This window comes from Pseudomonas vancouverensis, assembly GCF_004348895.1.
Classification (GTDB): Bacteria; Pseudomonadota; Gammaproteobacteria; order Pseudomonadales; family Pseudomonadaceae; genus Aquipseudomonas; species Aquipseudomonas vancouverensis.
The window spans coordinates 1-114421 of the sequence record NZ_RRZK01000019.1; the positions used below are offsets into that span (position 1 = coordinate 1).

Here is a 114421-nt window from a genome sequence, read left to right on the forward strand (position 1 = left end):
CACCACTCTTTCAACTCCTTCCAGGCTTCGATGAACTGAAGCAACCTACTGCCGAAAACTGCGTAACTCTTTGTTTACCAAGGAGTTTTCCGTTTCGACTGCGCCGGAAGTGGGGCGAATTATAGACATCTGAAATCTGCCGTCAACAGGTAATTTCATATTTCTGTCATATCGGTCAAAAAAACCCCGGAAACGCGAAGGCCGGCCCCAAGGGGCCGGCCTTCCTGGCCTTCTACTTATTACAAGCTAGGAAAGGCGAACTGCGATGCTTCGTGGCTGGCACGCTGAGGCCAGCGCTGGGTGATGGCTTTGCGGCGGGTGTAGAAACGCACACCATCCGGCCCGTAGGCATGCAGGTCGCCGAACAGCGAACGCTTCCAGCCACCAAAGCTGTGGTAAGCCACCGGCACCGGCAACGGTACGTTGACGCCAACCATGCCCACTTCGATCTCGTCACAGAACAGGCGTGCTGCCTCACCGTCACGGGTGAAGATGCAGGTGCCATTACCGTATTCGTGATCGTTGATCAGCTGCATGGCTTCTTCCAGGCTGTTCACCCGGACGATGCACAACACCGGCCCGAAGATCTCTTCCTTATAGATGCGCATCTCTGGGGTGACGTTGTCGAACAGGCAGCCACCCAGGAAGAAACCTTCCTCATGACCGGCTACGGTCAGACCGCGACCGTCCACCACCAGCTTCGCACCGGCAGCAACGCCGTCTTCCACATAACCGCTGACCTTGTCACGCGCCTGACCGGTAACCAAAGGCCCCATGTCCAGACCGCAGCTGGTGCCTGCACCGATTTTCAGTGCCTTGATTTGTGGCACCAGTTTGGCCACCAGGGCATCCGCCACCTGGTCACCGACGCACACAGCCACGGAAATCGCCATGCAGCGCTCACCGCAAGAGCCATAAGCTGCACCCATCAAGGCGCTGACGGCGTTATCCAGGTCCGCATCCGGCATCAGCACGGCGTGGTTCTTCGCTCCACCCAGTGCCTGAACGCGCTTGCCGCGCTTGGTGCCTTCGGAATAGATGTACTCGGCAATCGGCGTCGAACCGACGAAGCTCAGTGCCTTGACCTCTGGCGCTTCGATCAGCGCGTCAACGGCCGTCTTGTCACCGTGCACCACGCTCAGTACGCCTTTTGGCAAACCGGCTTCAAGCAGCAACTGGGCAATCAGCAGCGTCGAGCTTGGATCACGCTCGGACGGCTTGAGGATGAAGCAGTTGCCGCAAACGATGGCCAGTGGATACATCCACAACGGCACCATCGCCGGGAAGTTGAACGGGGTGATACCGGCCACTACGCCCAGCGGCTGGAAATCGGACCAGGCATCAATGTTCGGGCCGACGTTACGGCTGTATTCGCCCTTGAGGATTTCCGGCGCTGCGCAAGCGAACTCGACGTTCTCGATACCGCGCTTCAGTTCACCGGCAGCGTCTTCCAGCGTCTTGCCATGCTCTTCGCTGATCAGCTGGGAGATACGCGCTTCGTTCTGCTCCAGCAGTTGCTTGAAGCGGAACATCACCTGGGCACGCTTGGCCGCAGGAGTATTGCGCCAGGCCGGGAACGCCGCCTTGGCAGCATCAATGGCGCTCTGGATGGTTTCGCGGGTGGCCAGCGGCAGCTTGTGAATGGCCTGACCGGTCGACGGGTTGAACACATCGACTGCGCGACCGTTCTCGGTCACCAGTTCGCCATTGATCAAATGCGGGATAACGCTCATGGAAGCTCCTGAAAAGTTGTCCACAGGCGCCCGATTCCGAGCGCCCGTTTTTTATAGCTATATAGAAGGAGAAATCAGTCGATCTTGCTCAGCACTTCGCCGACGGCGTCGAACAGACGATCCAGGTCTTGCGGCTTGCTGTTGAAGGTTGGGCCGAACTGCAGGGTGTCGCCGCCGAAGCGCACGTAGAACCCGGCTTTCCACAACGCCATGCCCGCTTCGAACGGACGCACGATCGCGTCGCCGTCACGTGGGGCGATCTGGATCGCACCGGCCAGGCCGTAGTTACGGATGTCGATGATGTTCTTCGTGCCTTTCAGGCCGTGCAGCGCATTTTCGAAGTGCGGCGCGACTTCAGCCACGCTCTGCACCAGGTTTTCCTTTTGCAGCAGATCGAGTGCTGCCAGGCCCGCGGCGCAAGCCACCGGGTGAGCGGAATAGGTGTAGCCGTGGGGGAATTCCACTGCGTACTCAGGGGTGGCCTGGTTCATGAAGGTCTGGTAGATCTCGGAGCTGGCGATCACCGCGCCCATCGGAATGGCACCGTTGGTGACTTGCTTGGCGATGCACATCAGGTCCGGGGTCACGCCGAAAGTGGTGGCGCCGAACATGGTGCCGGTACGGCCGAAACCGGTGATCACTTCGTCGAACACCAGCAGAATGTTGTGCTGGTCGCAGATTTCGCGCAGACGCTTCAGGTAACCCTGAGGCGGAACCAGTACGCCAGCGGAACCGGCCAGTGGCTCAACGAACACAGCTGCAATGTTCGACGCATCGTGCAGCTCGATCAGCTTGAGCAGTTCGTCAGCCAGAGCGATACCGCCCTGTTCCGGCATGCCGCGCGAGTAGGCGTTGCTGGCCAGCAGGGTGTGCGGCAGGTGATCGACGTCCATCATCGCCTGACCGAACAGTTTGCGGTTGCCGTTCACACCACCAAGGCTGGTACCGGCGATGTTCACGCCGTGGTAGCCGCGGGCACGACCGATCATCTTGGTCTTGGTCGACTGGCCTTTCAGACGCCAGTAGGCACGCACCATTTTCACTGCAGTGTCGGCACACTCGGAGCCCGAGTCGGTGAAGAACACGTGGTTCAGGTTACCCGGGGTCAGCTCGGTGATTTTCTCGGCCAGCTGGAACGACAGCGGGTGACCGTACTGGAAGCCCGGCGAGTAATCGAGGGTGCCCAGCTGCTTGGCCACCGCTTCCTGGATTTCCTTGCGAGTATGACCGGCGCCGCAGGTCCACAGACCGGACAGCGAGTCATACACCTTGCGGCCTTTGTCATCGATCAGCCAGCTGCCTTCCGCGCCGACGATCAGGCGTGGGTCGCGCTGAAAGTTACGGTTGGCGGTGTACGGCATCCAGTGGGCGTCCAACTTCAGTTGGCTGGCCAGTGGCGACGACGCGTTTTCAGGCATGTTCATGAGCAAAACCTCGCAAGGCAATGAGCGGTTCAGGAATTGAAAACCGGAGTTGCAGCTAAGTTGCCACGGCGATAAAGTCGGTGAAATGCAACTTTTCTAATGTTCAGTCAGCCACCTACTAAACTATCGAGTAACCCGCATGAGTACCCGCCGCCCCGATCCGCTGGCCCAGGTCAGTGACTTTGATATTCGCCTGCTGCGAATTTTTCGCAGCGTGGTGGAGTGCGGTGGTTTCTCTGCGGCGGAAACCGTACTGGGCATCGGCCGCTCCGCAATCAGCCAACAGATGAGCGACCTGGAGCAACGCCTCGGCTTGCGTCTTTGCCAACGCGGGCGTGCCGGATTTTCCCTGACCGAGGAAGGTCGCGAGGTCTATCAGTCGGCCTTGCAACTGTTAAGTGCGCTGGAAAGTTTCCGTACTGAGGTCAACGGCTTGCACCAGCATCTGCGTGGCGAACTGATCATCGGTTTGACCGACAACCTCGTCACCCTCCCCCACATGCGCATCACCCACGCCTTGGCGCAGTTGAAGGAACGCGGGCCGGACGTGCAGATCCAGATCCGCATGATCGCGCCCAATGAAGTCGAACAAGGCGTGCTCGATGGTCGCTTGCACGTCGGCGTAGTGCCGCAGGCCAGCGCGTTGTCGGGTCTGGAGTACCAGCCTTTGTACAGCGAGCGCTCACTGCTGTATTGCGCAGTGGGCCATCCGTTGTTTTACGTCGATGACAAGCAACTGGATGACGAGCGCCTGAACGCTCAGGACGCCATCGCTCCGACGTTCCGCTTGCCGGCGGACATCCAGGCGCATTACCAGGCGCTCAATTGCACGGCCAGCGCTTCAGACCGCGAAGGCATGGCATTCCTGATCCTGACCGGGCGCTATATAGGTTACCTGCCGGATCACTACGCCAGCCTCTGGGTGCAGCAAGGCCGATTGCGCGCCCTGAAACCCAAGGCGCGCTTTTATGACCTGAGTCTCGCCTCAGTGACCCGCAAGGGGCGTCGTCCGCATCTGGTGCTGGAAAGTTTTCTCGACAGCCTGGCAGCCACTCGCTGAAAAACACCCGTTGCCGGGAGACAGGGCGTTGCGGATTTATGCTGCAAAGGCTTGTCTGAATCCGGAGGGTGCGCTATCAACGCACAGGCCGTCCCACCCACCCGTTCGGAAGCGCTTATGTCCCTTGAAGTCCCAGCCCACGGCGGCAGACCCGCCAGCCGCATTCGTCAGAAAAACGAAGAGACCATCATCAAGGCCGCCGAAGACGAGTTTGCCCGTCACGGGTTCAAGGGCACCAGCATGAATACCATCGCCCAGAATGCCGGGCTGCCCAAGGCCAACCTGCACTACTACTTCACCAACAAGCTCGGGTTGTACGTGGCGGTGCTGAGCAACATCCTTCAATTGTGGGACAGCACCTTCAACACCCTCACGGCCGAAGACGATCCTGCCGAAGCGCTGACCCGCTACATTCGCGCCAAAATGGAGTTTTCCCGACGCCAGCCGCAGGCCTCGCGCATTTTTGCCATGGAAGTGATCAGCGGCGGCGAATGCCTGACCGAGTACTTCAACCAGGACTACCGCGCCTGGTTCCAGGGCCGCGCGGGCGTGTTCCAGGCCTGGATCGAGGCCGGTAAAATGGACCCGGTCGACCCCGTGCACCTGATCTTCCTGCTGTGGGGCAGCACCCAACACTACGCTGACTTCGCCACGCAAATCTGCCGCGTCACCGGGCGCAGCAAATTGACCAAACAAGACATGGAAGACGCCGGCAACAACCTGATCCGGATCATTCTCAAGGGCTGCGGCCTGACACCTGCCATCTAAGACCTTATGCCTTTTACCCTCAGCGGTTTTTGCGAATACCGCGAAGAGATTCGCAAAAGTCGCTTCATCACCTTCGCCGCGCCGATCGAAAGCCCGGCCGACGCCCAGGCGTTCATCGCCCAGCACAGCGACCTGAATGCCACGCACAACTGCTGGGCATGGAAGCTCGGCGATCAGTACCGCAGCACCGACGACGGCGAACCTGGCGGCACCGCAGGTCGGCCGATTCTGGCGGCCATCGAGGCGCAGGATTGCGACCAGGTCGTTGTGCTGGTGATTCGCTGGTATGGCGGTATTCAACTGGGCACCGGCGGCCTGGCCCGAGCATACGGTGGTGGCGCCAACAAATGCCTGCAGGCAGCACCGAAGGTTGAACTGATCAGCCGGGTGCCGCTGCGATGCACATGTGGATTTGCCGAACTGGCCCTGGTGAAGCTGCGGGTGGTCGAAGCCGGAGGTTTGGTCAGCGAAGAGGCGTTCACCGCCAACGGTGTCGACTTGCAATTGGCAGTCGGCGAAGCACAGATCGACACGCTGCAATCACAACTCGCCGATTTAAGTCGCGGCCGGATTTTGCTGCAGCGCTAGTCAGCGACTTTTTTGCGGCGCAGCACTTTTCCACTGATTGCACTTTTGCCCACATCTGCTGTGCACCCGGCTGTGGATAACCTGAGCACATACGCCTGTAACCCTTCTGTCATGCGGCTTTGCGGACTTTGCTCAATTTTCGTCCAATTCGCAGTCGAAAACATCAAACCCATGTAAAAACAAACAGTTACAGCGGTTTATCGCCTTTAGAAGAAAGCCGCCCAGCGCTTATGCCCGAGATTTCGGCTTGCGCACAAATACTGTGGAGCAATCTGTGGATAACCCGTTCATGGTCAGCCCGGCACCATGCCCGGCATGGCCCGGCGGTCATTGTTCATTTTTTGACCAGCTGTGGACGAGCGAAACCGCAGCCCTATCAGCCGAATGCTTGCTGGTCAAAAGACCTCTACCCACCCACATCAGGCTCGACGCCTGCTACCGGGGGATGCAGCATAGGCACAATGCTCGCGATCCTTTGCATTCATCACTCACCATTTTCAAGGAAGCCCTGCATGCCTACGACAAAATCAGCACTGATCATCGGCGCATCCCGCGGTCTTGGCCTCGGCCTGGTGAAAACCCTGCTGGCTGATAGCTGGCAAGTCACCGCCACCGTGCGCAATCCGCAAAACGCCCAAGCCTTGGACGCCTTGGGCAAAGTACAAATCGAAAAACTCGACATGGACGACCAACAGGCCGTCATCGATCTGAACCAGCGACTCAAGGGCCAGGTGTTTGACCTGTTGTTCGTCAACGCCGGGGTCAAAGGACCCGATGTTCAAACGCCGAACGGCGGTGCGACGATGGCAGACGTCGGTCAGCTGTTTTTCACCAATGCCGTGGCACCGATCAACCTGGCGCAATACTTCGTCGGGCAGATCCGCCCGCAAACCGGCGTGCTGGCGTTCATGAGTTCCGTGCTCGGCAGCGTGACCATGCCCGATGCTCCGGAACTGGCGTTGTACAAGGCCAGCAAGGCTGCCTTGAACTCCATGACCAACAGCTTCGTCACCCAATTGGGTGAACCGGCACTCACCGTGCTGTCGCTGCATCCGGGCTGGGTAAAAACCGACATGGGCGGTGAAGGTGCTGATATTGACGTAGAGACCAGCACTCGCGGGTTGATCGATCAAGTGAATGCGTATGCCGGCAAGGGTGGGCATCACTTCATCAACTACCGGGGTGAAACCATTCCCTGGTAACACCACCACTCTCTTGTAGGGGCCGGCTTGCTCGCTCCTACAAGGGACGTTTGCATCTGCCTGTCGGGGTGAGCTTGCCCATCGCGGCGATTTGCTTGAAACTTCCCCGCCTCGCCTCCCCGGCGAACCTGGATCAGCAGACAGGGCAACACTGAGCTGGCAACCCTGAACCCTATTTTCAGAGGAGCCGGCACCATGCCCGCGACCCGTACCTGGTTAAAAAACCCCCTCGCCATTTTCACTGCCAACGGTCTTGATGCCCGTGGCGGCCTAGTGCTGCAAGACGGTCTGATCGTCGAAGTGCTCGGTGTTGGCCAACAACCATCGGCACCCTGCAATGAAGTCTTCGATGCCCGCGAGCACGTGATCCTGCCCGGGCTGATCAACACCCATCATCACTTTTATCAAACCCTGACTCGCGCCTGGGCGCCGGTGGTCAACCAGCCGCTGTTCCCGTGGCTGAAAACCCTGTACCCGGTCTGGGCGCGCCTGACTCCGGAAAAACTCGCCCTCGCCACCAAGGTCGCGCTGGCCGAACTGCTGCTGTCCGGTTGCACCACCGCCGCCGATCACCACTACCTGTTCCCCGAAGGCCTGGAAAACGCCATTGACGTGCAGGTCGAGAGCGTTCGCGAACTGGGCATGCGCGCCATGCTCACCCGCGGCTCGATGAGTCTCGGCGAAAAGGACGGTGGCCTGCCGCCGCAGCAAACCGTGCAGGAAGGCGAAGTGATCCTCGCCGACAGTCAGCGCTTGATCGCCGAATACCACGAGCGCGGTGACGGGGCACAAATCCAGATCGCCCTGGCACCCTGCTCACCGTTCTCGGTGACCCCGGAAATCATGGCGGCCAGCGCCGAATTGGCGAACAAACTCGACGTGCGCCTGCACACTCACCTGGCAGAAACCCTCGACGAAGAAGACTTCTGCCTGCAACGCTTCGGCCTGCGTACCGTGGATTATCTGGACAGTGTCGGCTGGCTCGGCCCGCGCACCTGGCTGGCCCACGGCATTCACTTCAACCCGGACGAAATCACCCGCCTCGGCGCTGCCGGCACCGGCATTTGCCACTGCCCGAGTTCAAACATGCGCCTGGCGTCGGGTATCTGCCCCAGCATCGAACTGACCGACGCCGGTGCCCTGCTTGGCCTCGGTGTGGATGGTTCAGCCTCCAACGATGCCTCGAACATGATGCTCGAAACACGTCAGGCCCTGTACATCCAGCGCCTGCGTTACGGCGCGGAAAAAATCACTCCGGAACGCGTGCTCGGCTGGGCGACCAAGGGCTCGGCCAGTCTGCTGGGCCGTACCGACATCGGCGAACTGGCGGTAGGCAAACAGGCCGACCTGGCATTGTTCAAGCTGGATGAGCTGCGCTTCTCCGGCAGCCATGACCCGGTATCGGCGCTACTGCTGTGTGGCGCCGATCGTGCGGATCGGGTGATGGTCGGCGGCCAGTGGCGGGTGATCGACGGTCAGGTCGAAGGGCTCGATCTCAAAGGCTTGATTGCCGATCACAGCCAGGCGGCGCGGCAGTTGATCGCCGGCGTCTGACCTGACGCCATCGCCATCAAGCCGGCTCCCTGATTGCATTTGCAGAAGCCGGCTTGCTGGCGATGCTGTTTACAGGCCCAGCAGCGACAACATGATGAAAGTCGCAAACAGCACAAAGTGGGTCATGCCCTCGATGGCATTGGTTTCGCCGTCATTGAGGTTGATCGCGCTGACGATCAGGGTAATGAAGACCATCACTGTCTGCACCGGGGTCATCGCCATCTGGAATGGCTGGCCGGTATAGAGCGCCATGGCCTCCATCACCGGCACCGTCAGGATCACCGTCGACAACGACGCGCCCATGGCGATATTGACCACCGACTGCATGCGATTGGCCAGCGCCGCGCGCAATGCGGTCAGAATCTCCGGCGCCGCCGATATCGCCGCGACCAGAATCGCCGTGATCACCGGCGGTGCCCCCGTTCCTTCCAGACCCAGATCAAGGGTCTTGGACATCACCTCAGCCAACGCGCCAATCACCACCACACCAAACACCAGAATGCCGATGCTCAGCAGCAGATTGACCGGCTGAGGCTCTTCGCCAGGTTCCTTGCGACGGCGTTTGTCCGGGTAGCTATAGCTGAAGAAGTAGCTGTGCGGCCCGACCTGCATACGCAGGAACAACGCATACAGCACCACCATCGCGCCGATGGTGAAGGCTGAGTAGAGCTTCCAATTCGCTTCGGGAATGAACTCCGGCACCACCATCGAGACACCCATGGCGGTGAGGATCATCACGCTGTAACTGCGTGCCGAGTCATCGTTGTAGGACTGCTCGCCGTGTTTGAGCCCACCCATCAAGGCCGCCAACCCGAGGATACCGTTGATGTCGAGCATCACGGCCGAATAGATGGTGTCGCGCACCAGGGTCGGTGAAGCCTCGTTGCTCATCATGATCGCCAGGATCACCACTTCCACCAGCACGGCGGCCAGGGTCAGGATCATGGTGCCGTAGGGGTCACCGACTTTTTCCGCAAGCAGCTCGGCCTGATGGGCCACGCGCATGGAGGCGGCGACAATGAACAGGATCAATACCAGCCCACTGATCAACGCAATGAGCTGGCCACTGTGCAGCATCCAGTGCTCCAGCGGATAGGCCACGCACGCAGCGATCAGTGCCAGCAGCAGGAAGCTTTCTTGCTTGAAGATTGTGAGCATGGCGGGCCTTTTGCCGAAGAGTGCGAATGAGCTACTGACTGCGGGGCGGCACTAACGTTTCGTTACACCTTAGCGCACCACGGACAGGCAGGCAGAAGCTTAAGCGCACCGGAGTGCGCCATCGCCAGCAACGCGGCAGCTAAAGATCTGCGACGCCTTTGCGGGAGTGAGCCTGCTCGCGAAGGCGTCTCCTCGATTTCAAGCCGTTGCTTGTGCTTTTGGTCAGCCATTTGCATTGCTCCCTGCACGCCCGAAGGGCCGACCCGCCTCACAACAAAAACGGAGTTCCACTTCATGCACAAACGTCCGTCGAAGACACTGCTTTGCGCCATGATCGCGGCCATCGGTTTGGCTGTCGGCCTGTGGATCAACGCCGGACTCAACCTCGACAAGCAAACCGTCGTGTATGCCGTGGGCTATGCCACCGACATGGCGAACTTCGGACCCAAGTCGAAGTGATGAACCACCCGGTCAGGTTTTATCAATAGTTGCCGCGAGCATCTGTAGAATGGCGGCCATTGCACCTGATGAGATTCTAAAACATGTACGAATGGCTCAATGCCCTGCCCAAGGCAGAACTGCACCTGCACCTGGAAGGCTCGCTGGAGCCCGAGCTGCTGTTCGCCCTGGCCGAGCGCAACAAGATCGCCCTGCCGTGGAGCGACGTCGAAACCTTGCGCAAGGCCTACGCCTTCAACAACCTGCAAGAGTTTCTCGACCTGTATTACCAGGGTGCCGATGTGCTGCGCACTTCGCAGGATTTCTATGACCTGACCTGGGCGTACCTCCTGCGCTGCAAAGAACAGAACGTGATTCACACCGAGCCGTTCTTCGATCCGCAGACCCATACCGACCGCGGAATTCCCTTTGAAGTGGTGCTCAACGGCATCGCCGCCGCACTGAAGGATGGCGAGCAGCAACTGGGCATCACCAGCGGTTTGATCCTCAGCTTCCTGCGTCACCTGAGCGAAGACGAAGCGCAGAAAACCCTTGATCAAGCCCTGCCGTTCCGCGATGCCTTTGTCGCCGTCGGCCTGGACAGCTCCGAGATGGGGCACCCGCCGAGCAAATTCCAGCGCGTGTTCGAGCGTGCCCGTCACGAAGGTTTCCTGACCGTGGCCCACGCCGGTGAAGAAGGCCCGCCCGAGTACATTTGGGAAGCCATCGACCTGCTGAAAATCCAGCGTATCGACCATGGTGTTCGCGCCATCGAAGACGAGCGCCTGATGCAGCGGATCATCGACGAGCAGATCCCGCTGACCGTGTGCCCGCTGTCCAACACCAAGCTCTGCGTGTTCGACCACATGTCGCAACACAACATCCTCGACATGCTGGAGCGTGGTGTCAAAGTCACGGTGAATTCGGACGACCCGGCGTATTTTGGCGGTTATGTCACGGAGAACTTCCACGCCCTGCACACTCACCTGGGCATGACCCAGGACCAGGCCAAACGCCTGGCGCAGAACAGCCTGGATGCACGACTGGTAAAACCCTGAACACACAGCGGTAGACGTGGACTTGCCGGCGAGGCGTCATTCGGTTCAGCAGCATTGTTGAACGGGATGACGCCATCGTCGGAACGCCTCCTGCACCAAGCCGCGCCCAACAGGAACAGTGTTAGAAGGCCACTTCCACTTCGGGGGCCTTGGCAAAACGCTGAATCTCGCATAACCCGGTAACGGTGACCTGCATGGCTCGCGAATCGCCCGTCAGCGTGAGCCAGCCGGACTGCATGAACAGCTGCAGCAACGCGGCGCCCAACGCCCCGCCCAGGTGTGGGCGTCTTTCGCTCCAGTCCGGGCACGCACAGGCAACCTGCGCATTACGATGGGCCAAGGCCTGGATATAGACCCCTCGCTGTGCCAACTCGCTGGCCCCCTTGAAGGTGACCGCTACCCGCTGATCGAACCGCTCGATCCAGCCCATGTCCAGCAAGCGCTGAAACAGATCAACGGCCAATTTACCGCCCAGATGATCCTCGCACGGACGCGCACTGAGCAGCGCCGATCGTTTGGTCCGGGGCTTGACCAGCGGGAAGTCGTGCTTGAGTTCGGCGTGAATATCCTGAGGCGTACTGGCAATGGTCGCACTGGCCAGCGCTTCTATCGCGGTTCCGATCTCGGGAGCGGCCAATCTAAAAAATCGCTTTCGTCCGCGGTTTTCGACCTTCAACAATCCACCGGCGTACAGCCGTCCCAGGTGTGCGCTGGCTGAAGACGGTGACACGCCAACCGCCAATGCCACATCTTCTGCCGCTCGTGCCGAGCCATCCATCAAGGCCCACATCATTGCGCTGCGCTTTGGGTCAGCCAGCAGTGTGGCGATCTGACTGATGCAAGGTGCATGTTCCATGTATTCACTCCCTGTTGAATCGTTGCGCATAAGGCGGGCGCTAGTATATGCGCGATGATCGCCGGTTCCTGTCCTCCACCCGGCGTTGGAGGTGATGGTTGCTGAGTGAAATTTCGCTTTTTTGCTGCGACTAATGATCACTGTCGCGCAAACCCGGGTATTGACTGCTCAGACGAGCACATCGGCTGGCAAGCATCTGCCGCAAAAGATTCACGGGTTTACTCAACTGCGCGCGATGGGCGAATAACAAATTCAGCGGTGCTCGCTCACACAGCAGCTCCGGCATCAGCACCCTCAAACGCCCGGCGAGTACATCCGCTGCCACGTCGAGCCAGGATTTGTAGGCGATCCCGGCTCCCGCCACAGCCCACAAACGCACGACATCGGCATCGTCACTGAAACGATCACCGCTGACCGTCAGACTGACTTCGCGTTTGCCATCATGGAAACTCCAGTGGTCGTGCACCCGACTGCCGAGCATGTACAGCAGGCAATTATGCTGCGCCAGCTGTTCCAGCTGCCGAGGCTCGCCACACCGGTCGAGATAGCTTGGCGCCGCACACAGCACGCGGCGGTTGTGCGGCGCGACGGGCAGCGCCACCAGGCTGGAGTCCTCTGGCTCGCCATAGCGCAGGGCGATATCCACGGGTTGACGGAACAGGTCGGCAATGCGATCGCCCAGCAACAGGCGCACGGTGAGTTTGGGGTGTTCGCGCTGGAACTCATCGAGCCACGGCAGCAGCAAGTTGCGCCCGAAGTCCGATGGCGCCGACAGTTGCAGAATGCCGCTGACCTGATCCTGGCCGCTGGCCAGCCAGCGCCGCCCCTCGTCGAGGTTACTCAGCGCAGAGCGGGCGTACTCCAGAAAACCTTCACCCTCGGCGGTCAAACGCAAACTGCGGGTCGAGCGGGCCAACAAGCGCACGCCGAGTTGCTGCTCGATGCGCTTCAACGCTGCGCTGGCCACCGCCGCCGACATGTCCATGCCCCGCGCCGCCGCCGACAGACTCCCAAGATCCGCCGCCCGGACAAACAACTGCAAGTCATCGAAACGCAACATTTGAAGCCTCGATTATCAAAAAAATATTGAAAGAGACTGCTGTTTTAGCCGGTTTTATCTTCACGAGAAATAGCTAATCATCTGTCTCATCGAAACCAATCTGTTTGCGGAGCCCTTTCATGAAAGCCATTGCCTACTACGCCTCGCTGCCAATCAGCGACGACAAAGCCCTGCAGGATATCGAGTTGTCGGAACCGGTTGCCGGGCCTCGCGACCTGCTGGTTGAAGTCAAAGCCATCTCGGTCAACCCGGTGGACACCAAGGTGCGCCAGAACGTCCAGCCGGAAAAGGGTGCGGCCAAAGTGCTGGGCTGGGACGTGGCCGGCGTGGTCAAGTCTGTGGGCCGTGACGTCACCCTGTTCAAGGCCGGTGACAAAGTGTTCTACGCCGGCTCCATCGCCCGCGCCGGCGGCAACAGCGAATTGCATGTGGTGGACGAGCGCATCGTCGGCCACATGCCGAAGTCCCTCGGATTCGCCGAGGCCGCCGCCCTGCCACTGACCGCCATCACTGCGTGGGAACTGCTGTTCGAGCGCCTGCAGATTGCCGAAGGTCAGCGCGATGCAGGGCAGAGCCTGTTGATCGTCGGCGCAGCGGGTGGCGTAGGTTCGATCCTCACGCAACTGGCCAAACAGCTGACCGGTCTGAAAGTCATCGGCACCGCCTCACGTCCGCAAACCCATGACTGGGTGAAAGCACTGGGGGCCGACCTGGTGGTCGATCACAGCCAGCCTTTGAGCGAAGCACTCAAGCAGGCCGGTGTTGATCAGGTCACCCACGTCGCCAGTTTGACCCAGACCGATCAGCACCTGGATCAACTGGTCGAGGCACTGGCGCCTCAGGGCAAGCTGGCGCTGATCGACGACCCGAAATCGCTGGACGTGACCAAGCTCAAACGCAAGAGCCTGTCGTTGCACTGGGAGTTCATGTACACCCGTTCGCTGTTCGAAACCGCGGACATGATCGAACAGCACAACCTGCTCAACCGCGTCGCCGAACTGATCGATGCCGGCACCTTGAAGACCACCCTCGGTGAGCACTTCGGCACCATCAATGCGGCCAATCTGCGCCGTGCCCATGCGCTACTGGAAAGTGGAAAATCCAAAGGCAAGATTGTGCTGGAAGGGTTCTGAAAAATCAGGGAACCGGCATAAAAATAATCGCAGGCTGGGTCGGCATTGAGTTTTTCCATGTGCGTCCGGGACGTACATCGAACTCTGAAAGTGCCTTCGAAGCCTGCGATTACTTTTGTTACAAACCGTCAGTCTGACGGATGACCCTTGTCACAATAACGATCGTATAGAGGTCTACACTCGAATTTCCTGCGAGGCACCCTTTTGCATGACGTCTTTTACGAGAGGAGATCAGCTATGAAGATCCTGATAAAAGAATTGGCAAAGTCCCAGTGGCAAGTGCGCCTGGATCAACATGCTGTGACGTTCCGCAGTGAAGATGAAGCCCGCGCCTTTACCCGCACCCTCGAAGCCCGCATCCAGGCGCCCCACACCCTTCCCATTCTCCAGCAGCCACAACGCGCCGCCGGCTGACGCCCGCCTATACCTGCGCTTGCGCAATGGCCCGGGTGTTCTGAATACGCCGGGTGAGCATTGCTGCGCTCACGACGAAGATCCCGCACAGGCTGATGACCATCGCCATCGGCACCGCGCTGCCGTCGTGCAACACGCCCACCAGTGCTGACGCGCCGGCCGCCACGCTGAATTGCAGACAACCGAGCAGCGCCGACGCGCTGCCGGCCCGTGCGCCCTGCCCGCTCATTGCGCAAGCTGCGGCGTTGGGGCTGATGCAGCCGAGGCTGGCGATGCAAATGAATAATGGGATCAGCAATGGCCACAAATGCGCCGGGTGCAAAGCGCTGACAGCCAGCAAGGTCAATGCGGCCGCCAGATAGACCCACACCGCGCGCGCCAGCAAGAAGGCCGGTCCGCGCTTGGCCAACAGCCGTGCGTTGACTTGCGCCACAAGAATGAAGCCTGCGGCATTGGTGCCGAACAACCAGCCAAAATGCTCAGCGGGAACGCCATACAGCTTGATGATGATGAAAGGTGAACCGGCGATGTAGGCAAACATCCCGGCGATGGCGATGCCGCCGGTCAAGGCATGGCCGAGAAACACCGGGTCAGCCAACAACCGTCCGTACTGACGCAACGCCCCCGACAGCGGCTGACGCGCAATATGCGCCGGCAAACTCTCTGGCAGCCCCGTCGCCACCGCCAACCCCGCCAGTGCACTGAAGCCAGTCAACGCGAGGAAGATCGATTGCCAGCCTGCTGTATTGACCAGCAACCCGCCGAGCAATGGCGCAAGAATCGGTGCCAGCCCCATCACCAGCATCAATTGCGAAAAGACTTTCGCCGAACCCACCGCATCGCATTTGTCGCTGACCACCGCCCGGGAAATCACCATCCCCGCACAGCCACCCAATGCCTGCACAAAGCGCGCAGCGATCAACCATTCGAGGTTTGGTGCATAGGCGCACGCCAGGGAGGCGAGCGTGAATAGCCCCACGCCAACCAGCAACGGAATGCGCCGACCGAAACGATCCGCTACCGGACCATAGGCCAGTTGACCGATGGACAGGCCGAGGAAGTACGCCGCCAACGTCATCTGAACGTGTTTTTCGTCGGTGCCGAAGGCCAATGCCATGGCCGGGAAGGCCGGTAAATAGAAATCGATCGCCAGGGGACCGAAGGCGCTCAGTGCGCCAAGAATAAGAATGGTACGGAAGTTCATCAGGCATCCAGTGGACAGAGTCGGCAGCCCGACAGTCTAGCCGCGCCTGGACGCCTTGAACATTCCGATAGCTCGCTAACTATTAAAAATCAGACGAGCTTGATGCCATAACCTTCTTCGCTGATCGCTTCGATCACCTGCTCGGCGGTCAGTGCGCTCTCGACGCCCACCTCTTTGGCGGCCAGATCGACCCGCACACTGGCGGCCGGATCCCTGGCCTGAACCGCCTGGGTGATGGCCCGCACGCAATGACCGCAAGACATGCCTTCAACGTTGAACACTTGCATGGAACGACTCCTTTTTCCGAGGGTTGAACCCAGTGTCGAGCTTGCCACCATGGCAAGGTCAAGTTCTGCCGTTAACTGCCGGGCTGGCAATCGTCGTCGGGCTCGGCCAAGCTGCGAACATCAATGACTTGAACTCAGGAGATTCAGCCATGCGCTGGTCAGCTTTCAGCCTGTTTGGCTTCCTCAGCCTCATCGCCGCCTTGCCCTCGGCCCATGCCGCCAGTGCTCAGGATTACGGCGTGCTGATCATTTCCCGCGAGCGCCTGGAAGTCGCCACCTCCTGCGAAATCGGCGTATATATCCAGGATCAACTCGCGGCGCGTTTGTTCCAGGAGCAAAGCACCTCGTTCAACCTGCCGCCAGGCAGAGTCTCGCTGCGCCTCAAATTGCTGCCGGGCCAGGCACCGGGCTGCAACGCCGGCATGCTCGCGCCGGGCTCGCAGGACATAGTGCTCAAGGCTGGGGATATCCTGAAATACCGTATCGCGATGACCCAGGAAGGGATGTACCTCAAGCGTACGGGCCTGGGTTACTGATGCACCCTCCCACCTGTAGGAGCGAGCATGCTCGCGATCGCGGTGTGTCATACGGCATTGAATCGACTGCACGACGCCATCGCGAGCATGCTCGCTCCTACAGGGGATTTGCGGCAAATAAGCATTGGTGCTTGACCTTGCCAGCATGGCAAGGTTGATCCTGTGGTCATCCACTACAGGGAGTACGACCGATGTCCGATTCCACCACCTTCGACCTGCCCATTGCCGGCATGACCTGCGCCAGTTGCGTCGGTCGGGTCGAGCGGGCCTTGAGCAAAGTCACCGGTGCCAGCGCCGTGAGTGTCAATCTTGCCACGGAACAGGCCCGGGTCCAGGCCCCCAGTGACAGCCTGCCGGCATTGATGGAAGCCGTCGAGAAAGCCGGATACAGCGTTCCCCAGCACAGTCTGGAACTGACCATCGAAGGCATGACCTGTGCCTCTTGTGTGGGTCGCGTCGAGCGAGCCCTGGGCAAGGTCGCCGGGGTACAGCGTGTCAGCGTCAATCTGGCCAACGAGCGAGCGCACCTTGAGTTGCTCGGTCAGGTCGACGCGCAAACCTTGATCGCCGCCGTCACCAAAGCCGGCTACTCCGCTCGCGTCCATGAAGCCGAGCATCCACAAACCGACCAACAGCAACAACGCCTGCAGCGTGAGCGCTGGGCAATGCTGGCGGCCATCGCCCTCGCCTTGCCACTGGTCCTGCCAATGCTGTTGCAGCCCTTCGACGTGCACTGGATGCTGCCGGCCTGGGCGCAATTTGCCTTGGCCACGCCGGTGCAATTCATCTTTGGCGCGCGGTTCTATGTGGCGGCGTGGAAAGCCGTGCGCGCCGGTTCTGGCAACATGGACTTGCTGGTTGCCTTGGGCACCAGCGCCGGTTACGGCCTGAGCCTTTATGAGTGGGCCACCGCTGCCGGGCGCATGCCACACCTGTACTTCGAGGCCTCGGCGGTGGTGATTGCCCTGGTCCTGCTGGGCAAATACCTGGAAAGCCGCGCCAAGCGCCAGACTGCCAGTGCCATCCGCGCCCTCGAAGCCCTGCGCCCCGAACGGGCGATTCAAGTGATTGACGGTCGCGAGCAAGACGTCGCGATCAGCGCTTTGCGCCTCGGCGATCTGGTGATGGTCAAACCCGGCGAGCGTTTTCCGGTGGACGGCGAAGTGGTCGACGGCCAGAGCCACGCCGACGAAGCGCTGATCAGCGGTGAAAGCCTGCCGGTGCCCAAGCAACCCGGCGACAAGGTCACCGGCGGCGCCATCAATGGCGAAGGCCGCTTGCTCGTGTGCACCCAGGCCCTCGGTGCGGAAACTGTGCTGGCGCGGATCATCCGCCTGGTGGAAGACGCGCAAGCGGCGAAAGCACCGATTCAGAAACTGGTGGATAAAGTCAGCCAGGTGTTCGTGCCCACCGTGCTGTTGATCGCCCTGGCCACACTGATCGGTTGGTGGCTGTATGGCGCACCGATTGAAACCGCGCTGATCAATGCCGTGGCCGTACTGGTGATCGCCTGCCCTTGCGCACTGGGCCTGGCAACGCCGACGGCGATCATGGCCGGCACCGGTGTGGCGGCGCGCTACGGGATTCTGATCAAGGACGCCGAGGCACTGGAGCGCGCCCATGAAGTCAGCGCGGTGGTGTTCGACAAGACCGGCACCCTGACCTCGGGCACCCCGCGAATCGCCCACTTGAGCGCCCTCGACGGTGACGAAGCCAGCCTGTTGCAACTGGCCGGTGCGCTGCAACGCGGCAGCGAGCATCCGTTGGCCAAGGCCGTGCTGGACGCCTGCACCGAGCGTGGTTTGAACGTGGCCAATGTCAGCGCCAGCCAGTCCCTGACCGGACGCGGCATCGCCGGGACTCTGGCCGGACGCCGCCTGGCGCTGGGCAATCGACGCCTGCTGGAAGAAAGCGGTTTGAGCGCAGGTCCGTTGGCCGAATCGGCTGCCGCTTGGGAAAGCGAAGGCCGAACCCTGTCCTGGCTGATCGAACAAAGTCCCGAATCACGCGTGCTTGGCCTGTTCGCCTTCGGTGACACCCTCAAGCCCGGCGCCTTGCAAGCCGTGCAACAACTCGGCGCACGGGACATCAGCAGTCACCTGCTGACCGGCGACAACCGCGGCAGTGCCAAGGTGGTCGCCCAGGCACTGGGGATCAAGGATGTGTACGCCGAGGTGTTGCCCGCCGACAAGGCCGCCACCGTTGCCGCGCTGAAAAAGACCGGCGTGGTCGCCATGGTCGGCGATGGCATCAACGACGCCCCGGCCCTCGCCGCCGCCGACATCGGCATTGCCATGGGCGGCGGTACGGACGTGGCCATGCATGCGGCCGGGATCACCCTGATGCGTGGCGATCCGCGCCTGGTGCCGGCGGCATTGGAGATCAGCCGCAAAACCTACGCGAAGATCCGCCAAAACCTGTTCTGGGCCTTCGTTTACAACCTGATCGGTATTCCGCTGGCGGTGTTCGGTTTCCTCAACCCGGTGCTCGCCGGTGCGGCCATGGCGCTGTCGAGCGTGAGCGTGGTGAGTAATGCGTTACTGTTGAAAACCTGGAAACCCAAGGACCTGGAGGACAACCGATGAACATCGGCCAAGCGGCCCGCCACAGCGGCCTGAGCGCAAAGATGATCCGTTATTACGAGTCCATCGGTTTGCTCAAGACCGCCCACCGCACTGACAGCGGCTACCGGATCTACGGCGATGACGACCTGCACACGCTGGCCTTCATCAAGCGTTCGCGGGACCTGGGTTTTTCCCTGGAGGAGGTCGGCAAGTTGCTGACCCTGTGGCAGGACCGACAGCGTGCCAGTGCCGATGTGAAGGCATTGGCGCGCCAGCATATCGATGAGTTGAACCAGAAGATTCGTGAACTGGAGCAACTGCGCGACACCTTGCAGGACCTGGTTGAACACTGCCAGGGCGATCATCGGCCGGATTGTCCGATTCTCAAGAATCTTGAATCGGGGTGTTGTTCGGCAGTCGCACGCACCTGACTGAACACCCGCCCCTGTGGGGCGTTGCACACAAAAAAACCGGCCGAAGCCGGTTTTTTTATCCGATCACTGCATCCACGGCGGAGGCGGTTCCTCGGCCTTGCCCGGTGGCGCGTCGTCCGCCGAGCGCGCCGCTTGCCGACGTTCTTCATCCAGGCGTGCAGCCTCGATCTCGCGCATGATCCCGCCGACATCCGCCAGCTCTTCCGGCTCGGCGAACTCGCCGGTCAGGACGCTGGCCGGGTGCAAGGTGCCGGCCTCGTACAGGGCCCACATTTCCTTGGCGTAGCGGGTCTTCTTCAACTCAGGTGCGAACCGGCCGAAGTAGGACGCCATGTTGCCGACGTCCCGCTCGAGCATGCTGAACGCGTGGTTGTTGCCCGCCGCATCCACCGCTTGCGGCAGGTCGATGATCACCGGGCCGGTCGGGGTCAGCAGCACGTTGAATTCGGACAGGTCACCGTGCACCAGACCGGTACACAACATCAGCACGATCTGGGAAATCAGGTAGGCGTGATACTCGCGAGCCTGATCCGGTTCCAGCACCACATCGTTCAGACGCGGCGCGGCATCACCGTACTCATCGGCCACCAGCTCCATGAGCAGCACGCCTTCGAGGAAGTCGAACGGCTTGGGCACGCGAACACCGGCATTGGCCAGGCGGAACAAGGCCGCCACTTCGGCGTTCTGCCAGGCGTCTTCGGTTTCCTTGCGACCAAACTTGGAGCCCTTGGCCATCGCCCGGGCCTGACGGCTGTTGCGCACCTTGCGGCCTTCCTGATACTCGGCCGCCTGACGAAAACTGCGTTTATTCGCCTCCTTGTAGACCTTCGCGCAACGTAACTCGTTGCCGCAGCGCACCACATAAACAGCTGCTTCTTTACCACTCATGAGTGGGCGCAGCACCTCGTCGACCAGACCGTCCTCGATCAGGGGTTCAATGCGTTTTGGAGTCTTCATCAGCTTTTATTGTGGGTCCTTTATTACCAAACACGCGAAAGTCATTCGTTATACGGCAATCCACTCACGGGTGGGAGGGGGGGCCGACCTATGAATACGGCCTTGTGCCAAAAGAAGCACACACTGTGCCGGATTCCGCCCTCCGGATTCTGCGGCCCATCACGGGCCGAAAAGAGCATAGCCGAGCGGCCATCGCGCGCCGATGGCGCTGCCGTGGGCGTTTCGGGCAGAAGCTGATTCCCGGGTTAATACCTTCCGTAGGATTTTTCCAAACGAGCCTCAATTTCCTCCGACAACAGCCGAAGCCCTGAGTGACAAAAAAGATTTGTCCGACAATCGCCGCCCCAAGAACGGCGACGTCGCCCTCAAGGATCGGGAATGACCAAGAACGTTTACGGCTGCCAATAAACCGCGAGTCATCTGCACTGCGTGGGCCTACAAGAAAATCTGGAGCGCGGATGAACATCAAACAGAAGTTGACCTGGGCGTTTGCAATCATCGCCTGCTTGCCCGTGGTGCTGGTCGCCACCCTCGTTGTGCTGAACCTGCGCAGTGATGCCAAGGATGAATTCGTCGACAGCAGCGGTCGCGAAATTCGCCAGGTCAGCAATGCCATGCAACTGTTCTTTGACGGCATCAGCCAGAACGTCGAATACCTGGCCCATCAGCCGCTGATCAAGAACTCCGACGACAGCCTGAAAACCTACATGGCGGCCAACGCCGAAAGCGTCCCGCAAGGCGAGATGGACAAAAAGATCTTCGGCTTCCTGCAGGACCTGGGCAGCGCTCACCCCTCCTACGCCTACGCCATTCTCGGCACCGCGGCCGGCGGCTACGTGTCCTGGCCCGACGATGCCAAGCTGAGCAACTACGACCCGCGCCAGCGGCCGTGGTACAAGGCGGCGCAGGCCAAACCGGGCAAGCCGTTCCGTACCGAGGCCTACTATTGGGCCGAGAACGATACGTCCTACGTCAGCACCGTGCGTACCATCGACAACAAGCTGGGCAGCAACGGCGGCGTGGTCAGCATTGACGTGTCACTCAAGCAACTCACCGAGCTGGTCAAACAGATCAAGCTGGGCGAGTCCGGCTACCTGATGCTCCTGGAAAACACCGGCACCGTGCTGGTCGATCCGAAGCAACCAGAGCACAACTTCAAGGCCCTGGGCAGCCTCGGCGAAGGTTATGCACAACTGGCCAAGGCCGGCAAAGGCATGCTCGAAGTCGAACTCAATGGCGAGCGCTACATGGCCAACGTCTGGCCGTCGGAGCAACTGGGCTGGACCTTCATCGGCCTGATCAAGCAAAGCGATGTGATGAGCACCGCGACCAAGTTGACCTGGCTGATCGCAGTCATCGCCGCCGTGCTGGCGGTGATTTTCGCCATCGTCGGCGCCAGCTTCGCCAGCCTCATCGTGCGTCCGATCCGCAGCGTGGCCGATGGCCTGGAAGGCATCGCCCAGGGCGAAGGCGACCTGACCAAGAACCTGCAAATCCGCGGCAGCGACGAAACCGCGCAACTGGCCAACTGGTTCAACCAGTTCCTCACCGCGATTCGCAGCCTGATCCAGAGCATTGGCGGTGCAGCGGGCAAGATCCTCGCCACCTCCAAAAGCTCGACCCAGGTCTCCAGCGACATGGCCGAAGCCGCCGGGCGTCAACGTGAAGCGGTGGACATGGTGTCCACGGCCTTCCACGAAATGGTCGCCACCGCCAACGAGGTTGCGCGCTCGTGCAGTCAGGCCGCCGAGTCCGCTGACAGCGGCCAGCGCCAGGCCCGTGAAGGTCAGCAACAGATTGATGCGGCCGTGAACAGCGTCGATCGCCTGAGCCAGGAAATCGAGCAATCGGCGCAGTCGATGCAACAGCTTGAACGCGACAGCAATGACATCCAGTCGATCCTCGGCACCATTCGCTCGATCGCCGAACAGACCAACCTGCTGGCGTTGAACGCCGCCATCGAAGCAGCACGCGCCGGTGAACAGGGTCGCGGTTTCGCGGTGGTAGCCGATGAAGTGCGGGCACTGGCCAAACGCACGGCCGACTCCACGGCGGAAATCGACGGGCTGCTGGGCAACCTCGCCAAACGCACCAGCCAGGTCACCCAGCAGATGCACGCGAGCCTGGAAGTCTCGCAGCAATCGGTGACGCGCATCGGCGAAGCGCGCAGCAGCTTCGGGCAGATCCGCGAATCGGTGGACGTGATTCGTGACATGAACACCCAGATCGCCACGGCGGCGGAACAACAGCATCAGGTGGCCGAGGACATCAACCGGCACATCAGCCAGATTCATGGCGATGCGCAGTTGGTGGCAGAACTGGCGAACTCGGCGCGCCTGGACTCGCAGAGCCTGGCCGGGTTGTCGAATGAGCTGGACGGGTTGGTGCGCAGGTTCCGTACCTGATTCGTCAGGTCACCCTTAAACCCTTGTGGGAGCGAGCTTGCTCCCACAAGGGCGATGATTCAGCGTTCGATAATGGCGGTCACACCCTGCCCGCCCGCCGCACATATCGACACCAGCCCGCGTCCCTTCCCGGCCACATCGAGCAACTTCGCCAGATTGGCCACGATGCGTCCGCCCGTCGCGGCAAACGGATGCCCCGCCGCCAATGAGCTGCCTTTGACATTGAGCTTGCTGCGGTCAATCGAACCCAGCGGTGCATCGAGGCCAAGGCGTGTCTTGCAATATTCCGGATCTTCCCAGGCCTTCAACGTACACAGGACCTGCGCTGCGAAAGCCTCATGGATTTCGTAGTAATCAAAGTCCTGCAACGTCAGCCCGTTACGTGCCAGCAAACGTGGCACGGCATAGACCGGCGCCATCAACAGCCCCTCCGCACCATTGACGAAATCCACCGCTGCCGCTTCTCCGTCGCGCAGATAGGCAAGAATCGGCAAGCCGCGCTCCTTCGCCCATTCTTCGCTGCCCAACAACACCAATGAAGCGCCATCAGTCAGCGGTGTGGAGTTGCCCGCCGTCAGTGTGCCCTTGGCGCTTTTCTCATACGCAGGCTTGAGCGCGGCGAGTTTCTCCAGGGTCGAATCCGCGCGCAGATTGTTGTCGCGGGTGAGACCAAGGAACGGCGTCATCAGATCGTTGTGCCAGCCTTCGGCGTAGGAGGCTGCCAGTTTCTGATGGCTCTCCAATGCCAATTGATCCTGAGCTTCGCGGGGAATGCTCCAAGTCTGTGCCATCAACTCGCAATGCTGGCCCATGGACAAGCCGGTCCGCGGTTCACCGTTGCGCGGGAACTCGGGGATCAAGTGTTTGGGGCGCAATTGCAGGAAAGCCTTGAGCTTGTCACCGGTGGTCTTGGACCGGTTGGCTTGCAGAAGAATCTTGCGCAGGCCTTCGCTGACACTGATCGGCGCATCCGAGGTGGTGTCGACGCCGCCGGCGATGCCGCACTCGATCTGCCCCAAGGCAATCTTGTTGGCCACCAGCAACGCCGCTTCCAGTCCGGTGCCACAAGCCTGCTGGATGTCGTAGGCCGGGGTAGCGGGCGACAGCCGTGAACCCAGCACGCACTCACGGGTGAGGTTCATATCCCGCGACAACTTGAGCACGGCGCCGGCGACCACTTCGCCGATGCGCAGGCCATGCAGGTTGTAGCGTTCGATCAGGCCTTCGAGTGCGGCCGTGAGCATCACCTGGTTGCTGGCCGTGGCGTAAGGGCCGTTGGAACGGGCAAAGGGAATCCGGTTGCCACCGATGATCGCGACGCGACGCAGTTGAGTCATGGAACGCTCCTGAAAATGTCGAATATGAACCGGCTCCCACAGGGGTTGCGTCGTCACACAAAATCTCGTGGTCAAACTACGCTGCTGTAACCAAGCGTAGGCCTTATCTCGCGGATCGAACGACTGATCGCCATTCGTGGTCCACACTTTGAACCCCAGCAGCTGGAGCGCGTTCCATGTCTGACCGCTATATCGACTTCGCCAATTCGTCCCTCGGCCATCGCCTGGTCGGCGCCCTCGGGCTGCCCTCTCCCACGCGGCTGGAACGCTGGCAGGCCGGCCGGTTGCGGCCCGTGGAAGGCGCGCTGCTGCTCGGCGGCGGGCCGTTGGCGGAAAAAGTCGGCACCTTCGCCAACCGCCTGACCGATGCGATCTACAGCTACGGCACCGAACCGTCGATGGCGACTGCCTGGATTCCCGGCCACGGCCCGAAACTCAAGGCCGTGGTGTTCGACGCCAGCGACCTGCAGCACACCGATCAGCTCAAGCAGTTGCGCGAGTTCTTCCAGCCGCTGATCAAGAACCTTGATCACTGCGCGCACCTGGTGATTCTCGGCCGAGATCCGCAGAGCCTGCGCGAACCATTCGCCGCCAGTGCGCAGCGCGCGCTGGAGGGTTTCAGTCGCTCATTGGCCAAAGAGTTGCGCAGCGGCGGCACGCTGCAATTGATTTATGTCGGCGAAGGCGCCGAGGACCAGCTTGAAGGCCCGCTGCGGTTTTTCCTCTCGCCGAAAAGCGCTTTCGTCTCCGGGCAAGTCATTCGCCTGACGCCCTGTGCGACGCCAGTGACTGACTGGACGCGACCACTGGCCGGACGCAAGGCCCTGGTCACCGGCGCGGCGCGCGGCATCGGTGCGTCCATTGCCGAAACCCTGGCCCGGGACGGCGCCGAGGTCATCCTGCTCGACGTACCGCCAGCCAAGTCCGACCTCGAAGCCCTGGCCGCACGCCTTGGCGGTCGCAGCATCACCCTGGACATCTGCGCCGAAGACGCCGCCACGCAATTGATCGAACACCTGCCCGACGGCGTCGACATCGTCGTGCACAATGCCGGTATCACCCGGGACAAGACCCTGGCCAACATGACCCCGGAATTCTGGGACGCGGTGCTGGCGGTCAACCTCAACGCCCCACAAGTGCTGACCAAGGCCCTGCTCGACAACGGCACGCTGCACGACAACGGCCGGGTGATCCTGCTGGCGTCCATCAGCGGCATCGCCGGCAATCGCGGGCAAACCAACTATGCGGCAAGCAAAGCCGGGCTGATCGGCCTGGCACAAGCCTGGGCGCCGCTGCTGCATGAACGTGGCATCAGCATCAACGCCGTCGCGCCGGGCTTCATCGAAACGCAGATGACCGCGCACATCCCGTTCGGCTTGCGCGAGGCCGGTCGGCGCATGAGTTCACTCGGCCAGGGCGGTTTGCCACAGGACGTCGCCGAAGCCGTGGCCTGGCTTGCACAACCGGGCACCGGCGCCTTCACCGGCCAGGCGTTGCGCGTCTGCGGGCAAAGCGTGCTGGGGGCCTGAGATGATCACCGACTGGCACACACTCAACCGCGAACCGAGCCTGCCGGGCCTCTACGCACGCGCCGCGACTCGCCGAAAAATCACCGGCAGCACCCTGCCCTGCGCCGGTTTGCGTTGCTGGGTCGAGGTCGATGCGAAGCGTCTGGCGGCGTACCGCAAGGTCTGCGGTTTTACCGACAACGGCCTGCTGCCGCCGACCTACCCGCATATCCTCGGCTTCGCCTTGCAGATGCAACTGCTCACCGCCAAGGACTTTCCATTCCCGCTGCTGGGGCTGATTCACCTGAGCAACCGCATTCGTGTACTACGGCCGATGGGCGGCGTGAGTCGTGCACGGGTCAGCGTGCAAGTACAGAACCTGCAACCCCACGCCAAAGGCGCCACCTTTGACTTGCTCACCAGCCTCGACGATCAGTTGGGCTGCTTGTGGGAAGCCGAAAGCCGGATGCTCTGTCGCGGCGTCAAACTCGAGGGCGAGCCCGTTGAGGATGACTGCACACCAACCCGGGCGTTGAGCGAAATCGAACGCTGGAAAGCACCTGCCGATATCGGTCGGCAATACGCCAGGGTGTCCGGCGACTACAACCCGATTCACCTGAGTGCCGCCAGCGCCAGACTCTTTGGCTTTCCTACCGCCATCGCCCACGGCTTGTGGAACAAGGCGCGAACCCTGGCGGCGCTTGCCGGGCATCTGCCCATAGCCAGTGTCGAGATCACGGCGCAATTTAAAAAGCCGGTGCGCTTGCCCAGCGAAGTGACATTGCTGGCCAGCGAGCCGGGGGCGAGTGGCGATTTTCGCCTCGTGGGTGCCGGGGATCTGGAACATATGGTCGGCCATTGGCGGCCGCTTGCCTGATTGAAAAATCACCGCCATCTTCGGTTTTGCCTGCCGAAGATGGTTTTTTTTGGATGGCTGCCCGGTTAATTGTGAATATCACTTAAGTCCTCATACCCCCCATCGCCCCCCGCCAGAAAAACACCGCCTGTTTGATTTCAAAGCAATTATCCAGCGCCACAAAACCGCCACCACACCCTAGGCATTAGCCCGAAGGCAGCAATGAGTGCCGCGTATACAAGGCGTTAATACCAACTGGAGAATAGCGTCCCAGAGCCCTTGCGATTGTTATGCACACACGGACGAAGGCATTGCCGACAACAGAATCGGCGAGCCGACGCAGACAACGACGTTGTTACAGGTGCAAGGAATCTCGATCATGAACAAGCAAGTGTGGTGCAAATCGGCAATAGCATTGGCCCTCCTCCTGTCCCTCGGCCTGAGCGGCTGCAGCAGCGGCGGTGGCGGCCATCACAGCAGCTCCGGCAGCTCGTCGCCGGACAGTGCCTCGGGCGCGGCGGGAACCGGTGGCGCCGGCGGCACCTCGGGTACTGGCGGAACCGGCACCGGTGGCACGGCCGGTACGGGTGGCACAGCAGGAACCGGCGGCACAGGTGGCACCACGGATCCAACCAACCCCACCAACCCCACCAATCCGACGGACCCTACCAACCCGACCAATCCAACCACCACGCCATTGGTGACCACCACCCTGGTGCAGGATGTCGGCAAAACCGTCAGCGGCGTAGGCAGTGGTGTCGGTCAGATTGGCGACTCGCTGGGCAGTGTTCCTGTTGCTGGCGGAGTGGTGCAAAGCGTGGCCAATACCACCGGCAATGTCGTCAGCACATTGGGTGATGGCCTGGCCAACGGCGTTGGCAAACTGGGCACAGATCCGAATGGCCTTGGCGTGACTGCCTCGTCCGTGGGTGGTGTGGTCACCGACCTCGGCAACGGCGTGTCCGATGTCAGCGGCAAACTGGCCAGTGCCACCAACAGCATCCCCGTGGTCGGCGGCGTGGTCACCAAAGTCGCACCGGTGCTCGATGGCGTCGGTGAAAAAGTCACCATGCTTGGCGACACCCTGAGCACCGCCACCACCACCGGCCCGCTGGGTTCAGTCACCCAGGAAGTGGGCAACAAACTGGTGCCGGTGATTGCCATGGTCGAAAGCACCACCAACAAGGTTGGCGACAGCACCGGGCTCGGCGCGCCACTCAACGGGTTGATCAAACAGGTCGGCAGTACCGTTGATGGCGTCGGCGACAAAGTCACCCAGGCCGGCAATGGCAACGCGCTGACCAACACCGTCGGCGGCGCCCTGAGCAACACCGGCACCGCAGTCGGCAAAGCGGGTGGCCTGGTTAACAGCGGCACGGCCACCGGTGGCAGCGGCGGGCTGGGCGGCCTCGGCGGCAGCGGACTGCTCGAAACCGTGGGCGGAGCAGTCGCCAACGTCGGTAATGGCTTGAACATCGGCAACAGCAATGGTGTCGTCAGCGCCGTGGGTGTCAACGGTGTCGCGGGCGGTAACCTTGTTGCCAGTGTAGGTGGCGCACTCGGTGGCACAGGCGTAGCCAACACGGCTGCGACTGCGCCACTGGCCACCCTTGGCGCATCGGTGGGCTCAGCCATCAACCCGGTCACCACCGCCGTCTCGGGCCTGACCCAAAACGTCGGTGCCGCTACCGGGCTCGGTGGACCCGTCTCGGGCCTGACCAACCAGGTTGGTGGCGCCGTCGCCAACGTCGGCGGCGCAATAGCCGGCAGCAACAGCAATCCGGTCGTCGCCGCGGTTGGCAACACCGTGACCACCGTGGGCGGGACAGTCGCCTCAGTCGGCGGGCTGGTAAACAACGGCACGGCCGGCACTGGCACCGGCACCACCGGCGGTCTTGGCGGACTGTTGGGTGGACTGACCAACACATTGGGAGGCAACAAACGCTGATATGCACCTGGGCCGAGTCGACGGCCCGACCTACAGCGCCTACGCTTGGTTGAGGGCGCAAGAGGCTTGTCCGTCTTGCGCCTTTTTCTTTGGATAACGGAAATCCAAGCGCAGTTGCCGTTTGAACATGGAGTGTCCTATGCGCGTCATGACGTCCCTGCTGTTGTTGTCCTTAAGCTCCGCCTGTCTCGCCGATACCCTCCCCAGTTTTCTCAACAGCAACGAAACCATCCGCAACCTGCCCGTCCCCAACCTGCCCGCCGATGCCTATCGCCCGAGTGCTACGCCCCTGCAAGTACCGGAACCCGGCGCCGCCCAGGCACAACCCTTGATGATGGGCACCAAGGTCACGTTGAAAACCGTGCAGATCGAAGGCGGAACGATTTACCCGCTCAGCGAACTGGCAGCGGTCTATCAACCCCTGATCGGCCATGAAAGCAGCCTGGCTGATGTAATCGAAGCCACCCGCAGCATCACCCGACGCTATCAGCAGGACGGCTACCTGTTGTCCTACGCCTTCCTGCCACAACAGAGCTTCGAAAACGGCGTGGCGCGTGTGGTACTGGTCGAAGGCTATATCAAGGATTACCAACTGCAGGGCGACGTCGGCCGGGTCAAAGGCCTGCTCGACAAACTGGTGGCCAAACTCCAGGCCGAACGGCCGCTGACGCGCAAAACCTTCGAGCGCTACACCACCCTGATGAGCCGCATCCCCGGCGTCACCCTGCAAGCCCAGGTGCCGCCACCGGGCACCACCGACGGCGCGGCCCACCTGATCGCCCAGGCCAGCCGCAAACCCTTCACCAGCACCCTGAGCACCACCGAAGACAACCGCAACGGCACCCAGGCCTTGCTCGGTGCCAGCAGCAACTCGCAGACCGCCATGGGTGAACAGCTGACCGCCAGCGGCCTGTTCCCGCCCGGGGACGACCACGAGCATTACTACCGACTCGACTACAGCCAGTTCATCAACACCGAAGGCACGCAACTGGCCCTGTCCGCCTCACGCTACCGCGCCGACCCCGGCACCAACGTGCAACTGGACAACGGCCTCGAACTCAAGCCCCATCGGGAAAACGACCGCTACTCCATCGGTTTCAACCATCCGTTCATTGCCGCACCCAACGAAACCCTCAGCGCCGGTGCAAGGCTCTACGCGGTGGACGACAAAACCCGCTACAGCGTGATCGGCTTTCCCCTGACCGTGGAAGAAAACACCGACATCCGCGCCCTGGCCTTTGAAGGCGACTGGCGCAAGGCCGATGACCGACAACTGCGCATCCTCAGCGGCGGCCTATACCAGGGCATCAATGATCTGGGCGCAAAAACCAACAACAGCGCCTACGACCTGGACTTCTTCCGCGCGCGGTTGTCGGGGGTGCAGAGCGACAAATTCTTCGAGCACTGGCAAGGCGTGGCATCGGCCGCGCTGTACTGGAGCGACGACACCTTGCCAGACAGCGAACGCGCGGTATTCGGCGGACAAAACTTCGGTCGCGGCTACCCCGACGACCAGGCGTCTGGCGACAAAGGCTGGGGCGTGGCCTACGAGGTCAACTACAGCTTCAATCGCGACGGCAACTGGGTGCGCATCCTGCAACCCTATGTGGTGCTCGACCGCGCCAAGACCTGGTTCAACGAACTGCCGGTCAAGGGCAACGACATGTCCTCCGCAGCGGTGGGGTTGAGGTTTGGCGATGCCAAGTACTACAACATCGCACTGGAAGCGGCCAAGGCCATGTCTGATGAAGCGCTGGATACGTTCAATCGGCGGGCGCGGTATAGCATCAGTTTCAGTTATCAGTTGTAGGGAGGGGTGTGGAGGGTCTGGGAGGTTTCAGGTGGTTGGTGGGACGCCATCGTCGGAGCGCCGCCCGGAGCAAGCTCGCTCCCACAGAAGTGCAGGAGCAAAAGCAGAAGCAGAAGCCACGTACACCGCACACACCGCCCGCTTCTAACCACTCAAAAGGCCGAGCGTTAGCTCGCCTGCAGCTCTTGATCTTGCTCCACCCGCCCCCTCGGCAGGCTGAGTGGAGGTGTTCATCCGGGGGGAGGCGCGCAGCGTCGTTTGGCGAAGCCAAACACATCGAGAGGAGGTGCAGCGAAGCAAACCGGAGGCGATGCCCCCGGATGAATGCCGGAGCGAAGGAACGCCGAGCCTAAGCGAGGGGCCGGACGCCAGGGGCGAGACCTTTGGTTCCTTTGGGCTGGGCCGGCACTCCGGCGTTTGCCAAAAGGGACTCGCCTTAAGGGCGAAACCGCCAGCCGCCATCACCGAAGAAACGGATATACACCCAATCAACCCAAAGCCTGGTCGGCCCAAAGGCCGCCAAGTCTCACCCGCGAGCCAAATAAACCTGAGGCTGAGGAAACAGATTATTAAGCGTCTCAAGCAAGCGAACGTGATAAATCGGCTTGCGAAAAAGATCCAGCACCTGCAACCGCAACATATCGCTCACATCATCCATGTCCGCATGCCCCGACATTACAATCACCGGCAAATGCTGACGCGACGTATGCTCACGCAAGCGCCTGATCAACGACATGCCACTCTCCTCCGGCATGCGCAAATCGGTGATCACCAAGGCAATATCCGGATGCCGCGTGAGATGCTGCAACGCAAGCTTGACCGACGTCGCCGTAAAGCAATTGAACCCCTCACCCTCCAGCAACTCCGCCAACTCAAGCAAGGCGTCCTCTTCATCATCGACCAGAAGAAGCTGCTGACGCGGGGATGCTGGAGCGTTCATAAGGCAACACCTGCAATGGACTACGCGCTGACGTTAGGACCCTGTTGAAACACGTACAAATGGCCAACGCCCTCAACCACCCACCGCGGTTTTGATCGTAGTGAACATGGTGGTAATCGCTGTCTTGATCGGGGTCACGAACGCGGCAAGAGCAACAGCCACCATCCCGGCAATGATCGCGTACTCAATACCCGAAGCGCCCTCGGTATCCTTGGCGAGATTCACGTAGAAAACGATCTCGGATTTAACCTTCTGAACGAGCGTGGAAAGAGACATGGCATTTCTCCTGAACTACGGGTGTTGCAACGGCGCAACATGATTCCCCAGTGCCAGCACCAGCATTGTCGGCATTCCCGGCCCCAACAACTGTAAATACGCATTAACACGAAAGTATTAACCGTTTCGTTGACGTCAAAAAACTGTGACATTTCATCGTTCGACTACACTTTCGCTAGTTATTTTCAGGCCACTAATGGCATTTCGCTCTACCTGCGCTACGGTCAAATAGCGAAATAGTTCCACGTTCAGAGCGGCCTGATTGCGAAGTTGTCTCGTTGGAGTTGGCGGGGTTTTACGCAGCAGGAAAGGGAGAGCCTTCATGAACAGCCGTGTCACCCTGGGTCTTGCCGTCGTGCTTCTGGTCGGCGCCATCATTGCCGGTTATTGGGGGTTGACGCTCAGCCGTCAACCGACGCCGGAACCTGTTGCCGTCGCCACCGCCAGCGCACCCGATCCCGCCGCACCGGCAGCGGCGCCCGTGGAAGACCCCACCCGCCATCCCGTGGTCGTGCTGGTCAACAACGTGCCACCGTTCACGCCGCTGACCGCCGCCGACGTCACCCTGGAAAAACTCAAGACCGTGCCCGCCGGCAGCCTGACCAGCCTCGACCAGGCGATTGGCCGCACACCGTGGCGCGCCCTGAGCGCCGGCACCTGGCTCAACGACGAAAGCTTCGAGGCCGGCAGCAAACTGGCACGGATGATCCGCCCCGGCGAGCGCGCCCTGGCGCTCGCCGTCGACGAAGTGACAGGCGCTGGCGGCCAACTGACACCGGGGGACTACGTCGACGTGCTGCTGTATCTGCACATGGACCCCCTCAACCCGCAACCCTCGGCACAGCTGGTGGTGCCGGCCTTGCGCGTGCTTGGCGTTGGCGAGCAGACCGGATTGACCAACGACGGTCAGCCCTCCAGCCCGGCACTGAGCAACGAGGAAAAACTCAAGCAGGATCAATTGCGCGCCACCGCCCGCACCGTGGTGCTGGCGGTGCCGGAAGAACTGGTCAGCCGCCTGATGCTCGCCACCCAGACCGGGACCCTGCGCCTGGCTGTGCGCAGCGCCGACGAAAAACGGCTGGCCCGCTACTGGGCCGGAGACAACGATTCTGCCGCCACCCTGGCCAACGCCAACCGCGAACTGCTGCAGTTCAGCCAACTGGCCATGTCCGCACCGCCCAAACCCGCTGCTGTCAGCAACGGTGCTGCGCCGCGCAAACAAAGTGTGGAAGTCATTCGTGGCAACCAACTCGCCGGCGAATCCGAACAACCCCAACAAAATCACTGATTCGAGCAAGGACGCCTTTTCATGCGCAGACGTTTTACGCCGTTGTTCAACGGCTTGATCTGGGCCACCTTGCTGGGCGGCCTGCCTGCCGGTGCGGTATCGGCGGCTGTGGGTAATTGCGCCGCGCTTGGCCCGTTGCCGGCGACGCTGGAGGTCGGTGAAGGTCTGCAACAGGAAGTGCAATCGCCAGTGGCAATCACTCGCGTGGCCGTGGGCGATCCGAAAATCGCCGATGTGCGGGTCAACGGCAACGACGCCTTCCTGCTCACTGGCATGGGTCCTGGCGCGACCAGCCTGATGGTCTGGACCGCGTGCGCCAGCGCACCGCGGCAAAGCATGGTGTTCGTCCAGGGGCGCGCCACAGCAGCCATGACCAGCGCCAGCAAGTTGCCGTCCGACGCCCCCGCACTGCCCTCGCAAGTGCAGACCGACATCCGCTTTGTCGAAGTCAGTCGCACCAAGCTGAAAGAGGCCAGCACCTCGATCTACGGCAAGAACTCGAACTTCCTGTTCGGCTCGCCGGGCACCGTACCCAACACGGCGGTAACGCCACGGGTATTTCCGCTGCGCAACATCGACCCGCGCATCGCCGTGCCGAGCATCCCCCTGGTCAACGATGCGTTCAACATTGTCGCCGGCGGCGGTAATTTCCTGGCCCTGATCAATGCCATGGAGAGCAGCGGATTCGCCTACACACTGGCCCGCCCGAGCCTGGTGGCGATCAGCGGGCAGAGTGCGAGCTTCCTGGCCGGCGGCGAAATTCCGATCCCGATTCCCAGCGCCAACAGCAACAGTTATTCCATCGAGTACAAGGAGTTCGGGATTCGCCTGACCCTCACGCCGACCGTGGTCAACAATGACCAGATCGCCCTCAAGGTCGCCCCGGAAGTCAGCGAGCTGGACTACAACAACGCCGTGACCATCGGCGGCACCACCGTGCCGGCGTTCACCATCCGCCGTACCGATACCAGCATTTCCCTGGCCGACGGCGAGAGCTTTGTCATCAGTGGCTTGATCAGTACGCAGAACGGTTCGCAAGTCAGCAAGTTTCCGGGGCTCGGTGACGTGCCGGTGCTGGGGGCGTTTTTCCGCAGTTCCTCGGTCACTCGCGAAGAGCGCGAGCTGCTGATGATCGTCACGCCGCACCTGGTGCAGCCACTGGCCGCCAATGCGCAACTGCCGTCGTTGCCGGGGGAAAAACTGCGCAACTACGACCCCAACTGGTATCGCCTGTATTTCCTCGAAAACGGCAACTTCGATAAACGCAGCGGGCTATCGCAATGAGCCAGAGCCTCAGTCAGACCTTCCTCGCGATCACGCGTAACAACACCGACCTTGAGTGGCTGCAGGGCGCGCTCGCGCCACTGGGCCAGGTGGTCAGCGCAGGCGGCGGCAGCCTCGACGAGTTGCTGGCGCTGGTCGACGTAACCTTCGCCAGCCTGGTGTTCATCGGTCTCGATCGCGATCACGTGGTGGCCCAGAGCGCCCTGATCGAAGGCGCGCTGGAAGCCAAGCCTATGCTGGCGATCGTTGCCCTCGGCGACGGCATGGACAATCAACTGGTGCTCAATGCGATGCGCGCCGGCGCCCGGGATTTTGTGGCCTACGGCTCGCGCTCCAGCGAAGTCGCCGGCCTGGTGCGCCGTCTGAGCAAACGTCTGCCACCGGTGGCACCCAACACGCACCTGGGCGGCTTGACCGTTTTGTATGGCGTGCAAAGCAGCGCCGACGGCGCCTTGCTGGCCACGCACATGGCGCAAGTGGTGCAAAAGAGTGGGCAACAAACCCTGCTGCTCGACCTCGGCTTGCCCCGTGGCGATAGCCTGGCGCTGCTGGGGCTTGAGAGTTCGTTTCATTTTGGCGATGCCTTGCGTCACCTGCGCAGGCTCGACACCACGCTGATCGACAGTGCCTTCACCAGTTGCAACGAAGGCCTGCGCATCCTCGCCTACGCCGTCGGCGACGAGCCGCTGGAACACACCAGCGCCGCCGAGCTGTACATGCTGCTCAGCGCCTTGCGCCAACACTTCCAGCACATCGTGGTGAACCTCACCGGGCAACCGGACAGCGAAGCCCTGCGCACCTTTGTCAGCCATTGCGACAAGTTGCTGTGGTACACCGACCAGAACGTGCTCGACTGCCGGCGCAACCTGGCGGTGCTCAACCTGTGGCGCGAGAAAGGCATGAAGCTCGATCACGCCAAGCTGCTGGTAGACCGCTACCTGCGCAGCGTCGCCCCGGATTCCGAGGCACTGGGCAAAAGCTTTGGCCTGGAGATCATCGCCACCCTCGCCTACAGCCCGGAAGTGCGCCTCAACGCAAAAAACCAGGGACTCAGCCTGTTCGAACTGGCCCCCCGCGAAGGCCTCACCCACAGCCTGCGCACCCTCGGCGAACGTCTGGCCAAACGCTCCGAGGGCCTGGCCAAGCCCAAGACCGGCTGGTTCAACCGCTTGCGAGGCGTGCAATGAACAGTGAAAAACTTTTCGGTTCCCCGCAACGCAGCGCCGTCGGCAACACTGACCACGACGGCCTCAAACTGGTGTTGCACCGCTACATCATCGACGCCATCGAGGAGTCGGGCAAAAACCTGCTCGAAGGCACACGGCAAGCGCTGTCACAGTTCGTCATCGACAAGGTGGCCGAGTACATCGCACGACTGCACTTGGCGATTTCCCGCTATGAAATGGAACGGCTGGCCGAAGAGATCGTCGACGAACTCACCGGCTTCGGCCCACTGGAAGTGCTGCTGCGCGACCCGGCGGTGACGGAAATCCTGGTCAACGGCCCGCATCGGGTGTTTGTCGAACGCGATGGCGTGCTGCATCAGAGCGACCTGCGCTTCATCGATTCGCACCACGTCGAGCGCGTCATGCAACGCATCCTCGCGCCACTCGGTCGGCGCCTGGACGAATCTTCGCCCATGGTCGATGCGCGCATGCCCGACGGCAGCCGGGTCAACGCCATCATCCCGCCGATTGCTCTCGACGGACCTTGTCTGTCGATCCGGAAATTCCGTCAGGACATGCTTAAAAGCTCCGACCTGATGGCCATGCAAACCATCGATCAGGCGATTTTCGAATTCCTTCAGGAAGCCGTGGGCAAACGCTGCAACATCCTCATCAGCGGCGGTACCGGCACCGGCAAGACCACGCTGCTGAACATCCTCAGCCAGTTGATCAACCCGCACGAGCGTCTGGTGACCATCGAAGACGTCGCCGAGCTGCAATTGGGCCACCCTCACGTCGTGCGCCTGGAAACCCGCCCGCCGAACGCCGAGGGCCACGGCGAGGTGAAATCCAGCGATCTGATTCGCAACGCCCTGCGGATGCGCCCGGACCGGATCATCCTCGGCGAGATTCGTGGTGTCGAAGTGGTCGACGTCATGACCGCGATGAACACTGGCCACGACGGCTCGATGAGCACCGTGCACGCCAACAATGCCCAGGACGCCTTGCTGCGCCTGGAGACCCTGGTGGGCCTGACCGGGCGCACCATTGCCGAACGTACGCTGCGCCAGATGATCTGCGCCGCGCTCGATGTGGTCATCCAGTTGACGCGCATGCCCGACGGTCGCCGCTGTGTCAGCGAAGTGGTCGAGGTGATTGGCGTGCGCGACGACGTGTACGTGACCAACACCCTGTTCCGCCTCGACCGGCGTACCGGGTTCGGCTTTCTGCGCGAGGCGGTCAACCCCGCCGGCGACAAACTGCGCCGCGAGACGGCGCTCTCCCCTTCGGCATATTGAGACCCGGCCATGCTCAAACCGGCGCTGCTCATCCTCTTCTGCCTGCTCCTGTTCGGGTTTTCGGTGCGCCTGTTCTACAACGGCATGCGCCAGTCCGGCACCGAGCGCATCCTCGGGCGCCTGGGTCAGGGACAACCCCAGCCAGTGCTGCAAAAAACCTCGTGGGCAGGTCTGGAACGCGCGTTCCTGCGGGCAGGGCTTGGGCGCCCCACCGAACGTCTTGGCCTGTGGCTGACGCTGTGGGCGCTGGGTGTGCTGCTGGGTTCGCTCATGGCTGGCTGGATCGGTGCCCTGGTGTTGCTGCTGACGCCGCCACTGATGATGCGCCTGTACGTCAGCTGGCGTTATCAGCGCCGTCTCACGCGCATGATTGAGCAACTGCCGACGCTCCTCGACCACGCCGTGCGCAGCCTCAAGTCCGGACGCACACTGACCGACGCCGTGCTCGGCGCCATCGAGGTCACCGAGGACCCATTGAAAAATGCCATGAGCCGCATCCAGCGCAACGTGCAACTGGGGGTGAGCCTGGCAGATGCCGCTTCGGACTTCGCCGAGCTGTATGAGAAGGACGAACTGCGCCTGTTCGCCCTCGGGCTCAAGGTCAACCACCGTTATGGCGGCAATGCCAGTGAATTGCTGGAAAACCTGATCCGCATGATTCGCGAGCGTGAACAGGCGGCTCGCCAACTCAAGGCCATGACCGGCGAGACCCGCGTGACCGCTGCGGTACTGGCACTGCTGCCGGTCACCGTCGGTGGCTACTTCATGATCACCAACCCGACCTATCTGCTCGCCATGTGGAACGACCATTCCGGGCAAATCATGCTGGCCAGTGCCTTCGGCCTGCAGGTGATCGGTTGCCTGACACTTTGGCGCATGTTGCGCTCCCTATGAAAATGCCACTGGTGGTGAGTGCGTTGCTGCTTCTCGGCGCCTGTCTGTTGCTGCTCAGCAGCTTGCTGGAACAGCGCCGGCGAGCACGCCAGGTGCTCTTGCGTCTCGATGGAAAGACCGCGAGTGACAGCCGTCTCAATCGATTCCTGCACGCCCTGGGTGCCAGTCGCCTCGGTCAACAGTCGGTGAAGATGGACAACGAAACCCAGACGCTGCTCAACCGCCTCGGCTGGCGCAGCGTGCGCCAGCGCTCACTGTTCGCCGCCCTGCAGGTAGGCGTGCCGATCCTGGCGCTGGCGGTGTGCTTGTTGATACAGGGACTGTTCTATCCGGACGTGCAAAACCACTGGATAGCGCCGATGTGCGCCATGGGCGTTGGCTACCTGCTACCTAAACGCCTGCTGGCAGCCGCTGCTGCGCGCCGGCAAAAACAACTGGCCGTCGAAACCTCCACCTTCATCTCGCTGCTGCGCATCCTGTTCGAGTCGGGCATGGCCGTGGAGCAATCGCTGCGCATCCTCAGCCTGGAAGGCAAGCAACTGCTGCCCGCGCTGACTCACGAACTGCGCCTGATCCTGGCCCGCGTCGACTCTGGCCTGGAGCTGGGCGAAGAGCTCAACAAGACCATGCGCATGCTGTCAGTGGAAGAGTTCACCGACACCTGCGTGATTCTGCAGCAACTGATCCATCAGGGCGGCGGTGCGATGAAATCCTTGCTGGCACTCAAACAACTGCTCGATGACCGGCGCCTGACGCGCCTGCAGGAATACATCTCCAAGATGTCCGCGAAAATGTCCGTCGTGATGATGCTGTTTCTCTTCCCGGCGTTGTTGATCGTCCTGGCCGGCCCGGGCTTCACCGCCCTGGCCCGGGCCTTTGTTTCCTAGAGGGAACCTGATGAAAGCATTGATCGCCGGTTTGAGTCTGCTGCTGTTGAGCGGTTGCGCGAGCAACGGCCAGGCGCCATGGGCAGCACTGACCAATGGTTCCAGCTGCGGCAAATTGAGCTCTGATGAACAACTGTCGTTGAACCTCGCCGACGACATGGCCAAGGACGGCAAACTGCACGCCAGCCTGGCCAACCTGGAAAACCTGCCGGACAACCAGGCCGACGTGCGCCTGCGCAAGGCCAAGGTCTATCGACTGTTGGGCCGCAGCGAAGCCGAACCGCTGTACCGCAGCCTGCTGGGCAGTTGCATGGCCGCCGAAGGCGAACACGGCCTCGGCCAACTCGCTGCCGCCAGCGGTGACAATGGCCAGGCCCAGGCGCACCTGCAACGCGCTGCACGCCTGGCCCCCACCGACGAAAAAATCCGCAACGACCTCGGCGTCGTGTACCTCAATCAACTGCGGGTCGAAGACGCCCGCTTCGAATTCCTCACCGCCATGGAACTCAAGCAAAGTGACCAGTTGGCGGCGGTCAACATGGTGACCCTGCTGCTCTACCAGGACGACTGGAGCCGCGCCGCCGAACTGGTCAGCCGCGTGGGCCTGAGCCCCGCGCAATTCACCGAAGCCCAGGCCCGCGCCGAGAAACTCAAGACGCCGGCCAAAGCCAGCCCGAGCGTGGCTGCTCAAGTCGCCGCCGTCGCCCCACCGGCCCTACCCTAGGGAGCACACAGGATGAAACCGACCACCCTCTACTGCCTCACCCTGCTGACCCTGCCCTTCGCCGCCCACGCCATCGACGCCGGGCCTGCCTCGCCACAGCAACAGGAAACCGAAGGCTGGCTGCAATTGCAGGCACGCAACAAAGCCGCCTCGGACAAACCACAAACCGCCAACGCCACCGAACGGGAATTGGCGATGCAGCGCTGGCTGAAGAGCTTCCAGCATGACATTCCGCAGTTCTGGGATCAGGACACGGGGGGCAAGGTTGATAGTGGGTCTGGGGGCTAAATTACATACCTGAACGACGCCAGCGTGAGCTCGCTCCTGCAGTTTGAAAAGCGATCACTTGTGGGAATGAGCCTGCTCGCGATGGCCGAATGGACGACGCGGGCTGCCTGATGCCCCGCGTTATCGTTGACGTCCATCGCGAGCAAGCTCGCTCCCACAGAAGAGCCAGAGCAAGAGCAATACCCAGAGCCAGAGCAAGAGCAAGAGCAAGAGCAAGAGCAAAAACACTAGCCACACGCACCGCGCGCCTCTCACCACTCAACAGGATGAGCGTTAGCTCGGCTGCAGCTTTTGATCTTGATCCACCGGCCCCTTCGGCAGGCTGAGTGGAGGGGTTTATCCGGGGGTGGGAGCGTAGCGACCGTCCGACGTAGTCGGACACATCGAGAGGAGGTGCAGCGAAGCAAACCGTAGGCGATGCCCCCGGATGAATCCCGGAGCGAAGGGACCCCGAGCCCCAGCGAGGGGCCGAACGCTGGGGCAAGACTTTTTGGTTCCTTTTGTGTCGTTTGACAAAAGGGACTCGCCGTAAGGGCGAAACCATAAGCAGCCGTTACCGCACCAACGGATATGTACACAAACCAAACCAAAAAATCAGTGCGCCGTAACCCGATGCCTCAACCCCGAACTACTAGGCGAAAGCGCCAACGCCAACTGCGTCCGATTGTGCATATGCGTCAACCGCAACACCTGCGACACATACAACTTCACCGTGTTCTCGGTAATCCCCAACTCACAGGCAATCTGATAATTGGTCTGCCCCTTGCCCACCAGCCGCGCCACATCCACCTGCCGCGGTGACAGCTGATTGAAAATCGCCGGCATCTCCACCACTTCCGCCTCGCCGGCGTCCCTGTCGCCGGGTTCCGGCGCCTGAGGCCCGCGCCGTACCTTGTCCAGGTCCTGATACAGATCATCGATCGACTCGGACAAGTACTGCAGCTTCTGATTCAAATGACCCAATTGCAGATTCTTGTGCTTCTCCTGCAACGCCACTTCCTGACGCCGCAAGCCCTCGAGCAACTCACCCAGATCAATCGGCTTCTGATAGTAATCGGCGATCCCGGCGCGCAAGGCCTTGATCACATCCTGCTTGTCCGCACACCCGGTCAGCATGATCGCCTCGAACGCGCGGTGCTTGCCCGACAGACGTTGCAGCTCCTGCACCAGTTGGATGCCGTCCAGGCCAGGCATGTGCAAATCACACAGCACCAGGCCGATATCGAGGTCTTCGTTGAAACGCTCGATCGCCTGACGGCTGGATTCACAGGGGACGCAGCGGTACCCGCTGCTTTCAAGAAATTCGCAAAGTTCTTCAACAATCAACGGTGCATCGTCGACCACCAGAACTTTCACTGCCGAAGTAAGCTTGCTCACGTGCAACTCCCTGTCAGGTCAATGGTTGACCCGTCCCTCACTGACAGCCAGCGGCTGTCCAACTCTGTCTGAAAAGTAGCCGTACTTTGCGACTCTGTACACTCGACGCCCGACTAGCGGAGCCACACCAGGGTCAGCAGCAGCCCCACCAGTGCGAAGGGTGCGAATGGCTGCTTTCTTGACAGTTCAGGGGCCATGTAAAAAAGATGGGTTCTAAGTCCTTGACTCATATAAAGCCAGACTCTTGGCGCCAGCAGCAGCCAGAAAATACTGGTCAATCCGGCGCCAATAAAGATGCCGAGTACGTGCATACCGTCCGTCGCGAGACCCAGCGCGGCCATCAGTTTCACGTCGCCGCCGCCCAGCCGGCGCATGCTGTAGCCGGGCAAGGTGAAGCCCAGGGCCAGCAGCAAGGCCCAGCCGCCCTGCTGCGCTTCGGCGCCCAGCCAGGTGCTGCCACTCCACAGTAGCCAGGCCAGGGCGAATGCCGCGCCACCGAGGGTGAGGCTGTTGGCGATATGCCGCTCACGGGCATCCTGTACGGCGCAAAGCGCCAACCAGACCAGCAGGACAAAACTGTGCATCGGGAAAAAAATCCGTTTTGGCGCAATGGTTCTATGCTGACATTACATAGTGATGGTCAGGGTAGACGCACTCATGAAAGCCAGCCTCCCCCGCAAACAAAAAGGCGCCGCAGCGATTGAATTCGCGCTGGTGTTCATCATTTTTTTTGGTGTGTTCTACGGCATCATCAGCTTCAGCGTTCCGCTGCTGTTGATGCAGTCCTTCAACCAGTCGACCGCCGAAGCCGTGCGCAGCAGCATGGCACTGGACCCGACCACACCTGGCTATCAGGCAGCGTTGCTGGCTCGAGCCAAGAGCGTACTGACCACGCAAACCCAGTGGATTCCGGCAGCATTGAATTTCAATGTGAACACTGACGCCAGCTTCGACTACACAGGCGGGGTCCTGACGGTCAGGATCAGTTACCCGTCCAGCAAAATTGGTGCGGTCATTCCATTCCTCAACCTGCCGGGCATCGGCCAGGTGCCTAATCTGCCGGCGAACCTCAGCGCCGTGTCGAGCCTGCAATTTTGAGTGCCGGCGACAAGCTGTTCGGACGTCTGCTCAACCGTCATCCACCGGCTCCGGTAGTTCCGCCGGAAGCCTTGCGGGTACAGAGCTTCGGCTTGCAGATCCTGCTCGATGCCGAGGGTCGCGTGATGCAATTGAGCGGGCCGTTGCGCCACTTGCTGGCCCAGCAGGTACCCGGCGCACAATCGCCGCAATTGCACGATTTCCTGCTGCCCCACAGCGGCTTGATCGTCGAAGGCTCGCCAGCGCAATGGCAGGGGCAAGCCCTCGACCTCGACTTCTACAACCTCAATGGCCCGCCGCTGCACCTGCGTGGCTGGGTGCAACCCCAGGGCGAAGCCTGGTTCCTGCAGTTGCTCGACATCGGCGACCTGTTGCTGGAGCGTCGGCAGTCGCGCAACCGCGAACAATGTCAGATGCTCGCCCTGCACATCGGCGAGCAATTGCGCCTGTGCAGCCTGTCACGCCTGCCCGAAGTCTTGGCTGAGCAGTTGCAAAGCGTGGCGCAGCGTTTTCATATCCCGTGCATTGCCCTGGCGCTGCTCGATGAGCAAGGTCAGGGCTGGCAGATTCAACAGCACTCGGCGGCCATCGATGCGCCACAGCTCTGGCACAACGGCCAGCGTCTGGGCACCGGACTGGACAGCTTGAGCGGTTCCGCGCCGCAGACACTCACCCCACGCGAGCATCCACGGCTGCAAGACACCTTCGGCAACACCGAGGGATTTGCCGTGCCCTACCACGATGCGCAAGGGGTAGTGGCGTGGTTGCTGTGCGGCTTCTATCCGGTGAAGCAACGCGCAGCGGACATCACCGAGCGCGACTGGCTACAAGTCACCGCCGCCCTCGCCGGCCCCTTGCTGGAGCGCCTGCGCGAGCATCGCCATCAGTTGCAGCTGGAGCGCCTGGAGTCGCTGCAAGCGCTGCTCGGCACTGGCTGGTGGGAAGTCTTCAGTGACAGCGCCGAGGTGCAGTTGGCACCGTCGCTGGCGGCCAGTCTGAACCTGGGAACGGCGCACTTGCCGCTGCAACACTGGCTCGAACAGGTGCATCCCGCCGACCGCGAAGAGCTGCGCCGGCGTTTGCAGGATCTGGCGGACGAGGGCGCGCCATTGATGCTGTGCGTGCGTCTGTACCGTGCCGATGTTGCCCTTGCGCCGGTCTGGTATCGACTGCAAGGCCAGGCCCTGGGGCTGGGGAAAAACCGTCGGCTGGTGGGGTTCATGCTCGACATCAGCGACATCAAGAACCAGCAACAGAGCGAGGCCGCCGCCCATGCGCGGCTGGACAATCTGATCGCCAGTTCACCGGCGGTGATCTACGTGCAGCGCTATGTCGAGGGCGCGCTGCAGCCGACCTTTTTCAGTGACAGTCTGTTGCCGCTGATGGGCTGGAGCCTCGCCGATTGCGCCCCCGGAACGCTGGTCGACCGGGTCCACCCCGACGATCGCGATCATTACTTCGAACGCACCCGGCAACTGTTGCGTGAAGGCGCCGTTCGCGCTCGCTATCGGTTACGCGACAGTCGCGGCGATTATCACTGGCTGCTCGATGAAGCCAAACTACTGCGCGACGATCTCGGCATGCCGGTGGAAGCCGTGGGCCTGTGGCTCGATGTCACCGAAGCGACCCTTGCCGCCGAGCAGGTCAAACAGAGTGAAGAGCGCTACCGGATTCTGGTGGAAGACTCGCCTGCAATGATCTGCCGCTATCGCCCGGACCTGACCCTGACCTTCGGCAACCGGCCGTTGGCGGCGTACCTGGAAATGACGCCGGAACAACTGCCGGGGGTGAACCTGGGCAGCTGGATGTCCGCCGAACAACGGGAAGCCTTCAGCCATCGCTTGACTCAGCTGAGCCCGGAGTTCCCCGTCAGCACCGCCGAAATCAACCTGCAATTGCCCGGCCGCGAGCATGCGTGGTGGGTGTGGTCGGATCGTGGGGTGTTCGATGAGCAGGGTCACTTGCTGGAAATCCAGGCCGTGGGCCGCGACAACACCGAAGTGCGCCGCTCCCAGCAGCAGCTCACGCAAAGCGCGAAGATGGCCACCCTCGGCGAAATGGCCACGGGCCTCGCCCATGAAATCAATCAGCCGTTGAACGTGATGCGCATGGCCATCGTCAATGTGCTCAAGCGTCTGAGCAATGGCGACGCACAGGTCGACTACCTGACCGACAAACTCACCCGCATCGACGCCCAGGTGCAACGCGCCGCGCGCGTGGTCGATCACATGCGCGTGTTCGGGCGGCGCTCTGAAATCGAGCAGCATCCGTTCAACCCGGCGCAGGCCATCGAAGGCACGCTGTCGCTGCTGTCTGAAGGCCTGCGTGGCAAGGGCGTCGACCTGCGCGTCAGCGAGCCCGGTTTTGAAGTGCAAGTGCGTGGCCACGTCGATCAACTGGAACAGGTGTTGATCAACCTGATGGTCAATGCCCGGGATGCGCTGCTCGGCAAACGGGAAAAGGATTCACAGTTCAATCCGTGGATTGCGCTGTACGCCGAGCGCGATTCGCACTCGGTGCGGCTGTGGGTCGAAGACAACGGCGGCGGGATCGATCCGCGTCTGCTGGAGCGGATTTTCGAACCCTTCTTCACCACCAAACCGGTGGGCATCGGCACCGGACTGGGGTTGTCGGTGAGCTACGGCATCGTCGAGAACATGGGCGGCAAACTCAGCGTCAGAAACGGCGCTGAAGGCGCGCGCTTCTGCATCGAGTTGCCGCTGGTGGTGGCGGATTAAATCACCAGCGCGGGACGTCCCGGTGGCTTGCAACTGAGGTTGGCACCGACGTCGACCTTGTTCAGGGTGATGCCGAGATTGGCCAGCAGGCCGTTGAGGATGGGGTCCAACAGAGGGCTGAGAATCGTCTGAATGGCGGTGCCCAGCGTGCTCTGCACACCGTCGAGCGTACCCGCCACCACGACCAGCAGGTTGCCCAGCAAACTCGAACCCGTAGGTGCATAAGCCTGCACCTGAATGCCGCTCAGGGTGGTACTCAGGCTGTCGACAATGTTTTGCGTGCCCAGGCTGTAGTAAAGCGGCGGCTGCTTGATTTCCGGTGGCTGGTTGTAGACATGGCTGCTTTGGCTGCTGGCCACCGAGGTGTCGACTTTCAACCCCAGGCCTCCACCGTAGAACGGCACACGGGTGCTCTGATTACACACCCAGAGCACGCAACTGACCTTGCCGATATCAATCAATGCCAAGGGCTGGACAACAACATCGGCGGCCGATGAAAACGCATTGGTGGTGTCGATCTTGCCGACCTTGAGTTTCACCAGTGCGGTGTTGGTTTGAGTGGTCAGGGTTTTCGTCGCATCACTGGCGCAGGTGTAAGCCGTGACGTGGCTGTCGGCTGCCGCGGCTTCAATAAGAATATCGACGCTCGGTGTCGGCAATATCTTCAGGTCGGTGATCGAACAGGAACCGGTCAGGGTACACAGCAATGAACCTAGCGTACCGGCCAGATTCAGGTGCAGCAGGTTATTCAGCGTATCGGCCAAACCGCCGACCAAGGCGTTGCTGGTCAGGGCATTGGTCAAACCGGTAATACCGCTTAATACCGGCAAATTCAGCGAAAGCACCGTACGCACCTGCGCAGTGCGCACATAGATCCGGTTCGGGTCATTGAGCGCGCCGGTCACCAGCGCCGGGTTGCCCACCGCCGACAACTGCGGCGGTTCGATGACCTTGACCTTGACCACCCCATTGACCAGCCCCGGGATGTTCAACGGAATGTTGGCCACGGCGCTGTTCTGGCTGTTAGCCAATTGAATGAAAGCCTGGACCAGCTGGAAGACTTGCAGGTTGGTGTTGAGCGCCGACGACACCGTGCCGGTTTGCAGTTGCAGCAATTGCCCCAGCATCAGCGAAGTGCCCCCCGCCGCCGCCTTGAGACTGGTCAAGCCGCTGATCGCCACGCTGGTGGTCGGCCCGCCGGCCTGAAGCACGGTGATGGCGGTGTCCAGCAGTTGGGTCAGGCCGATGTTGGTATTCAACAATTGCGTGTAGTTGCCTGCACTGAGATTCACGTCAACAGCCAGTTGGTTCAGGTAGCTGAGCAGGCTGATCTGTGTATCGACCAGCCCTTGCCAACCGGCAACACTCAGGTTCAGGTTGCCGCCCAGCATTTGCCCCAGCAGCAGGTTCAGGGCAGCCGATTTGCTCGAGTCGACCACCAGTGCCGTGCTGCCGATGGTGAGCATGGCCAATGGCGGCAGAACGGCAGGCGCGCTGACCGCCGTGCCGGTGATTTTGGTTGTCAGGTTAATCGGGCCGGGGCCCATCAAGGCATAGACAGCCCCGGCGATACTGGTCGGTACCGTGTGGCTGACGACCACACGGATGGCTTCTTTTTTGCTGGGGTCGAGTACGAAAGTGCGAAGGTTATTGGCCCCCGTCTGCAACGAGCCGCAGTCCGTGGCCAGGGTCATGCTGTCGGCGGCGTTGTAGCCGTTTCGATTGGCGCTTTGCAAGGCGTAACCGGCGGCGGTCAGTGTCGGCACCAGGCAATCGCCGTTGCGACTCACCGCTTCCAGCGCAGCCACGTCGGCCATGCGTTGCAGCTTGCGCTTCTCCAGGTACAGCCGGCCGGTGTCGACCACCACCAGCATGAAACCCAGGGCCATGGTCAGGGTCAACGCCGCCATCAGGCCGATCGCCCCCCGTTGCCGGGCCGGGCCGCGAAACTGCATGCGGGGAGACATGGCGCACTCCTTTGCCGGCGCACTGCCCGGCGCTATCTCCATTGGTGACAAGCAGTGTAGACAAGGGTGGCCGAGGCTGCTGGCAACTCGCCATTTCAGACCCATAAAAAACCTGTGGGAGCGAGCTTGCTCGCGATTGCGGAGTGTCAGTCTATTGATTGGGCGACTGGCACTCTGTCATCGCGAGCAGGCTCGCTCCCACGGGGAGATCGGAGGGCTCAGTGAGGAGGGTAGTTGGCCAGGATCCGGGTCACGGTTTCATGGATGGCGTCGCTGCGGTCCGACGGGCTGGGTGTACGGCTGAGGATCTGTTCGTCGCTGCCGCGCCACACCAGCTTGCCGTCCTTGCCGTCGAGCAAGTCGATCTGGATGGTCGCTACCTTGTAGCTGACATTGCGCGTTTCGTTGTACATCGGTGCACCCCAGTAACCGTTCCACGGGTTACCCCAGCCACCGCCATAGTTGGTGGTGATCTGCTGCTGACGTTCCTCGACAATCAGGTAGGTCTGCACATTCAAGTCACCGTGAGCGCCCGCGGCGGCCGGGCGCAGGCCACGTTGATCCAGTTGATCGGCGACGGACTCGCGAATGCGTTGTTCGGTCAGATCGCTCTTGATCCGCGGATCATCGGGGCGATATTGCAGCGCGGGCTCTTTCCAGCTCCAGCTGCGATAGGCGGCAAAATCGCGGCTGGCGTCGTAGTCATGATTGACCTGGTTGGCGGCGCAGGCACTGAGCAGTGCGAGCACTGCCAGTAAAGCAAAACGGCGAAACATGATGGTTCTCCGGTTGAAGACATGCACCTTGGTAATGCTTCTTATCTACAAGAAGCTAACTGGGAGGATACGCCGACATGGCCTTTTCCACAGCCTCCCTGATTGCATCGTTGCGCTTGCTCTCGTTGCCGCCCGGAGAGGATTCGGCACTGGCGCTCCACACCGGCTGACCGCTTTGCGCATCGAACATGTTGACCTGCACCACCAGCACCTGCTCGGAGTAAGTGCGCACCACCGGCACCGACGCGTAGCCGCCATAACCCGGGCCATAGGGGCCATAGCCGCCGTAGTAACCGTAATCATCCTGAACCTGGCGCAAGCGGGTTTCCATGTGCAGGTCGGCGCTGATCAACACGTCAGCCGGACGATTATCGTGCAGAGGGCGCAAACCGCGCTGATCCAGGGCATTGCTGACCACTTCAGCCACCTGCGCCGAATCGGCCCAGACCGTTCCGGGTGGCATCTGCCCGTTGAGCCAGGCCCAACTGCGGTAGCGTGCGTAATCACGCGGGGGCGCCGGGTAGGCGCTGCGGTCGAAGGTTGTCGCGGCCTGCGGCGGCGCCGGGGGCAGCGGATTGGATGAGGCGACATAAGGGTTGTTGCTCTGACAGGCGGCCAACCCCAGGCATACCATCAATAACGCTGAACGACTTTTCATTGCTTGCTCCGCTCAAACCGGCCGACAGATCCAGTGCAGGTAACGCCCAAGCCCGGCAAAGCTTGGGTGACGGCGATGCGCCAGTTCCATTTCGAGTAAATCCACCAGTTCGGCGCGGGCCTGGAATTCCACCGGCATGTAGTCGTGAAAAACCCTCACGCCGCTCTGTGTTTCGACCTGCCACAGACCTTCAAGTTGCGCCGCCAGCTCCCGTGGATCAAGGGGCTGCTGCGGGGTCAGGCTCTGTTTTTCGCCGGCCATGTCGTTCTTGCGCATCTTGCGGAAATGGCCCTTGAGCAAATTGCGGTAAATCAGCGCGTCACGGTTATAGAAGGCCAGGGACAACCAGCCATCGGCCTTGGTCAGTTGGTGCAGCACCGGCAGGATCGCGTGAGGTTCGGCGAGCCACTCCAGCACGGCATGGCACAACACCAGGTCGTAGGGTTCGGTGAGTTGACCGAGCAAGTCCTGCCACGGCGCCTGGATGAAGGTCGCGGTCTGCCCGGCATCGGCAAAGCGCTGGCGGGCGCCTTCGAGCATCGGTTCGGCGGGTTCGGCGAGGGTCACCTGGTGACCGCGTTCGGCCAGCCACAGGGACATGTGACCCAGGCCGGCACCGATATCCAGTACACGCAAGGGGCGATCGGGCAAGGCTTCGGCCAGGTCGGCCTGCAACACCGCCAAACGGATAGCGCCTTTGGCGCCGCCGTAGATTTTTTCAGCGAAACGCGTCGCCAACTGGTCGAAATGACGATCACTCATCAGCTGAACCTCCGCTCGCTGTCCGCCAGTTTGCTGCGCACCACTTCATTCATGTCCAGGCCCAACTCGCTGCACAGCAACAGCAGATACAACACGACGTCACCGACTTCCTGCCCGGCGTGGGCGAGTTTGTCGGCCGGCAACTGGCGCGACTGGTCTTCGCTCAGCCACTGGAAAATCTCCACCAGCTCGGACATTTCCACGCTGGCGGCCATGGCCAGGTTCTTCGGGCTGTGAAATTGCCGCCAGTCATTGCGGTCACGGATGGCGTGCAGGCGTTCGGTCAGTTCAACAAGGTTCATCGGGCTCTCCTGAAGGCGTATAGCTTCGGGGGGATAACCGGCAATGGCAAGTGACAACACCGGGGTAGCCGTTTGTTTTTTGTAGGTGCGGCGCAACCCTCTATGCTTGTGGGAACTCGGCAGCACGATCGACGGCCCAAGGCTCAACGCTCTTCAATCAGGACACTCATCCATGCAGGTAGAAGGTTTTTCCGAATGGCTCGGCCAGGTTCTGGGGTCGATCATCCGTTTCATCGTCGATGGCCTCAGCGGCCTGTTCAACTGGCTGAGCCGCGCCAGCGCCAACTTTGTCGACGGTTTGGCCGGCGCGCTGGGCATGGATACCTCGATCGTCAGCATCGCGATCCTGATCTTCGGCTTGATACTGCTGTGGTCAGCGATACGGGCGTTTCTCAACGCTTCGTTCATCATGGGCATCATCTGGCTGATGCTCGGGCTCTGGTTGCTGAGCTGGATCATTCATTGATAGTGAGTTGAGCGCCGCTCTACCGCTACAATCCCCGCTCCTCAAGGAGCCCGCATGTCCAACCTGATCGCCGATTGGCGCGACCGCCCTACCCATCGCCGGGTCTGGGCGCTGGCCGCGCCGATGATCCTCTCGAACATTTCCGTCCCGTTGGTGGCGCTGGTCGACAGCACCGTCATTGGCCATCTGCCCCACGCCCACCAACTCGGCGCGGTAGCCGTCGGGGCAAGCCTGTACACCTTCCTGGCCTGGGCCATGGGTTTCCTGCGCATGGGCTCAACCGGTTTTGCTGCCCAGGCGGCCGGGCGCGGCGATGGGGCAGCATTGCGGCAGATTCTGTTGCAGGGCCTGCTATTGGCGATGGGCCTGGCCATCGTCCTCGGTGCCGTGGGCGTGCCGTTGAGCGGGGTCGCGCTGCACTTCATGCAGCCTTCGGCGGAACTGAATCAACTGACCCGTGAGTTTTTCCACACCCGGCTGTTCGGCTTGCCAGCGGCGCTCGCCAGCTACGCACTGGTCGGCTGGTTCCTCGGTACACAAAATGCCCGCGCGCCTTTGGCGATCCTGCTGACCACCAACCTGGTCAACATCGCCTTGAACCTTTGGTTCGTCCTCGGCCTGGAATGGGGCGTGGTCGGCGCGGCACGGGCTTCAGTCATTGCCGAATGGACCGGCGCGTTGCTCGGCCTGTGGATGACCCGCACAGCGCTGCGCGCTTACCCCGGGCATATCGCCTGGGCTGCCTTGCGGGTGTGGCAAAGCTGGCGCCCACTGCTGGCGGTCAACCGCGACATCTTCATCCGCAGCCTGGCGCTGCAATCGGTGTTTTTCCTGATCACCGTGCAAGGCGCTCGCCTGGGTGACGCCACCGTCGCCGCCAACGCGCTGCTGCTCAACGGATTGCTGCTGACGGCCCATGCCCTCGACGGGTTGGCCCACGCCGTGGAAGCACTCTGCGGGCATGCCCTCGGCGCCCGCGATCGTGACGCCCTGCGCCGTTCACTGGTGGTGGCGGGTGGCTGGTCATTGCTCGCCAGCCTCGGTTTTGCCGCGTTGTTCCTGTTCGCCGGGCACCTGTTCATCGAGATGCAGACCGACATTCAAAGCGTGCGAGACACGGCGTTCATCTACCTGCCCTACCTCGCCGTGTTGCCGCTGATTGCGGTCTGGAGCTACCTGCTCGACGGCCTGTTCATCGGCGCCACCCGCGCCCGGGAAATGCGCAACGGCATGCTGCTGACAGTGGCCCTGACCTTGCCCTTTGGCTGGGCGTTGCAAGGTTCAGGCAATCACGGACTGTGGATAACCTTCCTGCTGTTCATGTTGCTGCGCAGCCTGACTCTCGGTGCCATCGCCTGGCGGTTGCGGCGCAACGATGGCTGGTTCGCCGGCGCCTCTCACTGAACCGGATTGGTCTTGATGAACGCCGAGACTTCATCCAGCACCGGGGCCAACCCGCGTAACGGCCGCGACAATGAAGCGACCAGCGTGGCATGGCTGGTGCGGGAAAAATAAAGGTCCTGCACCGGCACTCCCGCCTCGCGTAACTTGAGGGCCAACCCGCCAGTGTTGCGTGTCGGATTGACCAGGTCATCGTCACGGGACGCCATCAACAACGCCGGTGGCGCACCTTGGCTGACGTGATTGATCGGCTGCGAGCGCGGCGGCGAGTCCGGCCAGAAAAACACCGGGCGAACGTCGGGATTCTCGATCGGCAGAAAATCATAAGGCCCGGCCAGGCCGATCCAGCCGCGCAGGTCGTGGGGTGACATACCAACCGCCGCCAGCAGGCCAGGGTCCAGCGCCAGCATCGCCGCGTTGTAGGCGCCGGAGCTGTGCCCCATGAGGTACAGCTGTTGCGGGTCCCCGGAGTACTGGCGGATATGCTCGCGGGTCCAGCCGACAGCCTTGGCGCAATCTTCGAGAAACTGCGGATAACGCACCTGCGGATACAAGCGATAGTCCGCCACTACCGCCACGATTCCACGGGAAGCCAGCGCCTCGCCGACAAAGCTGTAGTCACTGCGCGAACCGCTGTTCCAACTGCCGCCGTAGAAAAACACCACCACCGGGTTATTCGCCCGAGGATGGCGAGGTACGTACAGGTCCAGTTTCTGCCGGGGATCCGTACCGTAGGCGATTCCCTCGGTCTCATCGAAGGTACCGCCGGGGGTTAGCGCATTGAGCATCTTCAGTGGCGAACAGGCCGTCATCGCGGACAACAGCGCAGCACCCAATACCCATACCAGCATCCGCCAAACTTGCCTCGCCATTGATGCCACCTCGTGGTCAGCGTGGGTTTTTCTGCCACAGTAAACGCAGGCTATCGAGGCGCTCCTGTTGAGTCAGCCCCGACAGTGGCTGCACGGGCTCGGCATCGGGATACTGCAAGCGTAGCCATATCCAGCCATCAAGCACCGCGCGTTCACAAAATCCCAATGCCAACCCTTCCTGCTGGCAAGCCCAGATACGGCTGTAATCGGTACCGATGGATTGCTGCCATTGCCAAGCGTGATGTTCGAGCAGACAGGTTTGCAGCCTTTCCTGTTGCCAGGCACTGAGGGTTTCTTCTACTTGCAGAGGCTCAACCGCCAACCCTGGATTGCACAGCCGTTGCCAGCCCTCGCAGCCCATTGCCCGGTCTGCCCAGGTACCGCCAAACCAGTGCAACTGGCGAATCGGCCCCAACCAGCGGCTCAGTTCCCGGGTATCGCAGGCATCGAAAAAATAGCTGGCGGTGTTCGGATTGTAGTAACTCAACAGGACGCGATGCAGGTCGAAGGTGGCTGTCAACATGCGCCGCAAATGCACCAGCAAGGTGTTTGCCGACACCTCGCTGTACACCAGCAGACCACGCCAGCGCTGCCCGTCGACATGACACAAATCCGCCAGCGCCGGGCAACTGCGCAGATCGACCAATAGCGGCCCATGCTCGTGCAGTGATTGCCATTCCGTACCGCCGAACAACCCATGCACCTGAGCCTGGGCAAAGGTCTGTTGCAGTGTCACCTTTGCCTGCGGCTCGCCAGGAACATCCAGCAAAAGCCACTGCGGGAGCGCGTCAGACGCGCGCATAGCGATCATGCGCCCCCGCTCTGGCCAGGCCGGGTAGCGATTCGACAGGCGCAAATCGCGTGGGCACAGTGGTTGAAGCTGCCACCACCGGGCAGCAGGCACAGCAACATCAAGGGCTCTTGCGAGCACAACCATTGCTGCACACCATCCTGAGGGCTGGAGACCGATTGCGCCGCCAGCGCTTCGACCACAGCTGGCTTATGCAGCAACCCGCTTATCTGCGGCTGATCGGGGTCGCCATCAACAAAGCTCACCACCAGCTCAGTGCCTTCGCACAATGCGTGAGCATTTGCCGTTTGCCATTGCGGCGCCAAGGGCAGCCAACAATGACTCGGGCTCGCGCCTTCTCCCTGATAGAGCCAGTCAAATTGAACGGGGACAGGCTTGCGAGGGTCCGGGCAAGATTCATCGACTTCAACCACCCAGGCTCGTTGCAGGCTGTTCATCTGTGGTTTTACGCACGGAGGCGACTCGTAGGTTGCCGTCCGGCAAAGGGCACGGAACCTGTTGTAGTAGGGCCTTTGTGGGTCCTGGCTGGCGTAGTGCTCGACATGGGTGAGCAGCCAGAGTTGATTGCACTCGCTCACTGGGTGACCGGAGAGCGGCATCAGTCGGGCGCTGCGCAGGGTCGCCAGATCCGTGCGGCCTCGCGCAGATGGCGCCGCCATCTCGCTGCAACGTTGAATCTCGAGCTGACGCACCGCCGCAGGCTCACCCTCGACCCGGTATTGCACAGGCTCGCTCGTTTGCAAATGCCGTTGATCATCGCTGAACACCAGGCAATGCCCGCGAGTGTCTTGTTCGAAGTGGTAATGCAGCCGCTCCTGGGCACAAAGACGCTGGAGAAACTGCAAATCCGACTCACGGTACTGCGTACAGAAATCCCGGTATGGGTGCTCGAGGCTGAGTTCGAAGCGTCGATCCCCCCCGGAAATACCGTGCTCATTGAGTACCTGGTCGAGAATCTGTGCCACTGAGCAATGGCTGAAGAGGCGCTGGCTGCTGCGCTGGGCAAGGCAAGCCAGTTTCGGCCCCAGACGCACCTGGCAGAGCCGGCTACCCGGAGCATGATCGGTCTGGACGATTTCATGCAATAGCCCATGAACGCTGTTGCCTGCCGGCCCGAAATACAAGGTAGCCGAGCGGTACAACAGGCTCGCAAGGTCCAGTGCCGGATCGTCGATCAACAGTTCGAGGTCAAACTCGAAGGGTTCGCTGATGGCTTCTCTACCGGTAAAGGCCAGGACCTCAACGCCATCGGGCAGGCCGGCTACATCCAGACGAAATGAAGGTCCGCTGAAGGAATCGAACATCGGCGTGTCTCTACAGGAGGGGCGGGCGGGGATTCTCGCCGAGGCGCATGGCCGAGTAGAGTGCAGAAGTACAACTTAGGAAATGGCCTACGTGAAAAGAAGACCAAATAGCTTGGATCGCTAAGAACGTAGGACCATTCACGGGGAATAAGAGAATCGCCGCACCGGGCCATCTGAAATTTCCCTATCGAAAGGGAAATTTTCAGACAACCCGTTGAGCGTGGTGCAGACCTCAGGAAGACAGGTAAGACGAGCGGGTCAGGCCCAGGCGCAACGCATCGAGGAACTGGGTACGCTCGGTGGCGCTGATGCGAGCACTGGCGCACTTGTCGCGGTAGTGGGTCATCAGTTCTTCCGGCGACAAGTGCACGTAACGCAGCATGTCTTCGATGGTGTCGTGGGTCTCGATACCGGCGTGGTACACGCTACCGTCGGCGTTCTGGTAGATGTTCACCGAATCGGTGTCACCGAACAGGTTGTGCATGTCGCCGAGAATTTCCTGATAGGCACCGACCAGGAACACACCCAACAGGTAGTCCTCGCCCTCGTTCAACGCGTGCACCGGCAGGCTGGTTTCGATGCTCTGCTCGTCGACGTACTGGTTGATCTTGCCGTCGGAGTCGCAGGTCAGGTCTTGCAGCACCGCACGACGCAGCGGCTCTTCGTCGAGACGATGCAGCGGGATGATCGGCAGTACCTGGTCGATCGCCCAGGTGTCCGGCAGGCTCTGGAACACCGAGAAGTTGCAGATGTACTTGTCGGCGAGCTTGTCGTTGAGTTCGTCCAGCACCTGACGGTGGGAACGCTGGCGCGCCTTCAATGAATTATGCAAGCGACGGCACACGGCGAAGTAGCACTGTTCGGCCAGGGCCTTCTCGGCCAGGGTCAGCTTGCCGTCGGCGTACTGGGCAGCGACGTCGCTCATGTAGTGCGTGGCGCGCCAGTAGGTTTCGGTGACCATCTCGATATCGGTCGGGCCCAACAGGTCCACCAGCCACTGCACGGTTTCCGGCAGCGCTTCCTTGTTCTCGATCTGCGGCACGTCGTCGTTGTGCTTCTCGACGTCGGTCACCTGCACCACCAGCATGGCGTGGTGCGCGGTCAGGGAGCGGCCGCTTTCGGAGAAGATGTTCGGGTGCGGCAGGCTCTGCGCGTCGCAGAACTCCTTGAGCATCCCGACCACGACACCGGCGTAATCGTCCATGTCGTAGTTGATCGAACTGGCGTTACGCGAGTGCGTGCCGTCGTAGTCCACGCCCAGGCCGCCGCCGACGTCGATGTGATCCACCGGCAGGCCGAGGTTGCGCAACTCGCCGTAATAGCGGATCGCTTCCTTGAAGCCGTGCTGGTAGTCCGCCAGGTTGGCGATCTGCGAACCCATATGGAAGTGCAGCAAGCGGATGCCCTGATCCAGACCGGCGGCACGGAAGCGCTCGACCACCGACAGCAGTTGCGCCGCCGACAGACCGAACTTGGACTTCTCGCCACCGGTGTCCGCCCACTTCGACGAAGCCAGGGACGACAGGCGCACACGCAGACCAACCTGTGGCTTGACCTTCAGCGAGGCCGCTTCTTCGATCACCAGGCCGACTTCGGATTCTTTCTCGATCACGATGAACACGTTGTGGCCGAGTTTCTGGCCCATCAATGCCAGGCGGATGAACTCGCGGTCCTTGTAGCCGTTGCAGACGATGGTGCCGCCCTTCGGCGCCAGTGCCAGCACAGCCAGCAGCTCAGGCTTGGAACCGGCTTCCAGGCCGATGGAGACGTTCTGGGTGGCAATGATGTTCTCGATCACCGCTTCCTGCTGGTTGACCTTGATCGGGTACAGGGCGGTGTATTTGCTCTGATATTCCAGACGCGCGATGTTGGCGTCGAATGCACCGGTCAGCTGACGCACGCGGTCTTGCAGAATGTCCGGGAAACGTACCAGCAACGGCAAGGACAAACCGCTTTTGCGCAGTTGGTCGACTTGCTCGAACAGGTCGATAGGCGAGCTGCTCGGACCGTTCGGACGAACCTCGACGCGACCGGCGTCATTGATCGCGAAATACCCGGCCCCCCAATGGCGAATCCCGTAAACACTGCGGCTGTCCGCAACTGTCCATTGGCTGCCATCGTCTTTGCGTGTGCGTCGTACGGACATCGAAGTCCCCTATAAAGAAGTCATAGTGCGTCGCCTGGGTTCAGGCCGGCGCAGTCTAAAGAATGAAAATGACGGTTCGTCAACGAGGTGGTAGACCCCGCAGACCGCAACGAGTTTAGAAACCGGTCATGAACAGGCTCTGTGAAAACCATGTAGTCGACGCCGGGCCTGAATGCAATCAGGACCGGACCAGGTCGAAGGTGGTTTTCACAGAGGCTGCTAGCCGCCGGACTTCTTTGCCTTGAAACCGAGCTTGATCAGTTCAGCCAAGAGTAGCTCGACATGATCGCCCTGGATTTCAATGACACCGTCTTTCAGCGCTCCACCGGTGCCACAGCGTTTTTTCAACGTCGTGGCCAGTTCCTTGAGCGCATCTTCTGCCAGTGGCACGCCAGTGATGGTGGTCACCGTCTTGCCGCCACGGCCTTTGCTTTCGCGACGCACGCGAGCAATGCCATCGCCGGCGGGGATAACGGTCTGTTTGCAGATGCAGGCGTCCACCGGTTTACTGCATTCCGGGCAATGACGACCTGCGTCGGTGGAAAATACCAGGCCACCGAGGGCGGCGAAGGATGCGGCTTTTTTGGCCACCGGCAATCCTCTTTGGAGGACAAAGACTGGTCGCAGCGCTGGGCTATCGACCGCGAAGCCCCACTCAGGCAGGGGCAGCGCTACTGAACCGGGCAATACCGGTTCAGCTTGAAAAGGTCGCGCAGTGTAACGGCAAAAACGCCGATTGCTAAGAGCCAATCGGCGCCAATTTATAGCGGTTTTGCGACGTCGGTTTGTCGTGAGCGCAGATAGCGTTTCAAGGCGGCCAAAGAGTCCGGGCAGTAAGGCTTCTGCTCGATTTCCAGCATCACCTGCTCGATCGGGATGAAGTGCGCTTCGAGCACCTCTTCCGGTTGCAGGATCAACGGGCCATCCCACACCGCCGAGAACGCCGAGCACCACAGGCGATTGCCGGTGTCTTCGAAGAAAAAGTGATCATGGGCGGTCAGCTCAACACCGCTCACCCCCAACTCTTCCTCCAGTTCCCGGGCTGCCGATTCGGCATAGGTTTCACTGGCCAGCACCATACCGCCCGCCGCCACGTCCCAGTAACCGGGATAGATGGCTTTGCTGAGGGTGCGGCGATGCACGCACAACTCGCCTGCGGAATTGAACAACATGATGTAGGTGCCGCGCCCGATCAGCCCGCGTTCACGCAGGTCGGAACGCACCAGGGCGCCGAGCAGGTTGTCGTGTTCGTCGACCCAGGCAATCTGCTCGGCATCGGAAGCTGCGCGGTGCGCGGCCTCTCGGCTGTTCTCGTGCATGGCTCAGCCCTGGTTGAGCAGTTGACGCAAGTCGATCACTGCGGCGTTGGCCCGGGAAATGTAGTTGGCCATGACCAGCGAGTGGTTGGCCAGGATCCCGAAACCGCTGCCGTTGAGGATCATCGGGCTCCAGACCGTCTCCTGCGATGCCTCAAGCTCCCGAATGATCTGTCGCACGCTGACCGTGGCATTCTTCTTGGCCAGCACGTCGGCGAAGTCGACTTCGATGGCACGCAGCAAATGGGACAGAGCCCAGGCCTGGCCGCGTGCTTCATAGAACACGTTGTCGATCTGCAGCCATGGGGTTTCGACCACTTCTTCATCCACCTGCGGCACCTGGCCCGGCGCAACCACTTCGGTTTTCAGCGAAGTGTTCAGCTTGACCCGGCCGACGCTGGCCGACAGCCGTTGCGACAGCGAACCCAGGCGAGTACCGACATCCCCCAGCCAGTTGTTCAGGTTGTCGGCGCGCGCATAGAACAAGGCATTTTTCTGCGTTGGATCGGACAGTCGGGCCTGATAGCGGCTCAGGGAGTTGATGCCTTCCTGGTACTCCGATTCGCTGGACGGCAGGATCCAGCTCTTATTGTCGAAGTTGAAGCGCGGCTCGGCCTTGGCCAGGTCGGCGTCTTCAGCCGATTGCGACTGCGATCGGGCGAAGTCCTTGCGCATGGCGCGCGTCAGGTCGCGTACCTGCACCAGCACGCCGTATTCCCAGCTCGGCATGTTGTCCATCCACAGGCCTGGCGGAAAACGGTCGTTGGAAATGTAGCCGCCCGGCTTGTTCAGCAATGTGCCGGCGACGGTCTTGAGGGTTTCCACCGTGGTGTAGCCGACGACCATCTGCTTGCCTTCTTTCTCGGCCGCCATCTGCGCGTTCTGGGCAACCGGGAACAGCGCGGGCTCTTCACTCCAGTACCAGCCCAGGGCAATGGTCACCAGCAGGTAAAGGCCGACCAGGGTGGCCAGCGCTCGACTGAACAGCAGGCCGCCGACGTAGCTGCGGGTGGCCGACTTTGGTTCAGCGGCACGTTCAGGCGCACTGCCTGTGCGGTTCTTCCAGTCCAGCATGGCGATATCCTTTCAATCACTTGAGTTCGTTGATTCGACCACAACCATACAACAACGTGCCTTGCCCCGGCACCCGCCATTGCACAGTGGCGGGAAATTACTGGCTTGCCGTAAGTGCACAATAATGCCCTTGCGCACGCACGCCTCGCCTGTTGCAGCCCGGATCAGGCTCTAGGGGATTCCCCTACCCTGTTGTGGCCGCAAGCGGCACTGATCCGATGCTATCTCGATCGCGAAAAGCAGACCTTCTCATTAATGCAGATCCAGCTCCCTCGTGAAGGCCAGCACCCTTCAGGCCACGGTAAACAAGGACTCCACGGACCTGAAGGTGACCAATCAGTCACGAACTGAATGACTTCTGTGCACAGATTATTGACGTACATCTCTCATGTAACCGGAAAGTGGTGCTAGCATAGAGCCACCAGTCGATCTCAGCGTGCCCCCTAACTAGTAGTCAGGATATGACCGAGCCAGAAGATCCCAGCCGCGAGCGCCTCAAGCACCACTTTGCCCAGCGGGTAATCCATCAGGCACGTCAGATTCTTGAGATATGGCAACGCCTGCAACGCAGCGAATGGTCCACCGCCGATCTGTCGGAATTGAGCGAGGCCAATTTGCGCCTGTTGCGCTTCGCCGAGCGTTTCGAACAACCGGAACACACGCAACTGGCACGCCACATCGGTCAGTCGCTGGAAGCTGTCGACGCCAATCGCGGGCGCCTCAGCAGCGGCCTGATCACTGACCTCAACCGTTTGATGCAGCGCCTGTCGCGTACCGGCCTGCGTCACGGCGATCAACTCGATCAAACCTTCCTGCCACCACTGCGCAAGCCGATCTACGTGATGCTGCAAGATCACGACCGTGCCGAACGCCTGGCCAAACAGCTGGAGTTTTTCGGGCTCACGGCGCAGTCCCTGAACAGCGTAGACGCCTTTCGCTCATCCATGGTCGAACGCTTGCCCGCCGCCATCGTGATGGACGTGGATTTCAGCGGCACCGGTGTCGGCCTCAAGCTCGCCGCCGAAGCCCAGGAAGGCCTGGACCATCGTCTGCCGTTGCTGTTCTTCAGCCTGCACGAAACCGATACCCCGACCCGACTGGCCGCCGTGCGAGCCGGTGGTCAGGAATTTCTGACCGGCACCCTCGAAGCGTCGAGCCTGCTGGAAAAAATCGAAGTACTGACCTGCGTCGCCCAGTACGAGCCTTATAAAGTGCTGATCATCGACGACTCCCGCGCCCAGGCCCTGCACACCGAGCGCCTGCTCAACAGCGCCGGGATCGTCACCCGGACCCTGATCGAGCCGATCCAGGCCATGGCCGAGCTGGCGGATTTCCAGCCGGACCTGATCATCCTCGACATGTACATGCCGGCCTGCACCGGTACCGAACTGGCCAAGGTCATCCGCCACAACGACCGTTACGTCAGTGTGCCGATCATTTACCTGTCGGCCGAAGACGACCTGGACAAGCAACTCGACGCGATGAGCGAAGGCGGCGATGACTTCCTGACCAAACCGATCAAGCCGCGACACCTGATCACCACGGTGCGCAACCGCGCGGCACGGGCACGCAACCTCAAGGCGCGGATGGTCCGTGACAGCCTCACCGGGTTGTACAACCACACACATATCCTGCAGCTGCTTGAAGACTGCTCGTTCCGCGCCCGCCGCGAAAACAAGCCGCTGAGCTTTGCGATGCTCGACATCGACCACTTCAAGCGAGTCAACGACAGTCACGGTCACCCCATGGGCGATCGTGTGATCAAGAGCCTCGCCCTGTTTCTCAAGCAGCGGCTGCGCAAGACCGACTTCATTGGTCGTTACGGCGGCGAAGAGTTCGCCATTGTCATGCCGGATACCGATATGGAAGCGGCCTACAACGTACTCGACGAGATCCGTCAACGCTTTGCCGAGATCCATTACCCGGCCCAACCCCAGGACCTGTGGTGCACATTCAGCGCCGGGGTGGTCGAGATGTGTGAAGACTCCGACAGCCTGATCATGGCCAGCCAGGCCGATGAAGCGCTGTACCGCGCCAAGGATGGCGGACGCAACCGCGTGCAGGCGTCTCGCACGTCAAAGCAAAGTGCCACTTTTTCATCGGATTCGACCGATACGGTCATAACCCTGTAACAGAAACGCAATAACTTCAGGCACTTACCATTTCTGCCGTTGGTAGTCCGTAATGCGCCTGAAGCTGCTGACCAATCTCAATACCCTCCTTTTGGTGGCCGTGTGCGTGGCACTCGGCGCGACACTGTGGTGGTCACAGAAAGCCCTTGAGCGCCCGTATCAACTGATGGAGCGCTATCTGGGCCTGTCGCAGACCTTTCAGAATGAAGTGGCGCGCAGCGTCGAGGACTACCTGGGCAGCGGCGACGCCTTGCGCCTGAGCAGCGCGGGCCAGGCCATCGACGGCCTGCAAAAGGAACTCGACGAACTGCCACCGGCGCTGGCCGAGACCTTGCGTCCGAGTTTGAAAAACCTCAACGAATTCAGCAAAACCGACCTGTTGGCCGCCGGTAAGCTCGCCGGCGATCCGCAGGCGCTGCTGTTGCAGGCCGAACGTGAACTGGGCGCCAGCCTTGACCAGCTCAGCCAGTATGCCGGCGGCAACGCGGCGTACCTGACGCCGTTGCTCGCAGCCTCGCAACATCTGGGCAAGCTGTCGTTGGCCCGGGACAAGTTGGTCAGCAGCGGCCGCAGCGAACTGGCCGCCGACGTCGAACGCGAAGTCGCCAGCATCCGCGCCCAAGCCGAGATCATCGACGCCCTGCCCTTGCTGGGTGTGACCACAAGCAGCGAATCGAACACCGATGATTTCGCCTCGATGATGGGCCTGGAAAACCAGGAAAAAACCGTCGCCGAAGATGCCGGTGTCGGTCTCAAGCGCGAACTGAACAGCTTGCTCACCCGCTATCCGGCCGAACTGGCGCGCACCCGCGATCAGATCCAGAAGCGCGCCGACCTCAGCAGCGCCACCCACCTGAAAATCGCCGACGTGCAGCAGGCCATTGCCGGACTTGAGCCGGTCGTCCGCGCACAGCATGGGCAGATCCAGGGCGAAGTACGGTTGATGCAGGGCGTGATGATCGGCCTGATCCTGCTGATTGCGCTGCTCATCGACACCCTGCAACGCAAACTGGCACGCACCCTGACCAATCTGGCGCCGGCCCTGTCGACCTGGGCCGAAGGTGACTTCAGTCGCGACATCGAGCTGGGCAAAACCAACCGCGAACTGCACGACATCGAAGCCTCGCTCAACCGCTTGCGCGCGTATCTGGTGGCGTTGGTGGGGACCATTCGTCTCAACGCCGAACAGGTCGCCGGCAGCAGCCGGACCCTGGCGGACCTGAGCAATGACTTGCACGATGGTGCCGAACATCAGGCCGGTGACACGGCGATGATCCGCGATTCCCTCAGCGAATTGGAGGCGACCATTCAGCAAGTCGCCGGCGATGCCAGCCAGGCCGCCGACGCCAGTCGCCATGCCGGCCTTGCGGTGGAGCATGGGCAAAAGGTCATCGGCCTGAGCCTCACCGGCTTGCACGCATTAGTGGGTGAAGTGCAGGGCAATGCGCAGATGATCGAGCATCTGGCAGAAGAGTCCGCGACCATCGGCGGCGTGCTGACCGTGATCCGCTCGATTGCCGACCAGACCAACCTGCTGGCCCTGAACGCCGCCATTGAAGCCGCCCGAGCCGGGGAAATGGGCCGGGGTTTTGCCGTGGTCGCCGAAGAAGTCCGCTCTCTGGCCCAGCGCACCGCCGGCGCCACTGGCGAAATCCAGACCCTGATTGCCGGCCTGCAAACCGCCGCACGCCAATCGGTGGAAGGCATGCGAGCCCAGGTCGAACACGCCGAAGCCACGGCCAACCAGGCCCAGGCGGCCGATGGCGCGCTGGATAAAATCGTCGGCGCGATCCAGACCATTTCCGACACCGCGGTGCGCATTGCCGATGTCACCGCCCAGCAGAGCGATGCGGTCAGCGAGATCCGCGACCACAGCGAGCGGATTCATCAACTGGGCGGGGACAACCTGCTGCGAATCGGTGAAGGGCGTGAGCAAGGCGAAAACCTGCTGGTTCTGGGTGGGCGACTGCACACGGCCGTTCAGGCTTTCCGCGTCTGATCGATCGCCACTGATAAAACTTCGCCGAACGTGCTTATTGCGGCGAATGACCAAACTTAATCGCTCAGTCATATATTTCGCGCAAACATCGGTCATCGTGCTGGCTATTGCAGAGAACTGGACAGTCACAAAGGCTTTGCGGCATAGTCGCCGGGTTCTGACAACTGCACACAGACGACAAAGGAACAGCCGATGGCGACCCTACTGGTTCTGCACGGACCCAACCTGAATTTGCTCGGCACCCGTGAACCGGGCACCTATGGCGCCACCACGCTGGCGCAGATCAACCAGGACCTGGAACGCCGTGCCCGCGAAGGCGGCCATCATTTGCTGCACCTGCAGAGCAATGCCGAATACGAATTGATCGACCGCATTCACGCGGCCCGCAGCGAAGGCGTGGACTTCATTCTGATCAATCCGGCAGCTTTTACACATACAAGTGTCGCATTACGTGACGCGTTGCTGGCAGTGAGCATCCCATTCATCGAAGTGCATTTGTCCAACGTGCACAAACGCGAACCTTTCCGCCATCACTCCTATTTCTCCGATGTAGCGGTAGGAGTGATCTGCGGCCTTGGCGCCAGCGGTTACCGACTGGCTCTGGAGGCCGCACTAGAGCAGCTTGAACAACAAGCTAAACGCCCCTGACCGACCCTTGGGAGTTGATGATTCATGGATATCCGTAAAGTTAAGAAACTGATCGAATTGCTGGAAGAGTCCGGCATCGACGAGCTCGAGATCAAGGAAGGCGAAGAGTCCGTACGCATCAGCCGTCACAGCAAGACCCCGGCCCAGCAGTACTACGCACCGGCGCCAATGCCTGCTCCGGCTGCCGCACCGGTTGCTGCCGCCGCACCGGCTGCCGCTGCCGCTGCGCCTGCTGCAGCTGCCGCACCAGCCTTGAACGGCACCGTTGCCCGTTCGCCGATGGTCGGTACGTTCTACCGCAAGTCTTCGCCAACCTCGCCGTCCTTCGTGGAAGTCGGGCAGACCGTGAAGAAAGGCGACACCCTGTGCATCGTTGAAGCCATGAAGATGATGAACCACATCGAAGCTGAAACCAGCGGTGTGATCGAATCCATCCTCGTTGAAGACGGCCAGCCGGTTGAGTACGACCAACCGCTGTTCACCATCGTTTGAACCGCGGAGAGCCTTTGATGACTGCGAAGTTGGAAAAAGTTCTGATCGCCAACCGCGGTGAGATCGCCCTGCGGATCCTGCGCGCCTGCAAAGAGATGGGCATCAAGACCGTCGCCGTTTACTCCAAGGCTGACAAGGAACTGATGCACCTGGGCCTGGCAGACGAGTCCGTCTGCATCGGTCCGGCATCGGCCGCCCAGTCCTACCTGCACATTCCGGCAATCATCGCCGCCGCCGAAGTGACTGGCGCCACCGCCATTCACCCAGGCTACGGCTTCCTTGCGGAAAACGCCGACTTCGCCGAACAGGTCGAAAACTCCGGCTTCGCGTTCATTGGCCCGAAAGCCGAAACCATTCGCCTGATGGGCGACAAGGTCTCGGCCAAGCACGCCATGATCGCCGCTGGCGTTCCAACTGTTCCGGGTTCTGACGGCCCGCTGCCGGAAGACGAAGAAACCGCTCTGCGCATTGGTCGCGAAGTCGGTTATCCGGTGATCATCAAGGCCGCTGGCGGCGGCGGTGGTCGCGGCATGCGCGTCGTGCATAAAGAAGAAGACCTGATTTCCTCGGCGAAACTGACCCGCTCCGAAGCGGGCGCAGCGTTCGGCAACCCGATGGTCTATCTGGAAAAGTTCCTGACTAACCCACGCCACGTGGAAGTTCAGGTGCTGTCCGACGGCCAGGGCAACGCCATCCACCTGGGCGACCGTGACTGCTCGTTGCAGCGTCGTCACCAGAAGGTTCTCGAAGAAGCGCCGGCACCAGGCATCGACGAGAAGGCACGTCAGGAAGTCTTCGCTCGCTGCGTCAAGGCGTGCATCGACATCGGCTACCGCGGTGCCGGTACTTTCGAGTTCCTCTACGAAAATGGTCGCTTCTACTTCATCGAGATGAACACTCGTGTCCAGGTAGAGCACCCGGTTTCGGAAATGGTCACCGGTATCGACATCGTCAAGGAGATGCTCAGCATCGCCGCCGGCAACAAGCTGTCGTTCACCCAGGATGACGTTGTCATTCGCGGTCACGCGCTGGAATGCCGGATCAACGCCGAAGACCCGAAAACCTTCATGCCGAGCCCTGGCACGGTCAAGCACTTCCACGCGCCAGGCGGCAACGGCGTTCGCGTCGATTCGCACCTGTACAGTGGTTATGCCGTTCCGCCGAACTACGACTCGTTGATCGGCAAGCTGATCACCTACGGCGCAACCCGTGACGAAGCCATGGCGCGCATGCGCAATGCGCTGGACGAGATCGTGGTAGACGGGATCAAGACCAACATCCCGCTGCACCGCGACCTCACTCGCGACGAAGGCTTCTGCAAAGGGGGCGTGAACATTCACTACCTCGAGCACAAGCTGGCTGGCGAGAAGCACTAAGCTTCGAACGGCACATGACAAAGCCGCCTTCGGGCGGCTTTGTTGTTTCTGAATTTTGCTAAACGCAAAACCTGTGGCGAGGGAGCTTGCTCCCGTTCGGCTGCACAGCAGCCGCAAAACCATTCAACCGCGCTTTATCAGACAGATTCGGATCTGCCGTTTTGGGACCGCTTCGCGCCCCAGCGGGAGCAAGCTCCCTCGCCACAGGTAAAAGTTCATCCCTCATCCTTGGCAACCCGGTCGTCTTCTGCGTCACGCTCGCGTAAACTTGCGCGCTTCTCGCAGCCCGCTAGGCTGCAATCAATATTTTTCAAAGGTGCCCGCCATGCCTTGGCTGCAAGTCCGTCTCGCCATCAGCCCAGAACAAGCCGAAACCTACGAAGACGCTTTCCTTGAAGTGGGCGCCGTCTCGGTGACCTTCATGGACGCCGAAGATCAGCCGATCTTCGAGCCGGAACTCAACACTACGCCACTGTGGTCGCACACTCACTTGCTGGCTCTGTTCGAAGGTGGCACCGAGCCCGGCCCGGTGCTGGCTCATCTGGAACTGCTGACCGGCAGCCCGTTGCCTGAACATCACAGCGAAGTCATCGAAGACCAGGATTGGGAGCGCAGCTGGATGGACGGCTTCCAGCCGATGCGTTTCGGTCAGCGCCTGTGGATCGTACCGAGCTGGCACGCTGCGCCCGAGCCGGATGCGGTCAACCTGTTGCTCGACCCGGGCCTGGCGTTTGGTACCGGCACCCACCCGACCACCGCACTGTGCCTGGAATGGCTCGACGGCCAGGACCTGAAAGACTGCAATGTGCTGGACTTTGGTTGCGGCTCGGGGATTCTGGCGATTGCCGCCCTGCTGCTGGGCGCCAAACACGCCGTGGGCACCGACATCGACGTGCAGGCCCTGGAAGCCTCCCGCGACAATGCCGGGCGCAACAACATCGCTGAAGAACTGTTCCCGCTGTACCTGCCGGAAGACATGCCACAGGTTCAGGCCGACGTACTGGTCGCCAACATCCTCGCCGGCCCGCTGGTTTCGCTGGCGCCGCAACTGTCCGGGTTGGTCAAGTCCGGCGGCCGTCTGGCGTTGTCGGGCATTCTCGCCGAGCAAGGTGATGAAGTGGCCGCAGCCTATGCGAAGGATTTCGATCTGGATCCGATCGCCAATCGCGATGGCTGGGTGCGCATCACCGGCCGTCGGCGCTAGAATGACCGCCTGCATAATCCGGATCGCCGCATGACCGACAGCTTCGTCACCCAGTGCCCGCATTGTCAAACCAGCTTCCGCGTCAGCCATGCCCAGTTAAGCGTGGCGCGTGGCGTGGTTCGTTGCGGCTCGTGCCTGCAAGTGTTCAATGCGGCCAAGCAGCTGCTTGAGCAGGCCGGCAAGGAAGCACCGCCTCCGCCGCCGGCGCCGGTGGAAGCTGTCGAAGCGCCGCCACGCGCCATCAGCCAGAAACAATGGAGCGCGGCGGAGCTGGATCTGGACAGCCTGGACCTCGACGAAGAACTCGCCCGTCTCGAACAACGGGAAATCCAGCCGATCAGCGAATTCGGCCGGCATCGCGAAGACAACCTCAGCGCGCGCCGCGACAGTGTCGAGCACGACGATGAACCCTGGACCACCGATAGCCTGTTCAGCGAATCGAAGGCTGATCGCGCGCAAGCGATCAACGACCCCGACCCACTCGATACGCTGGAGCCCCCCGCGCATCCGGATATCCCCGACGATACAGAACAACCGCTGATCGAAACCGGGATTCTCGCGCGCACCGAACCGTCGCTCTCACTGGACCCGGTGGAGCTGGACGACGAACCGCAACCGCCACAGCTTCGCCTGCATGATCCACTGGATGCGTCAACTCATCACGAACGCCTCTCGGCAACCGCCACCGATGACATTGACGACGACCTGCCCTCGGTCGAACCACTGCGCAAGCAACGCGAGCGAAGCGCGCGCAGCGAACCTGGCGTGCGTGCCGAAGTGCTGCAGGACCTGACCGACGACCCGCTGCAACTGGACTGGCAAAAACGTCGCTCCCCCTGGGGCCGTCGATTGCTCTGGCTGGTACTGGTACTTCTGGCCGCTGGCGCACTCGCCGGCCAGTACATCGCCTACCATTTCGACGAACTGGCACGGCAAGACCAATATCGCCCGTGGTTCCAGGAGCTGTGCCCGCAACTCGGTTGCACCGTGCCGTCCAAGGTCGACATCGCAAAAATCAAAAGCAGCAATCTGGTGGTACGCAGCCACCCGGACTTCAATGGTGCACTGGTCGTTGACGCGATCATCTACAACCGTGCGCCGTTCTCCCAGCCCTTCCCGTTGCTGGAATTGCGCTTTGCCGACCTCAACGGCCACCTGATCGCCAGCCGTCGCTTCAAGCCGGGCGAGTACCTCAACGGTGACCTCGAAGGCATGGCGGAAATGCCTCCGCAGACGCCAATCCACATTGCGCTGGACATTCTCGACCCCGGCGCCAAAGCGGTGAATTACAGCCTGAGCTTTCACTCCCCGGAGTGAATCGCTTCACTGCGCACCGATTGACGTCGACTTTCTGACTCGGCCTGCCAAACCAAACCGCCAGCAATAACAACGCAACTGTTCAGATTTTGTTCAATTCAGCCTTTATCCAGTCATCGAGAGCGGGTATCATGCCAACCCTTTTTCGAACTCTCATGATCCGGCCCCACAACAGGGAAGTCCTATGTCGGCGGTACGCATCGGCCCATACACGTTACACAACAACCTGATTCTCGCCCCGATGGCGGGTGTCACGGACCAACCCTTTCGTCAGTTGTGCAAGCGATTGGGCGCGGGACTAGTAGTCTCAGAAATGGTCACCAGCGACATGAGTTTGTGGAACACCCGCAAGTCGCGCATGCGCATGATCCACGAAGGTGATCCCGAGCCACGTTCGGTACAAATCGCCGGTGGTGATGCGCAGATGCTGGCCGATGCAGCCCGGGCCAACGTAGAACTGGGCGCACAGATTATTGATATCAATATGGGGTGCCCGGCAAAGAAGGTCTGCAACAAGGCCGCCGGCTCCGCGTTGCTGAAAGATGAAGCATTGGTGACCGAGATCCTGCACGCCGTCGTGGCGGCGGTCGATGTGCCGGTCACCCTGAAGATCCGGACCGGCTGGGACCGGGACAACAAGAACGGCCTGACCGTGGCGAGGATCGCCGAGCAGGCAGGCATTACGGCGCTGGCGGTACATGGCCGCACCCGTGCCGATCTGTACACCGGTGAAGCCGAGTACGACACCATTGCCGCGATCAAGCAGGCGGTGTCGATTCCGGTTTTCGCCAATGGCGATATCGACTCGCCGCAAAAGGCCCGATACGTGCTCGACGCGACCGGTGCCGATGGCCTGTTGATTGGCCGGGCTGCCCAGGGGCGGCCGTGGATTTTTCGCGAGATCGACCATTTCCTGCGTACCGGCGAGACACTCCCGGCGCTGGAGCTGATCGAGGTGGAACGCATTCTGCTAGAGCATCTGGCTGCCCTGCACGCCTTCTACGGCGATGTCATGGGCGTGCGTATCGCTCGAAAGCATGTGGGCTGGTATCTCGCAACCTTGCCGGGCGCCAGGGAGTTCCGCGCCCATTTCAATCGTTTGGATGGTACGGAAACACAATGCGCCAACGTTCGGGAGTTTTTTGCCGAGCGTTATAAGAGCCTGACAGGGGACGGAGAAGGGGTGGCCGCATGACGATGATGACCGAGACTTTAGTGAGTGGAACAACACCCGTGAGCGACAACGTGAATTTGAAACAGCACCTCAATACGCCAAGCGAAGAAGGCCAGACCCTTCGCGGGAGTGTCGAGAAGGCGCTGCACAATTATTTCGCCCACCTTGAGGGCGCTGCCGTCACGGATGTGTACAACCTGGTGCTCTCCGAAGTCGAGGCCCCCCTGCTCGAGTGCGTGATGAACTACGTCAAGGGCAACCAGACCAAGGCCAGCGAGCTGCTCGGACTCAATCGAGGCACGCTGCGCAAGAAACTCAAGCAGTACGATTTGCTGTAAGCATTCAATCAAACCAGAAAGGCGCCCGCGTAAAACCGGTCGCCTTTTTTGCTGACTCCTTTGCTTTTGATGGAAATTGAAATGACCGACCAGACTACCCGCCTGCCGATCCGCCGCGCCTTGATCAGCGTTTCCGACAAGACCGGCATTCTCGACTTTGCCAAAGCGCTTGAAGCACTGGGCGTCGAGATCCTCTCCACCGGCGGGACGTTCAAACTGCTGCAGGACAACGGCGTTGCCGCAGTGGAAGTCGCGGATTACACCGGTTTCGCGGAAATGATGGACGGTCGGGTCAAGACCCTGCACCCGAAAATCCACGGCGGCATCCTCGGTCGTCGCGGTATCGATGACGCCATCATGAACGAGCACGGCATCAAGCCGATCGACCTGGTGGCGGTCAACCTGTATCCGTTCGAAGCCACCATCAACAAGCCAGGCTGCGACCTGCCGACCGCCATCGAAAACATCGACATCGGCGGCCCGACCATGGTCCGCTCCGCAGCCAAGAACCACAAAGACGTGGCCATCGTGGTCAACGCCAGCGACTACGCCAGCGTCCTGGAAAACCTCAAGGCCGGCGGCCTGACTTACGCCCAGCGTTTCGACCTGATGCTCAAGGCGTTCGAACACACCGCTGCCTACGACGGCATGATCGCCAACTACATGGGCACCGTGAACCAGGCGGCTGACACCCTCTCGACCTCCGGTCGCAGCGAATTCCCGCGCACCTTCAACAGCCAGTTCATCAAGGCCCAGGAAATGCGCTACGGCGAGAACCCGCACCAGAGCGCGGCGTTCTACGTGGAAGCCAAACCCGCCGAAGTCGGCATCGCCACCGCGACCCAGCTGCAAGGCAAGGAACTGTCGTACAACAACGTGGCCGACACCGACGCCGCGCTGGAGTGCGTGAAGAGCTTCGTAAAACCGGCCTGTGTGATCGTCAAGCACGCCAACCCGTGCGGCGTGGCCGTGAGCCCTGACGCCGAAGGCGGCATCCGCAAGGCCTATGACCTGGCTTACGCCACCGACACCGAATCGGCCTTCGGCGGCATCATCGCCTTCAACCGCGAGCTGGATGCCGAAACCGCCAAGGCCATCGTTGATCGCCAGTTCGTCGAAGTGATCATTGCCCCAAGCGTCAGCGAAGAGGCCCGCGCCATCGTCGCCGCCAAAGCCAACGTGCGCCTGCTGGCTTGCGGCGAGTGGTCGGCTGACCGTGCTGCTGCCTGGGACTACAAGCGCGTCAACGGTGGTCTGCTGGTGCAGAGCCGCGACATCGGCATGATCAGCGCCGATGACCTGAAAGTCGTCACCAAGCGCGCTCCGACCGAACAGGAAATCCACGACCTGATCTTCGCCTGGAAAGTCGCCAAGTACGTGAAGTCCAACGCCATCGTCTACGCCAAGAACCGCCAGACCATCGGTGTCGGCGCTGGTCAGATGAGCCGGGTGAACTCCGCTCGTATCGCTGCGATCAAGGCTGAACACGCCGGTCTGCAGGTAGCCGGTTCGGTCATGGCTTCCGACGCATTCTTCCCGTTCCGTGACGGTCTGGACAACGCAGCCAAGGTCGGTATCACTGCGGTGATCCAGCCAGGTGGTTCGATGCGTGATGCTGAAGTGATTGCTGCTGCTGACGAAGCCGGTATCGCGATGGTCTTCACCGGCATGCGCCACTTCCGTCACTAACAAGACGACGGTCGCACTGAAGCCGGCATCTGCTGCGTTGGAGCCGACCTCGATGATGCTCATTGCCAGAAGGCAACTCCGCTCATCGAGGCCGACTCCGCCTTGCATCTACCGGCTGCATTGCGACCTCCTAACGCGAAAAGCGCTTTAGGTTCCAATACAGAATTAGCGTCATCCGAGGTTTTTGAAATGAATGTTTTGATCATTGGCAGCGGTGGCCGTGAACACGCACTGGCCTGGAAAGTGGCTCAGGATCCGCGTGTGCAGAAAGTATTCGTGGCCCCTGGCAACGCCGGTACCGCCATCGAGGCCAAGTGCGAGAACGTCGCCATCGACGTGCTGGCGCTTGAGCAGCTTGCCGACTTTGCCGAGAAAAACGTTTCCCTGACCATCGTCGGCCCTGAAGTGCCACTGGTTGCCGGTGTTGTCGATCTGTTCCGCAGCCGCGGCCTGGATTGCTTCGGTCCAACCGCCGGCGCAGCTCAGCTGGAAGGTTCGAAAGCCTTCACCAAGGATTTCCTGGCTCGCCACAAGATCCCGACTGCCGACTACCAGAACTTCACCGAGATCGAGCCGGCCCTGGCTTATCTGCGTGAAAAAGGCGCACCGATCGTGATCAAGGCCGACGGCCTGGCCGCCGGTAAAGGCGTGATCGTTGCCATGACCCTGGCCGAAGCCGAAGACGCCGTACGTGACATGCTCGCCGGCAATGCTTTCGGCGATGCCGGTTCGCGCGTCGTGATCGAAGAGTTCCTCGACGGCGAAGAAGCCAGCTTCATCGTCATGGTCGACGGCAAGAACGTGCTGCCGATGGCCACCAGCCAGGACCACAAGCGCGTCGGCGACGGCGACACCGGTCCGAACACTGGCGGCATGGGTGCTTACTCCCCGGCCCCGGTCGTCACCAGCGAAGTGCACAAGCGTGTCATGGACCTGGTGATCTGGCCGACAGTCCGCGGCATGGCTGAGGAAGGCAACGTCTACACTGGTTTCCTGTATGCAGGCCTGATGATCGACAAGGCTGGCAACCCGAAAGTCATCGAGTTCAACTGCCGTTTCGGCGACCCTGAAACCCAGCCGGTGATGCTGCGCTTGCAGTCGAGCCTGGTCCTGCTGGTCGAGGCCGCTCTGGCCCAGGCCCTGGACAAGGTTGAAGCACAATGGGACCCACGCCCGAGCGTCGGTATCGTGCTGGCCGCGGGTGGCTATCCTGGTGACTACGCCAAAGGCGTCGCCATCAAGGGTCTGGAAGCCGCAGCCGGGCTGGAAGGCAAAGTCTTCCACGCCGGTACGGCACTCAAGGACGGCCAGGTCGTGACGGCCGGTGGTCGGGTGCTCTGCGCCACGGCCATGGGCACCAGTGTCGATGCTGCACAGCAACAGGCTTACAAACTGGCGGCACAGATTGATTGGGACGGCTGCTTCTATCGCAAGGACATTGGCTATCGCGCCATTGCCCGCGAGCGTGGCGAAAGTCAGGAATAAGGGCGTCACCCTGCCAGGCAAGGGCTTCGGCCTCTTGCCTGGCTGTTCCCGCGCCGCGCATCGTTATATTCTGGCATCAACCTAAGAAGGGATTTCGCCGTGCGCTGGCTCAGGATTGCCATTAGTTTGACCGTCACGCTGTTGACCTTGCTCTGCATGCTGCCGGCTCAGGCCGCACAAGGCAGTGGCTGGGCGCTATTGCTCGACGAACAGGGCGACCTGCAACTGAGCGACATCCGCTCCGCGCGCTACACCAACCAATTCAGCCCCATCGAACTCGACCGCCTCACCGCTGCCGAGCCCGACGGCGCAGTCTGGCTGCGTTTCAGACTCGCACCCGGCAAGCACGAACAATTGCTGCGGGTATTCGCTCCCGACCTGCGCCAACTCAACCTCTATGTGCTGGACGGCGACAAGCTGATCGCACAAACCAACACCGGCAACGAACAGCCGCAAGCACAGCGACCTTTGCCCAGCAGCGATTTCATGCTGCCGCTGCCACAAAGCGACAAGCCCCTCGACGTCTACCTCAGACTGGCGTCTGACCATCAGTTGCGTCCCTACGTCACTCTGCAGTCAGCGGTCATGGCCGCCGCCAACCAGAAGCAGACGCTGATCTACGGGCTGTTGTTCGGCTGTATCGCGATGCTGATACTGCATAACCTCATCCGCTATGCCTACACACGTTCGCGCAGTGCACTCTGGCTGGCGATCTGTGAAGGGATGCTGATGCTCAGCCTGATGTTGCTGCTGAACCTGGCGGGCCCATGGCTGCCCGACTGGCATGCCTTGCAGACCCCGGGTGCCTACCTGACGCTGCTGTTGACGGCACCTTGCGGCCTGATGCTTGCGCATCGTTTCTTCACCCCTTTGGGGCCGCATCCTCTGCACAGATTGATGCTGGGTGAAGTAGTACTGATTACCGCCAGCGCTCTGATGCTGCTGTTCGTCAACACCTTGCCCCTGAACTACATCACCTATGCCCTGGTAGCGCTGGCCGGGCTGACCATGCTCTTCGTCAGTGCCTATCACTGGCAAAAGGGCTATCGGCCGGCGCGCCTGTTCGTCGCCGCCATGGTGGTGTTCAACCTCGGGACGCTGGTCATTCTCCCTGCCCTGCTCGGCCTGACCCTGATCGAGCCCCATGGCCTGATCGTCACCCTGCTGGTGTTCGTCTGCATCAGCGGGTTGCTGATGAGCATCGCCCTGAGCGAGCGCCAGCGCAGCATTACCGAAGCACGGTTCAGCATCAGCCGTGACCTGGCGGCCAGCAATGCCGAGATCAACGCCAAGGCCGAGTTCCTGGCGAAAATCAGTCATGAAATCCGCACCCCGATGAACGGGGTACTGGGCATGACCGAGTTGTTGTTGGGCACCCCGCTCTCGGTCAAGCAGCGCGATTACGTGCAAACCATCCACAGTGCCGGCAACGAGCTGCTGACACTGATCAACGAGATTCTGGACATCTCCAAACTCGAATCCGGGCAGATTGAGCTGGACGACGTGCAGTTCGATCTCAACGCCCTGATCGAAGACTGTCTGAGTATCTTCCGCGCCAAAGCCGAACAGCAGAACGTCGAGCTGATCAGCTTCATCCAGCCACAAGTGCCGAGGGTGATCAGCGGCGACCCGACACGTTTGCGACAAACGCTGTTGAGCCTGCTGGAAAACGCCCTGAAGAAAACCGACGAAGGTGAAATCCTCGTCGTCGTCGCCCTCGACGAGCGCAGCGCCAAACCGCGCCTGCGCATCGCCGTGCAGGACAGTGGCGAACCCATGGATGCCGAAGAGCGCGATGCGTTGATGCATGCCGAATTGCACAGCCAGCACTTCCTTTCGGCCACCCGCCTGGGCGGCAATCTGGGGCTGGTGATCGCCCGCCAGCTGATTCGCCTGATGCATGGCGAATTTGGCATCAAGACCGGCAGCAACCAGGGCAGCACACTGTGGCTGACCTTGCCGCTCGATCCTGACCGCCTCGAACATCCGACCTCGGATCTCGATGGGCCGCTGCAAGGCGCACGAGTGCTGGTGGTCGATGACAACGACACCTGTCGCAAGGTGCTGGTGCAGCAGTGCAGCGCCTGGGGCCTGAATGTCAGCTCCGCCTCGTCCGGCAAGGAAGCGTTGGCGCTGCTGCGCACCAAGGCACATCTGCGCGATTACTTTGATGTGGTCCTCGTCGACCAGAACATGCCTGGCATGACCGGCATGCAACTGGCCGCCAAGATCAAGGAGGATCCGAGCCTCAACCATGACATCCTGTTGATCATGCTCACCGGTATCAGCAATGCCCCGAGCAAGATCATTGCGCGCAACTCGGGCATCAAGCGCATCCTCGCCAAGCCAGTGGCCGGCTACACGCTCAAGACCACCCTGGCCGATGAGCTGGCCCAACGCAGCAAGGGCCTTGTTGTGGTGCCGACACCACAAAATGGCCCTGCCCTGCCGGTCAAGGTGCCTAGCGATTTCCGCATCCTGGTAGCCGAAGACAACAGTATTTCCACCAAGGTGATTCGCGGGATGCTGGGCAAGCTCAACCTGCAACCGGACACCGCCTGCAACGGCGAAGAAGCCTTGCAGGCGATGAAAGCGCAGCGTTACGACCTGGTGCTGATGGACTGCGAAATGCCGATCCTCGACGGGTTTTCTGCGACCCAGCAACTGCGTGCCTGGGAAGTCGGCAATCAACGGGTGCGCACGCCCGTGGTGGCATTGACTGCGCACATCCTTGCCGAGCACAAGGAACGGGCGCGACAGGCGGGCATGGATGGGCACATGGCCAAACCGGTCGAACTGTCGCAGTTGCGCGAACTGATCGAGCACTGGGTGGCCCAGCGCGATCAGCAGAATCGTACAACGACGCAAACGTCCTGAGCCGACAGACTGCCCGGCCCCTGATAGACTCCCTCTCGACTTCCCTCGCCAGTGAGCCCGGCACCATGCTCCATGTGTTATTCAGCGTTTACCTGAAGATGCTGGTGCTCTACAGCCCGTTCTTCGTGTTGTCCTGCTTTATCAGTCTGACTCGCGGTTACTCGCGCAAGGAGCAGCGCAGACTGGCCTGGAAGGTAGCCGTTGCCACCCTGGTCTCCAGCGTCCTTCTGTACTTGTTCGGTCGAGTGATCTTCAGCGTGTTCGGCATTACCGTCGATGCGTTCCGCATCGGCGCCGGCAGTGTGTTGTTCATCTCGGCACTGGGAATGGCGCAAGGAAAGTCGGCGGTACAGACCGACAACGTACAGCAGGATGTGACCATCGTGCCACTGACCATTCCGCTGACGGTCGGACCCGGGACAATTGGTGCCTTGCTGGTCATGGGGGTGAGCCAGCCACACTGGGACGACAAACTCACAGCTATTGTCAGTATTGCCCTGGCCAGCTTCACCGTAGGCGTAGTGCTTTACCTGTCGAATCGAATCGAGCGGATTCTCGGTGACCAGGGCTTGCAGATTGTCAGTCGCTTGATGGGGTTGTTCGTATGTGCACTCGCGGCGCAGATCATTTTCACCGGCGTAAAAGGCTATCTGGTTCCTTGATGTTCTGAGCCGGCTTTTCAGACACCCGGCTCGGACGAATTCCAGTCCATTGGCAGCACACCTGTTTCGGTGTACGGCGTGTGCAGCTCTGCTGCCAGCCACTCGACGGTTTCATCCCTGAATTCATCATAGTTCTGCTGATTGAAGCGTGCCGAGTAAACACGGCTGACCATGCCCCCATCAAGCTTCTGCGCGGCGGCCACGCTGTCGAGGCCCGCTTGTTCGACCGCGTGATGAACCTGGAAAGAAACGGAAACCATGCTCAAAAAACCACCTTCCTCGACAATACCGGCTGCCGCCCTTACGCGTGTCGGTTCTGCACCGTTCTGCGGACTCGGGTAAAGAAGTTGCCGCTCCCATGCCGAGGACGTCGCCACATGATCAAGTGCCGCCAAAATCGGCCTAGCCTCTCGGTCGGGCATTGCCGATTCAACCAAGGCAACCAACGCCTTTTGTCCTGATACCATCCCCAGCTCCAGGCGCGGAAACTCATCGCGCTCCTGTTGGGCAAGAACGGTCCATCCACACGCAGACAATATGTCCGAGTAGCACTCGAACCACTTTGAATCCGGCACCCTGCCAGGAACATCTTCGTCGGCGGCAAGGCTGGCAAAAGCGATCGTATCCAGAACATCCTTCGTGCAGGCAGGCGATAACGCCTTCGACAGGACCAAAACCGCGTTCGCATAAATATAGATCGAATAGCTCATCTGATCGCTCCGTAAACGGCTGGCGGTGTTCACCGCCAGCCATACCCTTACTGATTTTTCTTTTTACGTCGTTCAAAGCGTTTGCTCAACGCAGCCTTGAAATGCTCACCAAGGTATTCTTCAAGGTCGTTTTTGATCCCCGCGTACCGAACAGGGTTAAACGTAATATAGGAACTTCCCCGAAATATGGTTCGACTGGTAGTTTTCCAGTCAAAGAAAAGCGGAGACGTCTCTTCTTCACCACCGACACTATCGATCGAAGACAACGAAGTTAAAATAATCCCGTTTGCCAGTTGATCACACGGCATGATTGCCAGCTTGACACCTTTGCTTTGCGTCACTTCGTGATGAAACAGATTGATCGCCTCTGCCTCCGTCTTCAACGAATCCAGTGTCGTATCGACAATGGCAGAAAGCGCTGACGCGCCGGGTATCGCCGCTTTGGCTGCGCCAATACCCGCCTTGACGATATCGACAACAATGTTATCCATTGTTAGTTGCTGGGCATTTTTCTGATAAGAGGTGTACCCAGAGTCAGCAACAAAACAACCCAACTCATCCATGCACTGCAAAAAAGAAAGATACCAGGCCTCGGGCTTACCATCAGGCACTTCAAAGTTGGCTTCCAGCTTAGAAAACTTGATGATATTTTCGATAATCGCCATATTTTCCAGGCTAATATTTTCACCGTAACCGACCAGCGTGTTGGCAATCACAATAGCGTCCAGATCCTTAGTGGGACTGGCAGTCTCTGCAGCAGTAGGGGCCGGACCCGCAGCATTGGTCGGGCCGGATGCACTCGCCGGAGCAAACGCTCTGACACGGGCAGTTCCCATTGCGGGTCCCAGTGCATGTCGCTTGACCCTACGGCCATTGATCAGATTCGCAGACTCTTCAACCGTAAACTTGCTTTCCATAGCGCTTGCAACTCCTATCAATATATTTTTAGATTAAGGCATTAACGCAAGGCCAAACTAACCCACAACAAACAAGCAAGGCAATTCAAAGCCAATTCAACATATTTAACTGCACGCCGAACAATTATCAACTTACAACAACACAAACCCAACACAATAAAACCTTGCCAGGATAATCCTCGGAGACAAAATCGACACAAACCAAAAGTGAGAAACGCATGAACAACGACATCCCCTTCGGCGTACTGGAAAATCACAACCTGATATCCATCATTAGCCGCCTGTCATTAGAAGACTATGATTATTTGACGGACTGTACTCGTATCGTGACGATGCTGTCGGAAAGACGTGTCAGTCGCTTTGGTGATTCAACGGAATGGATTCAAGAGTATTTCTCCAACTTGCAATACTTTGGCTGGAGAGCCCTGAACATGGAGCGGTATACCGAAACGGTCAAATTCATCATGTCGGGGAGCGTTGCCGAACACTTGGTGCAAAACATTGAACTGCACCAAGGCATCCGGCAAGGGAACGCAATGATTGATACCCTCGATGCGCTTGGCGCAAACAAGACCGCGTTACTCTCATTTGATAATGAGAGTAACAGGGGCCGACGTTTTCAAGTCGCACCCACCCACTACGACGCAAAAGGCAACCTCCACTTGACGGTCTTCCAGCTTGAACTGATCAGCCGAGTGGAGAAAAACAACTTTCTGTTTTGGGCGTGGGAAGATAAATCGACAATCCTGATTCAGCGCCGGGCCGATTTCGTACTCGAACGAAGCCTCCTCGATGAACAAAGGCTTCGCCTGTTTGAAGTACTGCGCCAGAAACTGGTCGCACAGCGATTCGCCCTCTGCATAAAGCGGCCATAAGCCGCTTTCATCGCCATTGCAAATCGGCTTGCAGGCGCCTTCATCGCTTCCGGCGCCTGTATTGGCCTGTCGCCGAATGATCAGGCCTCGGGTTTTTGCCCGTACCAGCGTGGTGTATATACCCACTGGCGACCTTCGGCATGTGAAAAAACACAGGTGGTAGACGAGCCGATCAACACCATCGTGCGCATGTCCACCTGATCCGGGGTCAATGCACCCAAGGTAGTTGTGCGCAACGTCTGACCCGGCCGGCCGATGTCGCGGCCCAGTACAACGGGCGTTTCCGGTGTGCGATGCCGCGCAACGATTTCCAGTGCCTGGCCTAACTGCCACGGCCGTGCGCGGGAGATAGGGTTGTAGAAGGCCAACGCAAAATCGGCCTGTGCAGCCAGGTCCAGACGTTTCTCGATGATCGACCACGGCTTGAGGTTGTCCGACAGCGACAGCACGCAGAAGTCATGACCCAAAGGGGCACCCGCCTGTGCAGCCGTTGCCAGCGAGGCAGAGACGCCCGGCAGGATTTCAAGATCGACACGGTGCCACTCCGGGTCATTCGACTCGTGCAACGCTTCGAGTACCGCTGCGGCCATGGCGAAAACGCCCGGATCGCCCGACGATACCACGATCACTGAACGCCCTTCGGCCGCCAGTCTGAAGGCGTGTCGGGCACGCTGCATTTCTTCACGGTTGTCGGTGCAGTGCAGCACCTGGTCATCGCGGAAAGGACCTGCCATACGCACGTACGTTTCATAGCCGAGCACATCCGTCGCACGGGCCAGTTCGGCTTTGACGACAGGGACCATCAATTCAGCCGCGCCAGGCCCAAGACCGATGACCGCCAGACGGCCCCGCGAACGACCGATGTGCGCGACGTCCAGTGGGTGCTCGGCGATTGCAATGGCGAGGTTATCCGAGGCCACGACTTTTGCTCCCGGCACTGCAACCTGAGCCAGTGCCCCCACATCGCCTTGCCCCGAGACAAACCGTAACGGCACGCCCAGTTCCAATGCTGCTTCGCGCACATTCGCCGCGGCCATCTCTGAAGATTCCGCCACGAGGCAGGCCAACGATTGCATGGCCACATTCGCCTGCTTCAGCGCGGTACGAACAGCACCAGGCAGATCCGCAATCCCGGCACTCACCGCCACCGCCACACTGCGTGGGTAAATCAGCAACTCATAGGCACTTGCCTCACGCTCAGTGCTGCCGACGTGAATCAGGTGCTGCGCCGTTGGGTCCTGCGGCAACTGAGCCTGATTCAGCCATGGCGCTGCGCCTTCAATGCGTACACTGTGTCCCGCCAGCAGATCGGAGACAAAGCGCTTACCCAGTTCCAGATCCGCCAATGCATAACCGCTGGGTGGATTGAGCAGGCAGGTACCAAAGCGCAATTCGCCGCTGGTGGTAATGGCGGCTGCGACCTGCAGCCCGGCAGCGATTTCCCGCGCCATGACATTCACTCCACCCAAGCCGCCAAGCAGTGGCACCACGGCGCTGCCATCTTCGGCAATGACCAGCACCGCAGGTTCGGCCCCCTTTTCCAGCAGCAGTGGAGCGAGCGTGCGAATGACGATTCCGGCAGCGCACAGGGCAATGATCGGTACATCCCGTTGATACAACTCACGCAGGAATGTCCCGAACTCCTGATACACAACGTCCGCACCTTCGACCCGGCCGGCAAGACCATGAATCTGCGCGGCCGGATACACCTGCTGAATGTGACGAGCAGTGGCCAGGCTGCCTTGACCAAGAATGACGATGGCTGGCGTGGAGTGAGTCATCAGCCTTGCCACCTTTCACCGGGAACGATGATCAACGAGAAATAAGGCGAGGACATCGGCTCGACCTGATCCAGCGGCACGATCTTCTGGTTGGCCATGGTCGCGCGCTCGACGTACAGCGCGCGCTCCGCCAGACCCAGTTCTTCAAGCACCTGGCGTACCTTGGGGAAATTGCGTCCCAGCTTCATGATCACCGCCGCGTCGGCATCGGCCAGACGGCGTTTGAGCTCATCATGCGGCAACACGCCGGACAACACCGACAGGCTCTGGTTGCGATACACCAGCGGCGCACCGAGCACCGAAGCGCCACCCAGCATCGAGCACACACCCGGCACGACTTCGGCTTTATAACGGCTGGCGAGGCGATCATGCAGGTACATGTACGAGCCGTAGAAGAACGGATCGCCTTCGCAGATCACCGCCACATCACGCCCCGCATCCAGATGCAGCGCCAGCTCATTGGCCGCTTCATCGTAGAAGTCGCTGATCACCTGTTCGTAGGACAGCGGCGCCGGCAGTGCTTCGGTGGTCACCGGGTACACCAGCGGCAACAGGTTCTGTGCGTCCTGCAGGTGCGCCTCTATGATGCCGAAGGCATTGCCCTTCTTGCCCTTGGCGACGAAATACGCCACCACCGGCGACTCACGCAGCAGGCGCAAGGCTTTGACTGTAATCAGTTCCGGATCACCAGGGCCAACGCCGAGGCCGATCAAACGTCCAGGTTGCTGCATCATTCGATCTCCGTGGCGAGGGCATTGACGGCGGCGGCAGCCATGGCGCTTCCGCCCAGCCGTCCCTGCATGATCACAAAGGGCACGCCACGGCTGTCCGCCGCCAGGGCGGCCTTGGATTCGGCGGCACCGACGAAGCCCACCGGGAAGCCAAGGATCAGCGCTGGTTTCGGCGCGCCGGCGTCGAGCATTTCCAACAGGTAGAACAGCGCCGTCGGCGCGTTGCCGATGACCACCACGCTACCCTCCAGGTGCGGGCGCCACAGTTCCAGTGCAGCCGCAGAACGGGTGTTGCCCAGCTCGCGGGCCAGCTCGGGAACGCTGTCGTCACGCAGGGTGCAGATCACCTGATTGTTCGCCGGCAAACGGGCGCGAGTTACACCTTCGCTGACCATCCGCGCATCACACAAAATCGGCGCACCGGCCGCCAGCGCATCGCGCCCGGCCTTGCCCGCGCCTTCGGAGAACTGCAAGCCGTCGATGGCTTCGACCATGCCGCAGGCGTGGATCACGCGGACCGCGAGTTTCTCCAGATCGGCCGGTATCCGCTCGAGGTTGGCCTCGGCGCGAATGATCGCGAAGGAGTTGCGATAGATCTCCTGACCGTCGCGGATGTATTCAAGCATCAAGGGGGCTCCGTGAGCGGCCGTCGAGCAAGGCTGCGGCCGCTTCAATAGTAAGGTTGCGTGTGTGCAACGCGCCGAATCCCGGCTGCGTTGCATCGCGAAAATAGAGGTCGTAGTGACCGGGGGCGACCGCCAGCAATGTTGCCGGCGCGATGTGCGCGGCGGCGCAAGAGCGCGGGCAGCCGCTCAGGTGCACGCTCGGTGACTGCCCATGAACCTGCATCAACGCCGCCAGTTGCAAGGCATCCGCCTTGGTGTCGGCCAGGCCTTTGCCACAACCGTTGGAACCGGTACAGGCGATCAGCCGGGTCAACGGCTGCTCGACGTCACAGAGCAAACCGAGGTGTTGCAGGCCCTGGCCAACGTGCGCCGCCTGTTCACGGCGCACGTTGGCCAGCAGCAGGCTTTGCCACGGTGTGAAACGCAGGTTCGCATCACCGAACTGCTGCGCCAGTTGCGCCGCCCCACGTAACATCTCAGGGTTGAGTCGTCCCAATGGCGGCACCGCGCCCACGTAGACCAGACCCGCGTCGACCTGAGGATGGACGCCAATGTGCAGCTCACCCGGCTGGGCAGGCCGCAGCCAATGGTCCACCGGGTGGATCGACACCCGCTCGGCCAGTCGTGCGAGAAAGTCGTCGAGCGCACACTCGGCCAGCAAATGGCGCATACGGGTCTGCTCCGGGCGCGCCAGCTCGAGAAACAACTCGAGCACAGCGACCACCAAGGCGTGTCCGTCATCCACAGTCACCGAGCCGACAGGCCGGTCTACCAGGCACCCCGCCAGACCGAACGCCAGGCGCAGCTCGCCATCTCGTAGAAACGCCGACAGCCACAAGTCATGGGGATGCTCGAGCATCGACAGGGCTTCGCCGCCATCGAGTTGCACGGCGAACTTGGCGCTGAGGTCATGGAAAGGCGTATGGCTCTGCAACGTTGCCAGGATCTGCTCGGCCAATGGCCGCGTGTCAAACACCACCGCCGGGTCGATCCCGGCACTCGGGCTGAGCATCAGGTTGCGAACATCATCGCCCGCCGCCGTGCGCGGCCCCAGCTCAGCCGCCAGCAGGCTGTCGATCAGGGCAGTCTGTTCGGCGCCGATCCCGCGGATCTGCAGGTTGCCACGGTTGGTGGCTTCAATCGCCCCGCTGGCAAATCGCTCAGCCGCATCGGCCACTGCATGGGCCTGGCGACTGCTGATGACACCACCGTTCAGTTTGATCCGGCAGATACCGCCATCCATTGCCGGGACGATACGCAGCAACCCCGGGCAAGCCGAGGGACGTAAGGCAGAGGACAGCGGAGGTTGGTTCAAGGCGGACCCGTTCAGGTAGCGAGGCGATTCGCGGGAAAACTGCGCGGCATTATGCCTGCTTTGTCTGGCCACATGAAAAGACTCCGGACGGGAAGAGAAGGCAGTCAGCCCGTGGAACCCGCGCTATCATGCCGTCCAACTACGAAAAAACGCGTGATTGAGGAACGGCATGACCCCCTGGTTGACAGTGGTAGGCATCGGCGAAGACGGTTTCAAGGGCCTGGGCAAGAACGCCCGGCATGCCCTGCTGCGCGCCTCGAAGATCTTCGGCGGCCAGCGGCATCTGGATCTGCTGCCGACGTGTATCGCTGGCGAACGTCAGCCATGGCCCAGCCCGTTTTCCCTTGATGCGCTGTTGGCACTGCGTGGCGAGCCCGTCTGTGTACTGGCCAGCGGGGATCCAATGTTCTACGGCGTCGGCGCCAGCCTCGCCCGTCAGCTTCCCGCCGCTGAACTGCTGACGCTGCCCGCACCTTCGTCCTGCTCGCTGGCGGCCGCCAGAATGGGCTGGCCGCTGCAGGATGTCGTCACGCTTTCAGTCGTGGCGCGCCCCATCGCGGCACTCAACGCGCACCTGTGCAGCGGCGCGCGCCTGTTGGTGTTGAGCAACGATGGCGGCAGCCCTGGCGCTATCGCCAAGCTGCTGCGTGAGCGCGGTTTCGGGCCAAGTCGTCTCACCGTATTGGAGCACTTGGGAGGCCCGGCCGAGCGGCGCATCGACGCCGTTGCCAGCGACTGGAACGATCTGCCGATTGCCGATCTGAACCTGATCGCCATTGATTGCCTGGCCGAACCGAACACGCCGCGCCTGTCACGGCTGGCCGGCTTGCCGGATGCGGCGTTCGAGCACGACGGCCAACTGACCAAGCGCGATGTCCGCGCCATCACCCTGGCACGCCTCTCGCCAGTACCCGGCGAGCTGTTGTGGGACGTTGGCGCCGGCAGCGGCTCGATCGGCATCGAATGGATGCGCACCCACCCCAGCTGCCGCGCGCTGGCTATTGAGGCCGATGAAGGCCGGCAGACATTGATCGAACGCAACCGCGATACGCTCGGCGTCCCCGGTCTGCAACTGATCCGCGGCAGCGCGCCACAAGCGCTGGCCGGTCTTGAGCGCCCGGATGCGATTTTCATCGGTGGCGGCGTGACCCGCGACGGCGTGTTCGACACCTGCTGGGCCGCGCTCAAACCCGGCGGCCGTCTGATCGCCAACGCGGTCACCCTGCAAAGCGAGATGGCCCTGATGACCTGGCGCGAACGTCACGGCGGTGAACTGACCCGCGTCCATATCGCGCAGGCGCAACCGCTGGGTAGCTTCGACACCTGGCGCCAGGCGTTGCCGATCACCTTGCTTGAACTGACGAAGCGTCTCGATGCGTAATCCAACAGGCAAACACACGGGAGCCCTGCGATGAAGCGCATCCTGCTGCTCGGCGGCGTCAGCGAAGCGCTGGCCATCGCCCGCACGTTAGGCCCGCAGCATGTCTACAGCCTGGCCGGTATCGGTCGGGTACCGACTGACCTGCACTGCCAGGTGCGTGTCGGTGGCTATGGCGGAGCCGAGGGTCTGGCGCAGTTCATTCGCAATGAAGGCATCAACCTGCTGATCGATGCCACCCACCCTTACGCTGCCCGCATCAGCCAGAACGCGGCAACTGCTGCCGACATGAGTGGCACTCCCTGCTGGGCGCTGCGACGCCCGTCCTGGCAAGCTCAGGCCGATGATGACTGGCGCGAAGTCGAGGACTGGAACGCATTGGTCGAGGCCTTGAAGCCTTTCCGTCGCCCACTGTTCACCCTTGGTCGCGAACCCTTGCAGCACCTGGACGAGATTCCTGCGCAGCAGTTCTGGACCTTGCGCGCCCTTGATGTGTATCCGGGCAACGAGCGCTGCGAAGTGATCGGCGCTCGCGGCCCCTTTTTGATCGACGAAGAACGCGCCCTGTTCGCACGCCGTGACATCGACGTACTGATCAGCAAGAACAGCGGCAGCACGGCAACCGAGCCAAAACTGGAAGTCGCACGCGAACGTGGAGTGCCGGTGCTGATCCTGAAACGACCGGCATTGCCCAAGGTGAATCGGGAGTTCGCCTCAGTGGCAGACCTGCTTGGCGCGCTGTCAGATTTTGCCAAACACTAGTCCATCGAGATTCTGAACAAAGCTAAAGCGGTACTGGCACTTTGTATTTCACGACTATCATGAAGCCTAGGAAAACACTGTTGCTGCGACACCACACCGCACGCGGTCTTTTTACTTATCGGCCCTGATCAGGCTAAATAGCCGCGCCTGATTGCCCACTCAACCGGATTTGTCCCATGTCCCGACAACGGCTCGCATTTGCCTGGATAGCCTGCTTCGCAGTGCTGTTCAACATGCTCGCCATGCCGATGACAGGCGCCATGGCGCAGACGGCAAAAGCGCCGGCCGAACAGTTGTTGTGGGGCAGTTTCTGCAGCGCCAGCGGCACCAAGATGGTCGCGATCAACCTCGGCGATCTCGGGCAGAAAGCACCGCAAGGTGACGATCATTCCAACATGCAGCATTGCTGGTGCTGTTCCGGTTCCGCGCCCTTGGTCGCACTGCCCGGGCATGTGCCGCAGTTGTATTACGCCCGCTTTGAAGCCAATCGAAGCCTGCCACCGCCCTCCCTCCACGCACCGTCACCGCGCCAGCAATGGCCGAGCCTCAACCCCCGCGCTTCTCCTCTGGTGTGATTCCGTCTCGCAATTGACCTGCGTATCGAATCGTTCTGGAGAACTGCCATGTTGAACAAATTCATCGTTCTGGCCGCTTTGCTGCTGCCTGCTTGCTTTGCCAATGCCCACGAATACAAAGTCGGCGATCTTGAAATCGAGCATCCATGGTCACAGGAACTGCCGCCTAACGCACCGACCGTTGCGGCCTACTTCGTGATCAACAACGAAGGCAAAACCGCTGACCGCCTGCTCAGCGTCGACTCGCCAATCGCCGGCGAAGCGCAATTGCATGAGCATGTGATGCAAGGCGACGTGATGAAAATGCAGCACGTACCAAACGTGGATGTACCGGCAGGCGGCGAAGTGACGTTCGCGCCGATGGCCTATCACGTGATGCTGTTGAACCTCAAAGACCGCAGCCTGCTGGCCGACGGCAAGCGCTTTCCCATGACCTTGCATTTCGAAAAAGCCGGCGAGGTGAAGGTCGAAGTGGCGGTGCAGAAAAAGGCACCGGACGCCACGCAAGAACACCAGCACGCACAGTAATCGCCTGCGCGGAATTCGCCCATGCGCCCGCTTAGCGCCAGGTCATCCCGAGCCCGCCGTCAACCCTTGAGCCTGACACGCGGCAGCTGGATCAGCCTGTTCGCCATGCTGATGATTTTCATCGGTCCACTGATCTCTCAGTCGATGCCGATGAACACTGGCGCGTCCATGAACATGCCGATGGGCATGAGCATGGACATGTCGGCAATGGCACATGCCGAGCACGGCTCGCCAACCACTGCCGAACACTGCCCACCCGCCTCCGAACACCATGTGCTGTGGGAAAAGTGTGGCTATTGCAGCCTCCTGTTCAATTGCCCGGCGTTGACCGGAGGCGGCACGTTCGCCACCTTCAACATCCCCCTGGTCAACACGTTCACCGCGCCGTCCCCCCGGCTGGGTCACGCCCGGCAAACCTTCTTCCCCGGCGCCCGCAGCCGCGCCCCGCCCGTCATCGTCGCGTAAACACTTACCGCTGATTTCACACGGTCCACAAGGCAACCCCTGCGCCCACAGAAGCAGCGCAGGCTGCCGGCCGTGTTGTTTACGACTGTTCGATGGAAATTGTCATGTCCAGGTTTTCTGCTGCCCCACGCTTGAGCGCTGCTCAAGCCTCTTTTGCCCTGAACGAATCGAGTATTCGCTTCAGGCACGCCACCGCCATTCTGTGCGGTGCCTTGCTCGCGCCTTCTGCGTTGGCCGACGAACATGCCGGTCACAGCGAAGAATTGAGCCCGACGGTGATCACCGCCGTTGCACCGAGTTCACCGCTGACCATCGTCACCAACCCCAAGGACCCGCGCCAACCGGTGCCGGCCAGCGACGGTGGTGATTACCTGAAGACCATTCCAGGCTTCGCCCTGGTGCGCAACGGCGGCACCAATGGCGACCCGGTGCTGCGCGGCATGTTCGGTTCGCGGCTGAACATCCTCACCAACGGCAGTCAGTTGCTTGGCGCCTGCCCCGGGCGCATGGATGCGCCGACCTCGTATATCTCGCCGGAAACCTACGACAAACTCACCGTGATCAAAGGTCCGCAAACCGTGCTGTGGGGACCGGGTGCTTCCGCCGGAACCATCCTCTTCGACCGCGAACCGGAACACTTCGGCGAGCTCGGTACCCGGGTCAACGCCAGTGTGCTGGCCGGTTCCAACGGCCGCTTCGACAAACTGGTGGACGCCACGGCTGGGGGCTCGCTGGGTTATGTGCGGGTGATCGGCAACACTGCACATTCCGACGACTACAAGGACGGCAACAACGACACCGTGCCGTCGCGCTATGAAAAATGGAACGGTGATGTGGCGGTTGGCTGGACACCAAACGCCGACACCTTGCTGGAGCTCACCGCCGGCCGTGGCGACGGCGAAGCCCGATATGCCGGGCGCGGCATGGACGGTGCACAGTTCCTGCGCGAGAGCCTCGGCTTGCGTTTCGAACAGTCCAACATAGGCGAGGTGCTCGACACGATCGAGGCGCAGGTCTACTACAACTACGCCGACCACGTAATGGATAACTACACGCTGCGCACGCCGTCCGGCACCGGGATGATGGCCGGGCCCATGGCGTCCAACGTCGACCGCCGCACCCTCGGCGCCCGGATCAAGGCGACCTGGCGCTGGGCCGACGTGCAACTGATCGGCGGCCTGGACGCCCAGACCAACGAGCATCGCCAGCGCAGTGCAATGGGCATCGATACCTACAAGGACCTGCCCTACAGCAAGGATGCCGACTTCCATAACTATGGCGTATTCAGTGAGCTGACTTGGTACGCCGCCGACCGTGACCGCTTGATCAGCGGCGCACGCCTGGACCGCGCCTCGGCCAAGGATTACCGGCAAACCACCGGTTCCGGAATGATGACCCGGCCCAATCCGACTGCCGACGAGACCCGCGCCGACACCCTGCCGAGCGGCTTCATCCGCTACGAACACGACTTGGCTGACAGCCCGACCACCCTCTACGCGGGGCTGGGTCACAGCCAGCGCTTCCCGGATTACTGGGAGCTGTTTTCACCGAACGCAGGTCCCGCCGGCTCGGTGAACGCCTTCGATGCGATCAAGCCGGAAAAAACCACCCAGCTCGATGTCGGCCTGCAATACAAGACCGAGGCGCTGGACGCCTGGGCCTCGGCCTATGTCGGCCAGGTGCGCGATTACATCCTGTTCAGCTACACCCCGGGAATGATGGGCATGACTTCCCAAGCCGAGAACATCGACGCGCGAATCATGGGCGGTGAACTGGGGGCAGCCTACAAGCTTACAAACAACTGGAAAGCCGATGCGACCCTGGCCTACGCCTGGGGCAAGAACAGCAGCGACGGCACGGCATTGCCGCAGATGCCGCCACTGGATGCGCGTTTCGGCCTGACCTATAGCGAAGACAACTGGAGCGCCGGCGCACTGTGGAGGGTGGTTGCTGCGCAAAACCGTATTGACCAGAACAAGGGCAACGTGGTCGGCAAGGACTTTGACAAAACGCCAGGATTCGGCGTGTTCTCCCTCAACGGTGCCTATCGGATCAACCAGAACTGGAAGGTCAGCAGCGGCGTCGACAACCTGTTCGGCAAGGCGTACGCCGAACACCTGAACCTGGCCGGCAACGCCGGGTTCGGCTACCCCGCCAACGACCCGCAGGCCATCAAGGAACCGGGGCGAACGCTCTGGACCAAGGTGGACATGAGTTTCTAACCCTCGAGGGCGCCCGCTCCCTCTGTGGGAGCGGGTATGCCCGCGATCGGTTGCGCAGCAACCGCCATACAGACAACTAAAAGATCCAGCCAAGCGGAGCACACGTGATGAAACAGCCCAAAGTGAATTTCTACAACCTGGCCTGGCGTTGGCATTTCTATGCCGGTTTGTTCGTTGCGCCTTTCATGGTGATGCTGGCCCTGACCGGGACTATCTACCTGTTCAAGCCGCAGCTCGACTCACTGATGTACAGCAGTCTGCTCAACGTCCCGGCCGGCCATCACACCGTTTCAGCCGATGACTTGCTGACACGGGTCAAGGCCGCTTATCCACAAGGCCAGGTGACCCAATACCTGCCACCGCTGAACGCCGAGCACAGCGCGCAGTTCGTCGTGCAGAACAATGGTCAGGAGCTGAACGTTTTCGTCGATCCGCACCACGGCGACATCCTCGGCGAGCAGGATGCGAAGAAGAACCTGCAGGCCATCGCCCGGGCGATTCACGGCGAGTTGATGATCGGCACGGTCGGTGATCGCCTGATCGAACTGGCTGCCGGCTGGGGCATTGTCCTGGTGGTATCGGGCCTGTTCCTGTGGTGGCCCCGCGGCCAGGCGGCAGGAATTTTGTGGCCGCGCCTGAACAGCCGTGGTCGCGTGTTGTGGCGTGATCTGCATGCAGTGACCGGTTTCTGGGGCGCCTCGCTGTTGCTGGTGATGCTGCTCAGCGGCATGACCTGGACCGGCTTCTGGGGCAAGCAATACGCCGAGGTCTGGAACGTGTTCCCGGCCGCCATGTGGGATGACGTGCCCAAGTCCGACGTCGAGGCCCGCAGCCTCAATTCGGCCACTCGCCAGACCGTGCCCTGGGCCATGGAAAACACGCCAATGCCGATGTCCGGCGATCACGCTGAACACATGAACCACGACGGCGCGCACGCCGGCCCCGCAGCGCCGACCATTGCCCTGCAAGACGTGCAGAACATCGCCAGAGAGCGCAAGGTTGAACCGGGTTACAGCATCACCCTGCCGACCACCGCGACCGGTGTGTTTACCATCGCCGTGTTCGCAGACGACCCGCGCAACGATGCCACCCTGCACATCGATCAGTACACCGGCAAAGTCCTCGCCGACGTGCGCTTCGCACACTACGGTGCCGTTGCCCGGGCTACGGAAATCGGCGTGATGCTGCACGAAGGCAAGATGTTCGGCACCTTCAATCAGATTGTCGTATTGCTGATCTGCCTGATGATCCTGCTCAGCGCCGTCAGCGGCGTGGTGATCTGGTGGAAGCGTCGTCCACAAGGAAAACTTGGCGTGCCACCACTGCGTCATGACCTGCCCAAGTGGAAAACTGCGATGGTCATCATCTTTGCCCTGGCAGTGGTCTTTCCATTGGTAGGCGCTTCGCTGGTGGCGGTGTGGGTGCTGGATCGCCTGCTGCTGTCGCGCCTGACCCGGAAAGCGGAAAGTGCTTCGTCTTCATCCTGAGACTGGTGAGGTGCGCAGGGTGCAATGGACGGCTCCCTGCGCATCACCCTCGCGCATTCAGGGTGTACTTGCCTGGCCCCTCACAGATCATCCCACTCTTACTGCGTTTGCACGATTCCCAAGGGAGCGGCCTGTCCACGAAAAGGCTCTCGGCTAGTTGTTTTTCATCGCATGGATGCGATACCACAAACATACTGGTTAATTGTAAAAATCATCTCCTTGAAAAACCTCGTATTGAGTTAGCACTTAACAAACTCTCCATCACATCCATACTTCGCTCTCGCGAGTTAAACACTAAAACACTCGCACATCTCAATGGTGACTATTCCTACAGCTCAATCAGCACAACTCCTACGAGAACAAAAAAGGCTAACCATGTTCAAGATACTCATCGCATCCATCGCATCCATCGCATTCATTGCAGCTCCAGCATGGGCTGCTCAGCCCGCCTTTACTGGCATTGACTATAGTGGTCGATACCAATGCACCGGCATGGACAGCCATATAGGGGCATTTGAAGGTGTTGTCGACATGAAACTCAATACCGAACAAAGCACCGGCGAACATGCTGCTTACGCTTTTACCCTGACACTGCTCGACAATTCCAGATATGACGGATTTGCCGCCGCCAATTCAAATTCGCTGGCGATTTACTTTGCCCATACGGATCCGGCTCTCAAGGATTACGGCGTCGGCATTGCGAAAATAACTACAACTGCTGACGGAAAAACTTCATTCACCAAATACTATTACGGTCCAGAGTACGAAGGTGGTGGACATGGTTTTGAGACCTGCCTCAAAGCTGATGTTTAACTGGCCTGACTGATACACCTTCAGTAAATCCTGTGCCTCGCCACCGAGAGCCGTCCCATCCGGGGAGTCGCGGTGGCGAAGCTGAAATTTATAACCAATCAGCCATTACAGCTCATCTCGTGTCGGTTTATCTGTCTGCGTCGAAACCCTCAGTCGGGCGATTTGCCAGTCCTCTCCAAGGTTCCCGAGCTGGTTCCAGCCAGAAGCGCTCGTCAATACCCTCATGACCCCAAAGTACTTCAACCGGGAAACAAGGTCTGCGCTACTACCCGAAGAAGGTTGGGACAGAAACTCCCCTTCCTGGGCGGAGTTTGAGGGTATGTATTTGAGCAGTGCACCGCTGCGTGTCGAGTAGTAGAACGCCTCAATGTTGAACCTCTTGTTTTTCAAAATCAGGGTGCTTATCCAGACCGACGCCTTTGATGCATAGTCCACCCCGTCCATTGTGAAGCCGGCCTGCGGGGCGGCCATCTGGAAGGCAGCCCTCAACGAGTATTCCACAGGAAACTCAGGAACCTTGTTTCTTGCCGAGGTAGAAGGGTCTCCCTGGGTACGGAAAATCCGCAGGAAGCCATCGCTGGGAGAGGCGTGATCAGCCACAGGCTCTACGCTCACGTAGGAATAGGTGTCGGGCCTGACGAGGACGCCGCTTATATAAAAATTCGCTTGAGCTTTGACATGAGCAATACGCCGTTGTGCATGCCCAACCGCATCGTCGGGGTGATGGAATATCGGCCCCAAAGGCAATACCGGTTTTTGCGCCCACAGGTCATCGTCGGAAATAGCCCTCATGTGCGGCACCCAATCCTGCCCGACCTTACCCGGGCAAGACCAATAAGCACTGGTCACCAGCACCTCCAGTTCCCCGGCTGCAGCCATCTTGCGAATGTAATCGGTCAAACCGAGTTTGCCCTGTTGGATGTTGCTCCAGTCACGCCGTGCCTGTTCGGGCGAAGCAAAGGGGTTGGGCTTGAACTCAATTTGGCCAAAGCGATCGGTTGATGGAATGGGATCGAAGGTGAGGAGTTTCAGGCGCAACAACGCACCGTCAGCGCAGGAAAAGTAAATCGGCAGGTACTCGCTGGGAAGGTAAGCAAGGGTGCGAACCTGGCTAACGTCGAGCGGAGAGAAGAAATGTTCCCGCGTCTCTTCCGTGGACCCCGGCTGTTTCGTTGCCCCACGCAGGTACACCGCGCTTATGTTGTATCGATACGGTAAAGCGCCAGAGAATATCTGTCGGTGTTCAAGCGCTGGCTTAAGCGCCTCAACGGGCAGGGTTGCCATGAACGCAGGACTGCGGCCCGGCCCCTTGAGGACAAATCCGAAACTCAGGGCTGAAGAGCGGGCGGTCTGGTCATGGACAAAACGCGCACTGTCCTGCGCCTGAATGTGCAGCGGGCTGTATGCCGGATCCGACTCAACGCTCTCTGGATCTTTGCTGATTGCGATGGGAGATGAAACGACGTTCGCCACCTTGCCTGGCGGCCCCCACAACGGACTGCCCATGACCACGCGCAGGTCTCCGGCATTGGCCAGTTTTTTTACCCAGTCTATCGGTGACAACAAACGCTGATAGATCTGCTCTTTGACCCAGGCGGCATCAAGATCGTTTGCCGGGTTGCCTGAAGCACCGATTGCGATACCAAGATCGGCACGCAATTTTTCCCACAAACCCATCCGGTAACGGACAGTCGCGCCGTCAGGAGCAAACAGGTACTCATTCAGTGCTTGCTCCGAATGTGTGAACGCGGTGTAGACGACATCGACCGACAACATATTGCGATAAAGGTCTCGTTCGATGGGCGTCATGACGACCGGGATCGCCCGCGATACCCGGGAGCGATAGCGCGCAACGATTTTGCAGCCTGCCGGAAACAGGCCAGCGGTGGCCGCGTCATCGGGGAAAACCCACTTGATATCGAAGTTTTCCTGGGGAATGGGGATTGGATCGGTCGCCACAAAACAACCATCGTTGCGAATCAGGATCAGACCACCAAATGCCACTGTCCTGCCCCTGGGTATTTTCGAGCGGGCATACAGGGCTGCGTCATCCGCGGAAATGAAGACTGGCCCGAGCTTGCGTCGCGACAGGTGCAGGCTTGGTATCCAATGGGGGCCGATCGGGCCTGTCCTATCCCAACACAGACTGGTGCTGATGACACCTAACTCACCACTTTTGGCGATTACTCTGACGAAGCCGGCCGGGGTGAGTGTTCCGCGGCTCAGATTTCGCTCAAAATCGTCCAGGCTTTGGCCGACGACATCATTGTCAAACAGATCGGTGCCCTTTTTTGCCTGGTATTTCAGAACAGCGCCATCCTGCGAAGCAATATAGAGTGGGATGTTCGGATTGGCCTCATCGATCACCTCCATGACCGGACGTCGTTTGCCGTCGTATATCACCTCGTACAAATGTCTGGGCTGGATGAAGTTCTGTGCCAGCCAGAGGCTGGTTTCGCCACGTGTAGGCTGGACCCGCTTGACCTGCTGTCGTGAATAGAAATAGGAGTGCGGCATGAAACCTTCGGGATAAATGAAGTCCCTGCCACTGCTGTCGTGAGCGAACAAGGTACGTCGCCTCCAGAGCTTGGTTGTCGTGCTGAGCGCAACCAACTCGGTGGAAATGTATTCCTCCCTGTCTCGATGCTTGAGTATGAAGCCGAACCATGTCTGCTCCTGATCGTGTTGTGCTCTGTCCTTGAAGTCGCGATCGAGGGCCGCGCCATCGGCTGTTGGGAATACTGCCCCGTAGGCCACTTTGTCCGGCACGATGCGCGCCCATGGCTGCGGAGCGACTGGCCCGCTGATCTTTCCACGCGGGCGCCAGCGCCCGTCGCTGATGAAGACATGCAGGTCACCAGCTTCGGCCATCGCCATCACCAGTGCTTCGGGTTTTGCCGCCCCTGTCTCGAGATCCCGGGCCAGCTCGCCGGGTTTCTCCCGATTTCCCAATCGAGTGCGCAACGCTGCCTCGCTCGTCGAGCCGTTTCCAGTGAATCCGATCAGACTGTTCTCTGATCCTGAAAGATAGGCCGGATTACGAGCGCCGAGCAGGACTCGGCACTCGTGAACGCTGAACATCAACAGGCTTGTCGCGGCATCTTCGACCGTCCATCCCAGCGTTGAAATCTTGTCGGGATCGAGTGTCGATAACGCCGGGTGAGAAAAGAACTGACTGTGCAGCACGTGACCAGGCGGGAGCGCCTGATGCGGAATTGTTCCGAGCGGCAGCACCTGTGGCTCGGTCAGCACAAACCGGCCATCGCTGCGCTCCAGGATATAGGCAAAATATCCAATGTTACGGCGCCGTCCGACGCGCTCGTGACCAAAATGCGCGGCGTCGTCCGCTGAAAGAAAGAGGCTGTCCAACACCCTCAACTGAGCAGCCCCCGCTGTGTCTGGTCGCCTGACTTGTTCATCCATGAGTAACACTCCATTGAATCATTAGTGGAGACGCACTCTCGCACCGCATGAATGCTCAGCAGCGGTAAATAGTTATCGCATCATGCTCGGCACCACATGAGCGCACGGCCATGACCACAACGCTTTTCAGTGCCCGCTCACGGTGCAATCCCCGCACCTGAGCATCCTCTCTAACCCACAGGCAAAGCCCTTCGGGTCTTAGGCACAGCCCTTGCTAAAGCCCCTGCAGTAGTCCGCATCTGCCAACCAAGAAAAATCATCAATTCATGGAGATCGCACAATGAAGCGTCGCAGCTTGATCAAGGCTTTCACACTCACGGCAAGCATTGCCGCAATGGGTATGACCTGGACCGTCCAGGCCGCAGAGACCATCAAGGTCGGCATCCTGCATTCGCTGTCCGGGACCATGGCGATCTCCGAGACCTCGCTCAAGGACATGGCGCTGATGACCATCGACGAGATCAACGCCAAGGGCGGCGTGAACGGCAAGATGCTCGAACCGGTGGTAGTCGACCCGGCCTCGAACTGGCCGCTGTTTGCCGAAAAGGGTCGCCAGTTACTGACCCAGGACAAGGTGGCGGTGGTGTTTGGCTGCTGGACTTCGGTGTCACGCAAATCGGTACTGCCGGTGTTCGAAGAACTCAACGGTCTGCTGTTCTACCCGGTGCAGTACGAAGGCGAAGAGATGTCGCCGAACGTGTTCTACACCGGCGCCGCGCCCAACCAGCAAGCGATCCCGGCTGTTGAATACCTGATGAGCGATGACGGCGGCAGCGCCAAGCGTTTCTTCCTGCTCGGCACCGACTACGTCTACCCGCGCACCACCAACAAGATCCTGCGCTCCTTCCTGCATTCCAAAGGCGTGGCAGACAAGGACATCGAAGAGGTCTACACGCCGTTCGGTCACAGCGACTATCAAACCATCGTCGCCAACATCAAGAAGTTCTCGGCGGGTGGCAAAACAGCGGTTATCTCCACCGTCAATGGCGATTCCAACGTACCGTTCTACAAGGAGCTGGCCAACCAGGGCCTGAAAGCCACCGACGTTCCGGTGGTGGCCTTCTCGGTCGGCGAGGAAGAACTGCGTGGCATCGACACCAAACCGCTGGTGGGCAACCTCGCGGCGTGGAACTACTTCGAATCGGTCGAGAACCCAGTGAACAAGAAGTTCGTCGATGACTGGAAAGCCTATGCGAAGAAACACAACCTGCCGGGCGCTGACAAAGCGGTGACCAATGATCCGATGGAAGCCACCTACGTCGGCATCCACATGTGGGCGCAGGCCGTCGAGAAAGCCAAGTCCACTGACGTCGACAAGGTCCGTGAAGCCCTCGCCGGTCAGACCTTTGCCGCGCCGTCCGGCTACACCCTGACCATGGACAAGACCAACCACCACCTGCACAAGCCGGTGATGATCGGCGAAATTCAGGGCGATGGGCAGTTCAACGTGGTCTGGCAGACCGAAGGACCGATCCGCGCCCAGCCGTGGAGCCCGTTCATTCCCGGTAATGACAAGAAGCCGGATTATGCGATGAAGAGCAACTGAGGCGGATTCCGAAACTGAGGCGGACCTGAAACATCCCCCTCACCCCAACCCTCTCCCTCAGGGAGAGGGGGAAAGGGAGCCGATCTTCAAGCTTTTCAAAGCCAGAGATCGACTCGAATCTGCAAGTTGCAGCACATCGCTCACGCACCTCGGTCAGTCCCCTCTCCCTCTGGGGGAGGGTTAGGGTGAGGGGGCGGTTGAACAGGACACCACCAATGCCAACAGCCATCTACCGCTTTATCTGCGCCCTCGCACTGCTGCTGCCCATGATGGCCCACGCCAGCGACGCCGAAGACTTCGTCGCCGCCAACCCGACGCAACAGGCCAAACTGCTGGAGGCCTGGGCCGCGCAACCCGATCCGGCCCGTGTCGAACTGATCAACGCCCTGCAACAAGGCGTATTGACGGTCGACGGCCAGCCAAAAACCCTGCGCCTGAACAACCGCCTGCGGGGGCTGATCGACACCGCATTGGCCAGTCATCAACTGCTGGCGACCGACAGCAAAACCCGTCTGAGCGCCGCACAGCAATTGCAGAAAAGCGCTCGTCCCGCACAACTGAAATTCCTCGACCAGCAATTGGCCGGCGAAAAAGATGAGGGTGTCCACGCCGCATTAAGCCTCGCGCTGGCCAACCTGCAACTGGTCGACAACGATCCGGCCGTGCGTCTGGCCGCCGTGCGTTTGCTCGGCGAAACCGGCGACCCGCTGGCCCGCACGCGCCTCGAAGGCTTGCTTGAGCCCGGAGCCGAAGCCGATGCCAACGTGCGCACCGCCGCCGAAACCAGCCTTGCCCAGGTCAAACGCAAACTGTTGATCGGCGAAGTCCTTGGCCAGGCCTTCAGTGGCCTGTCGCTGGGCTCGATTCTGCTGTTGGCGGCCCTCGGCCTGGCGATCACCTTCGGGCTGCTCGGCGTGATCAACATGGCCCACGGCGAAATGCTCATGCTCGGCGCCTACGCCACCTACGTAGTGCAGCTGATGTTCCAGCGCCTCGCACCGCAGGCCATCGAGTTCTATCCACTGATCGCGTTACCGGTGGCGTTTTTCGTCACTGCAGCCATCGGCATGGCCCTGGAGCGCACGGTGATCCGGCATCTCTACGGCCGCCCACTGGAAACCCTGCTCGCCACCTGGGGCATCAGCCTGATGCTGATCCAGTTGGTGCGCCTGATGTTCGGCGCACAGAACGTCGAAGTGGCCAACCCGGCGTGGCTGTCAGGCGGTATCCAGGTACTGCCCAATCTGGTGCTGCCGTACAACCGCATCGTGATCATCGTCTTCGCTTTGTGTGTGGTGGTGCTGACCTGGTTGCTGCTGAACAGGACGCGCCTGGGCCTGAACGTGCGTGCGGTCACCCAGAACCGCAACATGGCCGCCTGCTGCGGCGTGCCCACCGGGCGCGTCGACATGCTCGCCTTCGGCCTCGGCTCGGGCATCGCCGGGCTCGGTGGCGTAGCCCTGAGCCAGATCGGCAACGTCGGCCCCGACCTCGGGCAGAGCTACATCATCGATTCGTTCCTGGTGGTGGTATTGGGTGGTGTCGGGCAACTGGCCGGTAGCGTCTTCGCAGCCTTTGGCCTGGGCATTGCCAACAAGATCCTCGAACCGCAGATCGGTGCCGTGCTCGGCAAGATCCTCATCCTCGCGCTGATCATTCTGTTCATCCAGAAACGTCCGCAAGGCCTCTTCGCATTGAAAGGACGGGTGATCGACTGATGAACCAGCCTCTACTGCTCACGGCTACACAAAAGGCCGGCCCGAAAGTCACGGTTGCCATAGGCACAGTGATCCTCGTTCTGCTGCTGGCGCTGCCCCTGCTCTCGCTGTTGCCGGTGGACAGCACCCTGCATGTCTCGGCCTACACGCTGACGCTGGTGGGCAAGATTCTCTGTTACGCCATCGTTGCCCTGGCGCTGGATCTGGTCTGGGGTTACGCCGGCCTGCTCTCCCTCGGCCACGGCCTGTTCTTCGCCCTGGGCGGTTACGCCATGGGCATGTACCTGATGCGTCAGGCCTCCGGCGATGAACTGCCAGCGTTCATGACCTTCCTGTCGTGGACGGAAATGCCGTGGTTCTGGACCGGCACCAGCAGCTTTCTCTGGACCCTGTGCCTGGTGGTGCTGGCGCCCGGTCTGCTGGCGTTGATCTTCGGATTCTTCGCCTTCCGTTCGAGGATCAAGGGCGTGTATTTCTCGATCATGACCCAGGCCCTGACGTTCGCCGGCATGCTCCTGTTTTTCCGCAACGAAACCGGCTTCGGCGGCAACAATGGCTTCACCAACTTCCGCACGATCCTGGGCTTTGGCATTACTGAACCGGGCACCCGCGCGGTGCTGTTTTTTGCCACTGTCGTGCTGCTGGTGGCAAGCCTGTACCTCGGCTGGCGCCTGGCACAAAGCAAGTTCGGCCGCGTGCTGACTGCGCTGCGCGATGCGGAAAACCGCCTGATGTTCTGCGGCTACGACCCACGCGGGTTCAAGTTATTCGTCTGGGTGTTGAGCGCCGTGTTGTGCGGCCTGGCGGGTGCCTTGTACGTGCCGCAAGTGGGGATCATCAACCCCGGAGAAATGTCGCCGACCAACTCGATTGAAGCGGCGGTCTGGGTGGCCCTCGGCGGTCGCGGCACCTTGATTGGGCCGCTGCTCGGCGCCGGCGTGGTCAACGGCATGAAGAGCTGGTTCACCGTGGCCTTTCCGGAGTACTGGCTGTTTTTCCTCGGCGCGCTGTTCATCGTCGTGACCCTGTACCTGCCCAAAGGCGTGATCGGCCTGCTGAAGAAAAGAGGTGAACAATGAGAGTCACGGCAACGGCTGAATTCATGCTCGAACCGGCGTTCTTTCCACCGCTGGAGCCCAACCGCGACGCCGGTACCAGCCGTGATGCCCTGGGCCTTGGCCAGCGGGCGGGCCCGGGGCTCAATACCCGTCACGGCACCATTCTGACCCTGGAGGACATCAGCGTCAGCTTCGACGGTTTCCGCGCATTGAATAATCTGAACCTGTACATCGGCGTCGGTGAGTTGCGTTGCATCATCGGCCCTAACGGCGCCGGCAAGACCACGTTGATGGATGTGATCACCGGCAAGACCCGTCCCAGTCATGGCAAGGCCTGGTTCGGTGAAACCCTGAACCTGACGCAAATGAGCGAAGTGCAGATCGCCCAGGCCGGCATCGGCCGCAAGTTTCAGAAGCCCACCGTGTTCGAAGCCTTGAGTGTGTTCGAGAACCTGGAACTGGCACAGAAGACCGACAAATCGGTGTGGGCCAGCCTGCGTGCACGCTTGAGCGGCGAACAAAAAGATCGCATCAGTGAGGTGCTGGAGACCATTCGCCTGACCAGCGCGGTCAATCGGCCGGCGGGTTTGCTGTCCCATGGTCAAAAGCAATTCCTGGAGATCGGCATGCTGTTGATGCAGGACCCGCAGCTGCTGTTGCTCGACGAACCGGTGGCGGGCATGACCGATGCCGAAACCGAATTCACCGCCGAACTGTTCAAGCGTTTGGCGGGCAAGCATTCGTTGATGGTGGTGGAACACGACATGGGTTTTGTCGGTTCGATTGCCGACCACGTCACCGTGTTGCACCAGGGCAGCGTGCTGGCTGAAGGATCGCTGGAGCAGGTGCAGGACAACGAGCGGGTGATCGAGGTGTATCTCGGTCGTTAAACCGGCTCCTACCGGGGTTGAGAGGAATTTGAACATGCTGCAAGTCGACAAGCTGCACCAGTACTACGGCGGAAGCCACATCCTGCGCGGCCTGACGTTTGACGTGAAAGTTGGCGAAGTCACCTGCCTGCTCGGGCGCAACGGCGTGGGCAAGACCACCCTGCTCAAATGCCTGATGGGCCTGCTCCCGGCACGGGAAGGCGCGGTGAACTGGGAAGGCAAAGCCATCACCACGCTCAAACCGCACCAGCGCGTGCACGCCGGAATCGCCTACGTGCCCCAGGGCCGGGAAATCTTCGGCCGCCTGACCGTGGAAGAAAACCTGTTGATGGGTCTGTCGCGCTTTCCCGGCAGTGAAGCGAAGGAAGTCCCGGCGTTCATCTACGAGCTGTTCCCGGTGCTGCTGCAAATGAAGCAACGCCGCGGTGGCGACTTGTCCGGCGGGCAGCAACAGCAACTGGCGATCGGCCGCGCGCTGGCCAGCCGGCCTCGCCTGTTGATCCTCGACGAGCCCACCGAGGGCATCCAGCCGTCGGTGATCAAGGAGATCGGCGCGGTGATCAAGAAGCTCGCCGCACGGGGTGACATGGCCATATTGCTGGTCGAGCAGTTCTACGATTTCGCCGCTGAACTGGCCGATCAATACCTGGTGATGTCACGGGGCGAGATCGTGCAGCAGGGACGTGGCGAAAATATGCAAGCCGAGGGTGTACGCGGCCTGGTTACGATCTAATCTGTAGCGTCCTAACGATAATTAAAAAAACATGAATCTACCTGCCTCGCTTTTATTCACGCCCAGCTGGCATGCCGAACTCGAATTGGCCTACGCCCGGTTCGACGACACCACACGCCCTGTCCTGCGTCGGCACAAGGGTCCGTTACGGGTACAGAAACACCTGTATGCCGAAGGGCCTGAAGTCTGCCAGCACATCATCGTGCATCCACCCGGCGGCATTGCCGGGGGTGATCGACTGGACATCTCGGCCAGCGTCGAGCGCGATGCCTGGGCGCAGATCACCAGCCCCGGCGCGGCCAAATGGTACCGCGCCGCCGGTCCCGCCTATCAGCAGCTGACCTTGACAGTAGTAGCCGGTGCGACACTGGAATGGTTGCCCCAGGAGACCATCGTTTTTAGCGCAGCCCAGGCAGAACTGCGCACCCGCATCGACCTTGAGGGCGATGCGCGACTGCTCTACTGGGACGTCGTGGCCCTCGGTCGTCCCGCCAGTGGCGAGCGTTTTGATCTTGGCCACTTTCAGGCACAGCTGGACATCCGCCGGGACGGGCAATTGCTCTGGCATGAACGCCAGCGCATTGTCGGGGCCGATGGCTTGCTCGATTCGCCCATCGGGCTCGACGGGCAACCAGTGTTTGCGACCTTGCTGGTGACCGGTGAGATCGACAGCGATCTGCTCGAAGCCTGTCGCTCGTTGCCCAACGATGTGCGCGGGGACTTGACGCAACTGCCGGGATTGCTGGTTGCGCGATGCCTGGCCAGTGAGGCGCTGTTGGCGCGGGGTTGGCTGATTGATTTATGGCGGCTGCTCAGGCCGGCGCTGCTTGGCCGAGAGGCTGTCCCACCGAGAATCTGGAATACCTGAGCACTGTTCCCCCTGTATTGGATTCACAAATTGAATGACCTTTTAACTGCCGAAACCGGATGTCTACGATGGACCTGACCCCACGCGAAAAAGACAAGCTGCTGATCTTCACCGCCGGCCTGGTGGCCGAAAGACGTCTGGCCCGCGGCGTGAAACTCAACTACCCCGAGGCCATGGCCTACATCTCTGCTGCGCTGCTCGAAGGCGCCCGTGACGGCCAGACCGTCGCCGAACTGATGCACTTTGGCACCACCCTGCTGACCCGCGAACAAGTGATGGAAGGCATCCCGGAAATGATTCCGGAGATTCAGGTCGAAGCCACCTTCCCCGACGGCACCAAACTGGTCACCGTCCACCAACCTATCGCTTGAGGCTGCCCCATGACTTACCACATCCGCGATGCCCTGCATGCCGACCTGCCGGCGATCCGCGACATCTACAACGACGCCGTGCTCAACACCACGGCGATCTGGAATGAGCAGGCCGTCGACCTCGACAACCGCCAGGCATGGTTCAGTGCGCGCCAGGCTCAGGCTTATCCGATCCTGGTGATCGTCGATACCGAAAACACGGTGCTGGGCTACGCCTCGTTCGGTGACTGGCGGCCCTTCGACGGTTTCCGACATACCGTCGAGCACTCGGTGTATGTGCGCAGCGATCAACGGGGCAACGGTCTCGGCCCGAAGCTGATGGGTGAATTGATCGAGCGCGCCAGAGGGTGCGACAAACACGTGATGGTCGCCGCCATTGAAAGCGGCAACGCCGCCTCCATCCGCTTGCACGAACGCTCCGGGTTCATCACCACCGGGCAGATGCCGCAGGTGGGCACCAAATTCGGCCGCTGGCTGGACCTGACGTTCATGCAGCTGACCCTCAATCCTGGCGCGCAACCGCCCAGTGCCGACAAGGAGTAACGCCCGATGAACGCCGCCCAACTGCGCCGCGTCAACGTTGAAAGCTTCGCGCACTATCGCCAGGGCCTGATCGAGCTGCTGCTCGATGCGGTGGGTTATGGCGCCAGTGTCGGCTTTATGGCCGATCTCGACGCCATGCAGGCCCATGCGTACTTCGACGAGGTCCAGGACAACCTGAACAAGGGCAGCCTGCTGCTGTGGGTGGTGGTCAAGGATGAGCAGGTTCAGGCCAGCGTCCAGTTGAGCCTGTGCCAGAAAGCCAATGGCCTGAACCGCGCCGAAGTGCAGAAACTGCTGGTGCGCGAAAACGCCCGCCGACGTGGTCTGGGCCAGCAATTGATGGAGGCGCTGGAGCAGGCTGCGGTGCAGTACAAACGCGGCATGCTGTTCCTCGATACCGAGGCCGGTTCGCCCGCCGAGGCCTTCTATCAAGCCCTTGGCTACACCCGCGCCGGCGAGATTCCGGACTACGCCTGCGACCCCACCGGGCGCTACAAGCCAACGGCCCTCTATTTCAAGATTCTCCAAGGAGCCCATTGATGATTCCCGGCGAATACCAGATCCAACCCGGCGAAATCGAGCTCAACGCCGGTCGCCGCACCCTCCGCCTGACCGTGGCCAACAGCGGCGACCGGCCGATTCAGGTCGGTTCGCACTACCACTTTTTTGAAACCAATGACGCCCTGACGTTCGACCGCGACGCCAGCCGTGGCATGCGCCTGAACATTGCGGCGGGCACGGCGGTACGTTTCGAGCCGGGGCAGCGTCGCGATGTGGAACTGGTGGATTACGCCGGGCACCGGCGGGTGTTCGGGTTTGCCGGCAGGGTCATGGGTGACCTCGACTGACATGCACCTGTCTGTGGCGAGGGAGCTTGCTCCCGCCGGACTGCGCAGCAGCCCCAAAATCTGCAACCGTATTCCGTCACGCACACCACCTATTCCGGCTTCGCGAGCGCTTCGCACTCGAACGGGAGCAAGCTCCCTCGCCACAATGAATCGTACGTTCAAGGCATGCCCATGAAAATCTCAAAACAAGCCTACGCCGACATGTTCGGCCCAACCGTCGGCGACAAGGTGCGCCTGGCCGATACCGAGCTGTGGGTCGAGGTGGAAAAAGACTTCACCACCTACGGCGAGGAAGTGAAATTCGGCGGCGGCAAGGTGATTCGCGATGGCCAGGGCCAGAGCCAATTGCTCGCAGCCGAGGTGGTCGACACGCTGATCACCAACGCCCTGATCATCGACCACTGGGGCATCGTCAAGGCCGATGTCGGCCTCAAGGACGGCCGCATCGCCGCCATCGGCAAGGCCGGCAACCCGGACGTGCAGCCCGGCGTCAGCATCGCCATCGGCGCCAGCACCGAAGTCATCGCCGGTGAAGGCATGATCCTCACCGCCGGCGGCATCGACACCCACATTCACTTCATCTGCCCGCAGCAGATCGAAGAGGCCCTAATGAGCGGTGTCACCACCATGATCGGCGGCGGTACAGGACCGGCCACCGGCACCAACGCTACCACCTGCACCTCCGGGCCCTGGCACCTGGCGCGCATGCTCCAGGCCGCCGATGCCTTCCCGATGAACATCGGCCTCACCGGCAAGGGCAACGCCAGCTTGCCGGAGCCGCTGATTGAACAGGTCAAGGCCGGCGCCATCGGCCTGAAGCTGCATGAAGACTGGGGCACCACACCCGCGAGCATCGACAACTGCCTGAGCGTTGCCGATCAATACGACGTACAGGTGGCGATCCACACCGACACCCTCAACGAGTCCGGCTTCGTCGAAACCACCCTCGCCGCCTTCAAGGGTCGCACCATTCACACCTACCACACCGAAGGCGCCGGTGGCGGTCATGCCCCGGACATCATCAAGGCCTGCGGCTTTGCCAACGTGCTGCCGAGTTCGACCAACCCGACCCGGCCGTTCACCCGCAACACCATCGACGAACACCTCGACATGCTGATGGTCTGCCACCACCTGGACCCGAGTATCGCCGAAGACGTGGCCTTCGCCGAAAGCCGTATCCGCCGTGAGACGATTGCCGCCGAAGACATCCTTCACGACCTTGGCGCCTTCTCGATGATCAGTTCCGACAGCCAGGCCATGGGCCGGGTCGGGGAGGTCATCACCCGCACCTGGCAGACCGCCGACAAGATGAAGAAACAGCGCGGTGCGCTACCCGGCGATGGCGAGGGCAACGACAACTTCCGCGCCAAACGCTACATCGCCAAGTACACGATCAACCCGGCGATTACCCACGGCATCAGTCACGAAGTGGGCTCTGTCGAAGTCGGCAAGTGGGCGGACCTGGTGCTGTGGCGTCCGGCTTTTTTTGGCGTGAAACCGACGCTCATTCTCAAGGGCGGCGCCATCGCGGCCAGCCTGATGGGCGACGCCAACGCCTCGATTCCGACGCCGCAGCCGGTGCACTACCGGCCGATGTTCGCCAGCTACGGTGGCTCGCTGCACGCCACCAGCATGACCTTCATCAGCCAGGCAGCACTGGATGCAGGTTTGCCACAAGCCTTGGGATTGAAGAAGAAAATCGCGGTGGTCAAAGGCTGCCGTCAGGTGCAGAAAACCGACTTGATCCACAACGACTACCTGCCAAACATCGACGTCGACCCGCAAACCTATCAGGTCAAGGCTGACGGCGAGCTGTTATGGTGCGAACCGGCGGACAGCTTGCCGATGGCTCAGAGATATTTCCTGTTCTGACCCCGCCAAAACGCCACGAAAACGGCCCCGTCTCCTTGCCAACGCATTGGAGCGGGGTCTGTACTTTTTCGGTGACCATAACCGGCAATCACCGGTGCATGAGCGGTCGTGTATTTCCCGGTAAAGGGGCTATATTTCGATTCGCTGACCTTCGATCCACGCTCAGGTAACCGCCATGCGCCTTTCCGATTTCATCGTGCAACAGGTTGATCGCATCGTCGATGAATGGGAACAATTCGCCGAAACCATTACCCCGGCCGCCGAATTACTGGACAGTGTCGCTCTGCGCGATCACGCGAAATCGATTTTGCTGGCTGCCGCCCGGGACATGATCAAGCCGCAGACCGCCAGTGAACAGGCCGCCAAAGCCCGCGGCGAAGGACCGGAAAAGACCCCGAGCCTGGACTGGGCCGGTGCCAGCCACGGCGAGTTACGCCACAACGTCGGTTTCGATCTGGTGCAGATGACCAGCGAATTCCGCCACCTGCGCGCCTGTGTGATTCGCCTGTGGGTCGACAGCCTTGAGTCTCCCGACATGGCCTATTTCCAGGACATGATCCGCTTCAACGAAGCCATCGACGAAGCCCTCGCCGAATCCACCGCGGCCTATGCCGAGCAGGTCAATCGCTCGCGAGACATCTTTCTGGCGATTCTCGGCCACGACCTGCGTGCGCCGTTGCAGGCGGTGAGCATGTCCATCGAAATGCTCCTGCGCAAAACCACCCTCGAAGGCGATGCCCTGACCTGCGCGACGCACATCCAGCGGGGTGCGCGGCACATGGCGGTGATGGTCAGCGACTTGCTGGAACTGGTCCGCAGCCGCCTGGGCAAGAATCTGCCCATCGAGCCCGCGCCCATGGACCTGGCCGAGGCAGCACATGCGGCCATCGCCGAAGCCTGCGCCGGCAACCCCGAGTGCGATCCGGCCCTGAACATCGAGGGCGACACCCACGGCACCTGGGACGTCGGGCGGCTTGCGCAGTTGTTGCAGAACCTGATCGGCAATGCCCTGCAGCATGGCGCCAACAAACGCGACGTGACCGTGACCCTGACAGGCGCGGCCGATACGGTTTGCATCAGCGTGCACAACTACGGCCCGCCCATTCCTGCCGACGCCATCATCACCCTCTTCGACCCATTGGTACGCAGCGCCGATGAAGGGCTGGGCCAGCCGTCGACCAGTCTTGGCCTGGGGCTGTTCATCGTCAAGGAAGTGGTCGATGCCCATAGGGGCACGATCGAGGTCAGTTCCAGCGAAGCTGAGGGGACGTTGTTTACGGTGTTGTTGCCGAGAAATCTGCGATCTGCATAACACCAGCCGTCGCGACCTATCAGATCTGCTAGTACCCGGCGCCAGGACGGTCGAGTCAAACTGCTGACTCAAAGCACTCGACGCAAGGACCTGGTTATGCCTCGCTCACCGACAGATCACTCACGACAGCGACGTACCGTGCTGCTGGCAACCGACAGTAAACACTCGGTTATCGCCGAGCTTGTCGGCAGCACTCCAAACGCTATCGCCTATACAGTCTATGGGCAGCAATCTGCGCAGCGTCCCGTTATGACAGGGTTGGCATTCAATGGGGAGTTTCGCGATACGCACATCGGCTGGTATTTGCTGGGGAATGGGTACCGGGCTTATAACCCGACGTTGATGCGCTTTCACAGTCCGGACAGTTTGAGTCCGTTTGGGAGGGGTGGGTTGAATGCGTATATGTATTGTGGGGGCGACCCGGTGAGTTATTCGGATCCTACGGGGCATATGCCACTTCCAAAGTTTATTAGACGACTCCTTTCCTCAGGGCCAGCTGGATCTCCGTCTCCTACCTCTTCTTCTCCACCATCGCCCCTCTCCAGATCCAAGCCCAATAACTACACTCCGAGCCCGATAGCCTCAACCCCATCAGCCCCGAATACAACTACCTCAACACCGGCGCGCGTGGCGCGGTCTGGGTCAGTAACCAGAGTGGGACAAGAACATTTCGATAATCCAGACCTGATGCCCTGGGAAGATTTTGCTAGAGATATTGATGTGTATGCTCAAAGATACGTTGCCAGCGACCCGAGATCGGCCCCACGGCAGCCCGCCCTACCGGATTTCTCCGAAGGAGTGGTCCAGGATCCCCGTTCGGCAATTCAAACCGTCCAGGATCATCGGGGACAGGAACGTGTCATTTTGGCCCGTCCTCAAACACAGCCCCACACCATCACTCAAACTGCAAGGCAAGTCCGTGAGATAGGCCGTCATGGCGACCCAATCATTCCCGGGTCAAAAGAAAAATTCCCCATGATCAGGAGAAATCGATAAGAAACGCGCTCGCGCCTACTCCACCACCAACCGCCCCAACCGCTGCTTCAACATGCGGTTCTCCGCCCGCAGCTGCTGGACCTCTTCGAGCAGGTCCAGCGCCAGGGCGACGCCTTCCCATTCCAGCTCAAGGTCGCGCCGCAGCTTGGCGGCGCGCTTGGCCAGGGTCAGTTCGTAGTCGTTGAAAAGCCAGTCCTTGGGCTGAGCGCCCTGAGGTTCGAGGATGCCGTGTTCGACGATTTCGATCACGTAGACGTCCGACAGCTCGGTCGCCTCACAGAATGCTGCCATGTCCAGTTGAACGATCAGGGGACTGCTCATAGTCAGTGACTCCTTGGATCCTTTGGATCAAAAATGCTCACGTGGGTCGAACGCGGCTTTTTTCGCCAGTTCCTGCCACAGGGCCTTGATGTCATCGTCCGATTTTTTCGGCATGACCGCCTTGAGCTGCACGAACAGGTAGCCACGCTCACCGGCCTTGTTCAGCAGGCCGTGGCCCTTGGCGCGCATGCGCTGGCCGTTCTGGCTGCCGGCCGGAACCTTGAGATTGATCTTGCCGGTCAGGGTCGGCACGGCGACTTCAGCGCCCAGCGCCAGCTCCCATGGTGCCAACGGCAAGGTGATGATCAGGTTCTCGCCTTCGACATCGAACTTCGGATGCGGCGCAAAACGGATCGTCAGGTACAGGTCACCATTGGCGCCACCACCCACACCGGGTGCGCCCTGGCCCTTGAGGCGAATGCGCTCGCCGTCGGTGACACCGGCCGGGATCTTCACGTTCAGGCTTTTGCTGGTGTTGCTGACGTGCTGGCCGGCAGCGTTGTATTGCGGCACCTGGAAGGTGACCTTCTTTGATTCGGTCGAGAGGGTCTCTTCCAGAAACACCGGCAGTTCCATTTCCACGTCTTGCCCTCGACGTCCGCTGCTGCGACGCGACTGTCCACCACCACCGAAGCCCGGGCCACGATTACCGAAGATCGAACTGAAAAAGTCCGAGAAATCGCCGGTGTCCTGACCGCCGCCACCGAAACCACCACGGCTCTGCCAGCCGGGTGGCCCCTGGAAAGGCTGGCCGTGCTGGCCGTAGCGACGCAAATCATCGTATTCGGCGCGCTTGTCGGCACTTTTCAGCGCTTCATAGGCTTCCGAGGCGTCCTTGAACTTGGCCTCGGCGTCCTTTTCCTTGCTGACGTCGGGGTGGTATTTACGCGCCAGCTTGCGATAGGCGGCCTTGATCGCCTTGTCGTCGGCTGTCGGCTCCACGCCGAGAATCTTGTAATAGTCTTTGAAGTCCATCGCGGGAATCACCATCCGTTATCAAAATCGCGCCACAGCCCACAGCATGCGCTTGTTTGCAGCCACAGGTCTGCCCGATCTCAATATTTGTGACCGGGCGGCGCACTGGAAGTTTATCGGCAGCGGGCGCGGCTTCTTGCAAGCACTGGCGCGGCTGTCCGGTTGATGCAGGGTAGTTTGGGGGTAAATCGCAGTCTTTCAAGGATTGTCAGGCGACATTTAGCAGATAACCGGCCTTCGAATCTGTCGCGCACTGGCATACACTGCGCGGCCGTTTTTTAACCGGAACCTGAAAGACATGAACAACGCATCTCCAGCCCGTGCCGTGGGTATCGACTTTGGCACGTCCAACTCCACCGTCGGCTGGCTTCGCCCCGGCATGGAAACGCTGATCGCGCTGGAGGACGACAAGATCACCCTGCCGTCGGTGGTCTTCTTTAACATTGAAGAGCGCCGCCCGGTCTACGGCCGTCTGGCCCTGCACGAGTACCTGGAAGGCTACGAAGGCCGCCTGATGCGTTCGCTCAAGAGCCTGCTGGGCTCCAAGCTGATCAAGCACGACACCAGCGTGCTGGGCACGGCCATGCCGTTCAAGGACCTGCTCGGCCTGTTCATCGGCCAGCTCAAGAGCCGCGCCGAAGCCGCCGCCGGTCGGGAGTTCGAAGAGGTGGTGCTGGGCCGTCCGGTGTTTTTCGTCGACGATGACCCGATGGCCGACAAGGAAGCCGAAGACACCCTGGTGGAAGTCGCGCGCAAGATCGGTTTCAAGGAAGTCTCGTTCCAGTTCGAACCGATTGCTGCGGCCTTCGACTACGAGTCGACCATCGAAAAAGAAGAGCTGGTACTGATCGTCGACATCGGCGGCGGTACCTCCGACTTCTCGCTGGTGCGTCTGTCGCCAGAACGTCGTGGCCTGGACAACCGCCAGGACGACATCCTCGCCACCGGTGGTGTGCACATCGGCGGTACCGACTTTGACAAGCAATTGAGCCTGCAAGGCCTGATGCCGCTGTTCGGCTACGGCAGCCGCATGAAAAGCGGCGCCTACATGCCGACCAGCCACCACATGAACCTGGCTACCTGGCACACGATCAACTCGGTGTATTCGCAGAAATCCCAACTGGCCCTGGGCAGCATGCGCTACGACATCGAAGACACCGGCGGCATCGATCGCCTGTTCAAGCTGATCGAGCAACGCGCCGGGCACTGGCTGGCGATGGAAGTGGAAGAAACCAAGATCCAGCTGACCCATGCCGACAGCCGCCATGTCGCACTTGACCGCATCGAGGCGGGCCTGAGCGTGGACTTGAGCCGTGCACTGTTCGAGTCGGCCATCGACAGCCTGCTGGAGCGGGTGCGCAACAGCGTCACCCAGTTGCTGGCGGATGCCGATGTGCGTGTCGATCAGGTCGATACGGTGTTCTTCACCGGTGGTTCGAGCGGGATTCCGGCGCTGCGCAACAGCGTGTCGGCGATGCTGCCGAAGGCGCGGCATGTGGAAGGCAACATCTTTGGCAGTATCGGTAGCGGTCTGGCGATTGAAGCTGCCAAACGCTACGGTTCCATGGACTGATCCAAGACCGAGGTGCCGCCTTCGCGAGCAAGCTCGCTCCCACATTGACCTGTGTATACGGGACTACTGTGGGAGCGAGCTTGCTCGCGAAGAGGCCAGATCAGGCACTATAAATCCAGCGGATCAAACCATCCCCACCAGCTTCAACTCACTCTTCAGATACGCGTAGTAAATCGGTCCCGCCACCACCCCCGGCAGGCCGAACGCGGCCTCGAACACCAGCATCGCCAGGAGCAACTCCCAGGATTTGGCACTGATCTGCCCACCGACGATCCGCGCGTTGAGGAAGTATTCGAGCTTGTGGATAAAGATCAGATAACCCAGTGCCGCCACAGCGACCCAGATCGACAGCGACAGGCCGACAATGGTGATCAGGGTGTTCGACATCAGATTGCCGATCACCGGCAGCAGGCCGAGCAGGAACGTCAGCACGATCAGGGTTTTGGTCAGCGGTAGCTTGATGCCGAACAGCGGCAGGATCACCGCCAGGAAAATCCCGGTGAAGAAGGTGTTGAGCAGGGAAATCTTGATCTGCGCGAACACGATGTTGCGGAATGCCTGGACCAGCAGGTGCAGACGATCGAACAGCGCGGCGGCCAGCGGTTTGCGTTTGGTCAGGTCCGGCACCCGCTGCAAGGCGATGATCGCCCCCAGCACCATACCGATCAACAGCGTCACGAACATATGCGCCGCGTCTTTGCCCACCAGCTGCAGTTCACTCAGGTGCTTGCTGATCCATTCGCCAATCGCTACCCGAAACTCGGCGGCACTGGCTGGCAGGTAGGCATCGATGAACGGTGGCAGTTGCCCCCGTGCGCGGTCGACCACGCCCATGAATTTGTCGAGAGACGCGCCAGGGTTTTCCGCCTCATGCAGCAGGAAGCTGATGGCACCGGCGAAGATCAACGACAGGATGCTGACAATCAACGTCCCCAGTAACGCCACCGCCAGCCAACGGGCACGCCGGCCCTCGATCAGGCGCTGCAATTGCGGAGTCAGCATGTTGACCAGTTCGAACACCAGCAGACCGGCCAGCAGGCTCGGCAACAAGCGCAATGGCAGGACCAGCAGGAGTCCGCCGAAAATGATGATCCAGCTGATGACCAGCAACACGTGACGCTGAGAAAACGTTGGCATACAGCCTCAGAAGCGAACGGCGTAAAAAGGATTGGCAGTCTGCCAGCGATCCGGGGTGAGCACTAGGATTGTGTGGGCCGACCTTGGTCGGAGCTATGGATTTTTTGCACGGCTTCGAGCGGCCCGTTCGCGAGCAGGCTGTCCTGCGTACTCGGTCCCATTGTGGGAGCGAGCCTGCTTGCGAAGGGGCCAGCACGGGCCCCACACAGCTTGACTTGAGATTATTTGTTTTTCAGGCAATCACTCATGAACGCCTTGCGCGCATCACCCTTCAAGGCTTTGGTGGCCGCATCGGCGTTGCAGGTTTTCATTTTTTCCTGCTGCGGGGTCAGAGTCTTCGCGGCATCGTTGGCTGCCGGCGCTGCCTTCAGGCAAGTGCTCATGAAGGCTTTGCGCTCGTCGCCCTTGAGGCTCTTGGCCGTAGCGTCGGCGTTGCAGGTGGTCATCTTGTTCTGCTGGGCAGTGGCGGCGAAGCCCTGGGAGCAGAGCAGCAACCCGATCATCAACAAAGGGACACGCAGGATCTTCATGGAGTTATCTCCTTGTCGCCGCACCGAGGGGAACGGCCTCGTACTGGAGTGTAGACAACCCCTGTTACACCTTCCTGTTCTCCAAATGGCTGCGCCGGTACTGCTCCGGCGTGCATCCGGCCTGACGCTGGAACATCGCGATAAACGCAGAGCCGCTGCTGTAGCCCAGATCAAAGGCGATTTCCTGAATGCTGCGCCGGGTTTCCAGAGCCTCGATGGCCACGAGAAAGCGCAGGCGCTGGCGCCACTCGCCGAAGCTCATGCCCAGTTCACGGACAAACTGCCGCGCCAGAGTGCGCTCACTGACATGGATGCGTTCGGCCCAATCGGCCAAGGGCCGGTTGTCACCCGGTTCGGCCTGCAAGGCTTCCAGGATCCCCAGCAGACCGGCACTGCGGGCATAAGGCAAATAGCACTCATGCACCGGCGCCCGTTGCAATTGATCCACCAGCACCTGAGCCAGACGCTGGTCGGCCTCCTGTTCCGGAATCTTCACATCCCGCGCGGCGAAGTCCTTGAGGATCGCCTTGAGAATGTCACTGATGGCCAGGGTGCAGGCCTGCCGTGGTAACTCAGGGCACAGCGACGGCGCCAGGCAGACCGCGCGGTAATTGATCGGTTGATGGCTGTAGAAACTGTGCTCGATGTGCGGCGGCACCCACACCGCATATTGCGGGGGCGACATGAAGCGGCTGCCGTCGACATCCATGTGCAGGATCCCGTGGGCGGCGTATTCCAGGGTGCCCCACGGGTGTCGGTGGGGCGCGGCATATTCGTGGGCGTTGAAATCGGCATAACGGAAGTACACCGCCGACGGCAATTCGTTGAATTCCAGCAGGTCGATGTGTTTACTGCTCATGCTGTCCGTCATCAGGGGCAAATTGTCCGGATCGAAGTATAGGCTTGCATCCAGACAAGCGGATAATTGCCCTTCATCAACGTACTGGTTTTTCCCGATGCAATACGCTTATCCCCTGCTGGCCATTTTTATCTGGGCCGGTAACACCGTGATCACCAAAATGTCGGCCGGGGCGATCTTCCCCGCCGAAATTGGCTTCTATCGCTGGCTGCTGGCCGGTTTGCTGTTCACGCCGTTCATGTTCAAGCCAGTGGTCGCCCACTGGTCGCTGATCCGCCCGAACCTGGGCAAGATTTTTGTCCTCGGCGTGCTCGGCATGGCCGTTTATCAAAGTCTGGCGTACTTCGCCGCGGGCATGACCACGGCCACCAACATGGGCATCATCCTGTCCCTGATGCCGCTGATGTCGCTGACCATGGCGATTATCAGCCTCGGCCAGCGCCTGACCATGGGCGCCCTGGCCGGTGCGGTACTGTCGTTCGCCGGTGTGCTGGTGGTGGTGTCGTCCGGCAGCCTTGGAGCACTGGTGGAGCATGGTGTAAATCTGGGTGATGTGATGATGCTGATCGCCACCCTGGCCTACGCGATCTACAGCACGCTGCTGAAAAAATGGCAGTTGAAGCTGCCGCCGTTGGTGCTGTTGTATTTGCAGGTGCTGGTGGCGGTGGTGGTGTTGTTTCCGCTGTACTTTGTTTCGCAAAAGGTGGGGCCGACGCTGCAGAACATTCCACTCGTGCTGTATGCCTGCCTGCTGGCCTCGATGGTTGCACCGCTGGCCTGGATGCAGGCCGTGGTGCGCCTGGGGCCGAGCCGGACCACGCAGTTCTTCAATTTACTGCCGCTGATTACTGCGCTGATTGCGGCGGTGGTGCTGCATGAGCAGTTGCGGATGTATCACCTGATCGGCGGTGTGTTGACCTTGGGTGGGGTGATTCTGTCCGAGCGCTGGACCACGGTGTTTGGCCGCAGGGCCAGCGTTGCCTGAGCTGGCCCCATCGCCGGCAAGCAGCTCCCACATTTTTTTCGAGCTCATTTAATGAGAACGACCGAAAACCTGTGGGAGCGAGCTTGGTCCGGGCAGCGTTCCGACGATGAACGATGACGCAGTCTAGAGCCCTGCCGCGTTGAGCCGTGCCGCATGCTCGACAAACAGTCGAATCGGCTCGGCGCCCTTGCCTACCAGCCCCAGCGACTGATTGACGATATCGAAGTGATCCAGCGGGTATTCATCGCCAATCACCGTCCCCAGGTGCGAACTGTAGCGGCCGACCATGCCGTCGCAATGTCCCTTCTCGCGCACGAAAGTCCTGGCAAACAGCCGGCAACTGCGATTGGTGCCATCGAGCAAGTTGCGCCCTCGATCGGTGATGCCCGGCTGCAAGGTGCCGGACCATGAGTAATAACGCACGCCGTTGACCTCTTCTGCGCCATGCCCGCCCCAGGTGTCCGGCAATCCCTGTGGATAACGTTGGTTGAACAGCGCCACCCCTGTGGTGGTCAGCGAATGATGGGAGGCATGAATATCCACCGGCAGCTTCGGCCCTCGATAGCCGGTGTCCAACAACCCCATCACTACAGCGACCATCCGTAAAAAGAAACTCAGCAAACGGCCACGGACACTGTCATGGGGATAGTGGGCATGCAGGTGATCCGCCAGCTCCGAGCCATGATTCGGCCCCGCCACCGAGGTCACCGACGCCACCAGATCCGGCCGTTTGGCAGCTGCGTAACGGGCCGTCAGCGAACCCTGGCTATGGCCGATCAGGTTGACCTTCTGCGCGCCGGTTTCTCGCAGGATCTCCTCGATTCGCACCAGCAGCTGTTCACCGCGCACCTCGTTCGAGTTGATCGGCGACACCTGCACC

The 114421-nt window shown here is 60.8% G+C and carries 105 protein-coding genes and 1 pseudogene (1 of these 106 cut by a window edge); 68 read left to right on the plus strand and 38 right to left on the minus strand.

What is annotated here, in order from left to right; translation table 11 throughout:
- Positions 1–239: 239 nt before the first annotated feature.
- The gene (locus tag EIY72_RS14240) at positions 240–1733 is read right to left on the minus strand and encodes a CoA-acylating methylmalonate-semialdehyde dehydrogenase (RefSeq protein ID WP_093226870.1); all 1494 of its coding nucleotides are present in this window, start codon (positions 1731–1733) and stop codon (positions 240–242) included.
- A gap of 74 nt (positions 1734–1807) precedes the next feature.
- Complete coding sequence (aptA, locus tag EIY72_RS14245) at positions 1808–3157, minus strand: omega-aminotransferase AptA (RefSeq protein WP_093226871.1); 1350 nt, start codon at positions 3155–3157, stop codon at positions 1808–1810.
- 139 nt (positions 3158–3296) lie between these two features.
- On the opposite strand from aptA, the gene EIY72_RS14250 reads away from it, so the two are divergent.
- The 5 genes from EIY72_RS14250 to EIY72_RS14270 all read left to right on the plus strand — a co-directional run bounded on the left by EIY72_RS14250 (position 3297) and on the right by EIY72_RS14270 (position 8329).
- A complete protein-coding gene (locus tag EIY72_RS14250) occupies positions 3297–4217 on the plus strand; it encodes a LysR family transcriptional regulator (protein ID WP_093226872.1) in 921 nt (306 codons plus the stop codon).
- 117 nt (positions 4218–4334) lie between these two features.
- Positions 4335–4985, plus strand: a complete 651-nt coding sequence (locus tag EIY72_RS14255) for a TetR/AcrR family transcriptional regulator (protein ID WP_093226873.1) — start codon at positions 4335–4337, stop codon at positions 4983–4985.
- A 6-nt stretch (positions 4986–4991) separates the two neighbouring features.
- Positions 4992–5573: an IMPACT family protein gene (locus EIY72_RS14260; protein ID WP_093226874.1), complete on the plus strand. Its 582-nt coding sequence runs from the start codon at positions 4992–4994 to the stop codon at positions 5571–5573.
- 512 nt (positions 5574–6085) lie between these two features.
- Positions 6086–6775 carry an SDR family oxidoreductase gene (locus EIY72_RS14265; RefSeq protein WP_093226875.1) on the plus strand — a complete coding sequence of 230 codons (690 nt, stop codon included), beginning with the start codon at positions 6086–6088 and terminating at the stop codon, positions 6773–6775.
- Between the two features lie 195 nt (positions 6776–6970).
- Positions 6971–8329: an 8-oxoguanine deaminase gene (locus tag EIY72_RS14270; protein ID WP_093226876.1), complete on the plus strand. Its 1359-nt coding sequence runs from the start codon at positions 6971–6973 to the stop codon at positions 8327–8329.
- A 69-nt stretch (positions 8330–8398) separates the two neighbouring features.
- Here EIY72_RS14270 and EIY72_RS14275 read toward each other — a convergent pair whose 3' ends face one another.
- Positions 8399–9487: a calcium:cation antiporter gene (locus EIY72_RS14275; RefSeq protein ID WP_093226877.1), complete on the minus strand. Its 1089-nt coding sequence runs from the start codon at positions 9485–9487 to the stop codon at positions 8399–8401.
- Between the two features lie 294 nt (positions 9488–9781).
- Between EIY72_RS14275 and EIY72_RS29935 the strand changes: the two genes are divergently transcribed.
- Together EIY72_RS29935 and EIY72_RS14280 are read left to right on the plus strand one after the other, a co-directional pair.
- The gene (locus tag EIY72_RS29935; RefSeq protein ID WP_157720948.1) at positions 9782–9946 is read left to right on the plus strand and encodes a hypothetical protein; all 165 of its coding nucleotides are present in this window, start codon (positions 9782–9784) and stop codon (positions 9944–9946) included.
- Between the two features lie 83 nt (positions 9947–10029).
- A complete protein-coding gene (locus tag EIY72_RS14280) occupies positions 10030–10983 on the plus strand; it encodes an adenosine deaminase (protein ID WP_093226879.1) in 954 nt (317 codons plus the stop codon).
- Between the two features lie 121 nt (positions 10984–11104).
- Here EIY72_RS14280 and EIY72_RS14285 read toward each other — a convergent pair whose 3' ends face one another.
- Both EIY72_RS14285 and EIY72_RS14290 read right to left on the minus strand, forming a co-directional pair.
- The gene (locus tag EIY72_RS14285; RefSeq protein WP_093226880.1) at positions 11105–11839 is read right to left on the minus strand and encodes an ArsR/SmtB family transcription factor; all 735 of its coding nucleotides are present in this window, start codon (positions 11837–11839) and stop codon (positions 11105–11107) included.
- Positions 11840–11969: 130 nt separating this feature from the next.
- Positions 11970–12899 carry a LysR family transcriptional regulator gene (locus EIY72_RS14290; RefSeq protein WP_093226881.1) on the minus strand — a complete coding sequence of 310 codons (930 nt, stop codon included), beginning with the start codon at positions 12897–12899 and terminating at the stop codon, positions 11970–11972.
- 119 nt (positions 12900–13018) lie between these two features.
- Between EIY72_RS14290 and EIY72_RS14295 the strand changes: the two genes are divergently transcribed.
- On the plus strand, positions 13019–14032 hold the full coding sequence (locus EIY72_RS14295) for a zinc-binding alcohol dehydrogenase family protein (protein WP_093226882.1): 1014 nt from the start codon (positions 13019–13021) through the stop codon (positions 14030–14032).
- Positions 14033–14269: 237 nt separating this feature from the next.
- Positions 14270–14446, plus strand: a complete 177-nt coding sequence (locus EIY72_RS29940; RefSeq protein ID WP_165939601.1) for a hypothetical protein — start codon at positions 14270–14272, stop codon at positions 14444–14446.
- A 7-nt stretch (positions 14447–14453) separates the two neighbouring features.
- Here the strand turns inward: EIY72_RS29940 and EIY72_RS14300 are convergent, their stop codons facing one another.
- Positions 14454–15650, minus strand: coding sequence for a multidrug effflux MFS transporter (locus EIY72_RS14300; RefSeq protein ID WP_093226883.1), 1197 nt, complete (start codon positions 15648–15650; stop codon positions 14454–14456).
- An 89-nt stretch (positions 15651–15739) separates the two neighbouring features.
- Positions 15740–15937 (minus strand): heavy-metal-associated domain-containing protein, encoded by a 198-nt coding sequence (locus EIY72_RS14305; protein WP_093226884.1) that lies wholly within the window; start codon positions 15935–15937, stop codon positions 15740–15742.
- 149 nt (positions 15938–16086) lie between these two features.
- Here EIY72_RS14305 and EIY72_RS14310 point away from each other — a divergent pair, with 149 nt between their 5' ends.
- The 3 genes from EIY72_RS14310 (at position 16087) to cueR (ending at position 19468) form a co-directional block, all read left to right on the plus strand.
- Positions 16087–16473 carry a hypothetical protein gene (locus tag EIY72_RS14310; protein WP_093226885.1) on the plus strand — a complete coding sequence of 129 codons (387 nt, stop codon included), beginning with the start codon at positions 16087–16089 and terminating at the stop codon, positions 16471–16473.
- Between the two features lie 191 nt (positions 16474–16664).
- On the plus strand, positions 16665–19058 hold the full coding sequence (locus EIY72_RS14315; protein WP_093226886.1) for a heavy metal translocating P-type ATPase: 2394 nt from the start codon (positions 16665–16667) through the stop codon (positions 19056–19058).
- Positions 19055–19468 (plus strand): Cu(I)-responsive transcriptional regulator, encoded by a 414-nt coding sequence (gene cueR / locus EIY72_RS14320; RefSeq protein WP_093226887.1) that lies wholly within the window; start codon positions 19055–19057, stop codon positions 19466–19468. The genes EIY72_RS14315 and cueR overlap by 4 nt, the downstream gene beginning before the upstream one ends.
- A gap of 66 nt (positions 19469–19534) precedes the next feature.
- Here cueR and EIY72_RS14325 read toward each other — a convergent pair whose 3' ends face one another.
- Positions 19535–20428: a PA4780 family RIO1-like protein kinase gene (locus EIY72_RS14325; protein WP_093226888.1), complete on the minus strand. Its 894-nt coding sequence runs from the start codon at positions 20426–20428 to the stop codon at positions 19535–19537.
- A 458-nt stretch (positions 20429–20886) separates the two neighbouring features.
- On the opposite strand from EIY72_RS14325, the pseudogene EIY72_RS30330 reads away from it, so the two are divergent.
- Positions 20887–21975 (plus strand): annotated as a pseudogene (locus EIY72_RS30330) (cache domain-containing protein); the annotation flags it as partial.
- A 129-nt stretch (positions 21976–22104) separates the two neighbouring features.
- The gene (locus tag EIY72_RS30335) at positions 22105–22833 is read left to right on the plus strand and encodes a methyl-accepting chemotaxis protein (protein WP_371315412.1); all 729 of its coding nucleotides are present in this window, start codon (positions 22105–22107) and stop codon (positions 22831–22833) included.
- A gap of 59 nt (positions 22834–22892) precedes the next feature.
- Here EIY72_RS30335 and EIY72_RS14335 read toward each other — a convergent pair whose 3' ends face one another.
- Positions 22893–24170 carry an acetyl-CoA C-acetyltransferase gene (locus EIY72_RS14335; protein ID WP_093226890.1) on the minus strand — a complete coding sequence of 426 codons (1278 nt, stop codon included), beginning with the start codon at positions 24168–24170 and terminating at the stop codon, positions 22893–22895.
- A gap of 176 nt (positions 24171–24346) precedes the next feature.
- Between EIY72_RS14335 and EIY72_RS14340 the strand changes: the two genes are divergently transcribed.
- From EIY72_RS14340 to EIY72_RS14355, 4 genes are all read left to right on the plus strand, one after another.
- The gene (locus tag EIY72_RS14340; RefSeq protein ID WP_093226891.1) at positions 24347–25699 is read left to right on the plus strand and encodes a 3-oxoacyl-ACP reductase; all 1353 of its coding nucleotides are present in this window, start codon (positions 24347–24349) and stop codon (positions 25697–25699) included.
- A gap of 1 nt (position 25700) precedes the next feature.
- Positions 25701–26555: a MaoC family dehydratase gene (locus EIY72_RS14345; RefSeq protein ID WP_093226892.1), complete on the plus strand. Its 855-nt coding sequence runs from the start codon at positions 25701–25703 to the stop codon at positions 26553–26555.
- Between the two features lie 358 nt (positions 26556–26913).
- Complete coding sequence (locus tag EIY72_RS14350; RefSeq protein WP_093226893.1) at positions 26914–28482, plus strand: collagen-like triple helix repeat-containing protein; 1569 nt, start codon at positions 26914–26916, stop codon at positions 28480–28482.
- Between the two features lie 139 nt (positions 28483–28621).
- Positions 28622–30292, plus strand: a complete 1671-nt coding sequence (locus tag EIY72_RS14355; protein WP_093226894.1) for a ShlB/FhaC/HecB family hemolysin secretion/activation protein — start codon at positions 28622–28624, stop codon at positions 30290–30292.
- A gap of 526 nt (positions 30293–30818) precedes the next feature.
- Here the strand turns inward: EIY72_RS14355 and EIY72_RS14365 are convergent.
- Both EIY72_RS14365 and EIY72_RS14370 read right to left on the minus strand, forming a co-directional pair.
- Positions 30819–31232 carry a response regulator gene (locus tag EIY72_RS14365; protein ID WP_093226896.1) on the minus strand — a complete coding sequence of 138 codons (414 nt, stop codon included), beginning with the start codon at positions 31230–31232 and terminating at the stop codon, positions 30819–30821.
- 72 nt (positions 31233–31304) lie between these two features.
- Complete coding sequence (locus tag EIY72_RS14370; RefSeq protein WP_093226897.1) at positions 31305–31508, minus strand: Flp family type IVb pilin; 204 nt, start codon at positions 31506–31508, stop codon at positions 31305–31307.
- 322 nt (positions 31509–31830) lie between these two features.
- On the opposite strand from EIY72_RS14370, the gene cpaB reads away from it, so the two are divergent.
- The 8 genes from cpaB to EIY72_RS14410 are packed head-to-tail and all read left to right on the plus strand — an operon-like array spanning position 31831 to position 39337.
- On the plus strand, positions 31831–32796 hold the full coding sequence (gene cpaB, locus EIY72_RS14375; RefSeq protein WP_093226898.1) for a Flp pilus assembly protein CpaB: 966 nt from the start codon (positions 31831–31833) through the stop codon (positions 32794–32796).
- A gap of 21 nt (positions 32797–32817) precedes the next feature.
- Positions 32818–34080, plus strand: a complete 1263-nt coding sequence (locus EIY72_RS14380) for a type II and III secretion system protein family protein (RefSeq protein WP_093226900.1) — start codon at positions 32818–32820, stop codon at positions 34078–34080.
- Complete coding sequence (locus tag EIY72_RS14385; protein ID WP_093226902.1) at positions 34077–35267, plus strand: CpaE/TadZ family protein; 1191 nt, start codon at positions 34077–34079, stop codon at positions 35265–35267. Before EIY72_RS14380 ends, EIY72_RS14385 begins: the two co-directional genes overlap by 4 nt.
- A complete protein-coding gene (locus EIY72_RS14390) occupies positions 35264–36544 on the plus strand; it encodes a TadA family conjugal transfer-associated ATPase (RefSeq protein WP_093226904.1) in 1281 nt (426 codons plus the stop codon). Before EIY72_RS14385 ends, EIY72_RS14390 begins: the two co-directional genes overlap by 4 nt.
- Before the next feature lie 9 nt (positions 36545–36553).
- Positions 36554–37438 carry a type II secretion system F family protein gene (locus tag EIY72_RS14395; protein WP_093226906.1) on the plus strand — a complete coding sequence of 295 codons (885 nt, stop codon included), beginning with the start codon at positions 36554–36556 and terminating at the stop codon, positions 37436–37438.
- Positions 37435–38325, plus strand: a complete 891-nt coding sequence (locus tag EIY72_RS14400; protein WP_093226908.1) for a type II secretion system F family protein — start codon at positions 37435–37437, stop codon at positions 38323–38325. The genes EIY72_RS14395 and EIY72_RS14400 overlap by 4 nt, the downstream gene beginning before the upstream one ends.
- Positions 38326–38335: 10 nt before the next feature.
- Complete coding sequence (locus EIY72_RS14405) at positions 38336–39049, plus strand: tetratricopeptide repeat protein (RefSeq protein ID WP_093226910.1); 714 nt, start codon at positions 38336–38338, stop codon at positions 39047–39049.
- 12 nt (positions 39050–39061) lie between these two features.
- A complete protein-coding gene (locus tag EIY72_RS14410) occupies positions 39062–39337 on the plus strand; it encodes a DUF3613 domain-containing protein (RefSeq protein WP_093226913.1) in 276 nt (91 codons plus the stop codon).
- Between the two features lie 594 nt (positions 39338–39931).
- Here EIY72_RS14410 and EIY72_RS14415 read toward each other — a convergent pair.
- Both EIY72_RS14415 and EIY72_RS14420 read right to left on the minus strand, forming a co-directional pair.
- A complete protein-coding gene (locus tag EIY72_RS14415; protein WP_093226918.1) occupies positions 39932–40714 on the minus strand; it encodes a response regulator transcription factor in 783 nt (260 codons plus the stop codon).
- 113 nt (positions 40715–40827) lie between these two features.
- Entirely contained in the window at positions 40828–41298 is a 471-nt protein-coding gene (locus tag EIY72_RS14420) for a prepilin peptidase (RefSeq protein WP_093226920.1), read from the minus strand.
- 73 nt (positions 41299–41371) lie between these two features.
- On the opposite strand from EIY72_RS14420, the gene EIY72_RS14425 reads away from it, so the two are divergent.
- Both EIY72_RS14425 and EIY72_RS30340 read left to right on the plus strand, forming a co-directional pair.
- On the plus strand, positions 41372–41812 hold the full coding sequence (locus tag EIY72_RS14425; RefSeq protein ID WP_093226923.1) for a TadE/TadG family type IV pilus assembly protein: 441 nt from the start codon (positions 41372–41374) through the stop codon (positions 41810–41812).
- Positions 41813–43032: 1220 nt separating this feature from the next.
- A complete protein-coding gene (locus EIY72_RS30340; protein ID WP_371315413.1) occupies positions 43033–44550 on the plus strand; it encodes a PAS domain-containing sensor histidine kinase in 1518 nt (505 codons plus the stop codon).
- Here EIY72_RS30340 and EIY72_RS14435 read toward each other — a convergent pair.
- From EIY72_RS14435 to EIY72_RS14460, 5 genes are all read right to left on the minus strand, one after another.
- Positions 44547–46517, minus strand: coding sequence for a pilus assembly protein TadG-related protein (locus tag EIY72_RS14435; protein WP_093226928.1), 1971 nt, complete (start codon positions 46515–46517; stop codon positions 44547–44549). The two genes, EIY72_RS30340 and EIY72_RS14435, sit on opposite strands and share 4 nt — an antisense overlap.
- 218 nt (positions 46518–46735) lie before the next feature.
- Positions 46736–47293, minus strand: a complete 558-nt coding sequence (locus EIY72_RS14445; protein ID WP_093226931.1) for a DUF4136 domain-containing protein — start codon at positions 47291–47293, stop codon at positions 46736–46738.
- Positions 47294–47348: 55 nt separating this feature from the next.
- A complete protein-coding gene (locus tag EIY72_RS14450) occupies positions 47349–47951 on the minus strand; it encodes a DUF4136 domain-containing protein (RefSeq protein ID WP_093226933.1) in 603 nt (200 codons plus the stop codon).
- 12 nt (positions 47952–47963) lie between these two features.
- Positions 47964–48713, minus strand: coding sequence for a methyltransferase (locus EIY72_RS14455; RefSeq protein ID WP_093226936.1), 750 nt, complete (start codon positions 48711–48713; stop codon positions 47964–47966).
- Entirely contained in the window at positions 48713–49015 is a 303-nt protein-coding gene (locus EIY72_RS14460) for a MazG-like family protein (RefSeq protein ID WP_093226940.1), read from the minus strand. The genes EIY72_RS14455 and EIY72_RS14460 overlap by 1 nt, the downstream gene beginning before the upstream one ends.
- A gap of 172 nt (positions 49016–49187) precedes the next feature.
- Here EIY72_RS14460 and EIY72_RS14465 point away from each other — a divergent pair, with 172 nt between their 5' ends.
- Both EIY72_RS14465 and EIY72_RS14470 read left to right on the plus strand, forming a co-directional pair.
- Positions 49188–49481, plus strand: a complete 294-nt coding sequence (locus tag EIY72_RS14465; RefSeq protein WP_093226942.1) for a hypothetical protein — start codon at positions 49188–49190, stop codon at positions 49479–49481.
- Between the two features lie 54 nt (positions 49482–49535).
- On the plus strand, positions 49536–50885 hold the full coding sequence (locus EIY72_RS14470; RefSeq protein WP_093226946.1) for an MATE family efflux transporter: 1350 nt from the start codon (positions 49536–49538) through the stop codon (positions 50883–50885).
- On the opposite strand, the gene EIY72_RS14475 is transcribed toward EIY72_RS14470, so the two are convergent.
- The 7 genes from EIY72_RS14475 to EIY72_RS14505 all read right to left on the minus strand — a co-directional run bounded on the left by EIY72_RS14475 (position 50879) and on the right by EIY72_RS14505 (position 58405).
- Positions 50879–51733, minus strand: coding sequence for an alpha/beta hydrolase (locus EIY72_RS14475; protein WP_093226949.1), 855 nt, complete (start codon positions 51731–51733; stop codon positions 50879–50881). The genes EIY72_RS14470 and EIY72_RS14475 overlap by 7 nt on opposite strands.
- A 37-nt stretch (positions 51734–51770) precedes the next feature.
- A complete protein-coding gene (locus tag EIY72_RS14480; RefSeq protein ID WP_093226952.1) occupies positions 51771–52565 on the minus strand; it encodes a DUF4123 domain-containing protein in 795 nt (264 codons plus the stop codon).
- Positions 52562–53869 (minus strand): type VI secretion system Vgr family protein, encoded by a 1308-nt coding sequence (locus tag EIY72_RS14485; RefSeq protein WP_093226954.1) that lies wholly within the window; start codon positions 53867–53869, stop codon positions 52562–52564. Before EIY72_RS14485 ends, EIY72_RS14480 begins: the two co-directional genes overlap by 4 nt.
- A 232-nt stretch (positions 53870–54101) precedes the next feature.
- Entirely contained in the window at positions 54102–56015 is a 1914-nt protein-coding gene (speA, locus tag EIY72_RS14490) for an arginine decarboxylase (RefSeq protein WP_093226957.1), read from the minus strand.
- 219 nt (positions 56016–56234) lie between these two features.
- Positions 56235–56606, minus strand: a complete 372-nt coding sequence (locus tag EIY72_RS14495) for a translation initiation factor Sui1 (RefSeq protein WP_007991289.1) — start codon at positions 56604–56606, stop codon at positions 56235–56237.
- A gap of 170 nt (positions 56607–56776) precedes the next feature.
- Complete coding sequence (locus EIY72_RS14500) at positions 56777–57334, minus strand: NUDIX hydrolase (RefSeq protein ID WP_093226959.1); 558 nt, start codon at positions 57332–57334, stop codon at positions 56777–56779.
- A 3-nt stretch (positions 57335–57337) separates the two neighbouring features.
- Positions 57338–58405: a DUF2333 family protein gene (locus EIY72_RS14505; protein WP_093226961.1), complete on the minus strand. Its 1068-nt coding sequence runs from the start codon at positions 58403–58405 to the stop codon at positions 57338–57340.
- Between the two features lie 461 nt (positions 58406–58866).
- Between EIY72_RS14505 and gcbA the strand changes: the two genes are divergently transcribed.
- From gcbA to EIY72_RS14575, 13 genes are all read left to right on the plus strand, one after another.
- Positions 58867–60537: a diguanylate cyclase GcbA gene (gcbA, locus tag EIY72_RS14510; RefSeq protein WP_093226964.1), complete on the plus strand. Its 1671-nt coding sequence runs from the start codon at positions 58867–58869 to the stop codon at positions 60535–60537.
- 1270 nt (positions 60538–61807) lie between these two features.
- Complete coding sequence (locus tag EIY72_RS30345; protein WP_371315414.1) at positions 61808–62536, plus strand: methyl-accepting chemotaxis protein; 729 nt, start codon at positions 61808–61810, stop codon at positions 62534–62536.
- 192 nt (positions 62537–62728) lie between these two features.
- Positions 62729–63184 carry a type II 3-dehydroquinate dehydratase gene (gene aroQ, locus EIY72_RS14520; RefSeq protein ID WP_093226973.1) on the plus strand — a complete coding sequence of 152 codons (456 nt, stop codon included), beginning with the start codon at positions 62729–62731 and terminating at the stop codon, positions 63182–63184.
- A 24-nt stretch (positions 63185–63208) separates the two neighbouring features.
- The gene (gene accB / locus EIY72_RS14525; RefSeq protein WP_093226976.1) at positions 63209–63676 is read left to right on the plus strand and encodes an acetyl-CoA carboxylase biotin carboxyl carrier protein; all 468 of its coding nucleotides are present in this window, start codon (positions 63209–63211) and stop codon (positions 63674–63676) included.
- 17 nt (positions 63677–63693) lie between these two features.
- A complete protein-coding gene (gene accC, locus EIY72_RS14530; RefSeq protein WP_093226978.1) occupies positions 63694–65052 on the plus strand; it encodes an acetyl-CoA carboxylase biotin carboxylase subunit in 1359 nt (452 codons plus the stop codon).
- A 325-nt stretch (positions 65053–65377) separates the two neighbouring features.
- Entirely contained in the window at positions 65378–66256 is an 879-nt protein-coding gene (gene prmA, locus EIY72_RS14535) for a 50S ribosomal protein L11 methyltransferase (RefSeq protein ID WP_093226981.1), read from the plus strand.
- A gap of 30 nt (positions 66257–66286) precedes the next feature.
- On the plus strand, positions 66287–67573 hold the full coding sequence (locus tag EIY72_RS14540; RefSeq protein ID WP_093226983.1) for a DUF3426 domain-containing protein: 1287 nt from the start codon (positions 66287–66289) through the stop codon (positions 67571–67573).
- 184 nt (positions 67574–67757) lie between these two features.
- Positions 67758–68768, plus strand: a complete 1011-nt coding sequence (gene dusB, locus EIY72_RS14550) for a tRNA dihydrouridine synthase DusB (RefSeq protein ID WP_093226986.1) — start codon at positions 67758–67760, stop codon at positions 68766–68768.
- Complete coding sequence (fis, locus tag EIY72_RS14555) at positions 68765–69085, plus strand: DNA-binding transcriptional regulator Fis (protein ID WP_007907419.1); 321 nt, start codon at positions 68765–68767, stop codon at positions 69083–69085. Before dusB ends, fis begins: the two co-directional genes overlap by 4 nt.
- 81 nt (positions 69086–69166) lie before the next feature.
- The gene (purH, locus tag EIY72_RS14560) at positions 69167–70774 is read left to right on the plus strand and encodes a bifunctional phosphoribosylaminoimidazolecarboxamide formyltransferase/IMP cyclohydrolase (protein WP_093226989.1); all 1608 of its coding nucleotides are present in this window, start codon (positions 69167–69169) and stop codon (positions 70772–70774) included.
- Between the two features lie 189 nt (positions 70775–70963).
- Positions 70964–72259, plus strand: coding sequence for a phosphoribosylamine--glycine ligase (gene purD / locus EIY72_RS14565; protein WP_093226992.1), 1296 nt, complete (start codon positions 70964–70966; stop codon positions 72257–72259).
- Positions 72260–72358: 99 nt separating this feature from the next.
- Complete coding sequence (locus EIY72_RS14570; protein WP_093226994.1) at positions 72359–75136, plus strand: hybrid sensor histidine kinase/response regulator; 2778 nt, start codon at positions 72359–72361, stop codon at positions 75134–75136.
- 65 nt (positions 75137–75201) lie between these two features.
- A complete protein-coding gene (locus tag EIY72_RS14575; protein WP_093226997.1) occupies positions 75202–75798 on the plus strand; it encodes a MarC family protein in 597 nt (198 codons plus the stop codon).
- Positions 75799–75815: 17 nt separating this feature from the next.
- On the opposite strand, the gene EIY72_RS14580 is transcribed toward EIY72_RS14575, so the two are convergent.
- Positions 75816–76508: a hypothetical protein gene (locus tag EIY72_RS14580; RefSeq protein WP_093227000.1), complete on the minus strand. Its 693-nt coding sequence runs from the start codon at positions 76506–76508 to the stop codon at positions 75816–75818.
- A 47-nt stretch (positions 76509–76555) separates the two neighbouring features.
- Complete coding sequence (locus EIY72_RS14585; protein ID WP_093227003.1) at positions 76556–77425, minus strand: hypothetical protein; 870 nt, start codon at positions 77423–77425, stop codon at positions 76556–76558.
- A gap of 218 nt (positions 77426–77643) precedes the next feature.
- Between EIY72_RS14585 and EIY72_RS14590 the strand changes: the two genes are divergently transcribed.
- Positions 77644–78300 (plus strand): hypothetical protein, encoded by a 657-nt coding sequence (locus EIY72_RS14590; protein WP_093227006.1) that lies wholly within the window; start codon positions 77644–77646, stop codon positions 78298–78300.
- An 80-nt stretch (positions 78301–78380) separates the two neighbouring features.
- Here the strand turns inward: EIY72_RS14590 and cobJ are convergent, their stop codons facing one another.
- From cobJ to cobG, 4 genes are read right to left on the minus strand one after another with little or no spacing between them, the layout of a single operon-like run.
- The gene (cobJ, locus tag EIY72_RS14595) at positions 78381–80081 is read right to left on the minus strand and encodes a precorrin-3B C(17)-methyltransferase (protein WP_093227010.1); all 1701 of its coding nucleotides are present in this window, start codon (positions 80079–80081) and stop codon (positions 78381–78383) included.
- On the minus strand, positions 80081–80812 hold the full coding sequence (locus EIY72_RS14600) for a precorrin-2 C(20)-methyltransferase (RefSeq protein ID WP_162276465.1): 732 nt from the start codon (positions 80810–80812) through the stop codon (positions 80081–80083). Before EIY72_RS14600 ends, cobJ begins: the two co-directional genes overlap by 1 nt.
- Positions 80812–81438 (minus strand): precorrin-8X methylmutase, encoded by a 627-nt coding sequence (locus EIY72_RS14605; protein WP_093227015.1) that lies wholly within the window; start codon positions 81436–81438, stop codon positions 80812–80814. Before EIY72_RS14605 ends, EIY72_RS14600 begins: the two co-directional genes overlap by 1 nt.
- Complete coding sequence (gene cobG, locus EIY72_RS14610) at positions 81431–82738, minus strand: precorrin-3B synthase (protein ID WP_093230736.1); 1308 nt, start codon at positions 82736–82738, stop codon at positions 81431–81433. The genes EIY72_RS14605 and cobG overlap by 8 nt, the downstream gene beginning before the upstream one ends.
- A gap of 184 nt (positions 82739–82922) precedes the next feature.
- Between cobG and cbiE the strand changes: the two genes are divergently transcribed.
- From cbiE to EIY72_RS14650, 8 genes are all read left to right on the plus strand, one after another.
- The gene (gene cbiE / locus EIY72_RS14615) at positions 82923–84134 is read left to right on the plus strand and encodes a precorrin-6y C5,15-methyltransferase (decarboxylating) subunit CbiE (RefSeq protein WP_093227017.1); all 1212 of its coding nucleotides are present in this window, start codon (positions 82923–82925) and stop codon (positions 84132–84134) included.
- A gap of 30 nt (positions 84135–84164) precedes the next feature.
- On the plus strand, positions 84165–84893 hold the full coding sequence (locus EIY72_RS14620; protein ID WP_093227019.1) for a cobalt-precorrin-6A reductase: 729 nt from the start codon (positions 84165–84167) through the stop codon (positions 84891–84893).
- A gap of 176 nt (positions 84894–85069) precedes the next feature.
- A complete protein-coding gene (locus EIY72_RS14625; RefSeq protein WP_093227021.1) occupies positions 85070–85468 on the plus strand; it encodes a DUF2946 domain-containing protein in 399 nt (132 codons plus the stop codon).
- Between the two features lie 48 nt (positions 85469–85516).
- The gene (locus EIY72_RS14630) at positions 85517–85996 is read left to right on the plus strand and encodes a copper chaperone PCu(A)C (protein ID WP_093227023.1); all 480 of its coding nucleotides are present in this window, start codon (positions 85517–85519) and stop codon (positions 85994–85996) included.
- A gap of 21 nt (positions 85997–86017) precedes the next feature.
- The gene (locus EIY72_RS14635) at positions 86018–86461 is read left to right on the plus strand and encodes a DUF2946 domain-containing protein (protein WP_093227025.1); all 444 of its coding nucleotides are present in this window, start codon (positions 86018–86020) and stop codon (positions 86459–86461) included.
- A 104-nt stretch (positions 86462–86565) separates the two neighbouring features.
- Positions 86566–88683 (plus strand): TonB-dependent copper receptor, encoded by a 2118-nt coding sequence (locus tag EIY72_RS14640; RefSeq protein WP_093227027.1) that lies wholly within the window; start codon positions 86566–86568, stop codon positions 88681–88683.
- A 107-nt stretch (positions 88684–88790) separates the two neighbouring features.
- The gene (locus EIY72_RS14645; protein ID WP_093227029.1) at positions 88791–90170 is read left to right on the plus strand and encodes a PepSY-associated TM helix domain-containing protein; all 1380 of its coding nucleotides are present in this window, start codon (positions 88791–88793) and stop codon (positions 90168–90170) included.
- 375 nt (positions 90171–90545) lie between these two features.
- The gene (locus EIY72_RS14650; RefSeq protein ID WP_093227031.1) at positions 90546–90983 is read left to right on the plus strand and encodes a hypothetical protein; all 438 of its coding nucleotides are present in this window, start codon (positions 90546–90548) and stop codon (positions 90981–90983) included.
- 105 nt (positions 90984–91088) lie between these two features.
- On the opposite strand, the gene EIY72_RS14655 is transcribed toward EIY72_RS14650, so the two are convergent.
- On the minus strand, positions 91089–94406 hold the full coding sequence (locus EIY72_RS14655; RefSeq protein WP_093227033.1) for a hypothetical protein: 3318 nt from the start codon (positions 94404–94406) through the stop codon (positions 91089–91091).
- A gap of 280 nt (positions 94407–94686) precedes the next feature.
- Here EIY72_RS14655 and urtA point away from each other — a divergent pair, with 280 nt between their 5' ends.
- From urtA to EIY72_RS14720, 13 genes are all read left to right on the plus strand, one after another.
- The gene (gene urtA / locus EIY72_RS14660) at positions 94687–95952 is read left to right on the plus strand and encodes an urea ABC transporter substrate-binding protein (protein WP_093227036.1); all 1266 of its coding nucleotides are present in this window, start codon (positions 94687–94689) and stop codon (positions 95950–95952) included.
- Positions 95953–96167: 215 nt separating this feature from the next.
- Entirely contained in the window at positions 96168–97670 is a 1503-nt protein-coding gene (gene urtB, locus EIY72_RS14665; RefSeq protein ID WP_093227039.1) for an urea ABC transporter permease subunit UrtB, read from the plus strand.
- On the plus strand, positions 97670–98749 hold the full coding sequence (urtC, locus tag EIY72_RS14670; RefSeq protein ID WP_093227042.1) for an urea ABC transporter permease subunit UrtC: 1080 nt from the start codon (positions 97670–97672) through the stop codon (positions 98747–98749). The genes urtB and urtC overlap by 1 nt, the downstream gene beginning before the upstream one ends.
- Positions 98746–99618, plus strand: a complete 873-nt coding sequence (urtD, locus tag EIY72_RS14675; protein ID WP_093227045.1) for an urea ABC transporter ATP-binding protein UrtD — start codon at positions 98746–98748, stop codon at positions 99616–99618. The genes urtC and urtD overlap by 4 nt, the downstream gene beginning before the upstream one ends.
- A 34-nt stretch (positions 99619–99652) precedes the next feature.
- On the plus strand, positions 99653–100351 hold the full coding sequence (gene urtE, locus EIY72_RS14680; RefSeq protein ID WP_093227048.1) for an urea ABC transporter ATP-binding subunit UrtE: 699 nt from the start codon (positions 99653–99655) through the stop codon (positions 100349–100351).
- Between the two features lie 31 nt (positions 100352–100382).
- Entirely contained in the window at positions 100383–101219 is an 837-nt protein-coding gene (locus EIY72_RS14685) for an urease accessory protein UreD (RefSeq protein WP_093227051.1), read from the plus strand.
- A gap of 68 nt (positions 101220–101287) precedes the next feature.
- Entirely contained in the window at positions 101288–101590 is a 303-nt protein-coding gene (gene ureA, locus EIY72_RS14690) for an urease subunit gamma (RefSeq protein WP_057397787.1), read from the plus strand.
- 9 nt (positions 101591–101599) lie between these two features.
- On the plus strand, positions 101600–102133 hold the full coding sequence (locus EIY72_RS14695; RefSeq protein WP_093227054.1) for a GNAT family N-acetyltransferase: 534 nt from the start codon (positions 101600–101602) through the stop codon (positions 102131–102133).
- A gap of 6 nt (positions 102134–102139) precedes the next feature.
- Complete coding sequence (locus EIY72_RS14700; protein ID WP_093227057.1) at positions 102140–102673, plus strand: GNAT family N-acetyltransferase; 534 nt, start codon at positions 102140–102142, stop codon at positions 102671–102673.
- Positions 102673–102981 (plus strand): urease subunit beta, encoded by a 309-nt coding sequence (locus tag EIY72_RS14705; RefSeq protein WP_093227060.1) that lies wholly within the window; start codon positions 102673–102675, stop codon positions 102979–102981. The genes EIY72_RS14700 and EIY72_RS14705 overlap by 1 nt, the downstream gene beginning before the upstream one ends.
- 171 nt (positions 102982–103152) lie before the next feature.
- The gene (ureC, locus tag EIY72_RS14710) at positions 103153–104853 is read left to right on the plus strand and encodes an urease subunit alpha (protein ID WP_093227062.1); all 1701 of its coding nucleotides are present in this window, start codon (positions 103153–103155) and stop codon (positions 104851–104853) included.
- Positions 104854–105028: 175 nt separating this feature from the next.
- Positions 105029–106165 carry a sensor histidine kinase gene (locus EIY72_RS14715; RefSeq protein WP_093227065.1) on the plus strand — a complete coding sequence of 379 codons (1137 nt, stop codon included), beginning with the start codon at positions 105029–105031 and terminating at the stop codon, positions 106163–106165.
- 96 nt (positions 106166–106261) lie between these two features.
- On the plus strand, positions 106262–107161 hold the full coding sequence (locus EIY72_RS14720; RefSeq protein WP_093227068.1) for an RHS repeat-associated core domain-containing protein: 900 nt from the start codon (positions 106262–106264) through the stop codon (positions 107159–107161).
- 15 nt (positions 107162–107176) lie between these two features.
- On the opposite strand, the gene EIY72_RS14725 is transcribed toward EIY72_RS14720, so the two are convergent.
- Together EIY72_RS14725 and EIY72_RS14730 are read right to left on the minus strand one after the other, a co-directional pair.
- Positions 107177–107482: a chaperone modulator CbpM gene (locus EIY72_RS14725; RefSeq protein ID WP_093227071.1), complete on the minus strand. Its 306-nt coding sequence runs from the start codon at positions 107480–107482 to the stop codon at positions 107177–107179.
- A gap of 27 nt (positions 107483–107509) precedes the next feature.
- Positions 107510–108457: a DnaJ C-terminal domain-containing protein gene (locus EIY72_RS14730; protein WP_093227073.1), complete on the minus strand. Its 948-nt coding sequence runs from the start codon at positions 108455–108457 to the stop codon at positions 107510–107512.
- Here EIY72_RS14730 and EIY72_RS29945 point away from each other — a divergent pair.
- Complete coding sequence (locus tag EIY72_RS29945) at positions 108447–108623, plus strand: hypothetical protein (protein WP_165939602.1); 177 nt, start codon at positions 108447–108449, stop codon at positions 108621–108623. The two genes, EIY72_RS14730 and EIY72_RS29945, sit on opposite strands and share 11 nt — an antisense overlap.
- Positions 108624–108755: 132 nt before the next feature.
- Positions 108756–110030, plus strand: a complete 1275-nt coding sequence (locus EIY72_RS14735; RefSeq protein ID WP_093227076.1) for an Hsp70 family protein — start codon at positions 108756–108758, stop codon at positions 110028–110030.
- 123 nt (positions 110031–110153) lie between these two features.
- Here the strand turns inward: EIY72_RS14735 and EIY72_RS14740 are convergent, their stop codons facing one another.
- The 3 genes from EIY72_RS14740 to EIY72_RS14750 all read right to left on the minus strand — a co-directional run bounded on the left by EIY72_RS14740 (position 110154) and on the right by EIY72_RS14750 (position 112556).
- Positions 110154–111167, minus strand: a complete 1014-nt coding sequence (locus EIY72_RS14740; protein WP_093227079.1) for an AI-2E family transporter — start codon at positions 111165–111167, stop codon at positions 110154–110156.
- A gap of 221 nt (positions 111168–111388) precedes the next feature.
- Entirely contained in the window at positions 111389–111697 is a 309-nt protein-coding gene (locus EIY72_RS14745; RefSeq protein ID WP_093227082.1) for a PsiF family protein, read from the minus strand.
- A gap of 64 nt (positions 111698–111761) precedes the next feature.
- Complete coding sequence (locus EIY72_RS14750; RefSeq protein WP_093227085.1) at positions 111762–112556, minus strand: AraC family transcriptional regulator; 795 nt, start codon at positions 112554–112556, stop codon at positions 111762–111764.
- 97 nt (positions 112557–112653) lie between these two features.
- On the opposite strand from EIY72_RS14750, the gene EIY72_RS14755 reads away from it, so the two are divergent.
- A complete protein-coding gene (locus EIY72_RS14755) occupies positions 112654–113541 on the plus strand; it encodes a DMT family transporter (RefSeq protein WP_093227088.1) in 888 nt (295 codons plus the stop codon).
- A gap of 123 nt (positions 113542–113664) precedes the next feature.
- Here EIY72_RS14755 and EIY72_RS14760 read toward each other — a convergent pair whose 3' ends face one another.
- Positions 113665–114421, minus strand: partial view of an esterase/lipase family protein gene (locus EIY72_RS14760; RefSeq protein ID WP_093227091.1) — the 3' portion only. It continues 134 nt past the right edge of the window; 757 of the gene's 891 nt are visible here — the last part of the coding sequence; the start codon falls outside the window, past its right edge; its stop codon occupies positions 113665–113667.

Excerpts from the sequence above, each read along its gene's own strand:
- EIY72_RS14240 (WP_093226870.1), bottom strand. The coding sequence starts at position 1,733 with ATGAGCGTTATCCCGCATTTGATCAATGGCGAACTGGTGACCGAGAAC.
- aptA (WP_093226871.1), bottom strand. The coding sequence starts at position 3,157 with ATGAACATGCCTGAAAACGCGTCGTCGCCACTGGCCAGCCAACTGAAG.
- EIY72_RS14250 (WP_093226872.1), top strand. The coding sequence starts at position 3,297 with ATGAGTACCCGCCGCCCCGATCCGCTGGCCCAGGTCAGTGACTTTGAT.
- EIY72_RS14255 (WP_093226873.1), top strand. The coding sequence starts at position 4,335 with ATGTCCCTTGAAGTCCCAGCCCACGGCGGCAGACCCGCCAGCCGCATT.
- EIY72_RS14260 (WP_093226874.1), top strand. The coding sequence starts at position 4,992 with ATGCCTTTTACCCTCAGCGGTTTTTGCGAATACCGCGAAGAGATTCGC.
- EIY72_RS14265 (WP_093226875.1), top strand. The coding sequence starts at position 6,086 with ATGCCTACGACAAAATCAGCACTGATCATCGGCGCATCCCGCGGTCTT.
- EIY72_RS14270 (WP_093226876.1), top strand. The coding sequence starts at position 6,971 with ATGCCCGCGACCCGTACCTGGTTAAAAAACCCCCTCGCCATTTTCACT.
- EIY72_RS14275 (WP_093226877.1), bottom strand. The coding sequence starts at position 9,487 with ATGCTCACAATCTTCAAGCAAGAAAGCTTCCTGCTGCTGGCACTGATC.
- EIY72_RS29935 (WP_157720948.1), top strand. The coding sequence starts at position 9,782 with ATGCACAAACGTCCGTCGAAGACACTGCTTTGCGCCATGATCGCGGCC.
- EIY72_RS14280 (WP_093226879.1), top strand. The coding sequence starts at position 10,030 with ATGTACGAATGGCTCAATGCCCTGCCCAAGGCAGAACTGCACCTGCAC.
- EIY72_RS14285 (WP_093226880.1), bottom strand. The coding sequence starts at position 11,839 with ATGGAACATGCACCTTGCATCAGTCAGATCGCCACACTGCTGGCTGAC.
- EIY72_RS14290 (WP_093226881.1), bottom strand. The coding sequence starts at position 12,899 with ATGTTGCGTTTCGATGACTTGCAGTTGTTTGTCCGGGCGGCGGATCTT.
- EIY72_RS14295 (WP_093226882.1), top strand. The coding sequence starts at position 13,019 with ATGAAAGCCATTGCCTACTACGCCTCGCTGCCAATCAGCGACGACAAA.
- EIY72_RS29940 (WP_165939601.1), top strand. The coding sequence starts at position 14,270 with ATGAAGATCCTGATAAAAGAATTGGCAAAGTCCCAGTGGCAAGTGCGC.
- EIY72_RS14300 (WP_093226883.1), bottom strand. The coding sequence starts at position 15,650 with ATGAACTTCCGTACCATTCTTATTCTTGGCGCACTGAGCGCCTTCGGT.
- EIY72_RS14305 (WP_093226884.1), bottom strand. The coding sequence starts at position 15,937 with ATGCAAGTGTTCAACGTTGAAGGCATGTCTTGCGGTCATTGCGTGCGG.
- EIY72_RS14310 (WP_093226885.1), top strand. The coding sequence starts at position 16,087 with ATGCGCTGGTCAGCTTTCAGCCTGTTTGGCTTCCTCAGCCTCATCGCC.
- EIY72_RS14315 (WP_093226886.1), top strand. The coding sequence starts at position 16,665 with ATGTCCGATTCCACCACCTTCGACCTGCCCATTGCCGGCATGACCTGC.
- cueR (WP_093226887.1), top strand. The coding sequence starts at position 19,055 with ATGAACATCGGCCAAGCGGCCCGCCACAGCGGCCTGAGCGCAAAGATG.
- EIY72_RS14325 (WP_093226888.1), bottom strand. The coding sequence starts at position 20,428 with ATGAAGACTCCAAAACGCATTGAACCCCTGATCGAGGACGGTCTGGTC.
- EIY72_RS30335 (WP_371315412.1), top strand. The coding sequence starts at position 22,105 with ATGGTGTCCACGGCCTTCCACGAAATGGTCGCCACCGCCAACGAGGTT.
- EIY72_RS14335 (WP_093226890.1), bottom strand. The coding sequence starts at position 24,170 with ATGACTCAACTGCGTCGCGTCGCGATCATCGGTGGCAACCGGATTCCC.
- EIY72_RS14340 (WP_093226891.1), top strand. The coding sequence starts at position 24,347 with ATGTCTGACCGCTATATCGACTTCGCCAATTCGTCCCTCGGCCATCGC.
- EIY72_RS14345 (WP_093226892.1), top strand. The coding sequence starts at position 25,701 with ATGATCACCGACTGGCACACACTCAACCGCGAACCGAGCCTGCCGGGC.
- EIY72_RS14350 (WP_093226893.1), top strand. The coding sequence starts at position 26,914 with ATGAACAAGCAAGTGTGGTGCAAATCGGCAATAGCATTGGCCCTCCTC.
- EIY72_RS14355 (WP_093226894.1), top strand. The coding sequence starts at position 28,622 with ATGCGCGTCATGACGTCCCTGCTGTTGTTGTCCTTAAGCTCCGCCTGT.
- EIY72_RS14365 (WP_093226896.1), bottom strand. The coding sequence starts at position 31,232 with ATGAACGCTCCAGCATCCCCGCGTCAGCAGCTTCTTCTGGTCGATGAT.
- EIY72_RS14370 (WP_093226897.1), bottom strand. The coding sequence starts at position 31,508 with ATGTCTCTTTCCACGCTCGTTCAGAAGGTTAAATCCGAGATCGTTTTC.
- cpaB (WP_093226898.1), top strand. The coding sequence starts at position 31,831 with ATGAACAGCCGTGTCACCCTGGGTCTTGCCGTCGTGCTTCTGGTCGGC.
- EIY72_RS14380 (WP_093226900.1), top strand. The coding sequence starts at position 32,818 with ATGCGCAGACGTTTTACGCCGTTGTTCAACGGCTTGATCTGGGCCACC.
- EIY72_RS14385 (WP_093226902.1), top strand. The coding sequence starts at position 34,077 with ATGAGCCAGAGCCTCAGTCAGACCTTCCTCGCGATCACGCGTAACAAC.
- EIY72_RS14390 (WP_093226904.1), top strand. The coding sequence starts at position 35,264 with ATGAACAGTGAAAAACTTTTCGGTTCCCCGCAACGCAGCGCCGTCGGC.
- EIY72_RS14395 (WP_093226906.1), top strand. The coding sequence starts at position 36,554 with ATGCTCAAACCGGCGCTGCTCATCCTCTTCTGCCTGCTCCTGTTCGGG.
- EIY72_RS14400 (WP_093226908.1), top strand. The coding sequence starts at position 37,435 with ATGAAAATGCCACTGGTGGTGAGTGCGTTGCTGCTTCTCGGCGCCTGT.
- EIY72_RS14405 (WP_093226910.1), top strand. The coding sequence starts at position 38,336 with ATGAAAGCATTGATCGCCGGTTTGAGTCTGCTGCTGTTGAGCGGTTGC.
- EIY72_RS14410 (WP_093226913.1), top strand. The coding sequence starts at position 39,062 with ATGAAACCGACCACCCTCTACTGCCTCACCCTGCTGACCCTGCCCTTC.
- EIY72_RS14420 (WP_093226920.1), bottom strand. The coding sequence starts at position 41,298 with ATGCACAGTTTTGTCCTGCTGGTCTGGTTGGCGCTTTGCGCCGTACAG.
- EIY72_RS14425 (WP_093226923.1), top strand. The coding sequence starts at position 41,372 with ATGAAAGCCAGCCTCCCCCGCAAACAAAAAGGCGCCGCAGCGATTGAA.
- EIY72_RS30340 (WP_371315413.1), top strand. The coding sequence starts at position 43,033 with ATGCTCGACATCAGCGACATCAAGAACCAGCAACAGAGCGAGGCCGCC.
- EIY72_RS14435 (WP_093226928.1), bottom strand. The coding sequence starts at position 46,517 with ATGTCTCCCCGCATGCAGTTTCGCGGCCCGGCCCGGCAACGGGGGGCG.
- EIY72_RS14445 (WP_093226931.1), bottom strand. The coding sequence starts at position 47,293 with ATGTTTCGCCGTTTTGCTTTACTGGCAGTGCTCGCACTGCTCAGTGCC.
- EIY72_RS14450 (WP_093226933.1), bottom strand. The coding sequence starts at position 47,951 with ATGAAAAGTCGTTCAGCGTTATTGATGGTATGCCTGGGGTTGGCCGCC.
- EIY72_RS14455 (WP_093226936.1), bottom strand. The coding sequence starts at position 48,713 with ATGAGTGATCGTCATTTCGACCAGTTGGCGACGCGTTTCGCTGAAAAA.
- EIY72_RS14460 (WP_093226940.1), bottom strand. The coding sequence starts at position 49,015 with ATGAACCTTGTTGAACTGACCGAACGCCTGCACGCCATCCGTGACCGC.
- EIY72_RS14465 (WP_093226942.1), top strand. The coding sequence starts at position 49,188 with ATGCAGGTAGAAGGTTTTTCCGAATGGCTCGGCCAGGTTCTGGGGTCG.
- EIY72_RS14470 (WP_093226946.1), top strand. The coding sequence starts at position 49,536 with ATGTCCAACCTGATCGCCGATTGGCGCGACCGCCCTACCCATCGCCGG.
- EIY72_RS14475 (WP_093226949.1), bottom strand. The coding sequence starts at position 51,733 with ATGCTGGTATGGGTATTGGGTGCTGCGCTGTTGTCCGCGATGACGGCC.
- EIY72_RS14480 (WP_093226952.1), bottom strand. The coding sequence starts at position 52,565 with ATGATCGCTATGCGCGCGTCTGACGCGCTCCCGCAGTGGCTTTTGCTG.
- EIY72_RS14485 (WP_093226954.1), bottom strand. The coding sequence starts at position 53,869 with ATGTTCGATTCCTTCAGCGGACCTTCATTTCGTCTGGATGTAGCCGGC.
- speA (WP_093226957.1), bottom strand. The coding sequence starts at position 56,015 with ATGTCCGTACGACGCACACGCAAAGACGATGGCAGCCAATGGACAGTT.
- EIY72_RS14500 (WP_093226959.1), bottom strand. The coding sequence starts at position 57,334 with ATGCACGAGAACAGCCGAGAGGCCGCGCACCGCGCAGCTTCCGATGCC.
- EIY72_RS14505 (WP_093226961.1), bottom strand. The coding sequence starts at position 58,405 with ATGCTGGACTGGAAGAACCGCACAGGCAGTGCGCCTGAACGTGCCGCT.
- gcbA (WP_093226964.1), top strand. The coding sequence starts at position 58,867 with ATGACCGAGCCAGAAGATCCCAGCCGCGAGCGCCTCAAGCACCACTTT.
- EIY72_RS30345 (WP_371315414.1), top strand. The coding sequence starts at position 61,808 with ATGATCCGCGATTCCCTCAGCGAATTGGAGGCGACCATTCAGCAAGTC.
- aroQ (WP_093226973.1), top strand. The coding sequence starts at position 62,729 with ATGGCGACCCTACTGGTTCTGCACGGACCCAACCTGAATTTGCTCGGC.
- accB (WP_093226976.1), top strand. The coding sequence starts at position 63,209 with ATGGATATCCGTAAAGTTAAGAAACTGATCGAATTGCTGGAAGAGTCC.
- accC (WP_093226978.1), top strand. The coding sequence starts at position 63,694 with ATGACTGCGAAGTTGGAAAAAGTTCTGATCGCCAACCGCGGTGAGATC.
- prmA (WP_093226981.1), top strand. The coding sequence starts at position 65,378 with ATGCCTTGGCTGCAAGTCCGTCTCGCCATCAGCCCAGAACAAGCCGAA.
- EIY72_RS14540 (WP_093226983.1), top strand. The coding sequence starts at position 66,287 with ATGACCGACAGCTTCGTCACCCAGTGCCCGCATTGTCAAACCAGCTTC.
- dusB (WP_093226986.1), top strand. The coding sequence starts at position 67,758 with ATGTCGGCGGTACGCATCGGCCCATACACGTTACACAACAACCTGATT.
- fis (WP_007907419.1), top strand. The coding sequence starts at position 68,765 with ATGACGATGATGACCGAGACTTTAGTGAGTGGAACAACACCCGTGAGC.
- purH (WP_093226989.1), top strand. The coding sequence starts at position 69,167 with ATGACCGACCAGACTACCCGCCTGCCGATCCGCCGCGCCTTGATCAGC.
- purD (WP_093226992.1), top strand. The coding sequence starts at position 70,964 with ATGAATGTTTTGATCATTGGCAGCGGTGGCCGTGAACACGCACTGGCC.
- EIY72_RS14575 (WP_093226997.1), top strand. The coding sequence starts at position 75,202 with ATGCTCCATGTGTTATTCAGCGTTTACCTGAAGATGCTGGTGCTCTAC.
- EIY72_RS14580 (WP_093227000.1), bottom strand. The coding sequence starts at position 76,508 with ATGAGCTATTCGATCTATATTTATGCGAACGCGGTTTTGGTCCTGTCG.
- EIY72_RS14585 (WP_093227003.1), bottom strand. The coding sequence starts at position 77,425 with ATGGAAAGCAAGTTTACGGTTGAAGAGTCTGCGAATCTGATCAATGGC.
- EIY72_RS14590 (WP_093227006.1), top strand. The coding sequence starts at position 77,644 with ATGAACAACGACATCCCCTTCGGCGTACTGGAAAATCACAACCTGATA.
- cobJ (WP_093227010.1), bottom strand. The coding sequence starts at position 80,081 with ATGACTCACTCCACGCCAGCCATCGTCATTCTTGGTCAAGGCAGCCTG.
- EIY72_RS14600 (WP_162276465.1), bottom strand. The coding sequence starts at position 80,812 with ATGCAGCAACCTGGACGTTTGATCGGCCTCGGCGTTGGCCCTGGTGAT.
- EIY72_RS14605 (WP_093227015.1), bottom strand. The coding sequence starts at position 81,438 with ATGCTTGAATACATCCGCGACGGTCAGGAGATCTATCGCAACTCCTTC.
- cbiE (WP_093227017.1), top strand. The coding sequence starts at position 82,923 with ATGACCCCCTGGTTGACAGTGGTAGGCATCGGCGAAGACGGTTTCAAG.
- EIY72_RS14620 (WP_093227019.1), top strand. The coding sequence starts at position 84,165 with ATGAAGCGCATCCTGCTGCTCGGCGGCGTCAGCGAAGCGCTGGCCATC.
- EIY72_RS14625 (WP_093227021.1), top strand. The coding sequence starts at position 85,070 with ATGTCCCGACAACGGCTCGCATTTGCCTGGATAGCCTGCTTCGCAGTG.
- EIY72_RS14630 (WP_093227023.1), top strand. The coding sequence starts at position 85,517 with ATGTTGAACAAATTCATCGTTCTGGCCGCTTTGCTGCTGCCTGCTTGC.
- EIY72_RS14635 (WP_093227025.1), top strand. The coding sequence starts at position 86,018 with ATGCGCCCGCTTAGCGCCAGGTCATCCCGAGCCCGCCGTCAACCCTTG.
- EIY72_RS14640 (WP_093227027.1), top strand. The coding sequence starts at position 86,566 with ATGTCCAGGTTTTCTGCTGCCCCACGCTTGAGCGCTGCTCAAGCCTCT.
- EIY72_RS14645 (WP_093227029.1), top strand. The coding sequence starts at position 88,791 with ATGAAACAGCCCAAAGTGAATTTCTACAACCTGGCCTGGCGTTGGCAT.
- EIY72_RS14650 (WP_093227031.1), top strand. The coding sequence starts at position 90,546 with ATGTTCAAGATACTCATCGCATCCATCGCATCCATCGCATTCATTGCA.
- EIY72_RS14655 (WP_093227033.1), bottom strand. The coding sequence starts at position 94,406 with ATGGATGAACAAGTCAGGCGACCAGACACAGCGGGGGCTGCTCAGTTG.
- urtA (WP_093227036.1), top strand. The coding sequence starts at position 94,687 with ATGAAGCGTCGCAGCTTGATCAAGGCTTTCACACTCACGGCAAGCATT.
- urtB (WP_093227039.1), top strand. The coding sequence starts at position 96,168 with ATGCCAACAGCCATCTACCGCTTTATCTGCGCCCTCGCACTGCTGCTG.
- urtC (WP_093227042.1), top strand. The coding sequence starts at position 97,670 with ATGAACCAGCCTCTACTGCTCACGGCTACACAAAAGGCCGGCCCGAAA.
- urtD (WP_093227045.1), top strand. The coding sequence starts at position 98,746 with ATGAGAGTCACGGCAACGGCTGAATTCATGCTCGAACCGGCGTTCTTT.
- urtE (WP_093227048.1), top strand. The coding sequence starts at position 99,653 with ATGCTGCAAGTCGACAAGCTGCACCAGTACTACGGCGGAAGCCACATC.
- EIY72_RS14685 (WP_093227051.1), top strand. The coding sequence starts at position 100,383 with ATGAATCTACCTGCCTCGCTTTTATTCACGCCCAGCTGGCATGCCGAA.
- ureA (WP_057397787.1), top strand. The coding sequence starts at position 101,288 with ATGGACCTGACCCCACGCGAAAAAGACAAGCTGCTGATCTTCACCGCC.
- EIY72_RS14695 (WP_093227054.1), top strand. The coding sequence starts at position 101,600 with ATGACTTACCACATCCGCGATGCCCTGCATGCCGACCTGCCGGCGATC.
- EIY72_RS14700 (WP_093227057.1), top strand. The coding sequence starts at position 102,140 with ATGAACGCCGCCCAACTGCGCCGCGTCAACGTTGAAAGCTTCGCGCAC.
- EIY72_RS14705 (WP_093227060.1), top strand. The coding sequence starts at position 102,673 with ATGATTCCCGGCGAATACCAGATCCAACCCGGCGAAATCGAGCTCAAC.
- ureC (WP_093227062.1), top strand. The coding sequence starts at position 103,153 with ATGAAAATCTCAAAACAAGCCTACGCCGACATGTTCGGCCCAACCGTC.
- EIY72_RS14715 (WP_093227065.1), top strand. The coding sequence starts at position 105,029 with ATGCGCCTTTCCGATTTCATCGTGCAACAGGTTGATCGCATCGTCGAT.
- EIY72_RS14720 (WP_093227068.1), top strand. The coding sequence starts at position 106,262 with ATGCCTCGCTCACCGACAGATCACTCACGACAGCGACGTACCGTGCTG.
- EIY72_RS14725 (WP_093227071.1), bottom strand. The coding sequence starts at position 107,482 with ATGAGCAGTCCCCTGATCGTTCAACTGGACATGGCAGCATTCTGTGAG.
- EIY72_RS14730 (WP_093227073.1), bottom strand. The coding sequence starts at position 108,457 with ATGGACTTCAAAGACTATTACAAGATTCTCGGCGTGGAGCCGACAGCC.
- EIY72_RS14735 (WP_093227076.1), top strand. The coding sequence starts at position 108,756 with ATGAACAACGCATCTCCAGCCCGTGCCGTGGGTATCGACTTTGGCACG.
- EIY72_RS14740 (WP_093227079.1), bottom strand. The coding sequence starts at position 111,167 with ATGCCAACGTTTTCTCAGCGTCACGTGTTGCTGGTCATCAGCTGGATC.
- EIY72_RS14745 (WP_093227082.1), bottom strand. The coding sequence starts at position 111,697 with ATGAAGATCCTGCGTGTCCCTTTGTTGATGATCGGGTTGCTGCTCTGC.
- EIY72_RS14750 (WP_093227085.1), bottom strand. The coding sequence starts at position 112,556 with ATGAGCAGTAAACACATCGACCTGCTGGAATTCAACGAATTGCCGTCG.
- EIY72_RS14755 (WP_093227088.1), top strand. The coding sequence starts at position 112,654 with ATGCAATACGCTTATCCCCTGCTGGCCATTTTTATCTGGGCCGGTAAC.